At 55.7% G+C, this 82,268-nt stretch carries 96 protein-coding genes and 1 other RNA gene; 72 read left to right on the top strand and 25 right to left on the bottom strand.

Going from position 1 to position 82,268, the window contains the following annotated elements; all coding sequences use genetic code 11:
- The 29 genes from tuf to rplQ form a co-directional block, all read left to right on the top strand.
- A partial coding sequence (tuf, locus tag AAF465_09410; GenBank protein ID MEM7082941.1) for an elongation factor Tu occupies positions 1 to 141 on the top strand: 141 nt, incomplete at its 5' end.
- 96 nt (positions 142 to 237) lie between these two features.
- Positions 238 to 552 (top strand): 30S ribosomal protein S10, encoded by a 315-nt coding sequence (rpsJ, locus tag AAF465_09405; protein MEM7082940.1) that lies wholly within the window; start codon positions 238 to 240, stop codon positions 550 to 552.
- Between the two features lie 204 nt (positions 553 to 756).
- Positions 757 to 1,401 (top strand): 50S ribosomal protein L3, encoded by a 645-nt coding sequence (rplC, locus tag AAF465_09400; GenBank protein ID MEM7082939.1) that lies wholly within the window; start codon positions 757 to 759, stop codon positions 1,399 to 1,401.
- Positions 1,402 to 1,409: 8 nt separating this feature from the next.
- Entirely contained in the window at positions 1,410 to 2,012 is a 603-nt protein-coding gene (rplD, locus tag AAF465_09395) for a 50S ribosomal protein L4 (GenBank protein ID MEM7082938.1), read from the top strand.
- On the top strand, positions 2,009 to 2,305 hold the full coding sequence (gene rplW, locus AAF465_09390; GenBank protein MEM7082937.1) for a 50S ribosomal protein L23: 297 nt from the start codon (positions 2,009 to 2,011) through the stop codon (positions 2,303 to 2,305). Before rplD ends, rplW begins: the two co-directional genes overlap by 4 nt.
- A gap of 38 nt (positions 2,306 to 2,343) precedes the next feature.
- Positions 2,344 to 3,174, top strand: coding sequence for a 50S ribosomal protein L2 (rplB, locus tag AAF465_09385; protein ID MEM7082936.1), 831 nt, complete (start codon positions 2,344 to 2,346; stop codon positions 3,172 to 3,174).
- 17 nt (positions 3,175 to 3,191) lie between these two features.
- On the top strand, positions 3,192 to 3,464 hold the full coding sequence (gene rpsS / locus AAF465_09380) for a 30S ribosomal protein S19 (protein MEM7082935.1): 273 nt from the start codon (positions 3,192 to 3,194) through the stop codon (positions 3,462 to 3,464).
- An 11-nt stretch (positions 3,465 to 3,475) separates the two neighbouring features.
- Complete coding sequence (rplV, locus tag AAF465_09375) at positions 3,476 to 3,808, top strand: 50S ribosomal protein L22 (protein ID MEM7082934.1); 333 nt, start codon at positions 3,476 to 3,478, stop codon at positions 3,806 to 3,808.
- Positions 3,809 to 3,822: 14 nt separating this feature from the next.
- Entirely contained in the window at positions 3,823 to 4,506 is a 684-nt protein-coding gene (gene rpsC / locus AAF465_09370; protein ID MEM7082933.1) for a 30S ribosomal protein S3, read from the top strand.
- 24 nt (positions 4,507 to 4,530) lie between these two features.
- The gene (rplP, locus tag AAF465_09365; protein MEM7082932.1) at positions 4,531 to 4,944 is read left to right on the top strand and encodes a 50S ribosomal protein L16; all 414 of its coding nucleotides are present in this window, start codon (positions 4,531 to 4,533) and stop codon (positions 4,942 to 4,944) included.
- Positions 4,944 to 5,129 carry a 50S ribosomal protein L29 gene (gene rpmC, locus AAF465_09360; protein MEM7082931.1) on the top strand — a complete coding sequence of 62 codons (186 nt, stop codon included), beginning with the start codon at positions 4,944 to 4,946 and terminating at the stop codon, positions 5,127 to 5,129. The genes rplP and rpmC overlap by 1 nt, the downstream gene beginning before the upstream one ends.
- A gap of 16 nt (positions 5,130 to 5,145) precedes the next feature.
- Positions 5,146 to 5,418 (top strand): 30S ribosomal protein S17, encoded by a 273-nt coding sequence (gene rpsQ, locus AAF465_09355; GenBank protein MEM7082930.1) that lies wholly within the window; start codon positions 5,146 to 5,148, stop codon positions 5,416 to 5,418.
- A 40-nt stretch (positions 5,419 to 5,458) separates the two neighbouring features.
- Positions 5,459 to 5,827 (top strand): 50S ribosomal protein L14, encoded by a 369-nt coding sequence (rplN, locus tag AAF465_09350; GenBank protein ID MEM7082929.1) that lies wholly within the window; start codon positions 5,459 to 5,461, stop codon positions 5,825 to 5,827.
- Between the two features lie 29 nt (positions 5,828 to 5,856).
- A complete protein-coding gene (rplX, locus tag AAF465_09345; protein ID MEM7082928.1) occupies positions 5,857 to 6,177 on the top strand; it encodes a 50S ribosomal protein L24 in 321 nt (106 codons plus the stop codon).
- 14 nt (positions 6,178 to 6,191) lie between these two features.
- Positions 6,192 to 6,731 carry a 50S ribosomal protein L5 gene (rplE, locus tag AAF465_09340; protein MEM7082927.1) on the top strand — a complete coding sequence of 180 codons (540 nt, stop codon included), beginning with the start codon at positions 6,192 to 6,194 and terminating at the stop codon, positions 6,729 to 6,731.
- Between the two features lie 16 nt (positions 6,732 to 6,747).
- Positions 6,748 to 7,053, top strand: a complete 306-nt coding sequence (gene rpsN / locus AAF465_09335; protein ID MEM7082926.1) for a 30S ribosomal protein S14 — start codon at positions 6,748 to 6,750, stop codon at positions 7,051 to 7,053.
- A gap of 24 nt (positions 7,054 to 7,077) precedes the next feature.
- Positions 7,078 to 7,473, top strand: a complete 396-nt coding sequence (rpsH, locus tag AAF465_09330; protein ID MEM7082925.1) for a 30S ribosomal protein S8 — start codon at positions 7,078 to 7,080, stop codon at positions 7,471 to 7,473.
- A 37-nt stretch (positions 7,474 to 7,510) separates the two neighbouring features.
- The gene (gene rplF / locus AAF465_09325; protein MEM7082924.1) at positions 7,511 to 8,044 is read left to right on the top strand and encodes a 50S ribosomal protein L6; all 534 of its coding nucleotides are present in this window, start codon (positions 7,511 to 7,513) and stop codon (positions 8,042 to 8,044) included.
- A 29-nt stretch (positions 8,045 to 8,073) separates the two neighbouring features.
- On the top strand, positions 8,074 to 8,427 hold the full coding sequence (gene rplR, locus AAF465_09320; protein MEM7082923.1) for a 50S ribosomal protein L18: 354 nt from the start codon (positions 8,074 to 8,076) through the stop codon (positions 8,425 to 8,427).
- A gap of 73 nt (positions 8,428 to 8,500) precedes the next feature.
- Positions 8,501 to 9,007, top strand: coding sequence for a 30S ribosomal protein S5 (rpsE, locus tag AAF465_09315; protein MEM7082922.1), 507 nt, complete (start codon positions 8,501 to 8,503; stop codon positions 9,005 to 9,007).
- A gap of 2 nt (positions 9,008 to 9,009) precedes the next feature.
- Positions 9,010 to 9,198, top strand: a complete 189-nt coding sequence (rpmD, locus tag AAF465_09310) for a 50S ribosomal protein L30 (GenBank protein MEM7082921.1) — start codon at positions 9,010 to 9,012, stop codon at positions 9,196 to 9,198.
- A 1-nt stretch (position 9,199) separates the two neighbouring features.
- Positions 9,200 to 9,646, top strand: a complete 447-nt coding sequence (gene rplO, locus AAF465_09305) for a 50S ribosomal protein L15 (protein MEM7082920.1) — start codon at positions 9,200 to 9,202, stop codon at positions 9,644 to 9,646.
- 1 nt (position 9,647) lies between these two features.
- Positions 9,648 to 10,997, top strand: a complete 1,350-nt coding sequence (secY, locus tag AAF465_09300; GenBank protein MEM7082919.1) for a preprotein translocase subunit SecY — start codon at positions 9,648 to 9,650, stop codon at positions 10,995 to 10,997.
- Between the two features lie 22 nt (positions 10,998 to 11,019).
- Positions 11,020 to 11,136 (top strand): 50S ribosomal protein L36, encoded by a 117-nt coding sequence (gene rpmJ, locus AAF465_09295; protein MEM7082918.1) that lies wholly within the window; start codon positions 11,020 to 11,022, stop codon positions 11,134 to 11,136.
- 43 nt (positions 11,137 to 11,179) lie between these two features.
- Positions 11,180 to 11,536: a 30S ribosomal protein S13 gene (gene rpsM, locus AAF465_09290; GenBank protein ID MEM7082917.1), complete on the top strand. Its 357-nt coding sequence runs from the start codon at positions 11,180 to 11,182 to the stop codon at positions 11,534 to 11,536.
- 52 nt (positions 11,537 to 11,588) lie between these two features.
- Positions 11,589 to 11,972 carry a 30S ribosomal protein S11 gene (gene rpsK, locus AAF465_09285; protein ID MEM7082916.1) on the top strand — a complete coding sequence of 128 codons (384 nt, stop codon included), beginning with the start codon at positions 11,589 to 11,591 and terminating at the stop codon, positions 11,970 to 11,972.
- Between the two features lie 12 nt (positions 11,973 to 11,984).
- Positions 11,985 to 12,605 (top strand): 30S ribosomal protein S4, encoded by a 621-nt coding sequence (gene rpsD / locus AAF465_09280; GenBank protein MEM7082915.1) that lies wholly within the window; start codon positions 11,985 to 11,987, stop codon positions 12,603 to 12,605.
- 27 nt (positions 12,606 to 12,632) lie between these two features.
- Positions 12,633 to 13,643, top strand: coding sequence for a DNA-directed RNA polymerase subunit alpha (gene rpoA / locus AAF465_09275; protein MEM7082914.1), 1,011 nt, complete (start codon positions 12,633 to 12,635; stop codon positions 13,641 to 13,643).
- Positions 13,644 to 13,692: 49 nt separating this feature from the next.
- Positions 13,693 to 14,091 (top strand): 50S ribosomal protein L17, encoded by a 399-nt coding sequence (gene rplQ, locus AAF465_09270; protein MEM7082913.1) that lies wholly within the window; start codon positions 13,693 to 13,695, stop codon positions 14,089 to 14,091.
- Positions 14,092 to 14,187: 96 nt separating this feature from the next.
- On the opposite strand, the gene AAF465_09265 is transcribed toward rplQ, so the two are convergent.
- The 4 genes from AAF465_09265 to AAF465_09250 all read right to left on the bottom strand — a co-directional run bounded on the left by AAF465_09265 (position 14,188) and on the right by AAF465_09250 (position 17,555).
- Positions 14,188 to 15,015 (bottom strand): DUF3667 domain-containing protein, encoded by an 828-nt coding sequence (locus AAF465_09265; GenBank protein ID MEM7082912.1) that lies wholly within the window; start codon positions 15,013 to 15,015, stop codon positions 14,188 to 14,190.
- 151 nt (positions 15,016 to 15,166) lie between these two features.
- The gene (locus AAF465_09260; protein ID MEM7082911.1) at positions 15,167 to 16,129 is read right to left on the bottom strand and encodes a GGDEF domain-containing response regulator; all 963 of its coding nucleotides are present in this window, start codon (positions 16,127 to 16,129) and stop codon (positions 15,167 to 15,169) included.
- 161 nt (positions 16,130 to 16,290) lie between these two features.
- The gene (locus AAF465_09255; GenBank protein ID MEM7082910.1) at positions 16,291 to 17,220 is read right to left on the bottom strand and encodes a hypothetical protein; all 930 of its coding nucleotides are present in this window, start codon (positions 17,218 to 17,220) and stop codon (positions 16,291 to 16,293) included.
- Positions 17,221 to 17,222: 2 nt separating this feature from the next.
- Positions 17,223 to 17,555 (bottom strand): helix-turn-helix transcriptional regulator, encoded by a 333-nt coding sequence (locus AAF465_09250; GenBank protein ID MEM7082909.1) that lies wholly within the window; start codon positions 17,553 to 17,555, stop codon positions 17,223 to 17,225.
- A gap of 530 nt (positions 17,556 to 18,085) precedes the next feature.
- On the opposite strand from AAF465_09250, the gene AAF465_09245 reads away from it, so the two are divergent.
- The 6 genes from AAF465_09245 to AAF465_09220 all read left to right on the top strand — a co-directional run bounded on the left by AAF465_09245 (position 18,086) and on the right by AAF465_09220 (position 25,694).
- The gene (locus AAF465_09245) at positions 18,086 to 19,450 is read left to right on the top strand and encodes a fasciclin domain-containing protein (GenBank protein ID MEM7082908.1); all 1,365 of its coding nucleotides are present in this window, start codon (positions 18,086 to 18,088) and stop codon (positions 19,448 to 19,450) included.
- Between the two features lie 146 nt (positions 19,451 to 19,596).
- Positions 19,597 to 20,223, top strand: coding sequence for a TetR/AcrR family transcriptional regulator (locus AAF465_09240; protein ID MEM7082907.1), 627 nt, complete (start codon positions 19,597 to 19,599; stop codon positions 20,221 to 20,223).
- 18 nt (positions 20,224 to 20,241) lie between these two features.
- Complete coding sequence (locus tag AAF465_09235; GenBank protein MEM7082906.1) at positions 20,242 to 21,450, top strand: acetyl-CoA C-acetyltransferase; 1,209 nt, start codon at positions 20,242 to 20,244, stop codon at positions 21,448 to 21,450.
- A gap of 13 nt (positions 21,451 to 21,463) precedes the next feature.
- The gene (locus AAF465_09230; GenBank protein MEM7082905.1) at positions 21,464 to 23,656 is read left to right on the top strand and encodes a 3-hydroxyacyl-CoA dehydrogenase NAD-binding domain-containing protein; all 2,193 of its coding nucleotides are present in this window, start codon (positions 21,464 to 21,466) and stop codon (positions 23,654 to 23,656) included.
- A 2-nt stretch (positions 23,657 to 23,658) separates the two neighbouring features.
- On the top strand, positions 23,659 to 24,471 hold the full coding sequence (locus tag AAF465_09225; GenBank protein ID MEM7082904.1) for an enoyl-CoA hydratase/isomerase family protein: 813 nt from the start codon (positions 23,659 to 23,661) through the stop codon (positions 24,469 to 24,471).
- A gap of 29 nt (positions 24,472 to 24,500) precedes the next feature.
- The gene (locus AAF465_09220; GenBank protein ID MEM7082903.1) at positions 24,501 to 25,694 is read left to right on the top strand and encodes an acyl-CoA dehydrogenase family protein; all 1,194 of its coding nucleotides are present in this window, start codon (positions 24,501 to 24,503) and stop codon (positions 25,692 to 25,694) included.
- A gap of 164 nt (positions 25,695 to 25,858) precedes the next feature.
- Here AAF465_09220 and AAF465_09215 read toward each other — a convergent pair whose 3' ends face one another.
- On the bottom strand, positions 25,859 to 26,188 hold the full coding sequence (locus tag AAF465_09215; protein MEM7082902.1) for a UrcA family protein: 330 nt from the start codon (positions 26,186 to 26,188) through the stop codon (positions 25,859 to 25,861).
- Positions 26,189 to 26,477: 289 nt separating this feature from the next.
- Here AAF465_09215 and AAF465_09210 point away from each other — a divergent pair, with 289 nt between their 5' ends.
- Complete coding sequence (locus AAF465_09210) at positions 26,478 to 26,918, top strand: hypothetical protein (GenBank protein MEM7082901.1); 441 nt, start codon at positions 26,478 to 26,480, stop codon at positions 26,916 to 26,918.
- Between the two features lie 146 nt (positions 26,919 to 27,064).
- Positions 27,065 to 28,765 (top strand): gamma-glutamyltransferase, encoded by a 1,701-nt coding sequence (gene ggt, locus AAF465_09205; GenBank protein MEM7082900.1) that lies wholly within the window; start codon positions 27,065 to 27,067, stop codon positions 28,763 to 28,765.
- A gap of 144 nt (positions 28,766 to 28,909) precedes the next feature.
- Here ggt and AAF465_09200 read toward each other — a convergent pair whose 3' ends face one another.
- The gene (locus AAF465_09200) at positions 28,910 to 29,446 is read right to left on the bottom strand and encodes a hypothetical protein (protein MEM7082899.1); all 537 of its coding nucleotides are present in this window, start codon (positions 29,444 to 29,446) and stop codon (positions 28,910 to 28,912) included.
- Positions 29,447 to 29,630: 184 nt separating this feature from the next.
- Here AAF465_09200 and AAF465_09195 point away from each other — a divergent pair, with 184 nt between their 5' ends.
- Positions 29,631 to 30,863 (top strand): cation:proton antiporter, encoded by a 1,233-nt coding sequence (locus tag AAF465_09195; GenBank protein ID MEM7082898.1) that lies wholly within the window; start codon positions 29,631 to 29,633, stop codon positions 30,861 to 30,863.
- A complete protein-coding gene (locus tag AAF465_09190) occupies positions 30,860 to 31,351 on the top strand; it encodes a DUF2505 domain-containing protein (GenBank protein ID MEM7082897.1) in 492 nt (163 codons plus the stop codon). Before AAF465_09195 ends, AAF465_09190 begins: the two co-directional genes overlap by 4 nt.
- A gap of 11 nt (positions 31,352 to 31,362) precedes the next feature.
- Here AAF465_09190 and uvrA read toward each other — a convergent pair whose 3' ends face one another.
- Positions 31,363 to 34,245 (bottom strand): excinuclease ABC subunit UvrA, encoded by a 2,883-nt coding sequence (gene uvrA, locus AAF465_09185; GenBank protein MEM7082896.1) that lies wholly within the window; start codon positions 34,243 to 34,245, stop codon positions 31,363 to 31,365.
- A 72-nt stretch (positions 34,246 to 34,317) separates the two neighbouring features.
- Here uvrA and AAF465_09180 point away from each other — a divergent pair, with 72 nt between their 5' ends.
- From AAF465_09180 to AAF465_09170, 3 genes are all read left to right on the top strand, one after another.
- Positions 34,318 to 35,568: an MFS transporter gene (locus tag AAF465_09180; protein ID MEM7082895.1), complete on the top strand. Its 1,251-nt coding sequence runs from the start codon at positions 34,318 to 34,320 to the stop codon at positions 35,566 to 35,568.
- A 193-nt stretch (positions 35,569 to 35,761) separates the two neighbouring features.
- The gene (gene ssb, locus AAF465_09175) at positions 35,762 to 36,211 is read left to right on the top strand and encodes a single-stranded DNA-binding protein (GenBank protein MEM7082894.1); all 450 of its coding nucleotides are present in this window, start codon (positions 35,762 to 35,764) and stop codon (positions 36,209 to 36,211) included.
- 376 nt (positions 36,212 to 36,587) lie between these two features.
- Complete coding sequence (locus tag AAF465_09170) at positions 36,588 to 38,369, top strand: hypothetical protein (protein ID MEM7082893.1); 1,782 nt, start codon at positions 36,588 to 36,590, stop codon at positions 38,367 to 38,369.
- Positions 38,370 to 38,575: 206 nt separating this feature from the next.
- On the opposite strand, the gene AAF465_09165 is transcribed toward AAF465_09170, so the two are convergent.
- The gene (locus AAF465_09165) at positions 38,576 to 38,728 is read right to left on the bottom strand and encodes a hypothetical protein (protein ID MEM7082892.1); all 153 of its coding nucleotides are present in this window, start codon (positions 38,726 to 38,728) and stop codon (positions 38,576 to 38,578) included.
- 91 nt (positions 38,729 to 38,819) lie between these two features.
- Between AAF465_09165 and miaB the strand changes: the two genes are divergently transcribed.
- The 19 genes from miaB to AAF465_09070 all read left to right on the top strand — a co-directional run bounded on the left by miaB (position 38,820) and on the right by AAF465_09070 (position 60,465).
- Positions 38,820 to 40,166: a tRNA (N6-isopentenyl adenosine(37)-C2)-methylthiotransferase MiaB gene (gene miaB / locus AAF465_09160; GenBank protein ID MEM7082891.1), complete on the top strand. Its 1,347-nt coding sequence runs from the start codon at positions 38,820 to 38,822 to the stop codon at positions 40,164 to 40,166.
- 18 nt (positions 40,167 to 40,184) lie between these two features.
- A complete protein-coding gene (locus tag AAF465_09155; protein ID MEM7082890.1) occupies positions 40,185 to 41,153 on the top strand; it encodes a PhoH family protein in 969 nt (322 codons plus the stop codon).
- On the top strand, positions 41,146 to 41,598 hold the full coding sequence (gene ybeY / locus AAF465_09150) for an rRNA maturation RNase YbeY (GenBank protein ID MEM7082889.1): 453 nt from the start codon (positions 41,146 to 41,148) through the stop codon (positions 41,596 to 41,598). Before AAF465_09155 ends, ybeY begins: the two co-directional genes overlap by 8 nt.
- Before the next feature lie 17 nt (positions 41,599 to 41,615).
- Positions 41,616 to 42,503 carry a transporter associated domain-containing protein gene (locus AAF465_09145; GenBank protein ID MEM7082888.1) on the top strand — a complete coding sequence of 296 codons (888 nt, stop codon included), beginning with the start codon at positions 41,616 to 41,618 and terminating at the stop codon, positions 42,501 to 42,503.
- Positions 42,504 to 42,533: 30 nt separating this feature from the next.
- Positions 42,534 to 44,021: an apolipoprotein N-acyltransferase gene (gene lnt / locus AAF465_09140; protein ID MEM7082887.1), complete on the top strand. Its 1,488-nt coding sequence runs from the start codon at positions 42,534 to 42,536 to the stop codon at positions 44,019 to 44,021.
- Positions 44,022 to 44,082: 61 nt separating this feature from the next.
- Positions 44,083 to 46,542, top strand: coding sequence for a leucine--tRNA ligase (gene leuS / locus AAF465_09135; protein MEM7082886.1), 2,460 nt, complete (start codon positions 44,083 to 44,085; stop codon positions 46,540 to 46,542).
- Entirely contained in the window at positions 46,542 to 47,024 is a 483-nt protein-coding gene (lptE, locus tag AAF465_09130) for an LPS assembly lipoprotein LptE (GenBank protein ID MEM7082885.1), read from the top strand. The genes leuS and lptE overlap by 1 nt, the downstream gene beginning before the upstream one ends.
- Entirely contained in the window at positions 47,014 to 47,532 is a 519-nt protein-coding gene (locus AAF465_09125) for a hypothetical protein (GenBank protein ID MEM7082884.1), read from the top strand. Before lptE ends, AAF465_09125 begins: the two co-directional genes overlap by 11 nt.
- Complete coding sequence (locus AAF465_09120; GenBank protein ID MEM7082883.1) at positions 47,525 to 48,022, top strand: DUF4112 domain-containing protein; 498 nt, start codon at positions 47,525 to 47,527, stop codon at positions 48,020 to 48,022. The genes AAF465_09125 and AAF465_09120 overlap by 8 nt, the downstream gene beginning before the upstream one ends.
- An 81-nt stretch (positions 48,023 to 48,103) precedes the next feature.
- The gene (holA, locus tag AAF465_09115; GenBank protein ID MEM7082882.1) at positions 48,104 to 49,132 is read left to right on the top strand and encodes a DNA polymerase III subunit delta; all 1,029 of its coding nucleotides are present in this window, start codon (positions 48,104 to 48,106) and stop codon (positions 49,130 to 49,132) included.
- A 12-nt stretch (positions 49,133 to 49,144) separates the two neighbouring features.
- Entirely contained in the window at positions 49,145 to 49,810 is a 666-nt protein-coding gene (nadD, locus tag AAF465_09110) for a nicotinate-nucleotide adenylyltransferase (GenBank protein ID MEM7082881.1), read from the top strand.
- Positions 49,803 to 50,165 carry a ribosome silencing factor gene (rsfS, locus tag AAF465_09105; GenBank protein MEM7082880.1) on the top strand — a complete coding sequence of 121 codons (363 nt, stop codon included), beginning with the start codon at positions 49,803 to 49,805 and terminating at the stop codon, positions 50,163 to 50,165. Before nadD ends, rsfS begins: the two co-directional genes overlap by 8 nt.
- A 9-nt stretch (positions 50,166 to 50,174) precedes the next feature.
- Positions 50,175 to 50,645: a 23S rRNA (pseudouridine(1915)-N(3))-methyltransferase RlmH gene (gene rlmH / locus AAF465_09100; protein ID MEM7082879.1), complete on the top strand. Its 471-nt coding sequence runs from the start codon at positions 50,175 to 50,177 to the stop codon at positions 50,643 to 50,645.
- Positions 50,646 to 50,692: 47 nt separating this feature from the next.
- Complete coding sequence (locus AAF465_09095) at positions 50,693 to 51,295, top strand: Maf family protein (protein ID MEM7082878.1); 603 nt, start codon at positions 50,693 to 50,695, stop codon at positions 51,293 to 51,295.
- A complete protein-coding gene (gene rng, locus AAF465_09090; protein MEM7082877.1) occupies positions 51,292 to 52,764 on the top strand; it encodes a ribonuclease G in 1,473 nt (490 codons plus the stop codon). Before AAF465_09095 ends, rng begins: the two co-directional genes overlap by 4 nt.
- Positions 52,765 to 52,766: 2 nt before the next feature.
- Complete coding sequence (locus AAF465_09085) at positions 52,767 to 56,702, top strand: YhdP family protein (GenBank protein MEM7082876.1); 3,936 nt, start codon at positions 52,767 to 52,769, stop codon at positions 56,700 to 56,702.
- A gap of 75 nt (positions 56,703 to 56,777) precedes the next feature.
- Positions 56,778 to 58,232 carry a metalloprotease TldD gene (gene tldD / locus AAF465_09080; GenBank protein ID MEM7082875.1) on the top strand — a complete coding sequence of 485 codons (1,455 nt, stop codon included), beginning with the start codon at positions 56,778 to 56,780 and terminating at the stop codon, positions 58,230 to 58,232.
- A 514-nt stretch (positions 58,233 to 58,746) separates the two neighbouring features.
- Positions 58,747 to 59,922: an ABC transporter permease gene (locus AAF465_09075; GenBank protein MEM7082874.1), complete on the top strand. Its 1,176-nt coding sequence runs from the start codon at positions 58,747 to 58,749 to the stop codon at positions 59,920 to 59,922.
- A 126-nt stretch (positions 59,923 to 60,048) separates the two neighbouring features.
- Positions 60,049 to 60,465 carry a thioredoxin domain-containing protein gene (locus AAF465_09070; protein MEM7082873.1) on the top strand — a complete coding sequence of 139 codons (417 nt, stop codon included), beginning with the start codon at positions 60,049 to 60,051 and terminating at the stop codon, positions 60,463 to 60,465.
- Positions 60,466 to 60,477: 12 nt separating this feature from the next.
- Here AAF465_09070 and AAF465_09065 read toward each other — a convergent pair whose 3' ends face one another.
- Genes AAF465_09065 through AAF465_09050 form a run of 4 tightly spaced genes read right to left on the bottom strand, consistent with a single transcriptional unit; the run spans position 60,478 to position 63,074 of the window.
- The gene (locus AAF465_09065) at positions 60,478 to 61,611 is read right to left on the bottom strand and encodes a 5-(carboxyamino)imidazole ribonucleotide synthase (GenBank protein ID MEM7082872.1); all 1,134 of its coding nucleotides are present in this window, start codon (positions 61,609 to 61,611) and stop codon (positions 60,478 to 60,480) included.
- Positions 61,586 to 62,074, bottom strand: coding sequence for a 5-(carboxyamino)imidazole ribonucleotide mutase (gene purE / locus AAF465_09060; protein MEM7082871.1), 489 nt, complete (start codon positions 62,072 to 62,074; stop codon positions 61,586 to 61,588). The genes AAF465_09065 and purE overlap by 26 nt, the downstream gene beginning before the upstream one ends.
- A gap of 42 nt (positions 62,075 to 62,116) precedes the next feature.
- Positions 62,117 to 62,650, bottom strand: a complete 534-nt coding sequence (gene yjgA, locus AAF465_09055) for a ribosome biogenesis factor YjgA (protein ID MEM7082870.1) — start codon at positions 62,648 to 62,650, stop codon at positions 62,117 to 62,119.
- A complete protein-coding gene (locus AAF465_09050) occupies positions 62,637 to 63,074 on the bottom strand; it encodes a hypothetical protein (GenBank protein MEM7082869.1) in 438 nt (145 codons plus the stop codon). The genes yjgA and AAF465_09050 overlap by 14 nt, the downstream gene beginning before the upstream one ends.
- Before the next feature lie 346 nt (positions 63,075 to 63,420).
- Here AAF465_09050 and pmbA point away from each other — a divergent pair, with 346 nt between their 5' ends.
- On the top strand, positions 63,421 to 64,761 hold the full coding sequence (gene pmbA, locus AAF465_09045; GenBank protein MEM7082868.1) for a metalloprotease PmbA: 1,341 nt from the start codon (positions 63,421 to 63,423) through the stop codon (positions 64,759 to 64,761).
- A gap of 115 nt (positions 64,762 to 64,876) precedes the next feature.
- Here pmbA and AAF465_09040 read toward each other — a convergent pair whose 3' ends face one another.
- Complete coding sequence (locus AAF465_09040; GenBank protein MEM7082867.1) at positions 64,877 to 66,199, bottom strand: YhjD/YihY/BrkB family envelope integrity protein; 1,323 nt, start codon at positions 66,197 to 66,199, stop codon at positions 64,877 to 64,879.
- A 76-nt stretch (positions 66,200 to 66,275) separates the two neighbouring features.
- On the opposite strand from AAF465_09040, the gene AAF465_09035 reads away from it, so the two are divergent.
- Positions 66,276 to 67,079, top strand: coding sequence for a cobalamin-binding protein (locus AAF465_09035; protein MEM7082866.1), 804 nt, complete (start codon positions 66,276 to 66,278; stop codon positions 67,077 to 67,079).
- On the opposite strand, the gene AAF465_09030 is transcribed toward AAF465_09035, so the two are convergent.
- A complete protein-coding gene (locus AAF465_09030) occupies positions 67,068 to 67,961 on the bottom strand; it encodes a phosphoribosylaminoimidazolesuccinocarboxamide synthase (GenBank protein MEM7082865.1) in 894 nt (297 codons plus the stop codon). The genes AAF465_09035 and AAF465_09030 overlap by 12 nt on opposite strands.
- A gap of 103 nt (positions 67,962 to 68,064) precedes the next feature.
- Between AAF465_09030 and djlA the strand changes: the two genes are divergently transcribed.
- From djlA to AAF465_09015, 3 genes are all read left to right on the top strand, one after another.
- Positions 68,065 to 68,847: a co-chaperone DjlA gene (gene djlA / locus AAF465_09025; GenBank protein MEM7082864.1), complete on the top strand. Its 783-nt coding sequence runs from the start codon at positions 68,065 to 68,067 to the stop codon at positions 68,845 to 68,847.
- Positions 68,848 to 68,921: 74 nt separating this feature from the next.
- Positions 68,922 to 69,596, top strand: a complete 675-nt coding sequence (rpe, locus tag AAF465_09020) for a ribulose-phosphate 3-epimerase (protein MEM7082863.1) — start codon at positions 68,922 to 68,924, stop codon at positions 69,594 to 69,596.
- A gap of 51 nt (positions 69,597 to 69,647) precedes the next feature.
- Positions 69,648 to 70,226: an aminodeoxychorismate/anthranilate synthase component II gene (locus tag AAF465_09015; GenBank protein MEM7082862.1), complete on the top strand. Its 579-nt coding sequence runs from the start codon at positions 69,648 to 69,650 to the stop codon at positions 70,224 to 70,226.
- A gap of 147 nt (positions 70,227 to 70,373) precedes the next feature.
- On the opposite strand, the gene crp is transcribed toward AAF465_09015, so the two are convergent.
- A complete protein-coding gene (gene crp, locus AAF465_09010; GenBank protein MEM7082861.1) occupies positions 70,374 to 71,030 on the bottom strand; it encodes a cAMP-activated global transcriptional regulator CRP in 657 nt (218 codons plus the stop codon).
- A 93-nt stretch (positions 71,031 to 71,123) separates the two neighbouring features.
- On the bottom strand, positions 71,124 to 71,771 hold the full coding sequence (gene coq7 / locus AAF465_09005) for a 2-polyprenyl-3-methyl-6-methoxy-1,4-benzoquinone monooxygenase (GenBank protein MEM7082860.1): 648 nt from the start codon (positions 71,769 to 71,771) through the stop codon (positions 71,124 to 71,126).
- Between the two features lie 408 nt (positions 71,772 to 72,179).
- Here coq7 and AAF465_09000 point away from each other — a divergent pair, with 408 nt between their 5' ends.
- The 3 genes from AAF465_09000 to rpsI all read left to right on the top strand — a co-directional run bounded on the left by AAF465_09000 (position 72,180) and on the right by rpsI (position 73,956).
- Positions 72,180 to 72,881: a DUF481 domain-containing protein gene (locus tag AAF465_09000; protein MEM7082859.1), complete on the top strand. Its 702-nt coding sequence runs from the start codon at positions 72,180 to 72,182 to the stop codon at positions 72,879 to 72,881.
- A 240-nt stretch (positions 72,882 to 73,121) separates the two neighbouring features.
- Positions 73,122 to 73,550 carry a 50S ribosomal protein L13 gene (rplM, locus tag AAF465_08995; protein MEM7082858.1) on the top strand — a complete coding sequence of 143 codons (429 nt, stop codon included), beginning with the start codon at positions 73,122 to 73,124 and terminating at the stop codon, positions 73,548 to 73,550.
- A gap of 13 nt (positions 73,551 to 73,563) precedes the next feature.
- Positions 73,564 to 73,956: a 30S ribosomal protein S9 gene (gene rpsI / locus AAF465_08990; protein ID MEM7082857.1), complete on the top strand. Its 393-nt coding sequence runs from the start codon at positions 73,564 to 73,566 to the stop codon at positions 73,954 to 73,956.
- 80 nt (positions 73,957 to 74,036) lie between these two features.
- On the opposite strand, the gene rpiA is transcribed toward rpsI, so the two are convergent.
- The 7 genes from rpiA to AAF465_08955 all read right to left on the bottom strand — a co-directional run bounded on the left by rpiA (position 74,037) and on the right by AAF465_08955 (position 77,562).
- The gene (gene rpiA, locus AAF465_08985) at positions 74,037 to 74,705 is read right to left on the bottom strand and encodes a ribose-5-phosphate isomerase RpiA (GenBank protein ID MEM7082856.1); all 669 of its coding nucleotides are present in this window, start codon (positions 74,703 to 74,705) and stop codon (positions 74,037 to 74,039) included.
- Positions 74,706 to 74,941: 236 nt separating this feature from the next.
- The gene (locus AAF465_08980; GenBank protein MEM7082855.1) at positions 74,942 to 75,487 is read right to left on the bottom strand and encodes a hypothetical protein; all 546 of its coding nucleotides are present in this window, start codon (positions 75,485 to 75,487) and stop codon (positions 74,942 to 74,944) included.
- Positions 75,488 to 75,705: 218 nt separating this feature from the next.
- On the bottom strand, positions 75,706 to 76,185 hold the full coding sequence (locus AAF465_08975; protein ID MEM7082854.1) for an EVE domain-containing protein: 480 nt from the start codon (positions 76,183 to 76,185) through the stop codon (positions 75,706 to 75,708).
- Positions 76,186 to 76,197: 12 nt separating this feature from the next.
- Positions 76,198 to 76,779: a 5-formyltetrahydrofolate cyclo-ligase gene (locus AAF465_08970; GenBank protein MEM7082853.1), complete on the bottom strand. Its 582-nt coding sequence runs from the start codon at positions 76,777 to 76,779 to the stop codon at positions 76,198 to 76,200.
- A gap of 14 nt (positions 76,780 to 76,793) precedes the next feature.
- Positions 76,794 to 76,976: non-coding RNA, 6S RNA (gene ssrS / locus AAF465_08965), on the bottom strand.
- A 47-nt stretch (positions 76,977 to 77,023) separates the two neighbouring features.
- Positions 77,024 to 77,332, bottom strand: coding sequence for a cell division protein ZapA (locus AAF465_08960; protein ID MEM7082852.1), 309 nt, complete (start codon positions 77,330 to 77,332; stop codon positions 77,024 to 77,026).
- Positions 77,329 to 77,562 (bottom strand): TIGR02449 family protein, encoded by a 234-nt coding sequence (locus tag AAF465_08955; GenBank protein ID MEM7082851.1) that lies wholly within the window; start codon positions 77,560 to 77,562, stop codon positions 77,329 to 77,331. Before AAF465_08955 ends, AAF465_08960 begins: the two co-directional genes overlap by 4 nt.
- A 109-nt stretch (positions 77,563 to 77,671) precedes the next feature.
- On the opposite strand from AAF465_08955, the gene AAF465_08950 reads away from it, so the two are divergent.
- From AAF465_08950 to AAF465_08940, 3 genes are read left to right on the top strand one after another with little or no spacing between them, the layout of a single operon-like run.
- Positions 77,672 to 78,208, top strand: coding sequence for a UPF0149 family protein (locus AAF465_08950; protein ID MEM7082850.1), 537 nt, complete (start codon positions 77,672 to 77,674; stop codon positions 78,206 to 78,208).
- A 14-nt stretch (positions 78,209 to 78,222) separates the two neighbouring features.
- Positions 78,223 to 79,551: a Xaa-Pro aminopeptidase gene (gene pepP, locus AAF465_08945; protein MEM7082849.1), complete on the top strand. Its 1,329-nt coding sequence runs from the start codon at positions 78,223 to 78,225 to the stop codon at positions 79,549 to 79,551.
- 27 nt (positions 79,552 to 79,578) lie between these two features.
- Positions 79,579 to 80,766 carry a UbiH/UbiF/VisC/COQ6 family ubiquinone biosynthesis hydroxylase gene (locus AAF465_08940; protein ID MEM7082848.1) on the top strand — a complete coding sequence of 396 codons (1,188 nt, stop codon included), beginning with the start codon at positions 79,579 to 79,581 and terminating at the stop codon, positions 80,764 to 80,766.
- 97 nt (positions 80,767 to 80,863) lie between these two features.
- Here the strand turns inward: AAF465_08940 and AAF465_08935 are convergent, their stop codons facing one another.
- Together AAF465_08935 and phhA are read right to left on the bottom strand one after the other, a co-directional pair.
- The gene (locus AAF465_08935; protein MEM7082847.1) at positions 80,864 to 81,196 is read right to left on the bottom strand and encodes a 4a-hydroxytetrahydrobiopterin dehydratase; all 333 of its coding nucleotides are present in this window, start codon (positions 81,194 to 81,196) and stop codon (positions 80,864 to 80,866) included.
- Positions 81,197 to 81,245: 49 nt separating this feature from the next.
- Positions 81,246 to 82,037 (bottom strand): phenylalanine 4-monooxygenase, encoded by a 792-nt coding sequence (gene phhA / locus AAF465_08930; protein MEM7082846.1) that lies wholly within the window; start codon positions 82,035 to 82,037, stop codon positions 81,246 to 81,248.
- Positions 82,038 to 82,268: the final 231 nt, after the last annotated feature.

Raw genomic sequence — 82,268 nt, 5'->3', positions numbered from 1 at the left:
GAGATGGTGATGCCGGGTGACAACGTGCAGATGACTGTTGAGCTGATTGCACCGATCGCGATGGAAGACGGACTGCGTTTTGCTATCCGCGAAGGTGGCCGCACTGTCGGCGCTGGCGTGGTCGCGAAAATTATCGACTAAGCCTCGATGGATACACGATCGACCGGGCCTGTGGTCCGGTCGGCTAACCCGCGGGCTAAGCCTGTGGCATGACATAAAGACTTAAAGAGAAAGACTATGGCTACTAATCAAAGCATCCGCATTCGCTTGAAGGCATTCGATCACCGCCTCATCGATTCGTCGGCTCGTGAAATCGTCGAAACGGCGAAACGCACCGGCGCACACGTGAAGGGACCGGTACCCCTGCCGACCAAAATGGAGCGTTTTACGGTGCTCATCTCTCCGCACGTCAATAAAGACGCTCGGGACCAATATGAGCTTCGGACGCACAAGCGTCTCATGGATATCGTCGATCCCACCGACAAGACGGTCGACGCCCTGATGAAGCTGGAATTGCCCGCTGGCGTGGATGTGCAAATTAAATTGAATTGATGGTTAAAAGTAGCCTATAATGGGCGGCTCACTGGCCCGGTGCAGTTAATCTTGCACCGGGCCTTCAGTTACCAAGGCCGGGATGGCTGCGTAACACCCCGAATTGATTGAATTTTTAGGGCAGGATAGGCGCCCCGAAGCGCCTGGCAGCCCGCAACAGCATCAACCAATCGAAGTTGATGCGGTGATAACGAGGAAACAGACATGACGATTGGTGTAGTTGGCCGCAAACGCGGCATGACTCGTGTGTTTATGGACGACGGCCGTTCCGTGCCCGTTACCGTAATCGAGGCATTGCCTAACCGAGTGACACAAATCAAATCTGCGGAGTCCGATGGCTACCGCGCACTGCAGGTGTCGACCGGCGCCCGCAGAGCTTCTCGCGTTACCAAAGCCCAGGCCGGCCACTTCGCCAAAGCGAAGACCGAAGCAGGTCGTGGCCTTTGGGAGTTTCGTCTGAATGACGAAGAGGGCGCCGACATCGAATTGGGCGCTTCGTTGACCGTCGATATGTTCGAAGAAGGTCAGGCCATTGATGTCACCGGCACAACCATCGGTAAAGGGTTTGCCGGTACGGTCAAACGCCACAATTTCCACATGCAGGATGCCACGCACGGCAACTCGCTGTCGCACCGCGCGCCGGGTTCCATCGGTCAGTGTCAAACACCGGGTCGTGTATTCAAGGGCAAGAAAATGTCCGGCCACATGGGTAATGTGCGCCGCACTCAGCCCAATCTTGAGGTGGTGCGAGTCGATGCCGAACGCAGCCTCCTGCTGGTCAAAGGTTCAGTTCCTGGCTCAAAAGGCAGCGACGTGATCGTCAAGCCGTCGACGCGAGGGAAAGGGTAATCATGGCGATGCAAATTAACAGCCACGGCGGCGCGGCCGTCGAAGTGTCCGAAGTTGCATTCGGTCGAGAGTATAACGAAGCCCTGGTGCATCAGGTGGTGACGGCCTACATGGCGTCTGGCCGTCGCGGTACCAAGGCGCAGCGTAACCGCTCGGCGGTGCGCGGCGGTGGTAAGAAGCCTTGGCGTCAAAAAGGCACTGGTCGAGCTCGTGCAGGCACCATCCGTAGCCCGATCTGGGTGGGCGGTGGACGCGCTTTTGCGGCCTCACCTCGCAGCCACAAGCAAAAAGTGAATCGCAAAATGTATCGCGGTGCCATGCAGTCGATTTTGTCTGAGTTGGTGCGTCGCGATCGATTTGTACTGGTCGACGAATTTGCGGTCGAAGCGCCGAAAACGAAAATGCTGGTCGACAAACTCAAAGGCATGGAAATTTCGGATTGTTTGATCGTGCTGGAAGGCTACGATGAAAACATTTATCTGGCCTCGCGTAACCTGCCCAATGTGAGCGTGCTCGAAGCCAGCGCGGTTGATCCGGTCAGCCTGCTTCGCTTCGAGAACGTGTTGATGAGCGTTGCCGCAGTGCGTCGACTTGAGGAGAAATGGGGATGAATGCTGAACGTCTCGCAACGGTATTGGTTGGCCCGCACGTGTCAGAAAAGAGCACGGTGTTGAGCGAAGAGCAAAACCAGTTCGTTTTTAAAGTGCGCAAAGATGCGAACAAAACTGAGATCCGTAAAGCGGTCGAGATGATGTTCGAAGTGAAGGTCGAGTCTGTTCAAGTGTTGAACATGCAGGGCAAGAAAAAGCGCTTCCGCATGACCATGGGCAAACGACCCGACTGGAAAAAAGCCTACGTCCGACTGGCCGAAGGCAGCACCATTGATTTCATGGGCGCGGAATAAATCCGACGCACTAAGATTTAAGCTAAAGGCGAAGAAAGATGGCATTACAAAAAGCCAAACCGACATCACCAGGGCGTCGCTTTAAGGTACGGGTACTGAAGCCCGAGCTTCATAAGGGCAAACCATATGGCCCGTTGCTCGAGAAGAAGACCAAAACCGGCGGTCGCAATAACGCGGGGCGCATCACCAAGCGTCACACGGGTGGTGGTCACAAACAGCGCTATCGAATCATTGATTTCAAGCGCAACAAGGATGGTGTGCCAGCGAAGGTGGAGCGTATCGAATACGATCCAAATCGCAGTGCGCATATCGCACTTCTCCTCTACGCGGATGGTGAGCGTCGTTACATTATCGCGCCGAAAGGTGTTGTGACGGGGGCGACCTTAGAGTCTGGCACCGAGGTGGGCATCAAAGTGGGCAACAATATGCCGCTTCGAAATATTCCACTGGGTTCTCTCATTCATTGTGTTGAGATGAAGCCCGGTAAAGGCGCGCAGATGGTGCGCACGGCGGGTGGTTCAGCGCAGCTGGCGGCCCGTGAGGGCAGCTACGCCACACTGCGCTTGCGCTCCGGCGAAATGCGTAAGGTGCATATCGACTGCCGGGCAACGCTGGGTGAAGTTGGCAATTCTGAGCATTCACTGCAAAAACTGGGTAAAGCCGGTGCCAAACGTTGGCGCGGCGTACGACCCACTGTTCGCGGTGTGGCCATGAACCCGGTTGATCACCCACATGGTGGTGGTGAGGGTCGTACTTCCGGTGGACGTCATCCTGTGACGCCATGGGGTGTGCCGACCAAAGGGTATAAGACACGTAAGAACAAGCGTACCGACAATATGATTGTCCGTCGCCGTTCTAAGAAGAAATAGTTAAAGAGGTAACGACAGTGCCACGTTCCGTAAGAAAAGGGCCTTTTGTAGATCTTCATTTGATGAAGAAAGTCGAAACGGCCGCCGCAAACAACGATCGCCGGCCGATTAAAACTTGGTCGCGACGTTCGATGATTCTGCCTGACATGGTCGGTCTTACGATTGCCGTGCACAACGGTCGAGCGCATGTTCCGGTGCTCATTTCCGAGAACATGGTGGGTCATAAGCTGGGCGAGTTCGCGATTACGCGAACCTACAAGTCGCACGCTGGCGACAAGAAGTCCAAGTAGGAGATTGAATAATGAAAGTGTCTGCTAAATTGCGATACGCGCGAATTTCTCCTCAGAAAATGCGCCTCATTGCTGATCAGGTTCGCGGTAAGTCCGTCGCCGATGCTGATCAGACGTTGGCGTTTATGCCCAAAAAAGGCGCCAAAATTTTACGCAAGATCTTGAACTCAGCGATAGCCAATGCCGAACACAATAATGGCGCGGATATCGACGAACTCAAAATCTCGTCAGTCATGGTTGATGAGGCCCCGCGTTTTCGTCGCTGGGAGGCGCGTGCCAAAGGTAACGGTAATCGCATCATCAAACGTAACAGCCACATCACTCTGCAAGTAGCAGACGAGTAAGAGAGCAGTCACCCATGGGTCAAAAAGTACATCCAATTGGCATTCGCCTCGGCATCACCAAAGACTGGACGTCTAAGTGGTACGCAGATAGTCAGACGTATCCTGAGTATGTTGCGACGGACCACAAGATTCGCGAGTTTTTGAAAAAGAAACTGTCGCAAGCGTCGGTAAGCCGAATTCAGATCGAACGCCCCGCGAAGAAAGCGCACATCACTGTGCACACTGCGCGTCCGGGTATTGTGATCGGTAAAAAAGGCGAGGATATCGAGAAATTGAGGCAAGCCGTGGCCAAGATGATGGGCATGCCGCTCGCGGACATTCGCATCAACATTGCAGAAATTCGTAAGCCCGAACTGGATGCCACGCTGGTTGCCGAGGGCATCGCTCAGCAGCTCGAGCGCCGCATTATGTTCCGTCGCGCCATGAAGCGCGCCGTAACAAACACCATGCGCCTCGGTGCTGGTGGTATCAAAGTGAAAGTGGGCGGTCGATTAAATGGCGCCGAAATTGCGCGCTCAGAGTGGTATCGCGAAGGTCGCGTACCGTTGCACACATTGCGTGCTGACATCGATTATGGGGTGGCAGAAGCGCTGACAACCTACGGCATCATCGGTGTCAAAGTTTGGATTTTTAAGGGCGAGATTTTCGACACGGCCGAAGCCGCAACCGAGAACGCCGAAACACCGGCTGCACGCTAGACCCGCGCGCGCCAGGAGAGTTTGATGCTACAGCCAAAAAGAACAAAGTTTCGCAAACAGATGAAGGGTAAGAACCGCGGCTTGGCCCAGCGCGGTAACAGTGTGTCGTTTGGCGAGTTCGGCCTCAAGGCTACTGCTCGAGGTCGCATTACTGCTCGTCAGATCGAAGCGGCTCGTCGCGCTATGACGCGTCACGTAAAGCGTGGCGGCAAGATCTGGATTCGGATTTTTCCGGACAAGCCGATCACAAAGAAGCCGCTGGAAGTGCGACAGGGTAAAGGTAAAGGCAACGTCGAGTACTGGGTGGCGCAAATCCAGCCCGGTCGCATGTTGTATGAGATGGAAGGGGTTGATGAATCGGTGGCGCGCGAGGCGTTTCGTCTTGCAGCGGCCAAGCTTCCGATCGCGACCGCGTTTGTGTCACGGCAGGTGGTGTGATGAAAGCAAGTGATTTGAGAAACAGCTCGGTGGCCGAGCTCAACGACGAACTGGTCAAGCTTCGCAAGGAGCAATTTAACCTGCGTATGCAAGAAGCATCGGGCCAGCTTACCTCATCCGATCAGTTCCGTAAGGTGCGTCGCGATATCGCGCGTGTCAAAACGGTGCTGAACGAAAAACGTTAAACACGAGCGAACGGTAATGACTGAACAAGCAAGCACTCAGATTAAGCGCACCGTGACCGGTAAAGTGGTCAGCGACAAAATGGATAAATCCATTACTGTCGCCATTGAGCGTAAGGTGAAGCACCCCATGTACGGCAAGTACGTGAGTCGCACGACCAAACTCATGGCGCATGATGAAAACAACGAAGCCAAGGCCGGTGACACCGTGACCTTGTCAGAATGTCGCCCACGCTCAAAGCGTAAAGCTTGGGAACTGGTGAGCGTCGTCGAACAGGCGCGTGTGCGATAGCGCGCTGGGCATTAACTTTTTAAGAATTGGATAAGTAGCCATGATTCAGATGCAAACAATCTTGACCGCGGCCGACAACAGTGGCGCGCGACGCGTGATGTGCATCAAAGTGCTGGGCGGCTCGAAGCGTCGCTACGCTAACGTTGGTGACGTGATCAAGGTCAGCATCAAAGACGCTATACCCCGCGGCAAGGTTAAGAAAGGCGAGATCTACAATGCCGTGGTTGTTCGTACTCGAAAAGGCGTGCGTCGGCCTGACGGTCAGCTGATTCGCTTTGATGGCAACGCGGCGGTTTTGCTCAATGCACGTCTCGAGCCCATCGGCACACGAATTTTTGGCCCCGTAACGCGTGAGTTGCGTGGCAGTAAGTTTATGAAGATTGTTTCGCTCGCGCCGGAAGTGCTCTAAGCATCAGGGCCCGGGATAAGGATTGCGGTATGAAAAAGATTAAGACAGGCGATGACGTCATTGTAATCACCGGTCGCGACAAAGGTCGTCGTGGCACCGTGCTCAAGCTGCTGCCGTTCGATCGGTTGTTGGTGGAAGGCATCAACGTGCGCAAGAAGCACGTTAAAGGCAATCCCCAGGAACCTGGTGTTGAGAGTGGAATTTTGGATCGAGAAACCTCTATCCATGTTTCCAACGTAGCGCTATATAACGCCGCCGAAAAAAAAGGCGACAAGGTGGGCATTCGCGTTCAAGAAGACGGTTCGCGGGTTCGCTATTTCAAATCCAACGATGAACTCGTGGATATTTAACAGGTAGTCAGACGATGAGCAGGTTGCAAACGTATTACAAAGAAACCGTTGTGCCCAAGCTGAAAGAAGAGCTGGGTCTCGACAATATTATGGAAGTGCCGCGCATTACCAAAATCACACTCAATATGGGTGTTGGCGAGGCGGTAGCGGATAAGAAAGTCATGGAGCATGCCATGAACGACATGGCGAAAATCAGTGGTCAGAAGCCGCTGATGCGACCCGCACGGAAGTCGGTGGCGTCGTTTAAGATTCGTGACGGTTATCCGATCGGTTGCAAGGTTACGCTGCGCCGTGAACGCATGTACGAGTTCCTTGATCGTCTGGTGAATATTTCGATTCCTCGTGAACGCGATTTCCGTGGTTTGTCATCCAAAGCATTTGATGGCCGCGGCAACTACAACATGGGAATCAAAGAGCAAATCATTTTCCCGGAAGTGGATTTTGATCAGGTGGATGCTATTCGCGGTATGGATATCGCCATCACCACAACGGCTCGTAACGATGACGAAGGTCGAGCGCTGCTGACAGCGTTTAACTTTCCTTTTAAGAAATAACGTGAGGATTGCCTGAATGGCTAAGAAATCAATGCTGATGCGTGAGCGCAAGCGCGAGAAACTGGCAAACAAGTACAAAGCCAAGCGCGACGAGCTCAAGGCCATTATTAAGTCGGTCCACAGTGACGATGAAGCGGTAGAGGCCGCGGTCGTCGCCCTGTCGAAACTGCCGCGTGACTCGAGTCCGTCTCGACAGCGCAACCGGTGCAGCATCTCGGGACGTCCCCACGGTTACTACCGTAAGTTTGGTCTCAGCCGCAACATGCTGAGAAAGTCCACCATGAATGGTGAGATTCCCGGCCTGCGTAAAGCAAGCTGGTAAGCGAAGAGAACAGAGGAAACATTCATGAGTATGACTGATCCCATTGCGGACCTGCTGACCCGCATTCGTAACGGCCAAAAAGCGCGGAAAGTCGCGGTTGCCATGCCTTCTTCAAAGAAGAAAGTGGCCATCTGTGAAGTGCTTAAAACCGAAGGCTACATCCAAGACTACGCGGTTGAGGCCGACGGCAGCAAAGCCGAATTAAAGGTGAGTCTCAAGTATTTTGAGGGTCAACCGGTGATCGATCGAATCAAGCGAGTGAGCCGACCAGGACTGCGAATCTATAAGAGCAGCGATGATCTCCCTCAGGTGTTAGGCGGTTTGGGTGTGGCCATCGTGTCGACCTCGCAAGGCGTTATGACCGATCGTCAGGCGCGTGCAAATAACCAGGGTGGCGAGGTGTTGTGTCTGGTCAGCTAATGCGCCGACAACACGCTAGAGAATTACGGAAACCGATATGTCCAGAATTGCAAAACAACCCGTTGTGCTGCCAAAAGGCACCGAGTACTCGGTGGCAGGCCGCACCGTAACGATTAAGAACGGCAAAAATTCACTGTCCTTGGATCTTCATCCCAATGTGGAAGTCGAGCAAGACGGTGATCAGCTCACGGTGCGCGCTGCTGGCGGTGGCAAGCAAGGCGTGGCCATTGCGGGCACTATGCGTTCGCTGCTGAACAACATGGCCGTAGGCGTTAGTGACGGCTTCGAGCGTCGCTTGAATCTGGTTGGCGTGGGTTATCGTGCTCAAGCGCAAGGCCAAAAACTCAATCTCACGCTCGGATTTTCGCATCCGGTGGTATACGAAGTATCGGATAACGTCTCCGTTGAGACGCCGAGTCAAACCGAGATCGTACTGAAGAGCGCCGATAAGCAGCGGCTGGGCCAAGTAGCGGCAGAGATCCGCGCGTTCCGACCGCCTGAGCCGTACAAAGGTAAAGGTGTGCGATACGCCGATGAGCGCGTCATTTTGAAAGAAGCCAAGAAGAAGTAATCGGGCTACAACGAGTTTTAGGAATTACTATGGACAAGAAACAATCACGTTTACGCCGGGCCCGCAAACCGCGTGCCAAAATGCGCGAGTTGGGCGTTCACCGCCTCAGCGTGTTTCGCACGTCGCAACATATCTATGCTCAGGTGATTGCGCCGACAGGCGACAAGGTGGTGGCAGCGGCCTCCACGGTACAGAAAGATGTGCGTGGTGATTTGAAGAGCACCGGCAACATCGAGGCAGCCAAATCAGTGGGTAGTGCGATTGCCGCACGCGCAATTGAAGCGGGGGTCAAGCAGCTGGCATTTGATCGGTCTGGTTTTCGGTACCATGGTCGCGTCAAGGCGCTCGCCGAGGCAGCCCGCGAAGGCGGTCTGGAGTTTTGATTTCAGTCGATTTGGTTAGAAAGCCAAATCAACAGGTTTAAGTGGGCAGAGCCCAAAATTAAGGTCGATATAAATGGCTAAACACGACAACAATAGCGCAGGCGATGATCTGCTTGAAAAACTGGTCGCGGTAAATCGCGTTGCCAAAGTGGTCAAGGGTGGTCGTCAATTTGGTTTCACCGCACTTACTGTTGTTGGTGACGGCAATGGGCGAGTGGGCTTTGGCTATGGCAAAGCGCGCGAAGTGCCGGTTGCAATTCAAAAAGCTATGCAGGCGGCTCGCAAAAATCTCATGAAGGTGCACCTCAACGAGGAAACCTTGCAGTACTCCACCAAAGGTCGCCATGGTGCGACGAAGGTGTACATGCAGCCCGCCTCTGATGGTACGGGCGTGATCGCGGGCGGCGCCATGCGCGCGGTGTTCGAGTGCGCGGGTGTTCGAAACGTGTTGGCGAAGAGTTATGGATCGCGCAACCCGATCAACCTGGTGCGTGCCACGATCAACGGCCTGAGCAGTATTAAATCACCCCAGTCGATTGCGGCGAAACGCGGCAAGTCTGTTGAAGATATTGTGAGCTAATTATGAGCGACACGAAAAAAATCAGAGTGACTCTGATCAAGAGTCAATCCGGTCGGCTCAAAAACCACAAGGCCAGCATTCGTGGTCTGGGTTTGCGCCGTATGCATCACACGGTCGAAGTGGAAGATACACCGCAGAACCGCGGCATGATCAACCAAGTGTCGTACCTGTTGAAAATTGAGGACGTCTAAGATGCGCCTGAACGAATTATCGCCGGCCAAAGGTAGCCGGAATCCGGTTAAACGCGTCGGTCGCGGCGAAGGTTCCGGTATCGGGAAGACCTGCGCGCGCGGCCAGAAGGGCCAAAAGTCTCGCTCAGGCGGATTCCACAAGGTCGGTTTCGAGGGCGGTCAAATGCCGCTGCAGCGTCGTTTGCCAAAGGTCGGGTTCAGCTCGCGCAAAGGTCGTTATGTGGGCGAAATTCGCCTGCAAGAGCTGGCTATAGCGGTGAAACACGCCGAAAACGGCGTGGTTGATCTCGATGCCTTGAAAAAAGCCAATTTGGTCGCCAAAAACACACAAAGCGTGAAAGTGATTTTATCGGGTGACATTACCGAGGCGGTCACGATCAAAGGTATTAAAGCAACGAAAGGCGCGCGCGCTGCAATCGAAGCAGCGGGCGGCAAGGTGGAAGACTAACGTGGCAAGCTCAGCCCAAGCGGTAAAAGGACTCGCGAACGAAGGTTCGAAGTTCGGGGAACTCAAGCGTCGTATCTGGTTTTTGGTACTGGCGTTGGTGGTTTACCGAATCGGCACCTATATTCCTGTGCCCGGAATTGACCCGCTGGCGCTCGAGCAGCTGTTTGCCCGTAACGATGGTGCCGGGTCCATGGTTGACGTGCTCGTCATGTTCTCGGGGGGCGCGCTTGAGCGACTGAGTATATTTGCCCTCGGGGTGATGCCGTACATCTCCGCCTCGATCATCATGCAGATTTTGACCTTCGTGGTGCCCACCTTCCAAGAATTGCGGAAAGAGGGTGAAAGCGGACGTCGCAAGATCACCAAATACACCCGGTACGGTACATTGGCATTGGCTACGTTCCAGTCGATTGGTGTGTCGGTGGCGATGCAAAATCAGCAGGGCGTGGTATTGAATCCGGGCCCCTCATTTGTCTTTCTCGCGGCAACCACATTAGTGGCCGGTACCATGTTCCTGATGTGGCTCGGTGAGCAGATCACTGAACGTGGAATTGGTAACGGCATAAGTATTCTGATTCTGGCCGGTATTATTGCCGGATTGCCAAGCGCGATCGGCGGTTCGATCGACCTGGTGAACAAAGGCGAACTGTCGCCCGTGATTGCAATTTTGCTGCTCGTATTGGTGATCGGTGTGCTTTACTTCGTGGTCTTCATGGAGATGGGTCAACGGCGCATCGCAGTAAACTATGCAAAGCGACAGCAGGGCAGGCGCGTCTATCAGACACCGACACAGCATCTGCCCTACAAGCTAAATAGCGCCGGGGTGATTCCGCCGATTTTTGCCTCGAGTATTATTTTGCTTCCCGTGACGATCGCCGGTTGGTTTGGATCGAGCGAGGAGTTTGGTTGGCTGCAAGATGTGGCGAACCAGATCGGCCCCGGTAAGCCGCTCTACATCATCATGTATGCGGCACTGATTATTTTCTTCTGCTTCTTCTATACGGCGTTGCAGATGAACACTAAAGAGACGGCCGATAACCTGAAACGCTCGGGTGCCTTTATTCCGGGTATCCGCCCGGGGCGTAAGACGGGCGAGTACCTCGATACGGTACTGACGCGACTGACGTTTTGGGGCGCGCTGTACGTAACGGCGGTGTGTTTGCTGCCCGAATTTATGATTCTGCAGTTTAACGTGCCGTTCTATTTCGGTGGCACATCACTGCTGATTATCGTGGTCGTTGTGATGGACTTTCGCGCGCAGCTCGCCGCCCATCTGATGACCACTCAGTATCAAGGCCTGGCGAAGAAGGCGAACCTGAAAGGCTACGGCCGCTCCGGTTCGACTCGCTAGTCTGGCATTGAGGATAAGTGCGATGAAAGTGCGCGCATCGATTAAGACAAGTAGTCGCGACTGCAAGGTAATCCGCCGTAACGGTGTGCTTCGGGTGATCTGTGATATAGACAGACGCCACAAGCTGCCGCAGGGCTGAGATCAGCAACGCGTTTTTATTAGATTAGTGGGAGACGGCTGAGATGGCCCGAATCGCTGGGATAAACATTCCCTTAAACAAACATATCGTTATCGGTTTGACGCACGTATTTGGTATCGGCACCACACGTGCTCGCATGATTTGCGCCGCATCCAATGTGGAGCCTTCGACGAAGGTCAAGGATCTATCGGAACCCGAAGTCGAGAAGATTCGAAATGCGGTTGCGGCATTTACCGTTGAGGGCGATTTGCGCCGAGAGACGGCGATGAATATCAAGCGTCTGATGGACCTCGGCACGTATCGCGGTATCCGTCATCGTCGTGGTTTGCCGGTCCGCGGTCAGCGCAGTCGAACCAATGCGCGAACCCGCAAGGGCCCACGGCGTCTGGTACGTAAGTAACACAGCGGCTCAACACCAACACCGCACCTGAATTTATTAACGAGTAAGAAACATGGCTGATCCAGTTCGTAAAAAGAAAGTGAAGAAGCATATCGTTGACGCGATTGCGCACGTGCATGCTTCGTTCAATAACACCATCATCACGATCACCGATCGTCAAGGCAATGCGCTGTCTTGGGCGACCGCCGGCGGCTGTGGTTTTCGCGGATCGCGTAAGAGCACGCCGTTCGCTGCACAGGTTGCCGCTGAAAAAGCCGGCAACGTGGTGAAGGATTTTGGTGTTAAAAATATGGAAGTGCGCGTCAAGGGACCCGGCCCTGGTCGAGAGTCAGCCGTGCGCGCGCTGAATGCAGCCGGTTTTCGAATTACCAATATTGAAGATGTTACCCCGATCCCACACAACGGCTGTCGTCCGCCGAAAAAACGTCGGGTCTAACGGAGAATCACCATGGCTAGATACTTAGGACCCACATGCAAGCTGTCGCGACGCGAAGGAACCGATTTGTTCCTCAAGAGTGGCGTGCGCCCTTTGGACTCCAAGTGCAAATTGGAAGTGCCTCCCGGCGGTGCTGGCCAGCGTCGTCCACGCACGTCTGATTACGGGCTGCAGTTGCGCGAAAAGCAAAAGCTGCGTCGTATGTATGGCGTACTGGAAAAGCAGTTCCGCAATTACTACAAAACTGCCGCTCGCCGCAAAGGATCAACCGGTGAGTTGTTGCTGGAGCAGCTTGAATGTCGTCTTGACAATGTTGTTTACCGGATGGGCTACGCCTCGACTCGTGCGGCTGCACGTCAGCTCGTGAGCCATAAAGGTATCGACGTTAACGGCTCCTTGGTCAATATTCCGTCTTATCAGGTGGCGGCTGGCGATGTCGTGTCAGTTCGTGAAAAGGCCAAGAAGCAGGCGCGTATTCAGTCAGCAATGGACATTGCTTCCCAGGTCGGGCGACCTGACTGGGTGGAAGTGGACGAGAAAGCACTGAGCGGTACGTTTAAATCGATTCCCCAGCGTGACGATATCCTGCCCGATATCAACGAAAACCTGGTGGTCGAGCTTTATTCCAAGTAATACGTTTTAGCGTAAGGGGTTACCTTCATGACAGGTTCCGTATCCGAATTTTTGAAGCCACGGGTGGTGAAAGTCCAGCCGATTACCAACACTCAGGCGCGCGTCACGATCGAGCCGTTTGAGCGTGGCTTTGGCCATACGCTGGGTAACGCCCTGCGTCGCGTACTGCTGTCTTCGATGTCAGGGTGCGCCATTGTGGAGGCCGAAATCGACGGTGTGCTCCATGAGTACACGCATATCGAAGGCGTGCAGGAAGACGTGGTTGAGATTCTCCTCAATTTGAAAACCGTGGCGCTGAAGATGCATTCGCGTGACGAAGCCTACCTTACCCTGTCGAAGAAAGGGCCAGCGGTGGTGACGGCGGGCGACATTGCATCGGATCATGACATCGAAGTGATGAACCCCGACCTGGTGATTGCGAACATCAACGCCGATGGTCAGCTAAACATGAACCTTAAGGTGATTCGGGGTCGCGGCTACCAGCCCGCCGCTCAGCGCAACCGCTTCGAGGAAATTTCTGGCCCAATCGGCCGATTGCAGCTCGATGCGTCGTTCAGTCCGATTCGCCGCGTAAGCTACACCGTGGAAGCGGCGCGTGTTGAACAGCGCACGGACTTGGATAAGTTGCTCATCGATTTGGAGACCAACGGCACGATCGATCCCGAAGAGGCGATTCGATTTGCCGGCAATATCCTCAAGGATCAGCTATCTGTATTTGTCGACCTGCGTGGCGCCGATGAGACCGCCGCAGCCATGGCTGAAACGCACGTCGATCCCATTTTGCTTCGACCCGTCGACGATTTGGAGCTCACCGTGCGTTCGGCAAACTGCTTGAAAGCGGAGAGCATCAACTATATCGGCGACTTGGTGCAGCGTACCGAAGTGGAATTGCTTCGAACGCCAAACCTCGGCAAAAAGTCCCTGACCGAAATCAAAGAGATTCTCGCTCAGCACGGCTTGGCGCTTGGCACCATGCTCGACAACTGGCCGCCACCGCAACTACGCGGCGAAGCGAGCCACGAATCCGCCATTATCTAGATAGGCTAGAACGGCAAACTGTTAAAGAAAGAATTTTAGGAATACCGACATGCGACATCGTCAATCCGGACGGCAGCTTAATCGAAATAGCAGCCATCGTCGTGCCATGTTTCGTAACATGACCGCGTCAATTATAAAACACGAGACCATACGCACGACGCTACCCAAAGCCAAAGAACTGCGTCGATATATTGAGCCGCTGATCACTATGGCCAAGACCGATAGCGTGGCAAACCGTCGTCGCGCGTTTGATCGTTTGCGCAGCAAAGAAGCGGTGGGCAAGCTGTTCAATGAGTTGGGCCCTCATTTCAAAGAGCGCCCAGGCGGCTATTTGCGAATTCTTCGGATGGGTGAGCGCCCAGGCGACGCCGCACCCATGGCATTGGTACAGCTCGTGGATCGCGTGGTTGTATCCGATGATTTCGATGATGACGACGACGACGAGTAACCAATCTTGATAGTCCTTTAAAAGCCGGCCATGCGCCGGTTTTTTTTTGCTTTTTGTTGGCAAAACCGCTGTTGCCTCGCGGGATGAAAGCGATCGTCAGGCGATTGTTACAAGCGAAAATCCAATCACAAACTGCAATAATCGGTAGGCAAAGTGTGCGAAAAAGAAAGCGATGATAAACAGTGGCGTGGTTACAATCGCCCTCCACCACGACACGCCCATCCCGCGCTTCAGCATGGGGGTCGCATAGACAAACAGCACGGCCAAAATGACCGGGCTAAGGTTCGGTATACGTGTCTTCCAGTCATCCGGTAAGAGCCAAAAGATCAAGCTGAATATCGAACTCATCGCTATGAGGTAAATCATAATAAACGCGAAGTAGTGAAGCGCTACGACTACGTGATCGGCGTAATACAGTCGTCGGTCGATAAAGAGCAGCTGCGTAAACATTGCCATCAAGGGCACATGCAAAATGACCATTAGCTTCGCAAGCTCAGCGACTTTGAGCTCGTAGTGGCGTTCAATGTCGGCAAAAGAGAGGTCCCCTTTGGCCAGATAGCAATCCACCCATTCAATCACCAGTGCCCGATATGGCTGAAGTTCATATTGCTCGGTCAGCGACAGCTGCAAATCAGAAAGCGGCGGTGCTAAGAAATACAGTAGGTTTCCAAGTAAGAAAAGGCCGATGGGAGACAAATAGTATCGTCGGCGCCCGGTGCGATACGCCGATGACAGTGTGCCGGGCCGAAAAAAAAGGGTGCCGAGCGAGCGCCATAGTCGGCTGTCGACCGACGTCAATTCAACGAAGCCAGAGCGGAGCAAGTGCATGACGCTGCGGTCGCGCCCCTCGGCGACCTCCTGACCACACGCTGGGCAATAGGCATGGGTTTCATCGAGCTCGGCACTGCAGTTTTGACACAACATCAATAGCGATTGTCACGATAACCGAATGAGAAACCTATTATTGGCTAGTGTGGTGGTTTACGCAAAACGACATTGAGATCGTTGTGCGCCCAAACGCGAAATACCCTGCGGCCGATCGGCTTGGAAGTAACGCGATTTGGCGAGTCCGTCGTTATGCCGGGCGAGAGAGGAGATCCTCGGTGAACACTTTGTATTGATTGCGGCCCGCCGATTTTGCTTCGTACATGGCTAAGTCCGCGCAGTGCAAGAGTTCTCGATACGTACGATTCTGATGAGGTGTATGAATGATACCGATGCTCGCGCTGATGTGCAGACGAATACTCGTCGATTGAGCAGGCGGAACAACAGAATAGGGATGGGCAAGTTCGATGAGAAGCTGTCCGGCGATCCGTTTCACGGTGTGTTCAAATGCTTCGCCGTTTTCGACGGTGTTGAGATAAATGAGAAACTCATCGCCGCCCAAGCGAGCTACGATATCGTGAGCGTGAACGTTGGCGATAAAGCGCTGTGCAACGAGCTGCAGTATTTGATCGCCTGCCGCGTGCCCGTATCGATCATTGACTGGCTTGAATCCATCTAAATCGATGTACAGCAACGCGCCGGTTGAGCTTCTTGATTGCATTAAAGACGATTCAACTTGATGCCGTATGTGCGCACGCGTTGCCAGACCGGTAAGAGGGTCGACCGATAGTTGGGCGGCTAGCTTTTCCTGATGCGCAACGATGTCCATCAAGCGCTGATGTCGCTCGAGTGAATTACGCAGAATTCGAAATAACAGGGGCGCCGTAATTTCTTGTTTCATGACAAAATCACAAGCGCCTGAGCGAATCGCCGTGTCGCCGATGATTGTTCGGTCATCGGCGGTGATCACAATCAGCGGCTTACGTTGTTCGGTCGCGTAGGCAAGATACTCCAATCCCGTGTGACGATTGTCGAGACTGTAGTCAGAGACATAAATATCATGCTCGTTGAGAGCGATGGATTGCCGACCATCCTCAAAACTGCTCGCGGTATCAACCTGAAACTGCGTTGAATAGTTAGCGAGCAGTGCGACCAGTAGATCAAGATATTCCGGGTCGTCATCGATGATCAGCAGTTTTACGGGTGAAGGCATGATGGAAAGTAGAGCGAATACGGCAATACTCGACTATTGCATATTCACTGTTCACAGCAAGCCATCCGCGGATTGCATTTACCCTTGTTTACATTCCGCCATTTTTCCGACTCAACATTGTCGCAGCGCGCAAAACAAAGGGCCGTTTTATCGGGTGAGCGTTAGTCCGACAAGGCCGTGGCAGGCGAACGAATCAAGCGAATCGCCTGCCAGCAATCCCAGGTGATAATGGCGGCAATGATCATCAACGTAACGCGCAGGCTACGTTCAAGTAACGCGCTTCCCTCGACGAGTCCGTCGATCGATAGCAGCACGGGCTGCGCGATCAAATAAACGCAGGCGAGCAGGGCAGCGACACACAGCAACAGTTCTATGCCGAGGGCGCGGCGCGTCCAGGCACGCTTAACCAGCGTTGTGGCGTGGAGCACAAACGCCGCTCCTGCGATGATATTGAGCGGCCAGTAGAGTGGCGCCCAGGCGCTGGACAGTGAAATCGTAAACTCACTGCCCAGGGCGGGGAACCAGTTTTGCAGCGCCAGGGCGCCATTCCACCACAATAAAAACACACCCTCTGTGATCAGATTAGTCATGACGTCGCTTCGGTTGACCGGCGCAGGCGGAGCGTCACGTAGCGTGGCAGCCGACCAATTGTCATACCAATCGAGACGCTCCCCATACTGCTCAAGCACGGCAAATCCAATCACAATCGCTGCGACAAGCCAGCCGCCGAGGCTCAGCACATTGCCAAACAGCGACCAAAACCCGGTGGTAAAGCCGCTGGTCACCCATGTGAGGAGCTGAAGAGACACCACAATTACAATGGTTACGGTGAGTACGGTTGATAGTGTTTGGACAAACGCTGGGAAGAGCTCGGGACCGATAAGATAACGGGGCTCCGAATACGCTTCGGCCACTTTTTGCGGATGGCCACGACGATCGAGCACGGATTCGATCTGCTCGCGATTGGGAGCGGGGCCGAATTCGCTGATTTCGTCCTCCAGCGCACTGCGAAGCTCAGCCAAAATGTCGGATTTTTGGGCGTCAGGCAGATAGCGACCCACCTCGTATAAATAGTGATCGGTCAACGACATGGTCAGTCCTCCTCAATGGCGCTAATCACGCAGGTATTCAGTTCCAGCCATTCCTGACGGAGCCCGCGGAATACGCGATGGCCTTCGCTGGATAGAACATAGAAGCGTTTACGTCGCTTGTTTTCTTCACGCCACTCGCTGGTGAGTAGACCTTGCTTTTCTAAGCGTCTGATGAGCGGGTAAAGCGTGCCTTCATCAATTGAAATACCCATAAAGTTCAGGGCTTTACCGAGTGAGTAACCATAGTGTTCGGTACGTAATACACCCAGTACAGCAAGCACCAGTACGCCTCGGCGGGTTTCATGAATGAGTTTTTCAAGTGTTTCCGATGACATGCTCTATGTCCCATATAGTATGTGATGCATACTATGTGATACACAGGTAATTGTCAAACCAATTCGAGTACACGATGTCACCCGGGTGTCCGTCCGACCGGACAATAAAGAGTGGGCACGGAGGCCGTGACGGATTCAATCGCCATGCGGAGGACGGGCCATTCAGCCGATTCGGCATGACACGTTGCCGCACGTTTCGGGAAAGAACGTCTCCGAACCGGTACTCACTTGCACGTCGCGGGACACGTGTTGCGGGAACGGAGTAACCGCCGTTGGGGACCATGTTTAGGGATAGGCACCCACTTGCACGTTGCATGACACGTGTTGCGGGACAGCAGTAACAGGACAGGCATTCACCGTGTAAGGAGACCGGCACCTACGGCAAGAGCCATGGGTATTCCAAAGACCTTGGTCGCCGCTTGCAGATCGATTTCACCCATTCACCCGGAATTCACCTTGATCTCACAAACAAATGAGGGTCGGCTAGTTATTTTCGCCTCACTAGAATAAAAGTTTGGGAGGAAAGTAACATGCAATCGCTAGTCCGACATTTGCGCCTCGTTGCGCTCGCGCTGTTGAGCGCTGCTCTACTGACGGTGCCCGCAAAGGCCCAGCATCCTACTTTGAACATTGTCGAAACGGCGGTTGCCAGCGACGATTTTAATTTGCTCGTCGCCACTTTGGAAGCCACGGGATTAGACGCGGCGCTTGCGGATGAGCACGCGAATTTCACCGTATTTGCGCCGACCGATGCGGCCTTTAAGGCGCTGGGTAAAGACACCATCATTGCGCTGCTCGATGACACAGAGACACTGAGCGATATCCTGCTGTATCACGTGCTTGATCGGAAGAAATCGGCTCGCCAGCTTGAGCGGCGCAATGGGCGGACGGTCAAGGCGCTCAATGGCGATCGGATCGACGTTAGCGTTGTGGGCCATGATCTGTTCCTCAACGATTCCGAGGTTATTGTGCGTAACATTCGCACGACCAATGGCATCATTCACGTCATCGACCAAGTACTGATTCCACCGGAAGAGGTGCCTGGCCCCACATTGAACATCGTTGAGACGGCGGTGGAAGCCGGTAGCTTCACGACATTGGTGGCAGCGCTGGAAGCCACAGGTCTGGATCAGGCGCTCGCCAATCCCGACGGTACCTTTACGGTGTTCGCACCAACCGACGCGGCGTTTGACGCGTTGGGTGCCGACACGATCGGTGCCCTGTTGAACGACCCTGACACGCTCAGCGATATTCTGCTTTACCACGTGCTGGGCTCGGAGCGTCCGTCCAGCAACCTGCTGCGTCGCTCGAGTCGTTCGTTACGCGCGCTCAACCATGACCGCGTTATTACCAACATTACCGATGAGGGTTTGTATATCAACCAATCATTGGTGGTGGCCCAGGACATTCAGACGAGCAACGGCATTATTCACGTGATCGACCGCGTTTTGTTGCCGATCACCGATGAAGTCGTTGACGGCACGATTGTCGATGTGGCGGTCGAAGCCGGTTCGTTCACAACGCTCGTTACCGCATTACAAGCCACCGGGCTTGACCATGTGTTGGCCAACCCGCACTACCGGTTCACCGTGTTCGCGCCGACGGATGCTGCATTTGAAGCGCTAGGACAGGACACGATTAACGAACTGCTGGCCAATCCACGCGCGCTGACTGACGTATTGCTCTATCACGTGAGCGCCTGGCCGAAGAAATCGGACCGTGTGCTTCGAAGTACGGTTCGCGGCATTCGCATGCTCAATTGGGATCGCGTGAATGTGGGTCTTGAAGAAGGCGAGATCTTTATCAACGATGCGCAGATCATCGTCAAAGACATCGTTACACAGAACGGTGTCATCCATGTCATTGATGCGGTGTTGGTTCCCCCCTCGCATTGATTGAACCGGACCTCTGGTCTGGAGTGGCCACAGCCTGCCTGGGCTGTGGCCTTTTTTTATCCCCGCGAATCCCGCTGAGCTTGTGGGCCAGCGCATGAACAAGGCAAAAACTTGCTGGCGACAAGGAAAGCTTGTAGAGTGCCAGCATGCCTGCAAAACCTTCGCGTCGACTGACTCAAGACGAGCGCTCCGCGCTGTCGGACCAGCGCCTTATTGATGCAGCAATTCGTCTAATTGTCGACGTCGGCACCAACGGCGCGACGCTTAAAGCGCTGGGTGACGCCTCGGGTTACAGCCGCGGTCATGTCACCTATCGCTTTGGTACGAAAGCCGGGTTGTTCAAAGCGGTGATCAAGCAAGTCTCGGAGCGATGGGCGCGCACACTGGAAGCGCAGGTGGCCGATGCGACGGGTGCCGATGCCCTGATGGCCTGTGCCGATGCCTACTACGCGTTTGTGCGCGAGTCTCCCGACGACATCCGCGCGATGAACATTCTAAGCCAACAAGCGTGCGAGCCCGACTCCGAACTCAAAGACATTGTGTGTCGCGTCAAACAACGTCAGGCCAAACAGCTTCAGAGCTGGATTCATCAGGGGCAGGAAGCGGGCACGATCAATCCCAAACTCGATGCCGCCGCAAGCGCGGCGCATTTTATTGCGTACAGCTCTGGAATCGGACTGCTGTGGATGCTGGACAAAGACAGTTTTGACTGGCCGCGCGTGCAGCAACACGCCAAGCAGCGTCTTGCCGACGAGCTCGCGGTGCGCAAATAACCTCGACAGGAGACTTGCATGACCGATGCCTACATTTATGACCACGTGCGTAGCCCGCGCGGCAAAGGCCGAAGCAATGGCGCCTTACATGCCACGACGCCCTTAGAACTGACGTCGCAAATTCTCGCCAGCGTACGCGATCGCAATGCACTGGATACGCAGTATTTGGACGATGTGGTGATGGGGTGCGTCACGCCGGTGGGTGAGCAAGGAGCCAACGTGGCGCGTGTGGCTGCACTTTACGCGGACTATGCCCAAAACGTGCCCGGTAAGCAGCTCAATCGGTTTTGCGCGTCCGGTCTTGAAGCGGTCAACACCATCGCCTCTCAGATTATGGCCGGTCAGTCTGATCTTGGCATTGGCGGCGGCGTGGAATGCATGTCGCGCGTGCCGATGGGGTCCGATTCGGGTGCGATGGCGGCCGACCCTAAGGTGGCGTATGACACGTACTTCGCACCACAAGGGATCGGTGCAGATTTGATCGCAACACTTGAGGGCTTCAGTCGGGAAGACGTCGATGCCTATGCAGTGGAAAGTCAGCGGCGTGCCGCGCACGCTTGGAGCCAGGGTTGGTTTGATCAGTCGATTATGCCCGTGACGGACCAGTTGGGACGCGTGGTGCTCGATCGGGATGAACATATGCGACCGGGCACCAGCCTAGAGGATTTATCTGGGCTGAAAGCGGCATTTGAAATTCCGGGTGAACAGGCAGGTTTCGACGCGGTTGCGATCCAGCGCTATCCACAGGTCGAACGTATCAATCATGTACACACGGGCGGCAACAGCAGCGGTATTGTGGATGGTGCTGCGGCCGTCCTGGTTGGCAATAAGGAAGTAGGAGATCGACTCGGACTGAAACCACGTGCGCGCATTCGTGGATTCGCTTCCGTGGGCAGTGAGCCGACGATTATGCTCACTGGACCCACTCCGAGTGCCGAGAAAGTGCTCAAACGAACAGGCATGAGCAAAGGCGATATCGACCTATTTGAGCTCAATGAGGCGTTCGCGTCGGTGGTCATGAAATTTATGAGTGACATGAATATTCCTCACGACCAAATCAATGTGAATGGTGGCGCAATTGCGATGGGGCATCCGTTGGGCGCCACGGGCGCGATGATTCTAGGTACCGTGCTCGACGAACTTGAGCGTCGCGATCTCAATACCGCACTCATCAATCTTTGTGTGGGGGCGGGAATGGGCACCGCTACCATTATCGAACGCGTATAGCAGGAGTCTCGTTATGACGACCATTGACTATTCGGTCACCGACGGCATCGCGTTGCTGACCATTGATGTAAAAGACCGCAGTATGAATGTGCTCACACCCGCCTTCATGCAGGATCTGTCTGCGGCGGTGGAGCGTATCGAAGGAGATGATGCGGTAACCGGCGTGATCATCACGTCCGGTAAATCATCGTTCATTGCCGGCGCGGATCTGATGGAATTAGTGGGCTCTTTCGACAGCGGTCTGTCGGTCGAGGATATGTTCCAAAACGCGATGCGTTATCAAACGCTGTATCGCCGTATCGAAACCTGCGGCAAACCTTTTGTGGCGGCGATTAATGGTACGGCCCTTGGCGGCGGGCTTGAACTGTGCCTGGCCTGTCACTATCGAGTGGCGGCGGACGATCCGCGCCTGCGCCTGGGCTTGCCTGAGGTGCAAGTCGGCTTGCTGCCCGGTGCAGGCGGCACGCAACGGTTACCTCGCTTGATCGGTATTGAAGCGGCGCTTCAGCTCATTGTGAAAGGCAAACATGTCTCGGCCGCACAGGCAAAAGAGGCGGGGTTTGTGGACGAAGTGGTGGCGCCCGACTTACTCATTACGTCGGCGATTGCCGCTTTAAGTGAGAATCGTGTCGATCCGGTGGCGCCATGGGATAAAAAAGGCTTCAAAGTGCCGGGTGGGGCGGGGTTAATGCACCCCAAAGCCATGCAGACGCTCATGATTGGGACAGCGTTGACGGCCAAAGAAACGCAGCGTAACTATCCGGCGCCCATCGCGATCTTAAGTTGTGTGTATGAGGGTTCTGTGGTGCCCATTGATGCAGGCCTTCATATTGAGTCGAAGTACTTTACTTCGCTGCTGCGTGACCCGGTGGCGCGCAACATGACCCGTACGCTGTTTATTAATAAAGGGGCGGCGGATAAACTGGTGAGGCGCCCAAATCAAGTTGAAAAGACGCGTGTAACGCGCCTAGGCGTGTTGGGTGCTGGCATGATGGGGGCCGGTATCGCCTATGTTTCTGCTCGTGCCGGGATGGAGGTTGTGCTGCTAGACGCGTCGCTTGAAAAAGCCGAGGACGGTAAGCAGTATTCAGCCGCGTTGTGCGACAAAGCCGTTGCTCGCGGCAAGGTGCAACGCTCGAAAGCCGATGCACTACTCGCGCGAATTTCGCCCACCATAGACTACGCCGCATTAGAAGGCTGCGAACTTGTGATTGAAGCGGTGTTTGAGGATCGCGACATCAAGGCGCACGTTACCCAGCAGGCCGAGGCGCAGCTTGCGGATACCGCGGTGTTTGCGTCCAATACGTCAACGTTACCGATCTCTGGATTGGCGACAGCATCATCGCGACCGAGCCAATTCATTGGCATTCACTTTTTTTCACCGGTCGACAAGATGCCGTTGGTTGAAGTTATCCTTGGCGAACAGACTGACGATTACGCAACGGCGGTGGCGCTCGACTACATTCAACAGATTCGAAAAACACCGATCGTCGTAAATGACTCTCGTGGTTTTTACACAAGTCGGGTATTTGGCACCTTCACACGCGAAGGCATGATCTTGCTTTCGGAGGGGGTGAATGCGGCGCTCATCGAAAACGTCTGTCGCCAGGCGGGCATGCCGGTCGGGCCGCTGGAGGTGATGGACGAGGTGTCACTTGAGCTTGGCTATCATATCGGCAAACAAACGCGTGAAGATCTCGGCGACGCGTATACGCCAACCGCGTCGGATGAAGTAGTCAGACGGTTTGTGGAGGAGTTTGACCGTCGCGGCAAGCGATTTGGCCATGGCTTTTACGACTATCCCCAAGGCGCGAAAAAGAAGCTTTGGCCAGGGCTTTCGACGCATTTCCCGTTAGCCGCTGAACAGCCTTCGTGTGAGGCAATCAAACAGCGCGTGTTTCATATTCAGGCGTTGGAAACGGTGCGTTGTCTGGAGGAGGGTGTGCTCTCTCATCCGGCCGACGGGGACATCGGTTCGATTTTAGGTTGGGGTTTTCCTCCGTATACCGGCGGCACATTGTCTTACATTGATACCCTGGGTACCGCGCAGTTTGTGAAAGAGTGCGACGCTCTGGCCGCACAACATGGATCGCGTTTCGCGGTGCCAGACGGTCTGCGTGCCCTCGCCGCGACCGATGGTCGTTACTATCCAGTTCGAGAGCCGACGTCGCTCGACGCGTCACCCAACTCCCAGACGGCAGCCTAGTTATGAGCCAATTTAGCATCAGCCAATCCAACCCGGCTGACTATGAAACCGTGATCTATGAAGTGGACGGGCCTGTCGCGATTGTTTCGCTCAACCGGCCCAATGCCATGAATTCGTTTAATACGTTAATGCGCTCTGAATTGGCCGGTGCTTTGATGCGGGCCAAGGACGATGACGCGATTCGCGTCGTGATTCTCACTGGCGTCGGTCGGGCGTTCAGTGCAGGCGCTGACCTAAAGGCCGGCATGCCCGAGGGCTCGCAAACCGTGAAGGATCAGCTTCGGGATGAGTATTTGCCGAGTATTCGCCTGATCAACGATATGGACAAACCCGTCATGGCCGCACTGAATGGTCCGACGGCCGGCATTGCGCTGGGCTATGCGCTCAATTGCGATCTGGCGGTGATGTCCGAGGACGCGTATCTACTGTCGCCATTTGCCGCGATTTCACTTGTTGCCGACGGCGGCATTAACTGGCAACTGGCTCGACGGCTCGGCTATAAAAAAGCGTATGAGGTCTGCGTTGAAGGGCAGCGCATGCCGGCGGCGCTGGCGTTAGAGTGGGGGCTAGTCAACAAAGTCGTGCCTGCCGATGCGCTGATGAGCACGGCCACAGAGTGGGCGCATACGTTGTCCAAGCAGGCGCCGCTTACGCTTGCTGCGACTAAACGCGTCATGCGCTTTGCCATGCAAAACACATGGCAAGCCTCATTTGATTTGGAGGCTGAAGAACAGGTCGACCTACTGATGTCGCCCGACAATGTCGAGGGCGTCGCGGCGTTTCTGGAGAAGCGTTCGCCGGTGTTTAAAGGATAGTTAAGAGGAATTGCAAGAGGAGTGTTCGCATGAAGCGAGTAATATTTGAAGAAGAGCATGAGATTTTTCGCGAGTCGGCGCGGCGTTTTTTCGAGGCGGAGGTCAAGCCCAATCGGGACAAGTATCGCGAGGCAGGCGTCGTTGATCGAGAGCTCTATCTCAAGGCGGGTGAGCAAGGATTTCTGATCATGCAGGCCGACGAGAAATACGGTGGCGTCGGCATTGATGACATGCGCTTTGAGCAAATACTCGCCGAAGAGGGCGTTCGGCACGGTGATTCTGGCTTTTTTTACGGACTGCATAACCGACTGGTGGCACCGTATATTTTGGGACTCGGCACGGAAGAACAGAAGCAGCGCCTGTTGCCGGGGTGCTGCCGAGGCGAAATTATCCTCGCGATTGCCATGACCGAGCCAGGGACAGGCAGCGACGTCGCCGCGATTAAAACTCATGCGGAGGACCAAGGTGATCACTTTGTACTGAATGGGCAAAAAACCTATATCTCCAACGGCATTCTCAGCGACGTTGTCATCGTTGCTGCGCGCACCGGCGCCCCCGGCTCGAGATCACTGGGATTGTTTTTGGTTGAGCGGGGTATGGAGGGGTTTTCGCGCGGCCGCAATCTAAAGAAAATGGGTCTCAAGTCTCAAGATACGGCTGAGCTCTTTTTCGACAACGTGCGTATACCCAAAGAAAATGTGCTGGGCGACCCGACTAAGGGCTTTTATTACCTTATGCAATTTTTGGTCGACGAGCGACTGATGGGCGCGATTGGTTATCTATCGGCAGCACAAGCGGCTTTTGATCTGACGATGGACTACATTACCGAGCGCAAACTGTTTGGGCAGACCGTTGCCGATTTTCAGGTAAATCGATTTAAGATGGCCGATATGCGAACCGAAATTGATGTCGCCCAAATTGCGCTCGATCACTGCGTGATGCAATTTAACGCTGGGCAGCTGACTGCCGATGAAGTGGCCCGCATCAAGCTCTATGGCAGCGAGCTAGAAGGGCGTGTGGTAGACGAATGCGTGCAGCTTCATGGCGGTGCAGGCTATATGGATGAATATCACATTTCGCGTATGTATACCGACGCGCGTATCTCCCGAATTTATGCCGGTTCGTCGGAGGTGATGCGTGAGATCATTGCCCGCTCGTTGGGCCTGGATCCACGTAAGAAACAGGCCGTTGAGGCCAAGCAGGCTAAGGCAGCAACCGGCTAGTTTGCAACACCTGCCAACCGAGAGGATGCGTGCGACATGCGTGCAGATTGAGATTGCGCTCCGCTGAGGGTGAGCGATGCGCCCAGATCAAGCACCTGGCGTGAGCGACCTTCCTCACGCCAACACGCGGCCGATCAATCGATAGGGCGCACCGCTCGGTGGCATTAGCGGCTGGCGGTCGCGCGCGCCGGGTAGTTAACCTCCGCTAGGGCGCGGGCCAACGTCGCATCAAAACAGGTTTGATTAATGCGCAACTGCTTTATTGAGCCGGCGCGCTTTAACTCCGTTTGACTGCCGCACACTCGCCGGGCTGCTACGCTTAGGCGTTTATACAGCGCATCGAGTCCCGCCGATGTGTCCAGATTCAGATCGGTATACCGCACCGATTCGCTGGCGGACAGCGGCGCGGCATTGGCCAGTTGTGGCGAAAGGGCGACGATCACCAACGCCATAACGGCGTATTTGAATGAGTGGAATGATCGAGTTGCGTTCATGTTCAGTCTCCTTAATGCATCAGCTCCCTGGGTTCCCATTCGACGCGGTCTGATTGCCCGCTTTGTCGTGTTCTGTACTCTATGGATGATGGCGTTACCCATTTCGTCGCAGCGGTTCGTCGCACGATGAAGCGCGATATTCCGATAACGGTCAGGTTGCGGAGTGGAAACACGTCGATGGGGAGCCGAGTGTTGGCAAGATGTCGCTGTGCACAGTCGCGCGAATAGCATGGTAAACTTTCGTTGTTTGATCGTTGGTTGAATCGATCTTTTTGGCACGGGGACGAATGTGGAGCAGAATCCTTACGAAGCGCCTAACGCCTCCCTGGATCCAAATCAGGGTGGAACCCGGTCACTCGGCTGGAAAGTCTATTTCGTATTCATCACGGCGCTTTCGGTTTGGGGCTACCTCTACCAGCTCGCTGATCCGCATTCGGGCTTAGCGGAGTATTTTTCGATCGTGTTATGGCTTACGGTCACCGTCGGTCTGTTTGGTCATGCATTCGTTAAGCCGATTATGACGCCGCCGTTTTGGCTTATTGCGCTGGTGGCCAATATTGCCTTTAGCATCGCGTATTACTGGATTTCGAATCTTGATTTACGCGCGGGCATGACCGACACCGAATACTACGTCACGAATGTCATCGCGTGGTGCATTTCGTTGCCGGCATACTTTGCGCTGTACTTTTACAGTCGACCGGATGACATCGCCTGGCGTAGTGTTCGTTAGTGGTCGTGTCCTCGGGCTCGACATCCTTCGGTCGATCGGTTTTGCGTTGATGACGCGCGCCACTACGATTGTTGCTGTGACAGACCACAGTCCAATACGTGCTTTTGTGACGGGCGATGGTTGCATTCATGTACAAAGGAGATCTCATGCTTCGTCTTTCCGTTTTGCTCGTCTGCCTGTGGATGATGGCTGTGCCGCCTGTTTCGGCCGGTGATCGCGTCAGTGGCGATCCGCTCGCCACGCGTTCCGAGGTGATTGCGGTACACGGCATGGCGGCCACCAGCCATCCGCTTGCCACGCAAGTGGCGCTCGATATTTTAAAGGCGGGTGGCAATGCCGTTGATGCGGCCATTGCGGCCAATGCGGCGTTGGGTCTCATGGAGCCAACCGGCAATGGCATCGGTGGCGATCTGTTCGCAATAGTTTGGGATCAGTCTACACAGACGATTCATGGGCTAAACGCGAGCGGGCGCAGTCCCGCTACCCTCACACTCGATTATTTGATTGAGCAAGGACTCGACAAAATTCCGTCCCACGGCCCGTTGCCGGTGAGCGTGCCGGGTGCGGTGGACGGCTGGTTTGAACTCCACGAGAAGTTTGGCAAGCTGCCCATGGATGACATTCTTGAACCGTCAATTCGCTATGCGGAGCATGGATTCCCGGTCACTGAGCTTATTGCCTACTACTGGAATCGAAGCGTACCGATCTTGTCGAAGTTCCCGGGGTTTAGTGAGGTGTTTATGCCAAATGGGGTGGCGCCAAAGAAGGGTCAGGTGTTTAAGAATCCTGATTTGGCGAACACGTATCGAATCCTGGCGAAGGAAGGAAGGGATGGCTTCTACAAAGGCCACGTTGCTCAGACGATGGCTGATTACATGCAGGCTAACGGCGGATTTTTGACGGTAGATGATTTGGCGAATCATACGTCGGAATGGGTGGAGCCGCTGTCTACCAACTATCGCGGCTATGAGGTGTATGAGTTGCCGCCAAATGGCCAAGGTCTTGCTGCGCTTCAGATGCTCAATATTTTAGAGGGCTTTGATTTGGCTGATATGGGCTTTGGCAGCGCGGACTATTTACATGTGCTCACAGAAGCGAAAAAACTCGCCTTTGAAGATCGAGCGAAATTTTACTCCGATCCTGCGTTTAATACGTTGCCGATCGATGCACTGTTATCCAAAGAGTATGCGGCATCTCAACGCGCGCGTATCAGCATGAAACGCGCGTCAAAACAGTTACCCGCCTATGATGGCGCGCTGGAGGAAGGGGATACGATCTACCTCACCACGGCGGATCAAGACGGCAATATGGTGTCGCTAATTCAAAGCAATTATCGCGGCATGGGCTCGGGCATGACCCCGCCGGGACTCGGGTTTGTTCTGCAGGACCGCGGCGAGTTGTTCAGTCTTGATCCCGATCATTTCAATGTTTATGAACCGGCCAAACGACCGTTTCATACGATCATACCGGCGTTTGTTACCAAAGACGGTAAACCGTTTATGAGCTTTGGCTTGATGGGTGGCGCCATGCAGCCGCAAGGGCACGTGCAAATATTGGTCAATATGATCGATTTTGGGATGAACACCCAAGTTGCCGGTGATGCGCCGCGGTTGCGCCACGAAGGATCATCGCAACCGACCGGCGAGGTCATGACCGATGGAGGGCGTATCAACCTCGAAACAGGCTATGACGCGAAAGTGGTCAAGGCATTGCGCCGCCGCGGTCACACGGTAAAGGTGGGTGGCAGTGGTTATGGCGGTTATCAGGCGATTCGGTATGACGCCGAACACGGGGTGTATGTGGGTGCGTCCGAATCGCGTAAAGACGGACAGGCGGCGGGTTACTAGGGTTCCAGGCAAAAAAAAGCCCAAGGTTGCCCTTGGGCCAAAATAAAGAAGAGATTGGGACCAGACCTGATTCTTTCGCCTGGGGGGCAAACGCGCGCAAACTACGCCGTCAGATTCAAGCCCGGCCCCAAAGTTGATCGTCGTCTACTGCTCTTCGTCGCTCATCTCATCCACTGTCTTGATGGCTTTGTCCATCGCGTCACTGCCGGCTTCTTTGGCTTTGTCCATGGCGTTGCTACCGGCGTCCATGGCGGAGCTGCCCATGTCTTTGGCCGCGTCCACGGCATCGCTGCCGGCTTCCATCGCAGCATTCCCCATGTCTTTTGCGGCGTCCATGGCGTTGCTACCGGCTTCCATGGCAGAGCTGCCCATGTCCTTGGCGGCGTCCACGGCATCGCTGCCGGCTTCCATCGCGGAGTTCCCCAAGTCTTTTGCGGCATCCATCGCGTCGCCACCGGCTTCTTTTGCTGTGTCCATGGCGTTACTGCCGGCTTCCATAGCGGCATCGCCCGCGTCCTTAGCCGCATCCATCGCGGCATTACCGGCGTCTTTCACTTTGTCCATCATGCTGCCGGCCGAATCGGCGGCTGAATCGATCGTCTCTTTTGTGTCGTCCTTACTGCAGGCGCTCACGCTTAACAACGCCATCATGACGACCGCGGTGATTGTTGCTACTCTCATGTCGAATTCCCCATATGAAGTTTTGTGCAATGCGCGCATTGTAATGGATCGGGATTGGGTGAGCCGACCACATTTGGTAAACATTTGTAGCGTGCGCGCCCGGACAGATGTCGACGAAACGTTAAGAATGCTCGCTTAATCAATGGTATAGAGCTCTCATTGAGGTAATCAGGGTGCAAAACGAATGAGCATAATTCAGCTTGTCACGACGGTGACCGTGCTGCTGGCGCTGGCGCTGTTGGCCATGCCGCTGTCCAAATGGTTGCGACTGCCTCTCGGGGGGGTGCTCGTGGTGTTGGGGTTTGCGGCATCGGAGCTTGTGGTCGCACTGGGGTATGACACCGGGTTGAGCTGGCGTAGCTTTCGCGACCTCGTTCTCTATGTGCTGTTGCCACTGCTGGTGTTCTTCGCGGCGCTGCGTGTCGACACGACGAGTTTGAAGCGCTATCTGGGCCCGACGCTCGCGCTTGCACTGCCGTTGCTGCTCGTCGCGACCGCACTGTGTACGGCACTCATTTATTACCTGGTTGCGCATCCGACCGGTTTTCCTTGGATTGCGGCGGGCATCGCCGCCGCATTGTTTGTCGCCACCGATTCACTGGTGATTTCGGAGATTTTTGAGCGACGCAATGTGCCGCCGCCTGTGAACACACTGCTCGAGGGTGAAGGCGCCTTTGGTGACGCGATTGCGGTGGCGCTCTATGTGTCGTTGACCGGGTTTGCCTTGGCGATGGAGGGCGATGCCACCGCGTTGCTCGGCACGACCGCGCTGCTTTTTCTCTGGGCGATAGCGGCCGGCGCCGTGGTGGGGGTCGGCGTGGCGTGGATATTACTACGTCTGGGTTGGCGACAGCTTAACGAGTTGACACAAGGATTGGTCACATTAGTCGCGGTGTACGGTATTTACCTCACGACGGAATTATTGCTCGAAGCCTCGGGCGTGGTGGCGCTGATGGCGGCCGGATTGCTGTTAGGCCGTGAGTATCGTGGGCGCGATGCGGATCAATCTGCGCGCTTTACCTATGTCTTTTGGAAGTTCTTGGGACGCGCTTCCTATATGTTGCTGTTTATTTTGGTCGGCGTGACCATTACCGTGGATATGTTCACCGAGCGCTGGCTGGTGATGATTATTGCGGTTGGGGCACTGTTGCTTGCCCGGTTGCCGGTGGTGGTGTTGTCGCTACCGCTTCAAAATCGCCTGCTGGGTGCTGAGCGCCTAAATGGCGTGCAAGGCGTGTTGCTTTATTTTGGTGGTGTACGCGGCGCCGTAACCCTTGCACTGGCGCTGTCGCTCCCCACCGATTTGCCGTATTGGTGGACCATTCAGTCCATGGCCTACGGGGTAGTGTTATTCTCCTTATTCGTCCAGGCGCCCTTGGTCGAGTGGATCGTGAATCGGTACAGGAATCAACTATGAATATTACTGCGCAACACAAATATCCTTGCTCCAGTGAGGAGCTCTACACGCTGTTTACGCAAGATGGATTTCATGCGGATAAATTCGCTGCATGCGGCGCGAAGAATATCGACGTGGTTGAAATTGAGCGTGGCGATGACACGTTTTCGATTACGCTCGATCGGGATGTGCCGGCGGACGTGCCGGGCGTGCTAAAGAGCCTGCTGGGCGAATGGAACACCGTGACACAAACTGAGGAATGGCAGGACGTCGGTGACGACGAGTACATTTGTGATTTTGCACTCAGCACCGAAGGCGTGCCGGCTGAAATCACTGGCACGATGAACGTGATGCCCGATGGCGAGGGTTGCGTGAATCATGTGGAGATGGACATCACCTCAAGCGTGCCGTTATTGGGCAAGAAGCTCGCGCAGTTCATTGCGAAAGACGCGGAAAAAACACTCGCCAAGGAATACGACTATATTCTCGATGCCGTGTCCGAGTCCTAGACTTCGTGCCGTCAGGTTCGGGCGCGTTGCTGAGTAGTCGATTTGCTTGATTTTTGCCGGTCCGGAAGCAATGGCTTAAGAAATTGTCCCGTGTAGGATTGCTTTACCTTAACGACTTCTTCGGGTGTGCCAAAGGCCACGATTTCGCCGCCGCCGTCGCCTCCTTCCGGTCCGAGGTCCACGATCCAGTCGGCCGTTTTGATGACATCAAGATTGTGTTCGATCACCACCACGGTATTGCCTCGGTCGCGAAGGCGTTGCAGCACCACCAGAAGCTGAGCGATGTCATGAAAGTGCAAGCCGGTTGTCGGTTCGTCGAGAATGTAAAGCGTGTTGCCTGTCGCGCGTTTGCTGAGCTCTTTGGATAGTTTAACGCGCTGCGCCTCACCGCCCGATAGGGTGGTGGCGTTCTGGCCGAGTTCCAAGTAACTCAGGCCCACATCCATTAGCGTTTTCAGTTTGCGGGCGATCACGGGCACGTTTTGAAAAAAGTCGGCTGCGTCTTCCACCGTCATCTTTAGCACTTCATGAATATTCTTGCCCTTGTATCGAATTTCGAGGGTCTCTCGGTTGTAGCGTTTGCCATGACAGATGTCGCACGGCACGTACACATCGGGCAAAAAGTGCATCTCCACGCGCAGCACACCGTCCCCTTGGCAGGCCTCGCAGCGGCCGCCTTTCACATTGAAGCTGAATCGACCCAGCTGATAACCGCGCGAGCGCGCTTCCTGAGTGCCCGCAAACAGTTCGCGTATGGGTGTGAAAAGCCCGGTATAGGTTGCTGGGTTCGATCGTGGCGTGCGGCCGATGGGGCTTTGGCTGATGTCGATAATGCGATCGACCTGATCAAGGCCGTCGACGCCCTCGCACGGCCTGGGTGTGACGCTCGAATTATTAATCGCCCGCGCGGCGTGGCGGTACAGTGTATCGTTGATGAGGGTCGATTTGCCGGAACCGGAGACGCCGGTCACACAGGTCATGAGTCCGACCGGAATCGTGGCGCTGACGTTTTTGAGATTGTTGCCCGTCGCGCCGCGAAGGGTAATCGTACGATCCTGATCAAACGGGGTGCGTGATGTCGGCACTGAAATTCGGCGCTTACCGCTCAAATACTGGCCTGTCAGGCTCGCTGAGTTGGCGACAACTTGCTTGGGTGTTCCTTGCGCGACAATGCGACCCCCATGGACGCCCGCACCCGGTCCCACGTCAAGCACATAATCGGCTGTGGTGATGGCTTCTTCGTCATGCTCAACCACGACCACTGTGTTGCCCAAATCACGCAGGCGAATAAGCGTATTGAGCAAGCGCTGATTGTCGCGCTGATGCAAACCGATCGACGGCTCATCAAGGATGTACATCACGCCCACGAGTCCCGAGCCAATCTGACTCGCCAGCCGAATTCGCTGCGCTTCGCCGCCCGAAAGGGTTTCCGCACTTCGATTAAGTGTCAGATATTCGAGGCCAACATTGTTGAGAAACGAGAGTCGATCATTAATCTCTTTGACAATTTTGATCGCGATTTCCCCGCGCCAGCCAGGCAGTGACAGTGCATCAAAAAAGGCATGGGCTGCGGCCACCGACATATCACTTAGGTCTGTAATAGTCCGATCTTGAACGAACACATTACGTGCCGACCGGTTGAGTCGTGTGCCGTCGCACTCAGGACACGCCTGATGGCTCATAAACTTAGCCAGTTCCTCGCGCACTTTGCTCGACTCGGTTTCTCGAAAGCGCCGTTCCATATTCGGCAAAATGCCCTCAAAGTCGTGCTCGCGCTTAATGCGATTGCCGCGACTATCGCGATACTCGAACTCGATGATCTCACCGTCATTGCCATAAAGAACGAGCTCTTGAATGTCGTCGTCAAGTTCCTCGAACGGCGTTTCAATGTCGAAGTCATAATGTTCGGCTAAGCCGTTAATGAGGTGAAAGTAGTACGCGTTGCGCCGATCCCACCCGCGGATGGCGCCACCGGCCATACTCAAATGACGGTGGGTGACGACGCGCTCGGGATCAAAAAACTGAATCACCCCCAGTCCATCACACTCGGCGCACGCGCCGATGGGGCTATTAAATGAGAACAAGCGAGGCTCGAGCTCGGTGAGGCTGTAGCCGCAGATGTTGCAGGCAAATTTATCGGAAAACACCAATTCGCCACCGTCGACGCCGTCGAGTTTGCCGTCCATCGAGGCCACTTTGGCGACGCCGTCAGCGAGCTGCAGGGCGGTTTCAAACGACTCGGCCAAGCGTTGCTGAAGATCGTCGCGCACTTTAAAGCGGTCGACCACCGCCTCAATGGTGTGCTTGCGGCGAAGGTCGAGCTTGGGCGGATCATCGAGTTCATACACCTCGCCATCAATGCGCGCCCGCACAAAGCCTTGTGCGAGTAGTTGCGACAGGAGCTGTTCGTGACGACCTTTGCGATTTTGGACAACGGGTGCCAGCAGGAGCAGTCGCGACCCTTTTGGCAACGTGAGCACCTGATCGACCATTTGGCTTACGGTCTGCGCTTCAAGATCAATGTGGTGATCTGGGCAGCGCGGGATACCGGCCCGGGCGTAGAGTAGGCGTAAGTAGTCGTAAATTTCGGTCACTGTGCCGACCGTGGAGCGCGGATTGTGCGAGGTGGATTTTTGTTCGATTGAGATAGCGGGCGACAGGCCCTCGATCGTGTCGACGTCCGGTTTTTCCATCATTGATAAAAACTGTCGAGCGTAGGCGGACAGCGATTCAACGTAGCGCCGCTGACCTTCGGCGTACACCGTGTCGAAGGCGAGCGACGATTTGCCCGAGCCGGACAAACCGGTGATCACGATCAGCTGATCGCGCGGTAAATCGACATCGATGTTTTTGAGGTTGTGGGTGCGCGCGCCGCGGATTTGGATGTGTTTCATTACGCCGTACTATTTAAAAGTAGACCTGCTAATATACTCGTTCTATCTAACCCGGCGCAAAGTCACGAACACGTGAATTCCACTTCTTCCCAATCGACTCACGAGTCTGCGCCCGCCGCCGAAGGTAGCGGTCTGACGCAAGTGGAACGCGGCATCATGATGACGGTGCTCAGCATTTTCAGTCTGCGTATGTTGGGTTTGTTCATGGTGCTGCCGGTGCTGGCGCTTTACGCGGCGTCGTTGCCGGGTGGCACGCCGTTTGCGGTCGGATTGGCTGTGGGCGCGCATGGCATCAGCCAGGCGTTGCTGCAGATCCCTTATGGCTGGGCGTCCGATCGTTACGGTCGCCGTTTGGTTGTGGTGGGCGGGCTGATCGTATTCGCGGCCGGCTCGTTCATCGCGGCGATCAGCGACACCATTACCGGCGTCATACTGGGCCGTGTGTTGCAAGGTGCCGGGGCGATTTCGGCTGTGCTCACGGCGGTGGTGGGCGATCATATATCGGAACAACGACGCACCCGTGCCATGGCATTTGTGGGCATTGGAATTGGTTTGTCGTTCGTGTTGTCATTACTGCTCGGGCCGATTTTGAGCAGTCGCGTCGGTGTTAAAGGCCTGTTTATGGCCTCGTTTGGGATGGCCGTAGTGGGACTGCTGCTGGCGCTATGGCGGATTCCGGGCGGTCGCATTGATACCTGTAAATCGCCGGTAACACTCGGCAACGTGCTGCGCGACCGTGCGCTGTGGCCCTTAAATATTGCTATTTTTCTACTGCATTTCATTTTGTCCGCGCTCTTTGTGTCGCTGCCATTTGTCTTGCGCGACCAGTTTGGATTGGACGAAGACGTGCAGTGGAAAACACTCGGTGCAATCATTTTGCTGTCGATCCCCGCGACCATTCTTTTGGTGTTGCGCTCTGAGCGTTCCAAGGATCTCGCGGTGGCGGCCCGCAGTGCTACCTTTTCGATTGTGCTCATTGCGTTAAGCATGATCGCGTTAACGATGGGCTCGATGTCTGCACACGTTGGATTGCTTGCGGTAGTGATCGCCGGGGCGGTTTTTTTCTCGGGCTTCAATTTCTTGGAGGCCAATCTGCCGGCCCGGGTTTCGATGGCGGCGACCGAGGAGCGGCGAGGTACCGCACTTGGCGTCTATGCGAGCAGTCAATACCTCGGCGTCTTCGCGGGTGGTGCGTTGGCGGGCGTGAGTGTCGGCGCGATTGGCCCGCACGGCGGTTTTGCGGTCAGTGCTGTCGCGAGCGTTCTGTGGCTTTTCGTGCAGTTATCTACGCTACCTAAGAAATCCTCGAGTTTGCCCCATTAAGGCGCGTGATCTTTCGTGTCAGACGGCCTACAATCAGCCGCCTGATCGGCCCTGTGGGTTGACGCGTTCATTGGATTAAGTCACTACCGAGCGCGGGCGTCGCAACACCTTTCGGTGTGTCGATGCCGTTCTGCGACGGCCATCAGCCAGCCATTACACATTACGATTAACTCAACCTTTTGGAGCACTGAACATGGCGCGAGGTATAAACAAAGTTATTTTGGTCGGCAACTTAGGGGCCGACCCCGAAACCCGATTCATGCCCAGCGGCGGCTCGGTTACCAATATTCGATTGGCAACCTCCGAAAGCTGGAAAGACAAAAAGTCGGGCGAACAGCGTGAGAAAACGGAATGGCATCGCGTGGTGTTTTTCAATCGGTTGGCCGAGGTAGCCGCCGAGTATCTGCGGAAGGGTTCGCAAGTGTATGTCGAGGGCCAGATCCGCACACAAAAGTGGCAGGATCAGAGCGGCAACGATCGCTACACCACGGAAATTGTCGCGCGTGAAATGCAGATGTTAGGGGGTCGCGGTGGCGGCGGCGGTGGCGCCTCAGCGGGGGGTAGCACTATGAACCAAGCGCCACCCGCCATGGCTGAAGCGCCTGCGGATACAGGCGGCTTTGACGATGATATTCCGTTTTGACGAGTGCACGTTGAATCGGTGGTCTATCTAACTCAACGCGCGTTCGCGTCGATTGCTGGACTCATCGGTTAGACACGCGGCGAACGCGCCTGTTCGCGCACCAAAAAGCCTCCCTGGTCGGAGGCTTTTTTGGTAATGGGTCTGCGTGTGTCCCAAAGAAGAGCACGTACAGAGCAGTCGGTACGATCGCACGTCCACTCGTTGCTCACTAACCTTATGAAAAGACTGGAATTATTTGCCAGCCGATTCGGGCATGATCGGGGGTGCTAGACTAAGAAAAAAACGAGGCAGAAAATCGGTTCCGTCGGCCGGCATCCAGTGTCGACACCGAACGCAACGCCATGATCAAACGGATGGTCAAATACAGGGAAGAACAATGAATCAAGAACGAAGTGGACGGGCGCGATGGGCGTGGTTGGGCGCGGTGCTTTTGCTCATGCCTGTTCCGGCCTACGCGATCGGTGGCGTCTGCGGTGACGGCCTGCAGACGGTAGGGGAGCAATGTGACGACGGCAATGGCGTGTCGGGTGATGGCTGCAGCAGCGGCTGTCTGGTCGAGCAACCCGATTGGGTTTGCCGTGACCCCCGTTTCACGTTTGACGAGGTGGCGTTCAGTGCCGCGTCCGATGCGGTTGTGGAAGGGAGTTTCGAGGATCGTCGAGGGCGGCCGAGTGACGCGTGGCCGCTGACCATCAACAATCCCTTTTTGCCGGCGAATCTCATTTGCTCGGAGGCGACGTGTACAGAGGGTGAATCATTTGCCGCATCGGTTGGGGCATTTGCGGCCGTTCTTCGGTCCGATTTAGGCGAGTTCTTTCCGCAGATTGGTCAGTCGATCACCCTTCCTGATCAGGCGGCTATCCTGACGTTTGATTTGTGGGTAAAGAACTGTGCATCGCCTAATCACGGGTTGTACGCGGCGATCGACGGTGAGACGGTGTTTTCAATGGCGTGCGCAAATTCAACATCCGGATTTATGACTCAGACCGTCGACATTTCTGCGTTGGCGAATAATCAAACGCGCGACCTGGTGTTCTATGCCGACGTTTTGTCGGGCGGCTTGGGCGTGACCGAGTTTGTCATCGATAGTGTGCAAATTCCGCTCGATGTGCCGTCCCAGCCGGTCGCCGGCGAGTGTTGGCAGCTTGAGCAAAGCTGCGAACCGGTTGAAACGTTTGATACGGGGATTCCGGCCGACTGGACGCTGATCAGTGGCGGCGATGATCCAACGATCGGGTGGGGCGTTACGGATGACGCGCTTTGCCTAAGCCGAAACGCGGCACAGACGCTTCAAGAAGTGTTGTTTAGTGACGGAAATAATCTCACCTCGGGGACCGGTGTGGCACTTTGCATCGATAGTGATGCAACGGGTCAAAACGCGGAGGATACATTGCCTGGATCGGCACCGCTTATGGACGCCTATGCCTGTTCCAACGCCATTGACCTATCGACCGTGACGGGGCCGGCACTGACGTTTACGACGTTCTATCAAGCAGCGCAAAACAATCTGATCGATGATAACGGTACTCCCGAGGACGAGAGTGATGATTTCGATCCCGAATTTTTGAGGGTGGTGGCAGGAACCGAGCCGCCGACCAGCGAATCATTGCCGGCGTATGAGTTGCTGCATGAGGTGCAGGATCACGATGACAGTGTGTTGGCGCGGACCGGTGCTCAGGAAGTGTCTGTCGATTTGAGCGGTATCCTCGAAGCGGAATCCCAAGCGTACGTCTGTTTTCATTATCGCGGACGTTTTGCGGGTGTGGCGCAAGTCGACAACGTCGCGTTTCGCGGTCAAAGCTGCGATACGCCGCCTCTCGATAGCGATGGTGACGGCATCTTCGACAGTGTCGATAACTGCACACTGGTTCCCAACCCAGACCAAATCGATACGAATACAGACGGAATCGGCAACCGCTGTGATCCGGATATCGATAACAATTGCATCGTCGCATTTTTGGACATCTCGTCTTTTCCGCCTTCATTCAACTCGGCGGCCGGCGACCCGAACTATGATGAGGACAAGGATCTCGACTCCAACGGAACGATCAATTTTCTTGACTACATTCCGATGATTGAGCGTTTCGGCCAGCCGCCAGGCCCCTCTGCGAATCCCTGCATTCCCGGATTAGGGTTTTCGGCGACGCCATCCCGCTAACCGGTAAGACGCGGCGGAGCAGGGCGAAGCCGCGGCGCATGGTCGGGACAAATTGCCCGTTGGTATGGGTATCTCGGCTCGCCTGTCGAGCGGCAAAACGCGCGCGTCAAGATTGTGATGTTATCGACCGGAATGGATCGCGCAAGCGTTCCAGGGCGAATGGTGTCGCCGCGTCAAAACCACGAATATCTGCGCGAGAAATTGCCCTAAAACACCGGAAAATCACGCAAAAACAGTGTAAACTCGCCGGCCGCTTGGGTGAATTGGCCTAAAAATCCGGTGATGGGCGAGGCGTAAGCGGGGTTCGATGGGTGTGTGATTGACGCAACCAACTGATATTTATAGTTATTATTCTTCATACCGCGACTGGACTCAGAGTGAGAACAGTGTGCTGGAAATGGCCAGACTTCCGGAGTAAGTTGGGGCCTATTACGGGTAACCAAAGCGACCATGAGCGGTAAGCTCTTCATTAAGACATTCGGCTGCCAGATGAACGAGTACGATTCGGAGAAAATGGCCGACGTTCTCGAAGCCTCGCACGGCCTAGCGATCACCAACACGCCCGAAGAAGCGGACGTGCTGCTGCTCAACACCTGCTCGATCCGCGAAAAGGCACAAGAAAAGGTGTTCAGTCAGCTCGGACGCTGGAAGCAGTGGAAGCAATCGCGCCCGGAGCTTGTCATCGGTGTTGGCGGATGCGTAGCAAGCCAGGAGGGTGACGCGCTGATCAAGCGCGCGCCGTACGTTGATCTCGTGTTTGGCCCCCAAACCGTTCACCGTTTGCCCGAGATGCTCAATTCGGTGCGCAGCCAAGGCCAATCGGCCGTCGACATCAGCTTCCCGGAGATCGAGAAATTTGACCGTTTGCCGGAGCCCAAAGCGAGCGGCGCGACGGCTTTTGTGTCGATTATGGAAGGCTGCAGCAAATACTGCAGTTTCTGTGTCGTGCCCTACACGCGAGGCGATGAGTTCAGTCGCCCTTTTGACGACGTGATCGCGGAAATCGTGAGCCTAGCTGAGCAAGGTGTGAAAGAAATAAACCTGCTGGGGCAAAACGTTAATTCGTACCAAGGTCCTACGCACGACGGCAATGTCATTGACTTGGGCACACTCATTCACTACGTCGCGGCCATTGATGGCATCGAACGCATCCGTTTTACCACCTCGCATCCAGTCGAATTTTCCGACAGTTTGATCGAGGCGTACGCCAATGTCCCCGAGCTTGCCAATTACTTGCATCTGCCAGTGCAAAGTGGTTCCGATCGCGTGTTGTCAGCGATGAAGCGTGGCCACATGGCGATTGAATACAAGCAAAAAATTCGCAAACTCCGCGAGGTGCGACCCGATATCAGTATTTCGTCGGACTTTATCGTCGGCTTTCCGGGTGAAACCGAACGAGATTTTAATGACACCATGAAGCTTATTGCCGATATCGGTTTTGATCAGAGCTTCAGCTTTATCTACAGCGCGCGACCCGGAACCCCGGCGGCGGCACTACCCGATGAAGTGAGTGCCGAAGAGAAGCACCGCCGGCTCAAGCTACTGCAAACGCGAATTAATCAGCACGCCCAAACCATTTCCCGGCAGATGGTGGGCTCCGTGCAGCGTGTTCTGGTCGAACGCGTGTCGAAGAAAAACGCGAACGAAGTGGCTGGGCGGACCGAAAACATGCGTTGGGTTAATTTCGAAGGGGATGAATCCCTTATCGGTGAGTTTGCCGATGTGGAAGTCACCGAAGCCATGCCCAACTCTTTGCGCGGTCGTCTTGTTGCCGTACCGCTTTCCCGCACCGCTTAAAAGGAGCGATATCCCACCTTGAGCGCACACGCCGCACAGGAATTTTTCCTCGAACCTGCCGACAATGAGCGACTCGCCAATCTCTGTGGCCAGCTCGACGAGCACCTTCGTCAAATCGAACGCAATCTCGGCATCGAAATCAATAATCGTGGTAACCAGTTTCGTGTTTCCGGTAGTGATGCCGCGACACGTGCCGGTAGCGAGGTGATCCAGCACCTGTTCGATCTGACTCGGGACGAAGTGCTCGATCCTCAGCGCGTGCATTTGTCGCTGCAAGAACTCAACATGGGCGAGGTGGACACCGATGCGCATCAGCACGAGGTGCTGATTAAAACCCGTCGCGGTATGGTGCGCGGTCGTGGTCCCAATCAGCAACGTTATCTGCGCAACATTCAAAAAAGTGATTTGTGCTTTGGTATTGGACCGGCGGGTACGGGCAAAACATTTTTGGCGGTGGCATGCGCTGTGCAGGCGCTTGACCTTGAACAGGTGCGGCGACTGGTTCTCGTTCGACCGGCCGTTGAGGCGGGTGAGCGCCTCGGGTTTTTGCCGGGTGACATGTCGCAAAAAGTGGATCCTTATTTGCGTCCTATTTATGACGCGCTATACGACATGATGGGCTATGACCGCGTGGCGCGACTCATGGAGCGCAATGTCATTGAAGTCGCGCCGCTGGCGTTTATGCGCGGCCGTACGCTTAACGACAGCTTTGTGATTCTCGATGAAGCCCAAAATACCACGGTTGAACAAATGAAGATGTTTTTGACGCGCATCGGTTTTGGCTCCAAAGCGGTGGTTACCGGTGATATCACACAAATCGATTTGCCCAAGCATCAGACATCAGGGCTTAAGCACGCGCAATTGATTTTGCAGCAGACCAAAGGCGTGAGCTTTGTTCAATTTACCGCGCGCGATGTGGTGCGTCACCCACTCGTGCAGCGCATAGTGCGCGCGTACGAGCAGGCGGAGCGCGATAGCGATGACTGACGTGGTTATACAAAACGTCTGTGACGAGAACGTGCCGGAGGCTTCGGCGTTTGTTGGCTGGGCAATCGCGGCGTTAGCTGGGCGTTCAGATGAAATGGAAATGACCATTCGATTGGTCTCACCAGAGGAAATGCAGTCGTTAAACCGAACCTATCGGGGTAAAGATGCGCTCACGAATGTGCTGTCGTTTCCGGCTGACGAGGTGGTACGCGCCATGCATGGTTTGCTGGGCGATGTCGTGATTTGCCCGGACGTGGTGGAGTCCGAAGCGCGCGCACAAAATAAACGACGCGACGATCATTATGCGCACCTGACCGTGCATGGCGTCTTGCATTTGCTTGGCTATGACCATATTGACGACCGGGAGGCAGATGAGATGGAGAACCTCGAAACGCAATTACTGGCGACGCTCGGCATCGATAACCCGTATTCCGCAACCTATTAAACAGATAGAGACCTACCATGACAGAAGATCAACCTCCTAACAGTAAACCTCCCAGTACCGAGGGTTCCGGGATCAGTTTTTGGCGCAAGCTCACGCAGCCGTTTGCGACCAGACCCCGGGATCGTGAAGATTTGATGGAACTGCTGCAAATTGCGCGCGACACCGGTCTATTTGATCGGGAGTCCGCCACCATGATTAAAGGCGTACTGGAAGTATCAGAAAAACACGTACGCGACGTCATGATTCCAAGGCCCCACATGGTGGTGCTCGAGCGCGATCAGTCGCCGGACGAACTTCTGAAAGTCATTATCGACAGCGGTCACTCGCGGTTCCCAGTGTTGGGTGATAACCGCGATGAAATTGTGGGTATTTTGCTCGCCAAAGATTTACTTCGAGTTTATCAAAACGGTGGCGCGGAACATTTTGACTTAAAAGAGGCTTTGCGGCCGGCGGTGTTCGTGCCGGAAAGTAAGCGCCTCGATAAACTGTTACAAGAGTTTCGTGATAGCCATAATCATATGGCCATTGTGGTTGATGAGTACGGTGGCGTGGCCGGGCTCGCGACGATTGAAGATGTTATCGAACAGATTGTCGGCGAAATTGATGACGAACACGATATCGAAGAAGAAGTGTCCATTCAAAAAGAAGCGCGTTCACTTTATACCGTCAGAGCCATTACGCGTGTCGATGAGTTTAATGAATATTTTGGCTCCGACATCGATGATGAAGACTTCGACACGATCGGTGGGCTGATCATGCATCAATTGGGCCGATTACCTCGTCGTGGCGAAACGCTTGATATCGATAATCTGCGCTTTAAAGTTGTGAGGGCCGATCGTCGTCGCATCGAGACCGTGCAGGTGCGACCGCTTGATGGTAAGGAACGCCCGGTTGCGGCGGCCTGAGTCCGCGATGTCGCGCGGCCAACGCAACCTGTGAGACTGCCCGCAGCGCTGTCGCGTCGCGCGAGCGCAATACTGGCCGCGTTCGCGGGCCTCAGTTACCCCTTGGCGTTTGCGCCCTATGGCCACTGGTGGCTTATGCCATTTACGGTGGCGGCCTTGCTCTACGCCTTTTGTGAGCGCACGCCAAAAGAGGCCGCGTGGAACGGGTTCGCATTCGGTGTTGCCGCGTATCTAACCGGCATTTATTGGATCACGATTAGCGTACACACCTTTGGTGGGGCGCCGTTTTGGCTCGCCGCGTTCTTGATGCTGTCGCTGGTGATGTTCCTTGCGGGCTACGTTGCTGTATTCGGCTATTTAGTCGCGCGAGTCGCACCGGTCGGATGGCGCTATACCGCGTGGTTTGTGCCCGGTGTGTGGATGTTGCTTGAGTGGGTTCGCGGCTGGTTTTTATCTGGTTTTGGGTGGCTCTCGCCCGGCTATGCGCATGTCGATAGCGTGTTGTTGGGTTGGCTGCCGGTTGGCGGCACGCTGCTGGTGGGCTGGATCGTTGGGTTAACGGGTGCCGCGTTGTTACACGCGTTGCACACCCCTTCGCGCACTGGGCTGATCGCTGTTGCCGGTGCGGTTTCGTTGTGGGCGAGCGGTGTTTTGCTCGCCCAAATCAAATGGACCGAAGAAGACGGCACGGCGTTAACGGCCAGTCTGGTGCAAGGTGCGGTCCCCCAAGATCAAAAATGGCTGCCCGAACAGCTTCAGCCGACGATCAATCTGTACATCGATTTGTCGCTCACTCATCTCGACAGCGATTTGATTATTTGGCCCGAGGCGGCGATCCCGCGTTACAAACACCACCTGGAGCCGTTGTGGCAAGAAATTGAGCGCGTGGCGCGCGATTCCAACACGGAGTTTTTGGTGGGTACCGTGGAGTATGACCTGGATAATGACGTGCGCTATAACTCACTGTCGGCGTTTGGGTCCGATCGAGCGGTGTATCGAAAACGGCATTTGGTGCCCTTTGGCGAGTATTTCCCAGTGCCCGATTTCGTTAAAAACCAGATGCGCCTGATGAACTTGCCCTACCAAAATTTCAGTCCGGGCGAAAACGGGCAGCCCCCACTGGCGCTGGGCGGCCAAATGATCGGCGGTTCGATCTGCTACGAGGATGTGTTCGGACAGGAGATGCTGGATACAGCGCGAGGGTCGAGTTTGCTGGTAAACGTGAGCAACGACGCCTGGTTTGGCGGATCGCTTGCCCCTCATCAGCACCTGCAAATCGCGCGCACGCGCACGGCTGAGGTGGGGCGCTATATGCTTCGGGCCACCAACAATGGGATTTCCGCGGTGATCAACCCTAATGGTCAAACCACTCAACAGTCCCCCCAATTTGAGCCCTATGTCGTCACGGCGCAAGTACCCGGAATGCGGGGTCAAACACCGTACATGCTCTACGGTGATTGGCCGATGGTGGTGTTGGCGTTTTTGGCCACCGTGACCGGCCTTCGTCGTCGGCGCTGACGTTTCAAAGCGCAGCGGTGCTTGGTATCCTTTGGCGCTTGTCCACAGGTAGCAACAGCAGATGAAAGAGCACTACGAACCGGCTGGTATCGAATCGGATGCCCAAGCCTTTTGGGATCAAATCGAGGCCTTTAAGGTCGTCGAAGACGACTCGCGTGAGAAATACTATTGCCTGTCGATGTTTCCCTATCCCAGTGGCAATCTGCACATGGGCCATGTGCGCAATTATACGATCGGCGACGTCATCAGTCGTTTTCAGCGCATGCTGGGCAAGAACGTGCTGCAGCCGATGGGCTGGGATGCGTTCGGTATGCCGGCTGAAAACGCCGCGATCAAACACGGACTCCCTCCCGCCAAATGGACGTATGCCAACATCGACCAGATGCGCGGACAATTTAAGCGCCTGGGTTTCGCGTTTGACTGGTCGCGAGAATTTGCCACGTGTGAGCCTGATTACTATCGGTGGGAGCAATGGCTGTTCACCGAACTGTTCAAGAAAGATTTGGTGTATCAAAAAGTCGCCCCGGTCAATTGGTGCCCAGTCGATCAAACAGTACTGGCTAACGAGCAGGTAGAAGACGGTTGCTGTTGGCGGTGTGGAACGCAGGTCGAGCGAAAAGAAATCAGCCAATGGTTTATGCGTATCACCTCATATGCTGACGAGCTTCTCGCGTCGCTAGACGATATGCCCGGTTGGCCGGATGCCGTGAAGACGATGCAGGCCAATTGGATTGGTCGCTCCGAGGGGCTCGAAATCGAATTTGAGATTCCTGGTTTCGGCACGCAAGCGGTTTTTACGACTCGCCCCGATACGCTCATGGGTGTTACCTATCTTGCGGTAGCGGCACAACATCCGTTGGCCATGAGTGCGGCGGAGTCCTCGCCGCAACTCGCGTCGTTTTTGGAGGAATGCAATACGATGCAGTCCTCAGAGGCGGCACTTGAGACGATGGAAAAGCGCGGTATGCCGCTCGGTGTCGAGGCCATCCATCCGGTAACGGGAGAAAATGTCCCGGTCATGGTCGCAAACTTTGTGCTCATGGGGTACGGCACGGGCGCGGTGATGGCGGTTCCCGGCCATGATCAACGCGACTACGAGTTCGCCCGAAAATACAATCTGCCGATCAAACAGGTGATCGAGAGCGACGAGGCCGACATCAATCTCAATAAGGAAGCATTTGTCGAACGTGGTCGTCTTATCAATTCCGGTGCATACAATGGAATGAATTTCGACGAGGCGTTTGAGGCGCTGGCCACGCGTTTCGAACAAGCGGGTACCGGGCGTCGACGTGTAAATTATCGATTGCGTGACTGGGGTGTATCCAGACAGCGTTACTGGGGCACACCAGTGCCGATCATCCACTGTGATGACTGCGGCGCGGTACCGGTGCCGGCAAGCGATTTGCCCGTGCGCTTGCCAGAGGACGTGACAATCGACGAGACAGGTTCACCACTGGGGCGTATGCCTGAGTTTGTCAATGTGCCGTGTCCGAAGTGCGGCAAGCCCGCACGGCGTGATACCGACACGTTCGACACCTTTGTTGAATCGTCCTGGTATTTTGCGCGCTTTGCTTCGTTTGATCAGGCCGAGGCGATGCTCGATGAACGCGCGCAGTATTGGTTGCCGGTCGATCAGTATATTGGCGGTATCGAGCACGCCATTTTACACCTGCTGTACGCGCGCTATTACACGCGTCTTCTGCGTGATGAAGGGATTCTCAATGTGAGTGAACCGTTCGCGCGGCTACTTACCCAGGGCATGGTGCTGAAAGACGGCGCAAAGATGTCTAAATCGAAAGGGAATACCGTTGACCCTCAGCCGATGATCGATAAGTACGGCGCCGATACGCTCAGGTTGTTTATGATGTCGGATGCACCGCCCGAGCAATCTTTGGACTGGTCCGAAGCCGGTGTGGAGGGCTCGGCCCGATTTATGAAGCGCGTTTGGCGCATGGTGCATACGCACGTATCGCGCGGGGGTAGGAGCGCCAAACCTGACGAGTGGTCCGCTTCACAGCAAACGCTCCTGCAGGCCAAAGCGCGAACGTTACTGAAAGTGCGTGACGATTTTGACCGTCGTCATACGTTCAATACCGCGGTGGCTGCGATTCGCGAGTTGACCAACCTCACCTGGAAGCAGATGAACATTGAGGCCGACTCCTACGACGCTGGCGATGCGGCCGTCGTGCACGAAACACTGGAAGCAATCGTGCTGATGCTGACCCCCATCACACCGCATGTCTGCCATTTTTGGTGGCAGGCCCTAGGTAATGGCGATGGGTTGATGAGCGCTACGTGGCCCGATGTGGATGAGGCCATGCTCGTGACAGACACCGTATCGATTGTTGTGCAGGTGAACGGAAAGTTGCGCGGCAAACTCGATGTCGCAGCGGATATGCCCAATGAGGAACTGGAGCATGCGGCACTCAGCGAGCCCAATGCTGCCCGCTTTATTGAGGGCAAAACCGTACGGCGCGTGATTGTCGTGCCCGGCAAACTGGTCAACATAGTGGCCAACTAATGGGTCGTCTCGCCGTCATCTATGTTGTTTCCTTCGCGCTGATTACCGGCTGCGGGTTTGCGCCACGCGGCGCCGATTCCTTGCCGGCCGATTTAGCCCCCGTCTACATAAAATCAGAGCGAAATACGGAACTCACCAAAGCACTTCGCCGCGCGCTCGAGCTGAGACAGGTTGCGCTGGCGACCTCTCCGATTGGCGCGGGTGCGGTATTGACGGTGAACAACCAGGACAATGGTCAGCGTATTTTGTCGGTCGCGGCCACTGACGGACCGGAAGAGTACGAGGTGTTTCAAACCGCCGTGTTTTCGCTGAGCATCGACGACACGGTGTATATCAGCAATCAGCGACTGGCGCTCACTCGTGACTACACGTTTGATAGAAATGATGTTCTCGGCAAACGCCATGAGTATGAGTCGCTGCGCACAGCGCTTGCCGCGGAAATGGCGCAGGCCATTTTACGGCGAGTGCGGTATGCCCGATAACGCGACTTCCCAGGTTGCGTCGGCGGTGGCGACGTGCGCCGACCTGCCTGTCGGTGCACTCGAGGCCGTGGTGCGCGCGTATGGTGTCGCACTGCAATCGGTGCCCTCCAATGCACCGATTCTCGGCTCCTACTGGGGCGATCGCGAGGCGGGCCTAGTGGGAAATACACTCTATGTCCGTGCGGACACACCGGTGCATTCGGCGCTCCATGAGTTGTGTCACTACGTTTGCATGCCGGCATCCCGTCGAGCCTCGCTCGACACCAATGCGGGTGGCGACTACGACGAAGAAAACGGCGTGTGTTATTTGCAGATCGTGCTGTCCGATACACTTGAGGGTTTTGACCGCGCGCATATGCTCCGGGACATGGATGCGTGGGGGTATACCTTTCGACTCGGTTCGGCGGGAGCCTGGTTCGAGCACGACGCCGACGATGCCTGTGCGTGGTTACAGCAGCATGGGGTGATCGATGCCCAGCGTGCACCGACTGGATCGATTCGTGACTGACGAGCCAGTTGGCAATGCGCGTCGACGCCATCTCGAACGGTTGGCGTGGCTGCTCGATAACGCCATTCGAGTGCCGTTTACCCAGCGTCGAATTGGGCTAGACAGCCTGGTGGGTTTGGTGCCCGGTGTCGGCGACGCGGTGGGCGGGCTATTGTCGACCTGGATACTGATACAGGGCATGCGCGTGCGGGTCCCGATGTTCACGCTCATGCAGATGATCATGAACGTGGCGGTCGAGGTCGTTATCGGATTTATCCCTGTGTTGGGCGATCTGTTTGATATGGGCTGGAAGGCCAATCACCGCAATGTGAAACTTCTGTCGGACTACCTCGACCGGCCGGCGGAAACCGCGCGGGGCAGTCTGATTCTGATGCTGTTGATCTTGCTCCTACTGATGGCGGTCGGCATCGCGACGGTGTGGGGCGGCCTTTGGCTGTTTGGCCAGGTCATCGACGGCGTTGGCTATCTCTGGTCGCTGGCAAGCGGCTGATTGCACGCGGGTTAAAGTGTGTGCAACGCGTGCACGGCCCGGTTATGATTTAGCCATGACCGTCGCCTGTCGATTGCCCCTGTGAACGTTCGCCCCGATGACCTAGATGGCCGCCTGGCCAGTCAACTTGACGCTGTTTATTTGATCAGCGGCGACGAACCGTTGTTGGTGGACGAAGCGTGCGATGCGATCCGTCGGCGCGCTTACGAGGCGGGATTTAGCGGGCGCGATGTGCATATTGTCGAGCGTGGATTCGACTGGTCAGCGGTGACGGTTGGCGGCAGCAATCTGTCCTTGTTCGATGATCGACAGCTGACGGAAATTCGCATTCCCAACGGCAAGCCCGGACGGGTGGGCAGCAAAGCGATCGTTGAACTGGTTGAGCAAACTCACGCGGACGACTGCCTGCTCGTCATCGTCCCGAAATTGGATGCGAGTGCGAAAAAGAGCGCGTGGGTTAAGGCGCTCAGCCAGCGCGGTGTGATGGTCCAGCATTGGCCACTCAACGCACAACAGCTTCCTCAGTGGATTGCCGGCCGCCTACAAAAAGAAGGACTCGACGCCAGTCGCGATGCGTTGCTGATGCTCGCGGATCGGTCGCAGGGCAATCTGTTGGCCGCGCAGCAGGAGATCACGAAGCTACGCCTACAGTTTGACGCTGGTTCCATCACGGCGGAGGACGTGGCCAAATCGGTGGCTGATAGCGCGCGCTTTGATGTCTTCCAGCTGGTTGACGCCGCATTGATCGGCGATACCCGGCGCAGTCTGCGCATTCTCGGTGGGCTGCACGCCGAGGGCGTTGAGCCTGTGCTGATTCTTTGGGCGCTCGGACGCGAAATCCGCACGTTGGCGAGTGTGTGCTTTGCCATGGAAAACGGCGGTGGCGTGGACGCCGCAATGAATGCCGCCCGTGTGTGGTCGACGCGCAAAACACTGGTCTCAAGGGCAGCCCAGCGGCTGCAATCGAGCAAACGTGCCAATGCCTTACTCGTACTCGCTGCGCAGACCGATGCGGCGGTCAAAGGTCAAGGTCCAGGCGATCCGTGGGGCTGCCTGCGAGCGCTGGTGCTGGGTGTGAGTCACGGTGGTGCCGCCATGGCGGTGGCGTGATGAGATAGCGCCATGACCGCCATCGGCATTTTTGGGGGCACGTTTGACCCTATTCACTACGGCCATCTTCGCACCGCGTTTGAGCTGAGGCGCGTGTTGCGGCTGTCCGAGGTGCGTTTTTTACCGAACGGGGATCCGCCCCATCGGGACGGCGCCATCGCGCCGGCGCACCACCGTCTCGGTATGGTGCGGGCTGCAGCCCAGGGGCAGGAGGGCTTTGTCGTGGATGATCGCGAACTCCGTCGCGATGGTCCGTCCTACTCAGTCGACACCCTACTGGATCTGCGCGGCGACTACCCGGATGCTGCGCTTTGCTTGATCGTCGGGATGGATGCGTTTTTGGGTCTGCCTAAATGGCATCAATGGCAGCGGGTCCTTGAGCTTGCCCATGTTATAGTAGCGCATCGACCCGGCTGGCAGGTTCCGGATGCGGGCACGCTGGGCGAGTTGCTAAAACATCGAGGCACCGATGCCGTTGACGAACTTCATGCCGTGCAGGCTGGCCGGATCTACGTGCACGCGGTAACGCAGCTGGAAATTTCCTCGACGGCTTTGCGCCAACTCATTTGTCGAGGTGGCGACCCCCGATTTTTAATCCCCGATGCGGTGCGTGCCTACATGAACGAGCACGCCTGTTATCCGCTTGAAAAATTACGATGCAAGGAAACTAATGTCTGACCAAGAACGACCCGATCACATTGTCTCGCTGGTGGAAGCAGCGCTCGATGAACTCAAAGCCCAAGAAGTGCAGGTGCTGGACGTGAGCAAGCTCACATCGATCACCGATCGTATGATCATTGCGAGTGGCCGCTCCAACCGTCATGTAAAATCGATGGCCGAAGATGTGGTGCGTAAAGCCAAAGAACACAACATTGACGTATTGGGTAGCGAGGGCGAACAAGACGGCGAGTGGGTGCTCATCGATCTTGCGTTCGTCGTGGTGCATCTCATGCTGCCGCGTGTTCGTGATTTTTATAAACTCGAAAAGCTCTGGGGGCTCGAAGGCGGCAGCGAACCTGTCGCCGCCACATAACGGTCCGCTATGGATTGTCGACTGATTTGCGTGGGTAAGCGCATGCCGGACTGGGTGGAGTCGGGCGTCAGCGAGTTTTCCCGACGTTTTGTTAAACCGCTCCATTTCTCAGTGATCGCGGTACCCACCGCAAAGCGCAGTCGGGCTAATAATCCGTCCGTTTATCAAGAGCAAGAAGGGAAAGCGCTGCTGTCCCACGTTAACGATAGCCATCATGTTGTCGCCCTCGATGTGCAGGGGAAAATGCGCACGACGGAGCAACTTGCCGATTGGCTTGATCAGCGATTTCTCGATGCTCGACCCCTTGCGTTTCTTATCGGTGGGCCAGATGGCCTTTCCCAAGAGTGTCGCGCCCGCGCCAATGAATCCTGGTCGTTATCAAAACTGACCTTGCCGCACGGTTTGGCTCGCGTGGTTGTGATAGAAGCTCTGTATCGGGCGAACAGTTTGCGTGTTGGCCATCCCTATCATCGGGCTTGATCGACGCCGGTGACTCGCCAAGCGCCAACCACGCGGCAAAACGATTCATGAATAAAGAAAATCAACGGCTTATAGTGCTTGCTTCCGCGTCACCGCGCCGTACCGCGCTGCTGGCACAGCTCGGTGTTCGGCACCGGCAACACCCCGCTGATATCGATGAATCGAGACGAGATTCCGAGTTACCCGAAGATTACGTGCGGCGTATGGCGGATGAAAAAGCCGCCACGGCGTTGGCAAAATGCAACGACTGCGTCGTAATTGGGTCAGATACGGTGGTGGTGTCAGATGGTGAGGTGTTGGGTAAGCCCATCGACCAACACGATCACGCCAGAATGTTTGCACAATTATCGGGGCGCACCCATCATGTTCTGACTGCGGTGACCGTCATGGACGCCACTCGTTGCGCACGGGCACTGAGTCAAAGCGCCGTCACGTTTGCTTTGATCGGTCCAAGAGACGTTGCGCGTTATTGGGCCACCGGCGAACCCGCCGACAAAGCGGGTGGTTATGCCATCCAGGGAATGGCCGCCTTGTTTGTCGAGCGCCTGAGCGGCAGCTATTCGGGTGTCATGGGCTTGCCCGTGCGAGAAACCGCTCAACTGCTGGCGCAGTTTGATGCGTTTGACTGGCTCAGCGAAGAGAGCGTATGAAAGAAGAGATATTGGTCAATGTGGCATCCGGCGAAACTCGCGTTGCCATCGTTGAAAACGGTGTGCTGCAGGAAGTGTTGATGGAGCGCGCCAGCCGTACCGGGTTAGTCAGCAATATCTACCGCGGTAAGGTGAGTCGCGTGTTGCCGGGCATGCAGGCCGCTTTTATCGATGTGGGTCTCGAACGCACGGCGTTTTTGCATGCGTCGGACATCGTCACGCCGGATGTCGATGACGATGGAATCGAAGCGCTCGACGAGCCTAATAACATTCGTGAGTTGGTGCGCGACGGCGATTCGATTTTGGTGCAAGTGGTCAAAGACCCGATTGGCACCAAGGGCGCTCGCCTCACAACGTTTATTACCATTCCATCGCGCTACCTCGTGTACATGCCAAACGGCCAGGGTGTCGGCGTGTCCACCCGAATCGACGACGAAACAGAGCGCGAACGACTGCGTGATACGGTAGCCCAGTTTATCGATCCGGATACCCGCGGCGGCTACATCGTACGCACAGCAGCGGAGGGCGCGCAGTACGAAGCATTACGCGCCGACATGCTGTTTTTATCCAAACTGTGGAACATTGTCGAAGCGCGCAGTCGCCAAGCCAGTGCATCGGAGTTGGTGTATCAGGATTTGCCGCTACACGAACGCATCCTGCGCGATCTTCTCAATGCGGAGATCGAGCGTATCCGCGTTGACAGTGACGAAGCGTTTCATGATATGCGCCACTTCGCCGAAACGTTTATTCCTGAGTTGGCACCTGTCATTGAGCATTATTCCGGCGATCGCCCGCTATTTGACTTTCACAATGTCGAAGAAGAAATACACAAGGCGCTGAATCGCAAAGTGGGTCTTAAGTCGGGCGGCTACCTGATCATCGATCAGACTGAAGCGATGACCACGGTGGACGTGAACACGGGGGCGTTTGTCGGACATCGAAATTTAGAAGACACCATCTTTAAAACGAATTTAGAAGCGGCCCAGGCGATCGCGCGACAACTGCGTTTGCGCAATCTCGGCGGTATTATCATTCTCGATTTTATTGACATGCATGACGAAGAGCACCGGCACCAGGTCCTGCAAGCGCTCGAAAAGTATTTGTCCCGTGATCACGTGAAGTTTTTTGTGTCGGAAGTGACACAGCTTGGGCTCGTGGAAATGACCCGTAAGCGAACGCGCGAGAGTCTTCAGCACATTACGTGTGAGTCGTGCACTGTATGCAACGGACGCGGATACGTGAAAACCGCAGAAACCGTTGTCTATGAAATTTTTCGCGAAATTATGCGCCAAAACCGTCAGTTCGAGTTTCAGAAACTCATGATTTTGGCGAGCCAGGAAGTGATTGATCTGCTGCTCGATGAAGAATCGTCATCCCTTGCGGAAGTGGAAATTAATACCGGCAAACCGATTCGCGTTCAGGCGGAATCGAGCTACCACGTCGAGCAATTTGATGTGGTGTTAATGTAACGATGAGCGATAAGCCTAACACCCGACCAGCCCGAAAACCGACGCGAGTCGGTTTTCTTCGATGGGTGTGGCGAATTGTCGCTGCGACGTTTGCTGTGGTGGTCGTGTCCGTGGCCTTGCTTATCGGCTTGTTTCGCGTCGCTGTCCCGCTGATCCCGGATGTGCAAGACCGCATCGAATCGGCGGCCACTGACGCATTGGGCCATCCGTTGTCCGTTGGCAGTGTCGACGCCCGGTGGCGTTTGCATGGCCCGGAACTCGTGTTTGACGATGTGTCGATTCAGTCGCAGGACGGCACGCAAACGGTGCTAAACGCCGATCGGCTGCGGGTGGCTATCGATCTTATGGATTGGTTTCGTACCGGCTCAATCAATCCGTCGATTCTGACGCTGTCGGGTTTCGAGCTCACCGTGCACCGGGATGAAGAGGGTGCCTGGTATATCCAAGACTTACCGATCGACGCCCTCAAAGGCGATGCAGCGCCCACCACCGCGTGGGGCGTGGCGGACGGTGTCTTTGGCATTAACAACGTTGCGCTGAGTGTTGAAGACCGCAAAGAGGGTTACGCATTCTCGATTCCCGATTTTGATGTTGACCTTCAGATAGTCGATCAGTTGCTCAATCTCGAAGGCGAATTGGAGCTTGAAACACGTGGCGATCGCATTGAGTTTTCCGTTGATGCGGAGGGCCGGGTAAACCAGCCAGAGTCGATCGCGTGGACCGGATTTGTGTCTGGCGAAAACGTCAATTGGTCCAAAGTGTCGGACATCACGCAGATTCAAGATTGGTCAACGAGCGAGCCTGTTGAACTGTCGCTATGGATACGTGCGGTGGGCGTCGAGCCGCGCGAAGCAAGTGTAACGATCGACGCGAGCGATGTTCGTGTAGCCTCGAGCGAGCGAACGATCGCCCGCGTGGCCGGGCGCTATACCTGGCGCGGTGCGGCGAATTACTGGGTGCTTGAGGGTGATGATGTTGAACTGGGGGCGCATGCCGACTCAACACCGGGCACATTGCGACTCAGTTATGGCTTGAGCGACGCAACATCATCGCAGCGGAGCACGTCGACGGGCCACACCGCACGTCGAATCGAGTTGTCGGCAACAGAGCTCAACATCGACGATCTCATCACGTTGGCACTCCCAGCGCATGAGCACGTGGCGGATATAGATAGCCGCTATGCGCCCACGGGACGAGTTACTGATATTCATGGGTTTTTCCTGTTTACCGACGACGCGATCGCGGATTTTGCGCTGGATGGAACGCTTCGCGGTGCGGGCCTGCGTGGGGCGGAGGGCAGGCCTGGTTTTTCGGGTCTCGACGCACGCATTTTTGGCAGTCGGACCAAAGGGGGAATGACCCTCACAGCGCTTGAGCAGATCGACCTGACGGGCGTGTTGCGTGACGAGGTGCCGCTGGACAGTGTGCGCGCCGACGTGGTCTGGAGTCATGAACCGGAAGGGACCACAATACAGATCGATAATCTTTTGCTCCAAAATGCCGACATCCAGGTAAATGGGTCAATTGGACTGCGTCGCGACGCGCCCGACTCTAGCTGGATCGGCGATCTGTCCCTGGCGGTCGACGAGCTCGATTTGAGCAACGCGTACCATTACTTCCCGGTCAATCGGTTCAAGGGCCGATTGCTCAATTGGCTCGACGCTGCATTGACAGACGGTACCGGGCGCAATGGGCGCTTTCAGCTGAAGGGGCCACTGCACAAATTTCCGTTTGTAAACGAAGCGGATGGTGAGTTTTTGGCGAGCATTGACTTAGTGGGTGCGACACTGCACTACGCTAAAGACTGGCCAGACATCGAAGCACTGGATGCCACCCTCACGTTTGAGCGTAACAGCCTTCGTGGCTCGGTTTCCAAAGCGAATCTACTTACGCTGAGCATCGATGATGCGCAGGCCTCGATTGACGATTTTAAAAAAGCGATCGTGTTTGTTGAAGGCGGCGTGTCTGCGCAGCTCGATGATATGCGTGCGTTTCTGGATGCGACACCACTGGTGGATAATTGGGGGCAAAGCTGGCCGGATGCGCAGTTTTTTGGAGATGGCCGTGCGCAAGTCAATCTGACCATCCCAACAAAAGCCCGTAAGGATACGCAGTTTGATGTCGCCCTTCAGTTTGAGGAAGCGCAGTTTCAATTTCGCGATTGGCGTCAAACGGCCACGGATTTACGCGGTGAGCTACGGGCATCGAGAAACGGTCTGACGGGCAGTGGTATCCAAGGACAGTTTCTTGGTGAGCCGGTTGAGATCGCGGTGTCGCCGTCTTCTGTGGAGGGGTATTCAACCGACATCGAACTGCGAGGCGCGACTCGGCCATCGTCGCTGGCGCGTCATGTGCACGAGCGTTTGGCGGATCATTTGAGTGGTTTGGCATCTTGGCGCGCGTCGCTGGCCTTACCCGCAGTAGGCAGCAATATGCCGCTCCAGGCGCGCCTGCGTTCCTCGCTCGAGGGCATGGCAATCACTTTGCCGGCGCCGCTTGCCAAGCGCGCGGATGAAGCGCGTTTTATCGACGCCATGTTAACGGTGATCGATGAGGATCGTTTGCGTGTTACGACCGGTTATGGCGATAACACCAACGTAATTGCTCAAGTACAGAGTCGTGATGGTCGCTGGATCGTGCCGAGGGGTGAGCTACGGTTTGGTCAGGGCGGGGCCACGCTTCCCGGTCTTGAACAAGTGCGTATTGTGGGCGACGTCGACTATCTTGATTTGTCGCAGATTAGTCGGTTCGTGGAACACTACGCGTCGGACTCGCCATGGGTGGACGTTCACAGTGCCGAACTTGACGTGGTCAATCTTGCTGGGCTCCAACAGGAATTCGGTGCGAATCGCCTCACGATGGCGAAGCAGGATGCGCGACGGATGTTCACGTTCACGGGCGAAAAACTGGAGGGCTTGCTATCGGTTCCGCATGTTGTAACGCCCGATGACCCCGTGATCGGTCAATTCGAGCGGGTGGAATGGGCCAGCAATGATAGCGACGAGCCTGTCGACCCACGTTCCGCGCCTTCGTTTCGAGCGTTGGTCAATTCGTTTCGGTTTAATGATTTCGATCTGGGGGTGCTGGTCGCCCACCTTGAGGCTCGGCAAAATCTGGTGGCGATCAGAGAGTTTACAACCACCGCTGAGGACTTTACTACACGGACAACCGGATCATGGGTGTTTGGTAACGGCGAGTCGACGACATATCTAGTCAGCGAACTCAATTCAACGAATGTGCAGAACACGCTCAAGGCGCTCAACTTTGCGGAGTTTATGCAGGCCGACAGCGCGTCAGCAAAATTGGAGATGAACTGGCCAACCGGATGGACGCCCAACTATCTTGAGACGGTGGAGGGCACGCTGACGGTCGAAATCGGGCAAGGGAAACTGGTGTCTGTGGATCCCGGCGCCGGACGAGTGTTTGGGTTGTTGAGTATCGGGGCTTTACCTCGGCGTCTGAATCTCGACTTTCGCGATGTCTTCGATTCGGGCTTTGGATTCGATTCAATCGCCGGTGATTTTGTTATCGAGGAAGGCAGTGCCGTCACTGACAACTTGGCGCTGTCAGGGCCCGCGGCCAATGTGGTGATTGTCGGTCGCACCGGAATCATCGAAAAAGACTACGACCAGACCGCACTCGTCTACGCTAATTTTGGCTCATCGCTGCCCATTGCCGGCGCGATTGCAGGAGGCCCGGCCGTGGGTGCCGCGTTGTTGGTGGTGACGGAGATTTTCAAAAAACCACTGCAGAATATGGGCAAAGTCAGTTACTCGATCACCGGTGGTTGGGAAGAGCCGGTGATCACCCGCACGGGCTCCGCGCGACCCGATGTGCCGCCGGAAACCGAGCCGGATGACGTTGGTACGGGTGCGGCGGGCTCGTCGACTGAGCCACCGGTGTCCAACGAAGCGGTCGAGCCTCCGACGCCCGAATAAGGTGTGGGCGTTACGATGCGCTACAATATCGCTCTTTATTCGATCAGCCGTAGATGAGGAGACAGTGTGTCCGCCATTGCACTACCGAGTTATGACGTGATTACCCAGCAGGTCGAGCGCGACTTGCTTGGCGGGGCTGGCCTGACGCTCGCCGATGTTGAGCGCACCTTGGCCACCGCGATGGCGCCGGGCATCGACGAAGCGGACGCGTATTTTCAACACACGATTCAAGAGTCTTGGACACTCGAGGACGGTCGCGTTAAAGACGCCAGCCAGTCGATTGAACAAGGGGTTGGGGTCCGCGCGATCAGCGAGGAGAAAACCGGCTTTGCGTATGCCGACGAGTTGATCCTGCCCGCGCTTGATCAGGCCTCCACGGCGGCTCGCGCGATTGCGCGACGCGGTGAGCAAGGGCGTATGCAGGCGTGGCGTCGGACGCCAGGCTCACCGCTGTATCAGCCAGCCAGCCCGCTCACGACACTCGACGATCATGCCAAAATTGCATTGCTTGAGCGCGTGGATAAAGCGGTGCGTGCGATGGACAGTCGGGTATGCGAGGTAGTCGTCTCCATGTCAGGTGTGCATGAGCAGATGTTAGTAGCCGCGGCCGACGGCACCTTGGCGGCCGACGTGCGACCTCTGGTACGCATGAATGTGTCGGTGATTGTCGAATCGAACGGGCGCCGCGAGCAGGGTTACGCCGGATGTGGCGGCCGTTATGGTTTAGACGCATTTGCCAACGGCGAGCGCGCAATTGAATTGGGTCGCGAGGCGGTCGATCAGGCGCTGGTCAATCTCGAGGCCGGTGCGGCGCCAGCGGGGCCTATGACCGTCGTTCTGGGTCCCGGTTGGCCTGGCATATTGCTCCACGAAGCCATCGGTCACGGTCTCGAAGGCGACTTTAATCGCAAAGGAACGTCGGCCTTTAGTCAGGCGGTCGGTCAAAAAGTGGCGTCGGAATATTGCACAGTAGTGGACGACGGAACGCTGCCTAATCGCCGCGGGTCGCTTACGGTGGATGACGAAGGCTACCCTACACAGTGCACACATTTGATCGAAAACGGTGTGTTAAAGGGCTACATGCAAGATAAGCTCAATGCGAAATTGATGGGTGTGGCGGCAACCGGTAACGGGCGACGCGAATCCTTTGCGCATTTGCCTATGCCGCGTATGACCAACACCTACATGCTGCCAGGGCCGCATAATCCGGAAGAAATAATCGCGTCGGTTGACAAAGGACTGTACGCGGCCAACTTCGGCGGTGGCGAGGTGGATATCACGTCGGGTAAGTTTGTTTTTTCGGCGAGCCAAGCCTACTTGATTGAGAAGGGCAAAATGACGCGGCCGGTTAAAGGTGCGACGCTGATCGGTAGCGGCCCGGATGTGCTCAAGGAGGTCAGTATGGTGGGGGATGACCTTCAGCTCGATGCGGGTGTGGGAACGTGTGGCAAAGAAGGGCAGAGCGTGCCCGTTGGGGTAGGTCAGCCCACGCTGAAAATCGATACGCTCACAGTTGGTGGCACAGGCTGACTTAGGCGCGATCGGTGCATGTGAACGCGCCTCACTGTTTGAACACCGCCGTGTGCAGTCGATCGAATCGACAACCACACTCCTCCTGGTCGTGTCGGTGTAATTCAGTGACACGCTGCGTGTAGCGGGCAGTGTCAAAACGATGGAAGTCGTTAGCGCGGCCGATGGACAGAAAGAAAACGGGGCGAGCGTCTTAAGCTTAGACTCAAGACACTCAGAAGCAGGGAAAGAGGCCAAGTACTCTTCTGCTTCCGTGTACGAAACACCCCCCAAGAACCGTCTTAAACCTTTACACTGTTACTTGGCCAGCGCGGGCACGATGCGTATCGAACGTGCAATCTGCGCAGCGCTGTGTGTCGATTAAGAGGGTCGCAAAACCGCATGATGCCGACAACTGTCTCAAATTGGCGACAAGTTATGCAAAGCAGTGGTTACTCTTGGATTATAAATTGCGTTTAGTTATTCATCTAAGTTCCTGCAACTTATACCGTTTGGTTTATCAAAGGAGTGCGCTGTGCACGCTGTTCTGACCGTTTTTTGGAAAGAAGTCACTGATAATTTTCGTGATCGTCGAACCATGTTGTCCGCGTTGTTACTCGGCCCGCTGCTTGGGCCACTCGTTTTTTCCGGCATGATCAGCATTATGTTGAGCACGCAGCTCGACGATGTGGATGAGACGCTTGAGATTCCAGTGATCGGCGCGGAGTACGCACCAAATCTGATGCAGTTTATTCGTCAGAATAATGTGCAGCTCAAGGAACTACCGGCCACGACTGATGGTGAGGCACTGGTGCGCGATCGAGAATACCCGGTGATGCTCATCATCAGCGAGTCCTTCCCGCGGCATTTTCGCGATGGCGTGCCCGCGACAGTTCAGACCGTCGCCGATCAATCCAGTCAGAAAACACAAAAACCATTCTCCCGGCTAACCGCCATTCTTCAGGCCTACAACAAAAAAACGGGCGTTTTGCGGCTTCAGGCACGCGGCATCAGTTCGGTCGTTGTGGAGCCGCTTGCGATCGATCATGTGGACATTTCAACACCCGCATCGCGTGCCATCATGATTGTGGGTGTCATTACGTACTTTTTTATTTTTGCCGTGCTCATGGGTGGTATGTACTTGGCTATCGACACGACCGCCGGCGAGCGCGAACGCGGTTCGCTTGAATCATTGCTCAGTGTGCCCGTTTCTCGCGGCCGTTTAATCATCGGCAAATTGCTCGCGACATCATTATTCATGGCAATGTCTTTGTTCATGAGCATTGTGGCATTCTATTTCAGCGTGAAATTGTTGCCACTCGAGAAAATCAATATGGTGGCCAATTTTTCCGTTCCGATCGCCATCCAGACCTTTTTAATCATGTTGCCATTTGTGCTGTTCGGCGCGGCGTTTATGACAATCATCGCGACCTTCAGCAAAACGTATAAGGAAGCGCAAAGCTATCTGTCCATGGCCATGATGTTGCCCACCTTGCCCATCATGCTCGCGATTTTCGCTTCGCTTAAACCACAGTCGTCGTTCATGCTCGTACCCAGTCTCAGTCAGCACCTGCTCGTCACCGAGTTGGTGAAGGGCATTCCCTTGGCCCCCGAGGCGGTGGTGATATCGGTGGTCTCGACGCTCGCTCTCGCGCTGGTTTTGGCGATGTTGTCGGTCTATCGCTACTACCAGGAATCACTGCTGGTGTAGTGTCCGCCTATGGGGTAACGGATACGGCTTGAGCTGGGCGCCTGAACAAATCAGCCTCAATTGCGAAATATTTCTCTCCAGGTGCCGGTCTGTGTTCACACAGACATTGTTCACATGGAGAAATCGATGCAAAAAATCATCGTTGTTTTGTGCCTGGCATTTGCCGCGGCAATGCCCGCTCAGGCGGACGACCACGCGGCTCAGCCCGCCTTGTATAGCGTGTTGTTTTATGCGGATTGGTGCGGCAGCTGCAAGGTGTTGGACCCCGCCATCAATAAAGCCCGTAGCCAGGCCGATCTAGACAATGAACGCGTGTTGTTTTTAACACTAGATCTCACCGACGATACCCGTCGCCACCAGTCGGGACTGCTGGCTAACGCGCTGGGTATTGGGGAGTATTACGCTAAAAACGAGGGTCGCACAGGTTTTATGTTGCTGGTTGACGCGCGCACCGGGAAGCTGTATTCCCGCGTAACGAAAGCAATGGACGCCGACGCCATAACCGTGGCAGTGAAGGCTGCGTTGGACAGCACCACAAGCTAGGAATTGGCGGCGTTAGAGGTCCGGCGTGTAGAGCGTCTCAAACTGACTGACCGCCTCGCTCACCGCTTCGGGTGTCGTGGCGTTAATCGTGCCGTGACCCACTTTGCGAGAGGGGCGATTGGATTTGCCGTACGAGTGAAAGTGCATGCCTGGCACCGCATAGCAGGTGTTGGCGTCGGGCATTCGGCCCAGGAAATTGATCATTGCCGAATGCCCGCGGGGCGCAGTGCTGCCCAGTTGCCAGTTGAGGATGGCGCGTAAGTGATTTTCAAATTGACTGGTTTCGGCGCCTTCGATTGTCCAGTGTCCGGAGTTGTGCACGCGCGGCGCGATTTCGTTCACCAAGAGTCCGTCTTTGGTCGAAAACAGTTCGATCGTGAGTACGCCGCAGTAATCAAAGTGTGAGAGCAATTTCGCCGCGTAGTTCTGCGCAAGGGCTGTATCGCGTTCGTCATGCCAGGGTGCTTCACTGACATGCAAGATGCCGTTTCTGTGAGAATTGCTGGCAAGCGGATAATGCACAACATCGCCGTGTCGATTGCGCGCAACGATAATGGAAACCTCTCGGTCAAAATGCACAAACGACTCGACGATGAGTGCATCGCTGTTCAGACTGTTCCACGCGGTCGACACGTCATCGACACTGTGCAAAAACCGCTGACCGCGCCCGTCGTAACCCATGCGGCGTGTTTTGACGACACACGGGAAGCCGCAGTCGATGGCTGCGTCCATGAGCTCTTGTTCGGTGCTGGCGGCGACAAACGATGGCGTTGGAATACCCAGTTCCGTAAACAGCGTCTTTTCAGACAGTCGATCTTGCGCGGTGTCGAGTGCATCGGCGGATGGCCATACCGGCGTATGTTCGCCAATTTTTTTGAGCACCTTAGCGGGCACGTTCTCCACATCGAAGGTGACCACATCCACTCGAGACGCAAGCGCTTCAAGGGCGGCTAGGTCGTCGAAGCGACCAATGACCATTTCGCCCAGACGGGCGGCGGGCGCGTCGGCATTGGCGTCGAGAAACACAAAGTTGATGCCGAGCGGTGTGCCGGCGAGTGCCATCATACGGCCGAGTTGGCCCGCCCCCACGATGCCGACCGTGACGCTGGAGGCCATCGGCTTAATCTCTGGGATCGGGTTGCTCAAGCACCCGTTCAGTTTGCGCTGCGCGGAAGGCATCCAGTGCGCGGCGTGCGTCGTCGTCGTGATTGGCCACGATGGCAGCGGCGAGCAGCGCGGCATTAACCGCGCCAGCGCGCCCGATGGCGAGCGTGCCGACCGGAATGCCGGCGGGCATTTGGGCAATCGACAACAGTGAGTCGATGCCGTTCAGCGCTTTGGACTGCACTGGAACACCAAGAACGGGAAGCGGTGTTTTGGCGGCGGCCATACCCGGAAGGTGGGCGGCACCGCCGGCGCCGGCGATAATTACCTCCAGTCCGCGGTCCCGTGCGCCCGCACAGTAGTCGAAGAGCAAATCGGGTGTGCGATGCGCCGACACGACTTTCACCTCGTAACGCAAACCCAGCGCCTCGAGAGTGTCGGTGGCGTGACGCATGGTGTCCCAATCCGATTTAGACCCCATGATGATGCCGATTCGAATGCTCATAGATTAAGTTTACCAGCGCGGCGCGACCTGATCACCAGCGATTTACTCCGCCGACGCCTCGAGTCGTTCGAAATGCGCGTCAATGAATCGAAATAGTGCCTTGCCAGCGCCGACGGGCTTGCCGTTAAGATGCTCTTTGTTGGCTGCACGCACTTTTTGGCCAAGCTGCTGGCGATCGATCGAGGGAAACTCAGTAATGAAATCGCTGCTGCGCTCCGGATGGGCGACCAGCGTATCGCGCCAGTGTTCGACTTTATGAAAGCGGGCATTGGCCTGACGCTCGGGGTGTCGCAGGTTGTTCAGCGCCACCTCAATAGGGCTTGCATCGATCGAGCGCATGACCTTGCCGATGAACTGTCGTTGTCGATAGAGCGCCCGATGTTTGGTCATTTTTTGAGCAGCATCGATGGCCGCGCGAAGCTCATCAGGCAGCGGCAACGCATCGAGTTGACGGCGATTCAGGTCGATGAGTTCTTCACCGAGTTTTTGTAGTCGATGCATTTCCTTTTTGAGTCGGGTCTTGCTCAGGCCCTCGTCGTCAGGCGCATCGTCGACTAAACGATCACGTGTCGTCATAGCGAATCGGGGGTTGCTTAGTGGCGCCGGTACAGCGCGTGAAAGTGCCCTGACGGGTCGCTCGTAAATCGTACTCTTCATCGCCTGCGCGATAGATCACCCAGTAGCCGTCCACCAGTGCTTGGCTGTAGGCCATGCCGGGCTGTGGGCAGCCCAGCGAACCATCGCGCCACGTGGTGGACTCCGCGCGCACCAGCTGCACAGTGTCTGCCGATACACCGGCCTGCTCAGCCACCGACGCGACCATCCGTTTCAGCAAGTCATCCGGTACACCGTGCACATTGACTGACGACGATGCCGGCGAGTCCACGGTTACTGACGGTTGCGCCGACGAATCGTGTCCGTCGGTGACACGGGCCTTGCGGTCGCCAATTGATGACGCATCAGTCGGTTCGGGCGGTGTGGATTGGCGATTATCTGACATATCGGTGTGTCCTGTTTCAGCGTTGGGCGTCGGCGTCGAATCACTGGCCGTACATCCAACGGCGCAAATCAGTAACGCCAGCAGCCCCCCGAGTGCCCGGTGAACGCCCCGCGCCGAGCATCGGTCAGAAACCGCGCCGCGCCCATCGGCATGTGTATGTGTATGTGGGTGGATCATGTCAGCACAATGCTCCGGTAGCGAACAGAGCCACGCGGAAAACGGCTCTCGTCTAATTCGTGAGTATAAGCGATTTTCTCGCGATGCGAGCCAAATGCCGCAAGCGTCAGGTACACTCTGCCACGCGGCCTGCGCGTCGCTCAATGATCTCAATTCGGATGGTTTAATCATGTCGCAGCTTGCTCCCGTCGCTCAGGACGAACTGGAATCACTCACCCGCCGGATCCTGGACAGCGCCCGTGCTCAGGGGGCCACCGCCGCGGAGACCGCCGTGAGCGCCAGTGCCGGACTGTCGGTCAATGTGCGGTTGGGGGAAGTGGAGACGATCGAATATCAACGCGATCGCAGCCTGAGTCTGACGTGCTACCGAGGTCAGTCACACGGCTCCGCGAGCACGGCGGATTTTTCTGACTACGCGATCGAACAGACGGTGGCGAAGGCGTGCTCGATTGCGGGGTTTACCGCCGAGGACCCCGCGGCCGGGTTAGCGGATAAATCCCGTATGGCCACAGAGCTTCCGGATTTGTCGCTTTATCATCCGTGGGGTATTGATGCGAACGATGCCATTGAGCTGGCGTCTGAATGCGAATCATCCGCGCGCGATTTTGATGCGCGTATACAAAATAGCGAGGGCGCCACCGTCAGCAGCTTTACCGGCACACGCGTGTATGGCAACTCGCATGGTTTTGTCGGCGGCTTTCGCACATCGAGCCACAGCATAAGCTGCGCGGTTCTCGCGTCGGACGCGAATGGCGCAATGGAGCGCGACTACTGGTATAGCTCCAAGCGCGCTGCCGAGGATCTCGATGCGCCTTCGGTAGTCGGCGAAGAAGCGTCGCGTCGTGCGGTGGCGAGACTCGGTGCGCGGAAGCTCTCGACGCGCACGGCGAAGGTGTTGTTTCCAGCACGACTTGCGCGCGGTCTGATCGGCCACTGTCTCGGGGCATTGAGCGGTGGTGCGCAGTATCGCAAAGCCTCGTTTTTGCTCGACGCAAAAGGACAGCAGGTGTTTCCCTCCTTTTTGTCAATTCGGGAAGAGCCGCACATCGAGAAAGCGTTCGGCAGTGTACCGATGGACGGCGAGGGGGTGGCGACCTATGCGCGCGACCTGATAGCCGATGGCGTGGTGCAAGATTTCATTTTGAGCAGTTACTCGGCGCGACGTCTCGGCTTGGAAACGACCGCCAACGCGGGCGGTATACAAAACATGGTGGTGACGGCCGGCTCAGCCGACCACGCGGAACTGATCCGAGACATGGGCAGTGGTCTTTATGTGACGGAGCTTATTGGACAAGGGGTCAATGCCATCACCGGCGACTATTCGCGCGGTGCGGCTGGGTTTTGGGTCGAAAATGGTGAGATCGCTTATCCGGTGCATGAAATTACCATCGCGGGCAATCTGATTGATATGTATCAAAAGCTCATTGCCATCGGCAGCGACGTGGATCGTAACAGTAAAGTCCATTGCGCTTCGTTGCTGCTCGACGAACTCACGATTGCAGGGAATTGAACACTCTTTAAAACGGGGCGGCAAAACGTAAACGGCGTTTCATTGGCGTGGCGTGAGTGGCTGCCTCGACGTGAAGCGAACACGACATCCGCATCAATCGTATCGAACGGGACGGCTAGTCGTTGTCTGTCATCAGGTCTTGAAGGGTGGTGATCCCGAGCGTTTGTTCGATAGATGAGTCGATGTTGCCCATAATGGTGTTCACAGCATCGTCCACCGGACCCGGGTGGCCCGTAACGCTGAGCGCATGGTCATGTCGTTGACTGATGCGCACGGCATTAACCACATCGAGCAGCTTAATTTTGGCCAGCGCCCGCGCCGGTATGAGTTGCGCCTCTGCCGTTTTGTTCAGTAGGCCCGACTCTTCAAGTCGTTGCGCAATCGGGGCGAGCAAGTTGCCCGTAACGTGAAGTTGTGCGGCAATCTGATTGATATTGGCGCCCGTTTTTTCAGACTGAAAATTACGCGCCACACGAACCATAATGGCGATGGCGAGGCGTTCGCGTTTGGCTGTGCCAATTTCAAGGCGCTGACGGCCATATCGGAGATATTGCGGGTTTTGCGCGTAAAACGAGATTTTGGCGCCCACGAGTAAGATGAGCCAACCGATGTACAGCCAAATGAGAGCCACGATGACAATCGCAAACGTCGAGTAGATCGCGGTGTATTGCGCTGAGCTGGCGACGACCGCTTGGAAAACTTTTCCTGCCAGCGTCCACACGACCCCACCGAACACACCGCCGACTACCGCCGCGCGAAGCGTGACTCTCGTATTGGGAATGAACCCGTAGAGAAACGTGAACGCCGCGCAGATGATCAGCAACGGTACCCACTGGCTAAGCCAAACGGTGCCGTCCGCGATCCATTCATACTGCAAAAGACGGGACGTGACGGCGTCGACCGAGAGCGTACCGAGTAATCCCAGCGCGACCAGCATCAGCACCGGCGCCACCATGATGAGGCTCAAAAATTCACTGAAGCGGCGTACCAGGCTGCGCGACTTGGTGACCTGCCAGACAAAATTAAAACTCTCTTCGACCTTTTGTACCATTGAGATAACAGTGAAGATCAAGAAGGCGAGTCCAACCGAACCGAGCGCCGCGCCCTGAACGTTATCGACAAAGGAAATGATGCGCTGACTGAGTTCGGCCGCTTTGGGGCCCAGCGGCGCAAGAATGTTGTTGAGCACCGGACTCAGCTCATAGTGGAATTCGAACGCTTTTAGCATTGAGAAGCTCAGCGCAATAAGTGGTACGAGCGAGAGGATCGTCGTGTACACCAGACTCATAGCCCGCAGATTGAGCTCGCCGCGCAGGGCGTCACGTAAAAGCGCATAGGGGTAGCGCAGGAACCACATCGTTCGTTGTATGATCGGCGACGAACGCGCCCAACGTGGGTGCCAAAGAAAATCGGCGATTGCGACAAACGGATGCTTCACGCAGTAACTCACAAGCTGCACAGAGCGTAGACTGTGGCACGCCCAAAGCCTAGGGTGCAAGTCGCTGGGAGAGAGTATGCGCTGGCCGGAACGAATTGTTTGTCTCACCGAAGAAACCACCGAAACGCTCTATTTGCTCGGTGAAGAGGACCGCATCGTGGGTATTTCGGGGTTTACCGTGCGTCCGCCAAGAGCGCGCAAAGAAAAACCCAAAGTGTCGGCGTTTACTTCGGCCAAGATCGATCGCATTTTGGCGCTTGAGCCCGATCTGGTACTGGGTTTTTCCGATCTGCAAGCGGACATCGCCCGAGAGCTCATCTCGCATGGGATTGAAGTTCATGTGTTTAATCACCGTAGCGTGGACCAGATTGTCACCATGATCGCGCAGCTGGGGGCGATGGTCGGTGCGGCCGACCGGGCGCTGCAGCTGGCGACCGAACTCGAACAAAAGGTCGACGCGCTGCGGCAGCTGACTCACCAGTACGCCGTAAAACCCCGCGTGTATTTTGAGGAATGGGACGATCCGTTGATCAGCGGGATACAGTGGGTGTCGGAGCTGGTCACCATCGCCGGAGGCCGCGACTGTTTTGCCGAACTGGCGGCGGAGAGTCTGGGTAAGAACCGCATTATTCCCGACCGACAAACAGTCGTGGAGCGGTCACCCGATATTATTATCGGTTCGTGGTGCGGCAAGAAATTTCGTCCTGAGCGAGTGGCGGCGCGCGACGGTTGGGACGCCATCCCGGCGGTGCGCGACAAACAAATTTTTGAAATAAAATCGGCCATGATTCTGCAGCCCGGACCCGCTGCGCTCACAGACGGTCTCGACGCGCTACACGCCATTATTAGCGCATGGGTAACAGCGCGCCTAGGTGAGTAGCAGATCCCGCGCTTCGCGATATTTGTCCGCGGTTTTCTTAAGAACGTTTTCGGGAATGGTGGGGCCAGGTGCGGTCTTATCCCAGTCGAGCGTCTCCAGGTAGTCGCGTACAAATTGCTTATCGTAACTTGGCGGGCTAATGCCGGTGGCGTAACAACTTTGCGGCCAAAAGCGCGATGAGTCGGGGGTCAAGACTTCGTCCATCAGCACCACTTCGTCATGTGAATTGAGGCCGAATTCGAATTTGGTGTCGGCAATGATAATGCCTTTGCGCAGCGCAAACTCGGCTGCAAAGGCATACAGGGCGTGAGAGATATCGGACAGCTGCTGTGCGCGATCGGAACCGATAAGTTCGCTGAGCGTATCGAAAGAGATATTCTCGTCGTGATCGCCAACCGCCGCTTTAGTGGCCGGTGTGAAAATGGCGTCGGGCAAGCGTTCGGCCAGCGCCAGCCCGTCGGGCAGTGCGATGCCGCACACCGACCCCGTGGCTTGATAGTCTTTCCAACCCGAGCCGATAAGATAGCCACGGATCACCGCTTCGGCCGGCAATGGCGTTAGGCGCTGCACGACCACCGACCGTCCAAGCGCCTGAGCACGTTCGTGGGGGTCAGTCAGCACGTCCTCGACGGCGATGTCCGTCAGGTGATTCGCCACGATGTGACCGGTTTTGGAAAACCAGAAATTCGAGATGTCGGTCAGTATGCGTCCTTTGGACGGCACGGGTGTGGGCAAAATGACGTCGAATGCCGAGAGCCGATCGCTGGCTACTATAAGTAAATGGTCGTCACCAACGGCGTAGCTGTCGCGCACTTTACCGCGGTGAACCAAGGGCAACGAAGTCAGCGTTGACTCCTGAAGGGCGCGGGGCGATTCAACCATAGTTTTGGATCCGGTAAGGCCAGGCCCGGAGCGAACGCGGGCGTGATTAAAGGAGGAGTATAAACTGCTACCATACCGGCACGATAGACGTTCGGGAGAATGTGTGTTCAAGTTTTTGGATGGACCATGGTGGGGTAAGGCCATCGGCGCATTGCTGGGGCTGGTGATTCGCGGCTTGCCCGGTGCGTTGGTCGGGGCATTGATCGGGCATCAGTTCGACCGCGGATTGCGGGATGTGTCCGAGGACGAAGAGCCGGCATCGCCATCGAGCTCCCGGCATCTGTTTTATGCGACGTTTGCCGTCATGGGTCATATCGCAAAGTCGGACGGACGAGTCTCGGAGGAAGAAATCGAGGCCGCCAGTGGTGTCATGAATGCGTGGAAACTGAGTCCCGGGCAGAAGCGTCACGCAATCGAGTGTTTTAACGAGGGCAAGAGCAAGGGCTTCCCACTCGCTGAAGTCTTGCGCAATGTGCGCGACATCACTAACAACCACCGGCCCACCATCACCACCTTCGTACAGGCACAGCTCACCATTATGCTGGCTGACCATCAGATACATCCAGCGACGCGTAAACGTGCATGGGAGGTCTGCCATCATCTTGGCATCAGTCGCGTTCAGATGGCGGTAATTGAGGCGTCACTTCGCACCCAGACGCCGCAAGGCAAGTCGTCGCTCGATGCGGCCTACGCGCAATTGGAGCTGAGTCCAGAGGCCAGTGATCAAGAGGTCAAAACTGCCTACCGACGATGGGTGAATCGCCTGCATCCTGACAAACTACTCGGGGATGACGTGTCTGCTGGCCAGCGCGAGGAAGCTAAGCAACGACTCGCCGAGTGCCGTGATGCCTACGAAAAGATTAAAGAGGCCCGCAACCTGCGTTAGACTATCGGCGCGCTAAAAATCGCCAGGCAATCGCCCTCCGGCCGCCTGGTTGTCTATGCTCTATGGGAACCATCATGACCGACTTTCAAATCGCCCCCTCGATTCTCTCCGCGGACTTTGCTCGGCTTGGCCAGGAAGTCGATGACGTGTTGGCAGCCGGTGCGGATATTGTGCATTTCGATGTGATGGATAATCATTACGTGCCCAATTTGACCATCGGTCCATTGGTGTGCGAAGCGCTGCGAAATCACGGTGTCTCGGCACCCATCGATGTGCACCTGATGGTCAAGCCGGTTGATCGAATTGTCGGTGATTTTGCTGAGGCAGGCGCGAGCTACATCACGTTTCATCCGGAGGCCTCGGAACACATCGATCGCACGCTGCAGCTCATACGCGAACAGGGCTGCAAAGCCGGTTTGGTTTTCAATCCCGCCACACCGCTCGATTGTCTTGACTATGTGATGGATAAGCTCGACATGATTCTAGTCATGTCTGTGAATCCAGGCTTTGGTGGGCAATCGTTTATACCATCAGCGTTGAATAAGCTGCGCGAGGCACGCCGGCGCATCGATCAAAGTGGGCAGTCCATTCGACTTGAGATTGATGGGGGCGTAAAGGTCAATAACATTGCCGAGATTGCAGCGGCGGGCGCGGACACCTTTGTTGCAGGATCGGCGATCTTTAATGAACACGACTACCGCGACGTGATTGGTCGCATGCGCGCTGAACTGGCCACCGTTGCAGGTTGAATCAGGCAGGCTTCGGGCTGCGAATGCGTGCCGAGCGAACGGACGATCTCTATGCTTCTTATGATCGATAACTACGATTCGTTCACGTTTAACCTTGTTCAGTATTTGCAGGAGCTGAAACAAGAAGTGCAGGTGTTTCGTAATGACGCACTGACGGTGGATGCGATTCGGGCGCTCAATCCTGCCCGAATCGTTATTTCCCCGGGCCCTGGCACACCTGCCGATGCCGGCGTATCCGGCGACGTGGTGAAATCGTTCGGCGCGAGCACGCCCATTTTGGGCGTGTGTTTGGGGCACCAGGTAATCGCGGAATGTTTTGGCGCTGACGTGGTTCATGCTCGCCGTGTGATGCACGGCAAAACCTCACCCATCACCCATGATGGTAAGCACGTGTTTGCCGACTTGCCCAATCCGTTTGAGGCGACGCGGTATCATTCGTTGGTGGTCAAGGCCAATAGTGTGCCCGACACGCTTGAGATTAATGCCTGGTCCCTTGACGATGCGGGTGGCCGCGATGAAATCATGGGACTCAGACACCGTCAGTACCCCATTTACGGCGTTCAGTTTCACCCTGAGGCGATTTTTACCGAGTTTGGTCACCAGATGCTGGCGAATTTTATCGCCGCGTAGTGCGGCGGATGTGGGAGAACGGTGCGCCCCGGCATCCAGACGAAAAAGGGTAATCCACAAAAAAGCAGCGCCAGGCGCTGCTTTTTAGTGTGTCGTTCGTGTCCGGCTCGGGCATTGCGATTCCCGGCCTAGAACGGTTGTCGGTGCTTACGCGCGCTGTTGTCCAGGTCGGGCGTTGAACACCACAATGGTTTTGCCGCTGGCGGTGACCAGGCCTTGCTCTTCTAAGACCTTGAGCACGCGCCCCGCCATTTCGCGCGAGCAGCCCACAAGACGGCTCAGCTCTTGGCGGCTCACTTTTATTTGCATGCCGTCAGGGTGGGTCATGGCATCGGGCTCATTACAAAGATCCATCAAAGCGTGAGCGATCCGACCGGTCACATCGACGAACGCTAAATCACCGAGTTTTTGATTGGTGCGGTTCAAACGGCTGGCGAGCTGCGTGGCCAGTTCGAAAACCAGCCCGGGGCTTTCTGACGCAATTTGACGAAAGCGGGGGTAGGTCATTTCGGCAATTTCGCATTCGGTACGTGTACGCACCCAGGCGCTTCGCGTTGGCTGCTCGTAAAAGAGCCCCATCTCGCCAAAGAACTCACCTTTATTGAGGTAGGCCAACACCATTTCGTTGCCGTCCTCGTCTTCGATCATGACCTCAACGCTGCCCGCTACGATGTAGTAGAGGATGTCCGGCAGGTCGCCCGCATGAATCACGACCGTCTTGGATGGCACGGTGCGCATTCGACAGTAGTTGAGAAACCGATTGATGGCCGGCACCTCACTAAAGTTCTTTTCTTTGACTTCCATCGTGACCTCTTTATTTAACTTGGGCGTATAAACAAGATATTACGCGAGAGTGTATCAGCAATTTATTGATTGTACGATAAAAAAGCGCCATTCCTATAGCCAAAAAGCGCCTTTGGTCATGACTTTGGATGTGAGGGTCATTACTGACTGCACCAATGGGGGCAGTTGGCGACCACCGGCTGCCATCGCCTTCTCGCCATGGCGAGCCTCGTCTTCTTTCATGACCTCCAAAATCGCGCGGCTGCGGTGATCGCTCTGTGGCAGACGCGCCAGATGACTGTCGATATGTTGCTCGACTTGTCGTTCGGTTTCGCCAACAAAGCCAAGGCTCCAGTCGTCCCCAGCTTTGCCCGCGAGAAAACCAAGAGCGAATGAGCCGGCGTACCAAAATGGGTTGAGAACACTGGGTTGCGCGCCGAGCTCATCGAGCCGTTCTTTGCACCACACCAGATGATCGGTTTCTTCCTCCGCCGCTTCGTGCATGGCGTCGCGCACACGTTCGTCGCGTGTCGCCATCGCCTGGCCACGGTAAAGCGCTTGGGCCGCCACTTCGCCCGCGTGATTGACTCGCATGAGTCGTCCGGACAGCACGGCCTCGCTACGCGTCAACGTCGCCGCTTCGTCTTGCTCGGGCGCTGGCGTTGGTCGGCTCGACGATTGACCGGCTCCCGCAATCTGGCGAAGCGTGGTGTCGAAGCCCGCAATGAGGGTATCCAGTGGTGTGAGTCGTCGACTGTTCATTAACATATTCTAGCAGTTGGGCGTGGAAAACATGTGACACACGACACGATTTAACGTATTGGTGTGGCGAAGCCGCCTCCAGTGCCTAGCCCGACAACGGCCTTTCGATGGCGTCGCGCCGGCGGGTTTTGGACAAGATCGTACCGTCCACCGGTTGTCCACAGCCGATTGCGGGCGACGGGAGGCTTGCGAATTCTGCCGTGCAGGGCATTAAGTCCTTCTATAGATTGAGTAATCGGCCGCAATTGATCGTTCTGAAGAGCTGGGGCCACACTCACATCAGATTTTACAGTTCGCCTGTTGCAGTGCGGCTAGAATACCGTACTATACGCGGCCATCGGAGCAGGCACCGGGCTTTGGCTGGTGTTGCTCAACGGCAAATTCATGATCTGAAACGAGGTAAGGGCAATGAAAAGGACCGCAATAGCATTGCTGGCGATATTCGTCAGTGCGACAGCAGCAGCCGAGGACGGACCCTGGACGGCGAAGGCCGGATTAGGCTACTTGGCCACCACCGGCAACTCGGAATCAACCAGCGTCAATGGCACTCTCGATGTCGGCTATGCCGTTGGTCGTTGGACTCACGAATTAGCGCTGCTCGCGCTGGGTGCCGAATCCAATGGTGAGAGCACCGCTGAGCGCTACAGCCTGGGATACAAGGCGAAGTGGGACATTCGCGATTTCGATTACTGGTTTGGCGGTATCAACTACGACAAAGACAAAATTAGCAGTGTCGAACAGTCGCTGTCTGAGACGCTGGGCTACGGGCGTCGTCTGGTCAAAAATGAGCGTCACGAGCTTAACGCGGAGATTGGCGTTGGTCATCGTCAGCAGGACTTCATTGACGGTACGGATGATAGCAGCGCGATTGTGCGACTTGCCGGCGATTATCTGTTCAACATCAGCGACACGTCGACGTTTACTCAGACCCTGGCGGTTGAAATTGGTGGTGACAATACCAACACCATTGCGGTGTCTGAACTCAACACGAAGATCCGCGATGCACTGTCATTGGTGCTGGGATTTACCGTGAACAATAACTCCGACGTACCGGCCGGATTCGACAAGACCGACACGTTTACGTCCATTAATCTGGAGTACGCGTTTTGAGCGATTCACCGGTCCGCGGCGACTTCCGAGCCTCTCGCTGGCGTCACCGCGGACCCTGTTTTTTGTGTTCAAGCCCAGCAAATAGCGTAAGCCGCTGAAATATAATAATTAATTTATTGAGATTGAAGGCGAATTTCCGTTGTTTGCGGCGTTGCAATCCGCACGCACCTCCATTAAAATTGCCGTCCTTTCGCGCTAGCGCTGGCTTCGTCCTGCGCGGCACCCTGGAGAACATTGATAATGAAGACGTTTTCAGCAAAACCGGCTGAAGTGAAACGCGACTGGTACGTCGTGGATGCCGACGGGCTGACGCTCGGACGTTTGGCCAGTGAGCTGGCGCGCCGTTTGCGTGGCAAGCACAAGGCCGAGTTCACGCCCCATGTCGACACCGGCGATTATATCGTCGTGGTCAACGCCGATAAAATCCACGTGACTGGCAACAAGCTCACGCAGAAGATGTACCACCATTACACCGGTTACATCGGCAACCTGAAGTCAGAGCGCCTCGATAAGCGAATGGCGCGTGATCCTGAGAGTGTGCTGATGACCGCCGTCCGGGGCATGTTGCCAAAGAACTCACTGGGCCGTCAGATGCTCAAGAAGCTTCGCGTGTTTGCCGGTGCGGAGCATCCGCACGCCGCACAGCAGCCTCAGACTCTCGAAATTTAACGCAGGAATCAGCATGGCAACCGAACAGTATTACGGCACCGGTCGACGCAAAACCTCTACCGCTCGTGTCTACATGAAATCCGGCAGTGGCAACATCACTGTGAACAACCAGCCGCTTGACGAGTTCTTCGGACGGCAAACGGCGCGCATGATCGTGCGACAGCCGCTTGAAGTGGTAAATGCCGAAACCACGTTCGACATCAATGTGTCGGTCAAAGGTGGTGGCACGACTGGACAGGCCGGCGCTATCCGTCATGGCATTACCCGCGCTCTGATGCACTACGATGAAGAAAATCGTCGTCCACTGCGCGCAGCAGGGTTCGTAACGCGCGACGCCCGTGAAGTGGAGCGTAAGAAAGTGGGCTTGCGCAAAGCGCGTCGAGCCACTCAGTTCTCGAAACGCTAAACAGACACGACTACCGACAAAAAACCGGCCAGCTGGCCGGTTTTTTTATGCTCCGCTCACGTGGCGCGACGTCGATTCACTCAGCGCGGTGCTGCGCGCGCAATTTCTCGGGCCCCACATTCGTCACCCACGATGAGCACGTCGGCGGGGCGATGGGCAAATAGTCCAACGGTCACGACGCCGGGAATTTGATTCAGCTGCGACTCGGTATCCCGAGCGCGATCGATGGCCAAGCCATGCACATCGAGAATGTGGCAGCCGTTGTCGGTAACAAATCCCTCGCGATAGCGTGCCTCAACGCCGGCTTCTTCAATAGTCTGTGCGACTTTTGACCGAGCCATGGGTATGACCTCAATCGGAAGTGGGAACTGGCCCAGCGTTTCAACTAGTTTGGATTCATCGACAATGCAGATAAATTGTTCGGCCGCCTGTGCCACGATTTTCTCTCGCGTCAGCGCGCCGCCGCCGCCTTTGATCAGTTCGAGTGATGGGTTGGCCTCGTCGGCCCCGTCCACGTAGACATCGAACGCGTCGACGTCATTGAGATCGACAACCATCACGCCAATATCCTTGAGTCGTCGAGTCGAGGCTTCCGAACTCGATATTGCTGCCTGGAGCTGAAGTTCGGATTCGCCCAGTGCGTCGATAAAGCAGTTGACGGTCGAGCCCGTCCCAACACCCACAATCGAGTTGGGTTTGAGGTAACTCAGCGCGGCGCGGGCCGCGATCATTTTTGCCGATGTGGACATTGGTTTGTCTCCCGCTCGATACTGGCCAAAGTCTACCCGCCTCGGCGTTTAGCGCAAGGTCGTTAGCGGCAGGCTGCTCGATTACTCACTTGGCGGCGCTGACCGCCCGGTTCTGGCCTTTCCGATAGGCCAAAAAAAACAGGCCCGGAGCGCGGGCCTGTTTTCTGGCCTAAGTTCAGTGGCGCTCCACCGCTGAACCGTTGGCCGTGGCTCCCGAAGGAGCTATGCGCAGACGCTTACTTCTTCTTACGTCTCACTTTGCGCTTTTTCTTCGTTGCTCGCTTCTTGCGCGTCGCTTTCTTGCGCGTCGCTTTCTTGCGAGTGGTCTTTTTCTTCTTACGCGTAGTCTTCTTCTTACGCGCTACCTTCTTTTTCTTCTTCGCAACTTTCTTTTTCTTCTTACGCGTAGTCTTCTTCTTACGCGTTACCTTCTTTTTCTTTTTTGCGACTTTCTTTTTCTTCTTACGCGTAGTCTTCTTCTTACGCGTTACCTTCTTTTTCTTTTTCGCGACTTTCTTTTTCTTCTTACGCGTGGTTTTCTTCTTACGCGTCACCTTCTTTTTCTTTTTCGCGACTTTCTTTTTCTTCTTGCGCGTAGTCTTCTTCTTACGCGTTACCTTCTTTTTCTTTTTCGCGACTTTCTTTTTCTTTTTACGCGTCGTTTTCTTCTTACGCGTTACCTTCTTCTTCTTGCGTGCAGTGGTCTTTTTCTTGCGCACTGCTGTTTTACGCTTTCGCGTTGTCGCCTTTTTGCGACGAGTGGTCTTCTTTTTAGTAGCCATGTTAATGGTCTCCATGTCGGGTTGTCCACCGACGAGTATATACACTAAGGTCAAAAATTCCAGCAACTTACGAATTGTTGCAAGCAGCTCTACGGCCCTTACGAATCGAGCCAATGCGCGCACAGCACACGCTGATATCGCGTTGTTTTTGTGTTCATTGCGAACGCGTTTTGTTTACGGCGCTCTGCGCTATTCGCGAAAATGCCTTAAATATAGGTCTATTTGGGCTTTACGCCCGCTAAAGCGTGAATGAAGTCCCAGTTTTCTTTGCTTACGGGCATTACCGAGAGCCGGTTTCCGCGGCGAAGTAAAGGCAGTTCGTTAAGCTCATTTTCTGTGTATTCACGCAGCTCTTTTAGCGAGAGTTTTTGTCGAAATTTGCGCATAAATGTGACGTCGACCATAAACCAGCGAGGATTGTCAGGATCGCTTTTCGGGTCAAAATGTTTATCGTTTCGGTCAAACGCGGTGTGATCGGGATAGCCTTCGCGACTGATTCGCACCGTGCCAACGATGCCTGGCACGTCACAGTTGGAGTGATAGAAAAAACCACGATCGCCTTTTTTCATCTCATCACGCATCATGTTTCGCGCCTGATAATTTCTTACACCATCCCAATGTTCGGTTTTCTTGGGTTGTTGTTTTAGGTCGTCGATGCTGAATTCGTCGGGCTCGGATTTAAACAGCCAATAGTTCATGTTGCGGCTCTCTTACTGTCGAAAAGTGAATTGATTGGTAATGATGCATGGCAGAGGCACGTCCCACGGGTCTGTCGGTATGTGCGCAACTTGCTGCAGGTCATGAGCGGCGCCGATTAGAGTCGGTCGGCGCCAGCGCGCGCCTTTTTGCACGGCAAACATGCGATCGTAATAGCCGCCTCCCTGGCCCAGGCGCGCGCCTTGAGCGGTGAAACCGACGAGTGGCACAAACACTAAATCGAGCTGCCTTGCGTTGAGTAGGCGGGTATCACGCTTGAGCGGTTGAGGGAGGTTTGAGGTTCGATCGATGGGCGGCGTACGGCCATTCCAGCGCGCGAACCACATCGACGCACCGTCGATTACCGGAAGGTACACCGCGCGACCGTTCTCAATCGCGCTGCGCAGAAGGGGTCGAATGTCGAGTTCGCCGTGAACCGGCATGTAGCCGGCGATCGCGCCGGCTCGCTGATATTCGGGGGTGCGCAAGACGCGTTGTTTAAACGATTCGCCTCGCTGTTTTTGCGCTCGCGCGTCCAACTCTCGTCGTCGTCGTCGCAGTTGTGTGCGAAGAGACTGCTTCGATGGAGCGCTCACAAGAAGAAAAGAGACGCGTTACCGCCTGTGCCGTTTTCAGCCATTGCTCTCGAGCCAGAGCAATAGGTGGGGCTAGCCGTGATGCCGTAGGCTCTCCGCCCTGGCGGATATGCACAATAGCGTCGACAGATCATGGCCCCTGGGTAGATATTTAGGGTCGAGAGGATCCCGGCCGTATTCGAACACCGCAGCAACGCGAATGGGAAGTGTAGACCCCCCAGTGGGGTAGGGCAAACGGTCTGGTTCACAGTTCGAGCTGTTGGCTGTCCTCCAGAACCGACTCGACCTGACGGCGCAGCGATTTGAGGCGGTCTCCCATGCCGTCATCCACCTTATCGTCCGTGGTGCTGGCCCGCAGCAGATCGTGGCTAATGTTGAGCGCCGCCATCACCGCGACGCGCTCAAGTCCGATCACCTTGCCGTTGTCGCGAATTTCGCGCATGCGGCTATTGAGCATTTCCGCGCAGCGCATGAGGTCCGCGTGTTCGTCGGCAGGGCAGGCGATCTGGTATTCCTTATCAAGAATGCGCACGCTGACAGGACTGATGCTCATGAGCCGGTCTCCATTGCTTTTAGGCGGCTGATCATGCTCTCAACGCGGGCGCGAACCTGCTCGTTTTTCTGCAGCAGGCCGGCACGTTCGTTGATCAGTGTGTCTTGGCGATGTCGCAGGGAGCGGTTCTCGTCCTTAAGTTGACCGCAGGCGCGCAACAGCTCGCTGATGCGGTTTTCAAGTTTTTTGAGTTCGAGTTCGAACTGCTGTTTTGGGCTTTGGTCACTCATCGCGCCACTATATGTCGGGTCCATTTTTGGGTCAATATCCGATCGCCATCGTGCCGTTCGGGTGCGTCGATGATACGATGGCGTTCGTTTCTAACAGCGAGAATCTGCCGTGTTGTTTACCGAATTTGACAATATGCTCGCCAGCTATCGAGCCGGAGGCGCGCAGGCTTCAGAGAGTCACGGCACGCTGATCGGACTGTATTGCACCCATTCGCAGGGGGCGATCGACGACTGGCTGCGCACGCTGGCCGAAGACACAGATCTGGCTGGTTCATCGGCGGACGGTGAGTTGCGCACGGCGGCGACCAAACTGACCGCCACGCTGGACAGTGATGACCTCAGTTTCGAATTGTTGTTGCCCGATGATGACACACCGTTAAGTGCGCGTGTCGCGGCGCTCGCCAGTTGGTGCCAAGGCTATTTGTACGGACTGGCGCAGGGCGGACTTAAGCAGTTTGAGGGACTCCCTGGCGACTGTGAAGAGATTCTCAAGGATCTGGTCGAGCTCACCAAGGCAACGGTAGAGGACGACAGCGAGAGCAGCGAACACGATTTTTTCGAACTTAGCGAATACGTAAGAGTTGGGGTGCAACTGATCTATGAAGAACTTGTCGAGCTTGGCGGCTCTGCGCCGTCTTCGCATTAACAGGCAGTCACCGCGTGGCCATTAAACCTGAGGAATTCGCCAAACGTCGACGTCAACTCGCACGCACGATGGGAGACGGCACGATTGCTATTTTGCCGTCTGCACCTGAACTGATTCGCAGTCGCGATGTGCATCATCCTTATCGACAGGACAGTGACTTCTGGTATTTGACCGGGTTTGAAGAGCCAGAATCGGTGGCGGTGTTGATGCCCGGCCGCGAACAGGCCGAGTTTGTGCTGTTCTGTCGTGAGCGCGACCCGGACAAGGAGGCATGGGATGGCGCGCGCGCCGGGCCTCAAGGAGCCATCGACGCGTTTGGTGCGGATGACGCGTTCCCCATTTCCGACCTCGACGATATATTGCCTGGCCTCATGGAGAACCGTAGCGTGTACTACACCATGGGCCGTAACCCAAGTTTCGACCAGCAGCTTATCGGCTGGCTCAACGGTCTGCGTCGCGGCGGGCAGTCTGGGGCAAGCAGTCCGCCTCAGGAAATTGTGGCGCTCGAACACATATTGCATGACATGCGGTTGTACAAAAGTCGCGGCGAAATCGTCGCTATGCGGCATGCGGCGAAGGTGGCAACCATTGCCCATCAGCGCGCTATGCGAGCCGTTCGACCCGGGATGTTTGAATACGAACTCGAAGCCGAGTATCTGCATGAATTTCGCCGCCACAAGGGCGTGGCGTCCTATCCTGCAATCGTGGGTGGCGGGGCCAATGCGTGTGTCCTTCACTATATCGAGAATGATCAGCCCTTGCGGGATGGCGATTTGGTGCTGGTCGACGCGGGATGCGAAATCGACTATTACGCGTCAGACCTCACTCGTACTTTTCCGGTGAACGGGCGTTTTTCTGATGCTCAGCGAGCGCTTTATGACATTGTTTATGAAGCCAATCTGGCCGCCATTGACCGTGTGGTGGTCGACAATCATTGGAACGACGCACACGATGCCGCTGTGCGGGTGATCGCCAAAGGGCTTATTCGTGAGGGACTGCTCGACGGGCCGCTGTCCAAGGTGCTTCAAAAGGAAACGTACCGAACGTTTTTTATGCACCGCACGGGTCATTGGTTGGGAATCGATGTGCACGATGTGGGGGACTATCACGTGCACGATCGTTGGCGACTGTTAGAGCCGGGCATGGTGCTGACCATTGAGCCGGGCGTATACGTACCGCAACAGGCCGACGTACCCAAAGCCTTTCGAGGTATCGGCATTCGAATTGAAGACGATGTCGCGGTTACACGGCGCGGTCCCGATGTGCTCAGTAAGCATTTGGTCAAACAGGCCGATGATGTTGAGTCCTTTATGCATCGGGCTGAGAATCGGCGCTCGGCCTAACGGTACTTGTGTAGTGGATGAGCGCGCGTGAAACCGGATTGCGATGTACTGATCAGCGGCGGTGGGTTGGTGGGTTTGTCGCTCGCTTGTGAGCTGGCAACAAAACACATGTCGGTGCGCGTACTCGAAGCGGCGCCGCCCTATGAGGCCCCCAGTCTCGAGGGGTTGCGCGTGTCCGCGATCAATCCGCGCAGTCAAGCCTTGCTCGACGCCTTGGGTGCCTGGCAGTCGATTGCGCCGCCATTCTGTTCGCCGTTTGAGCGCATGCGCGTGTGGGATGAGGCCGTTACCCCGTTTGGTGATCGTGCCCTTGAATTCAGTGGTGCCGATTGTGGTGTAACGCCGCTTGGCCACATCGTGCATAACGACGCGCTGCAATGGTCTTTGTATCAGCAGGCCAGCGCACACGAGCGCATCGAACTTGTTTTCAACTCAATGCTCGAGGAGGTTGTGCACGAGCGCGATGGCGTGCGGGTGTTCGACACGGGCCACGCGCAACACACCGCACGCCTGCTGGTCGGTGCGGACGGCATGCGCTCCCAGGTGCGCGCTCTGCAGGCCATTAAGGTGGTGCAAAAGAGTTACGCTCAGCAGGGCATTGTGTGTACTTTACGACCTGAACACGGGCATGAGCGGACTGCGTGGCAGCGTTTTCTATCGACCGGTCCGATTGCGCTTCTGCCGTTGGCATCCGGTGACGTGTCGGTCGTATGGTCGCTCGACAATGAGGCGGCGGATTCGGTGAAGGCGCTGGATGACGATGCATTTTGCGCGGCAGTGACCGACGCGTGTGATGGCGTGTTGGGTGGCCTGACGCTGACCAGTCAACGCGCCACCTTTCCCTTGGGCCTGTTGCGAGCGGAACGCTACGTCGGGCCGCGTGTGGCGCTGATTGGCGATGCGGCCCACGTTGTGCATCCTCTGGCTGGTCAGGGCGTCAATCTTGGCTTTGGCGACGTGGCCGAACTTGCCGGCGCACTGGATGCGGGGCGCGAACGCGGCGATGGGGTGGGTGATCAGCTGGCGCTACGCCAGTATGAGCGCGCGCGTAAATACGAAAACCGCAAGATGCAGATGACGATCGATGCGCTGCACCATATGTTTACCCAGTCGCAGCCAGTGCTGCGTCAGGGCCGCTCGTTGGGAATGGGGCTGCTCAATAACTGGCCGGGCGTTAAAAGTCTTCTCGCTCGCGAGGCGCTCGGTACGCGCTAATGCCGCCATGCGCCGCGCGGGGTTGCGCCGAGAATCAATGCCCAATGGTCCGCGCGCCGTGCAAGAGAGCCGTGCCGGGCAACGATCTGCGCGTCAATTAAATGAGCGCGTCAATCTTGGCAGCGCAGATAAAATCGTTTTCGGTCAGGCCATCGACCGCATGCGTTGTGTAACGCACGAGGCAGTGATTGTAGGCGACTTCCAGGTCTGGGTGGTGGCCTTCACTGTTGGCAATCCACGCCAATGCATTTACAAACGCAATGGTTTTGTAATAGCCCTTAAACTGAAAATCTTTGACGATCTCCTTGCCGTCGTCGCTAATCGACCAACCCTCTGCCAGCTTGCCGAGTAGGGCTTTGGCAACATCCGGCTCGAGCGTTGGCACGCCGCCCTCGCAGGGCACGCAGTGTTTATCGGCAAGTTCACTCATAACAGATCCTCAGCGCAATGGGCGCCGTTTCGTTAACAGGCAAGTGTATTCAGGATGCTTTGGCAGGGTAGTTGGGTTCGTGCATGCCAAGCGATTTCGCTTCACGAATTAACGCGCCCAAATCACGCTGCGATAGGTCAAACAGCTGATCAAACGTATCGATCACAAAGTACGTTGTTTGAAAAATGTCGATTCGATAAGGCGTGCGCAACATGTCCAGAGGATCGAATGGTTTGCGCAAAGGTCGCTTGTCATTGAGTGCATACTCGCACTCGCCGGGCGATGACACGATGCCTGCGCCATATACCTTGAGCTCATTGTTGCGACGAATCAGTCCGAATTCGACCGTAAACCAGTAGAGTCGCGCCAACATTGCATGATCTTTTTTATCGGCGTTCAACCCTGCCTGCCCGTAGGCCTGAGAGAAGGCGGCAAAACGCGGATCGGTAAGCAGCGGTACATGCCCAAATACCTCGTGAAAGATATCGGGCTCTTCAAGGTAGTCGAGATCTTCAGGGCGACGAATAAACGAGGCTGCGGGGAATTGTCGGTTAGCCAGGAGATTGAAAAATTTCTCGAAGCTGATGAGTGCCGGTACCGGCGTGACGCCCCAGCCACTGAGATCGGAGAGGCGTTCAGAGAGTTCAACACACTGGGGAATGCGGTCTTTTGGCAGATCCAAGCGATCGAGCGCCTCGAGGTACTCGCGACACGCCACGTTCGCGATGGCCTTTTCCTGGCGAGCATACAAGGTGGACCACGTGGCGTGTTCTTCATCCGTGTAATGGATACGGCCGTCCCGATTGGGAATTTTGGCAACGTAGTTCGAAGAGGTAGCCACAGGGTCGTCCTTTCTGAATCAGAAGTTAGTGAGAAAGATAATAGCGCATTTCGGGCGGAAAATGTTTGCGTTATGCCTCATTAAGGGCAAGGTCTGTCGCCACAGTCACAATGGTCACAAGGATCATCACGAACGTATCCGATGCCGGAATGCGGCGCAGGATCATCAGGCTGCGCCACGCAAAGGTACCGATCACCACCATGAACATCACGCCGATCAAGGCGGCCAGCG

The organism is Pseudomonadota bacterium (assembly GCA_039028935.1).
Taxonomy (GTDB): Bacteria; Pseudomonadota; Gammaproteobacteria; order Steroidobacterales; family SZUA-146; genus SZUA-146.
The sequence above is the reverse complement of the archived record's forward strand: the minus strand, read 5'-3'. Positions and strand labels throughout refer to the sequence as shown.

Coding starts and splice junctions, on each gene's coding strand:
- rpsJ (MEM7082940.1), top strand. CDS start 238: ATGGCTACTAATCAAAGCATCCGCATTCGCTTGAAGGCATTCGATCAC.
- rplC (MEM7082939.1), top strand. CDS start 757: ATGACGATTGGTGTAGTTGGCCGCAAACGCGGCATGACTCGTGTGTTT.
- rplD (MEM7082938.1), top strand. CDS start 1,410: ATGCAAATTAACAGCCACGGCGGCGCGGCCGTCGAAGTGTCCGAAGTT.
- rplW (MEM7082937.1), top strand. CDS start 2,009: ATGAATGCTGAACGTCTCGCAACGGTATTGGTTGGCCCGCACGTGTCA.
- rplB (MEM7082936.1), top strand. CDS start 2,344: ATGGCATTACAAAAAGCCAAACCGACATCACCAGGGCGTCGCTTTAAG.
- rplV (MEM7082934.1), top strand. CDS start 3,476: ATGAAAGTGTCTGCTAAATTGCGATACGCGCGAATTTCTCCTCAGAAA.
- rpsC (MEM7082933.1), top strand. CDS start 3,823: ATGGGTCAAAAAGTACATCCAATTGGCATTCGCCTCGGCATCACCAAA.
- rplP (MEM7082932.1), top strand. CDS start 4,531: ATGCTACAGCCAAAAAGAACAAAGTTTCGCAAACAGATGAAGGGTAAG.
- rpmC (MEM7082931.1), top strand. CDS start 4,944: ATGAAAGCAAGTGATTTGAGAAACAGCTCGGTGGCCGAGCTCAACGAC.
- rpsQ (MEM7082930.1), top strand. CDS start 5,146: ATGACTGAACAAGCAAGCACTCAGATTAAGCGCACCGTGACCGGTAAA.
- rplN (MEM7082929.1), top strand. CDS start 5,459: ATGATTCAGATGCAAACAATCTTGACCGCGGCCGACAACAGTGGCGCG.
- rplX (MEM7082928.1), top strand. CDS start 5,857: ATGAAAAAGATTAAGACAGGCGATGACGTCATTGTAATCACCGGTCGC.
- rplE (MEM7082927.1), top strand. CDS start 6,192: ATGAGCAGGTTGCAAACGTATTACAAAGAAACCGTTGTGCCCAAGCTG.
- rpsN (MEM7082926.1), top strand. CDS start 6,748: ATGGCTAAGAAATCAATGCTGATGCGTGAGCGCAAGCGCGAGAAACTG.
- rpsH (MEM7082925.1), top strand. CDS start 7,078: ATGAGTATGACTGATCCCATTGCGGACCTGCTGACCCGCATTCGTAAC.
- rplF (MEM7082924.1), top strand. CDS start 7,511: ATGTCCAGAATTGCAAAACAACCCGTTGTGCTGCCAAAAGGCACCGAG.
- rplR (MEM7082923.1), top strand. CDS start 8,074: ATGGACAAGAAACAATCACGTTTACGCCGGGCCCGCAAACCGCGTGCC.
- rpsE (MEM7082922.1), top strand. CDS start 8,501: ATGGCTAAACACGACAACAATAGCGCAGGCGATGATCTGCTTGAAAAA.
- rpmD (MEM7082921.1), top strand. CDS start 9,010: ATGAGCGACACGAAAAAAATCAGAGTGACTCTGATCAAGAGTCAATCC.
- rplO (MEM7082920.1), top strand. CDS start 9,200: ATGCGCCTGAACGAATTATCGCCGGCCAAAGGTAGCCGGAATCCGGTT.
- rpmJ (MEM7082918.1), top strand. CDS start 11,020: ATGAAAGTGCGCGCATCGATTAAGACAAGTAGTCGCGACTGCAAGGTA.
- rpsM (MEM7082917.1), top strand. CDS start 11,180: ATGGCCCGAATCGCTGGGATAAACATTCCCTTAAACAAACATATCGTT.
- rpsK (MEM7082916.1), top strand. CDS start 11,589: ATGGCTGATCCAGTTCGTAAAAAGAAAGTGAAGAAGCATATCGTTGAC.
- rpsD (MEM7082915.1), top strand. CDS start 11,985: ATGGCTAGATACTTAGGACCCACATGCAAGCTGTCGCGACGCGAAGGA.
- rpoA (MEM7082914.1), top strand. CDS start 12,633: ATGACAGGTTCCGTATCCGAATTTTTGAAGCCACGGGTGGTGAAAGTC.
- rplQ (MEM7082913.1), top strand. CDS start 13,693: ATGCGACATCGTCAATCCGGACGGCAGCTTAATCGAAATAGCAGCCAT.
- AAF465_09265 (MEM7082912.1), bottom strand. CDS start 15,015: ATGTTGTGTCAAAACTGCAGTGCCGAGCTCGATGAAACCCATGCCTAT.
- AAF465_09260 (MEM7082911.1), bottom strand. CDS start 16,129: ATGCCTTCACCCGTAAAACTGCTGATCATCGATGACGACCCGGAATAT.
- AAF465_09255 (MEM7082910.1), bottom strand. CDS start 17,220: ATGTCGTTGACCGATCACTATTTATACGAGGTGGGTCGCTATCTGCCT.
- AAF465_09250 (MEM7082909.1), bottom strand. CDS start 17,555: ATGTCATCGGAAACACTTGAAAAACTCATTCATGAAACCCGCCGAGGC.
- AAF465_09245 (MEM7082908.1), top strand. CDS start 18,086: ATGCAATCGCTAGTCCGACATTTGCGCCTCGTTGCGCTCGCGCTGTTG.
- AAF465_09240 (MEM7082907.1), top strand. CDS start 19,597: ATGCCTGCAAAACCTTCGCGTCGACTGACTCAAGACGAGCGCTCCGCG.
- AAF465_09235 (MEM7082906.1), top strand. CDS start 20,242: ATGACCGATGCCTACATTTATGACCACGTGCGTAGCCCGCGCGGCAAA.
- AAF465_09230 (MEM7082905.1), top strand. CDS start 21,464: ATGACGACCATTGACTATTCGGTCACCGACGGCATCGCGTTGCTGACC.
- AAF465_09225 (MEM7082904.1), top strand. CDS start 23,659: ATGAGCCAATTTAGCATCAGCCAATCCAACCCGGCTGACTATGAAACC.
- AAF465_09220 (MEM7082903.1), top strand. CDS start 24,501: ATGAAGCGAGTAATATTTGAAGAAGAGCATGAGATTTTTCGCGAGTCG.
- AAF465_09215 (MEM7082902.1), bottom strand. CDS start 26,188: ATGAACGCAACTCGATCATTCCACTCATTCAAATACGCCGTTATGGCG.
- ggt (MEM7082900.1), top strand. CDS start 27,065: ATGCTTCGTCTTTCCGTTTTGCTCGTCTGCCTGTGGATGATGGCTGTG.
- AAF465_09200 (MEM7082899.1), bottom strand. CDS start 29,446: ATGAGAGTAGCAACAATCACCGCGGTCGTCATGATGGCGTTGTTAAGC.
- AAF465_09195 (MEM7082898.1), top strand. CDS start 29,631: ATGAGCATAATTCAGCTTGTCACGACGGTGACCGTGCTGCTGGCGCTG.
- AAF465_09190 (MEM7082897.1), top strand. CDS start 30,860: ATGAATATTACTGCGCAACACAAATATCCTTGCTCCAGTGAGGAGCTC.
- uvrA (MEM7082896.1), bottom strand. CDS start 34,245: ATGAAACACATCCAAATCCGCGGCGCGCGCACCCACAACCTCAAAAAC.
- ssb (MEM7082894.1), top strand. CDS start 35,762: ATGGCGCGAGGTATAAACAAAGTTATTTTGGTCGGCAACTTAGGGGCC.
- AAF465_09170 (MEM7082893.1), top strand. CDS start 36,588: ATGAATCAAGAACGAAGTGGACGGGCGCGATGGGCGTGGTTGGGCGCG.
- AAF465_09165 (MEM7082892.1), bottom strand. CDS start 38,728: ATGAAGAATAATAACTATAAATATCAGTTGGTTGCGTCAATCACACAC.
- miaB (MEM7082891.1), top strand. CDS start 38,820: ATGAGCGGTAAGCTCTTCATTAAGACATTCGGCTGCCAGATGAACGAG.
- ybeY (MEM7082889.1), top strand. CDS start 41,146: ATGACTGACGTGGTTATACAAAACGTCTGTGACGAGAACGTGCCGGAG.
- AAF465_09145 (MEM7082888.1), top strand. CDS start 41,616: ATGACAGAAGATCAACCTCCTAACAGTAAACCTCCCAGTACCGAGGGT.
- leuS (MEM7082886.1), top strand. CDS start 44,083: ATGAAAGAGCACTACGAACCGGCTGGTATCGAATCGGATGCCCAAGCC.
- lptE (MEM7082885.1), top strand. CDS start 46,542: ATGGGTCGTCTCGCCGTCATCTATGTTGTTTCCTTCGCGCTGATTACC.
- AAF465_09125 (MEM7082884.1), top strand. CDS start 47,014: ATGCCCGATAACGCGACTTCCCAGGTTGCGTCGGCGGTGGCGACGTGC.
- nadD (MEM7082881.1), top strand. CDS start 49,145: ATGACCGCCATCGGCATTTTTGGGGGCACGTTTGACCCTATTCACTAC.
- rsfS (MEM7082880.1), top strand. CDS start 49,803: ATGTCTGACCAAGAACGACCCGATCACATTGTCTCGCTGGTGGAAGCA.
- rlmH (MEM7082879.1), top strand. CDS start 50,175: ATGGATTGTCGACTGATTTGCGTGGGTAAGCGCATGCCGGACTGGGTG.
- AAF465_09095 (MEM7082878.1), top strand. CDS start 50,693: ATGAATAAAGAAAATCAACGGCTTATAGTGCTTGCTTCCGCGTCACCG.
- rng (MEM7082877.1), top strand. CDS start 51,292: ATGAAAGAAGAGATATTGGTCAATGTGGCATCCGGCGAAACTCGCGTT.
- AAF465_09085 (MEM7082876.1), top strand. CDS start 52,767: ATGAGCGATAAGCCTAACACCCGACCAGCCCGAAAACCGACGCGAGTC.
- AAF465_09070 (MEM7082873.1), top strand. CDS start 60,049: ATGCAAAAAATCATCGTTGTTTTGTGCCTGGCATTTGCCGCGGCAATG.
- purE (MEM7082871.1), bottom strand. CDS start 62,074: ATGAGCATTCGAATCGGCATCATCATGGGGTCTAAATCGGATTGGGAC.
- yjgA (MEM7082870.1), bottom strand. CDS start 62,650: ATGACGACACGTGATCGTTTAGTCGACGATGCGCCTGACGACGAGGGC.
- AAF465_09050 (MEM7082869.1), bottom strand. CDS start 63,074: ATGTCAGATAATCGCCAATCCACACCGCCCGAACCGACTGATGCGTCA.
- pmbA (MEM7082868.1), top strand. CDS start 63,421: ATGTCGCAGCTTGCTCCCGTCGCTCAGGACGAACTGGAATCACTCACC.
- AAF465_09035 (MEM7082866.1), top strand. CDS start 66,276: ATGCGCTGGCCGGAACGAATTGTTTGTCTCACCGAAGAAACCACCGAA.
- AAF465_09030 (MEM7082865.1), bottom strand. CDS start 67,961: ATGGTTGAATCGCCCCGCGCCCTTCAGGAGTCAACGCTGACTTCGTTG.
- rpe (MEM7082863.1), top strand. CDS start 68,922: ATGACCGACTTTCAAATCGCCCCCTCGATTCTCTCCGCGGACTTTGCT.
- AAF465_09015 (MEM7082862.1), top strand. CDS start 69,648: ATGCTTCTTATGATCGATAACTACGATTCGTTCACGTTTAACCTTGTT.
- crp (MEM7082861.1), bottom strand. CDS start 71,030: ATGGAAGTCAAAGAAAAGAACTTTAGTGAGGTGCCGGCCATCAATCGG.
- coq7 (MEM7082860.1), bottom strand. CDS start 71,771: ATGAACAGTCGACGACTCACACCACTGGATACCCTCATTGCGGGCTTC.
- AAF465_09000 (MEM7082859.1), top strand. CDS start 72,180: ATGAAAAGGACCGCAATAGCATTGCTGGCGATATTCGTCAGTGCGACA.
- rplM (MEM7082858.1), top strand. CDS start 73,122: ATGAAGACGTTTTCAGCAAAACCGGCTGAAGTGAAACGCGACTGGTAC.
- rpsI (MEM7082857.1), top strand. CDS start 73,564: ATGGCAACCGAACAGTATTACGGCACCGGTCGACGCAAAACCTCTACC.
- rpiA (MEM7082856.1), bottom strand. CDS start 74,705: ATGTCCACATCGGCAAAAATGATCGCGGCCCGCGCCGCGCTGAGTTAC.
- AAF465_08980 (MEM7082855.1), bottom strand. CDS start 75,487: ATGGCTACTAAAAAGAAGACCACTCGTCGCAAAAAGGCGACAACGCGA.
- AAF465_08975 (MEM7082854.1), bottom strand. CDS start 76,185: ATGAACTATTGGCTGTTTAAATCCGAGCCCGACGAATTCAGCATCGAC.
- AAF465_08960 (MEM7082852.1), bottom strand. CDS start 77,332: ATGAGCATCAGTCCTGTCAGCGTGCGCATTCTTGATAAGGAATACCAG.
- AAF465_08955 (MEM7082851.1), bottom strand. CDS start 77,562: ATGAGTGACCAAAGCCCAAAACAGCAGTTCGAACTCGAACTCAAAAAA.
- AAF465_08935 (MEM7082847.1), bottom strand. CDS start 81,196: ATGAGTGAACTTGCCGATAAACACTGCGTGCCCTGCGAGGGCGGCGTG.